Annotated in this window: 116 protein-coding genes and 2 tRNA genes (2 of these 118 cut by a window edge); 64 read left to right on the top strand and 54 right to left on the bottom strand. The window is 65.5% G+C overall.

All coding sequences use genetic code 11. The annotated features are described in order from the left end of the window. The 3 genes from IEW58_RS06905 to IEW58_RS06915 form a co-directional block, all read left to right on the top strand. Positions 1–58, top strand: the end of a protein-coding gene (locus tag IEW58_RS06905) for a threonine ammonia-lyase (protein ID WP_188644456.1). The gene continues 905 nt to the left of window position 1, outside the view; the window shows 58 of its 963 coding nt (coding positions 906–963); its start codon lies beyond the left edge, outside the window; it ends in the stop codon at positions 56–58. 66 nt (positions 59–124) lie between these two features. Then, positions 125–571 carry an MAPEG family protein gene (locus tag IEW58_RS06910; protein ID WP_188644457.1) on the top strand — a complete coding sequence of 149 codons (447 nt, stop codon included), beginning with the start codon at positions 125–127 and terminating at the stop codon, positions 569–571. After that, a complete protein-coding gene (locus tag IEW58_RS06915) occupies positions 568–1,002 on the top strand; it encodes an MAPEG family protein (protein ID WP_188644458.1) in 435 nt (144 codons plus the stop codon). Before IEW58_RS06910 ends, IEW58_RS06915 begins: the two co-directional genes overlap by 4 nt. A gap of 1 nt (position 1,003) precedes the next feature. Here IEW58_RS06915 and trxB read toward each other — a convergent pair whose 3' ends face one another. From trxB to IEW58_RS06950, 7 genes are all read right to left on the bottom strand, one after another. Beyond that, positions 1,004–1,981 carry a thioredoxin-disulfide reductase gene (trxB, locus tag IEW58_RS06920; protein ID WP_188644459.1) on the bottom strand — a complete coding sequence of 326 codons (978 nt, stop codon included), beginning with the start codon at positions 1,979–1,981 and terminating at the stop codon, positions 1,004–1,006. A 71-nt stretch (positions 1,982–2,052) separates the two neighbouring features. Next, positions 2,053–2,829 carry a tyrosine-protein phosphatase gene (locus IEW58_RS06925; RefSeq protein WP_188644460.1) on the bottom strand — a complete coding sequence of 259 codons (777 nt, stop codon included), beginning with the start codon at positions 2,827–2,829 and terminating at the stop codon, positions 2,053–2,055. Between the two features lie 37 nt (positions 2,830–2,866). Next, on the bottom strand, positions 2,867–3,529 hold the full coding sequence (locus IEW58_RS06930; protein ID WP_188644461.1) for a retropepsin-like aspartic protease family protein: 663 nt from the start codon (positions 3,527–3,529) through the stop codon (positions 2,867–2,869). A 38-nt stretch (positions 3,530–3,567) separates the two neighbouring features. Further along, a complete protein-coding gene (gene egtD / locus IEW58_RS06935) occupies positions 3,568–4,554 on the bottom strand; it encodes an L-histidine N(alpha)-methyltransferase (RefSeq protein ID WP_188644462.1) in 987 nt (328 codons plus the stop codon). Beyond that, positions 4,554–5,792 carry an ergothioneine biosynthesis protein EgtB gene (gene egtB / locus IEW58_RS06940; protein WP_188645704.1) on the bottom strand — a complete coding sequence of 413 codons (1,239 nt, stop codon included), beginning with the start codon at positions 5,790–5,792 and terminating at the stop codon, positions 4,554–4,556. Before egtB ends, egtD begins: the two co-directional genes overlap by 1 nt. A gap of 170 nt (positions 5,793–5,962) precedes the next feature. After that, positions 5,963–7,336: a class II 3-deoxy-7-phosphoheptulonate synthase gene (locus tag IEW58_RS06945; RefSeq protein ID WP_188644463.1), complete on the bottom strand. Its 1,374-nt coding sequence runs from the start codon at positions 7,334–7,336 to the stop codon at positions 5,963–5,965. Positions 7,337–7,420: 84 nt separating this feature from the next. After that, on the bottom strand, positions 7,421–10,354 hold the full coding sequence (locus tag IEW58_RS06950; protein WP_188644464.1) for a M16 family metallopeptidase: 2,934 nt from the start codon (positions 10,352–10,354) through the stop codon (positions 7,421–7,423). Between the two features lie 107 nt (positions 10,355–10,461). On the opposite strand from IEW58_RS06950, the gene IEW58_RS06955 reads away from it, so the two are divergent. From IEW58_RS06955 to IEW58_RS07010, 12 genes are all read left to right on the top strand, one after another. Further along, positions 10,462–11,040 (top strand): NifU family protein, encoded by a 579-nt coding sequence (locus tag IEW58_RS06955; protein WP_188644465.1) that lies wholly within the window; start codon positions 10,462–10,464, stop codon positions 11,038–11,040. Between the two features lie 10 nt (positions 11,041–11,050). Next, positions 11,051–11,659: a malonic semialdehyde reductase gene (locus IEW58_RS06960; RefSeq protein ID WP_188644466.1), complete on the top strand. Its 609-nt coding sequence runs from the start codon at positions 11,051–11,053 to the stop codon at positions 11,657–11,659. A gap of 42 nt (positions 11,660–11,701) precedes the next feature. Beyond that, the gene (gene tsaB / locus IEW58_RS06965) at positions 11,702–12,334 is read left to right on the top strand and encodes a tRNA (adenosine(37)-N6)-threonylcarbamoyltransferase complex dimerization subunit type 1 TsaB (RefSeq protein WP_188644467.1); all 633 of its coding nucleotides are present in this window, start codon (positions 11,702–11,704) and stop codon (positions 12,332–12,334) included. Next, a complete protein-coding gene (locus tag IEW58_RS06970; protein WP_188644468.1) occupies positions 12,331–12,801 on the top strand; it encodes a GNAT family N-acetyltransferase in 471 nt (156 codons plus the stop codon). Before tsaB ends, IEW58_RS06970 begins: the two co-directional genes overlap by 4 nt. A 123-nt stretch (positions 12,802–12,924) precedes the next feature. Next, positions 12,925–13,365, top strand: a complete 441-nt coding sequence (locus IEW58_RS06975; protein ID WP_188644469.1) for a Ros/MucR family transcriptional regulator — start codon at positions 12,925–12,927, stop codon at positions 13,363–13,365. Positions 13,366–13,427: 62 nt separating this feature from the next. Then, a complete protein-coding gene (locus tag IEW58_RS06980; protein ID WP_188644470.1) occupies positions 13,428–13,850 on the top strand; it encodes a Fur family transcriptional regulator in 423 nt (140 codons plus the stop codon). Then, positions 13,850–14,602 carry a lysophospholipid acyltransferase family protein gene (locus IEW58_RS06985; RefSeq protein ID WP_188644471.1) on the top strand — a complete coding sequence of 251 codons (753 nt, stop codon included), beginning with the start codon at positions 13,850–13,852 and terminating at the stop codon, positions 14,600–14,602. Before IEW58_RS06980 ends, IEW58_RS06985 begins: the two co-directional genes overlap by 1 nt. A gap of 33 nt (positions 14,603–14,635) precedes the next feature. Then, positions 14,636–15,985, top strand: coding sequence for a tRNA (N6-isopentenyl adenosine(37)-C2)-methylthiotransferase MiaB (gene miaB / locus IEW58_RS06990; RefSeq protein WP_188644472.1), 1,350 nt, complete (start codon positions 14,636–14,638; stop codon positions 15,983–15,985). Positions 15,986–16,138: 153 nt separating this feature from the next. Next, positions 16,139–17,167 (top strand): PhoH family protein, encoded by a 1,029-nt coding sequence (locus IEW58_RS06995; protein ID WP_188644473.1) that lies wholly within the window; start codon positions 16,139–16,141, stop codon positions 17,165–17,167. A 1-nt stretch (position 17,168) separates the two neighbouring features. Further along, positions 17,169–17,651, top strand: a complete 483-nt coding sequence (ybeY, locus tag IEW58_RS07000) for an rRNA maturation RNase YbeY (protein ID WP_188644474.1) — start codon at positions 17,169–17,171, stop codon at positions 17,649–17,651. Between the two features lie 23 nt (positions 17,652–17,674). Then, entirely contained in the window at positions 17,675–18,595 is a 921-nt protein-coding gene (locus IEW58_RS07005) for a hemolysin family protein (protein ID WP_188644475.1), read from the top strand. A gap of 67 nt (positions 18,596–18,662) precedes the next feature. Continuing rightward, on the top strand, positions 18,663–19,544 hold the full coding sequence (locus tag IEW58_RS07010; RefSeq protein WP_188644476.1) for a LysR substrate-binding domain-containing protein: 882 nt from the start codon (positions 18,663–18,665) through the stop codon (positions 19,542–19,544). On the opposite strand, the gene IEW58_RS07015 is transcribed toward IEW58_RS07010, so the two are convergent. The 3 genes from IEW58_RS07015 to IEW58_RS07025 all read right to left on the bottom strand — a co-directional run bounded on the left by IEW58_RS07015 (position 19,541) and on the right by IEW58_RS07025 (position 21,964). After that, positions 19,541–20,425: an AraC family transcriptional regulator gene (locus tag IEW58_RS07015; RefSeq protein WP_188644477.1), complete on the bottom strand. Its 885-nt coding sequence runs from the start codon at positions 20,423–20,425 to the stop codon at positions 19,541–19,543. The genes IEW58_RS07010 and IEW58_RS07015 overlap by 4 nt on opposite strands. Positions 20,426–20,534: 109 nt before the next feature. Further along, entirely contained in the window at positions 20,535–21,482 is a 948-nt protein-coding gene (locus IEW58_RS07020; protein WP_188644478.1) for a helix-turn-helix domain-containing protein, read from the bottom strand. Between the two features lie 17 nt (positions 21,483–21,499). Beyond that, entirely contained in the window at positions 21,500–21,964 is a 465-nt protein-coding gene (locus IEW58_RS07025; RefSeq protein ID WP_188644479.1) for a peptidylprolyl isomerase, read from the bottom strand. Positions 21,965–22,076: 112 nt separating this feature from the next. On the opposite strand from IEW58_RS07025, the gene mgtE reads away from it, so the two are divergent. The 4 genes from mgtE to IEW58_RS07045 all read left to right on the top strand — a co-directional run bounded on the left by mgtE (position 22,077) and on the right by IEW58_RS07045 (position 25,117). Then, a complete protein-coding gene (gene mgtE, locus IEW58_RS07030) occupies positions 22,077–23,522 on the top strand; it encodes a magnesium transporter (protein ID WP_188644480.1) in 1,446 nt (481 codons plus the stop codon). Between the two features lie 38 nt (positions 23,523–23,560). Beyond that, on the top strand, positions 23,561–23,953 hold the full coding sequence (locus IEW58_RS07035; protein ID WP_188644481.1) for a DUF1489 family protein: 393 nt from the start codon (positions 23,561–23,563) through the stop codon (positions 23,951–23,953). A gap of 70 nt (positions 23,954–24,023) precedes the next feature. Then, positions 24,024–24,812 carry a sulfite exporter TauE/SafE family protein gene (locus IEW58_RS07040; protein WP_188644482.1) on the top strand — a complete coding sequence of 263 codons (789 nt, stop codon included), beginning with the start codon at positions 24,024–24,026 and terminating at the stop codon, positions 24,810–24,812. 50 nt (positions 24,813–24,862) lie between these two features. Then, positions 24,863–25,117, top strand: coding sequence for a hypothetical protein (locus IEW58_RS07045; protein WP_188644483.1), 255 nt, complete (start codon positions 24,863–24,865; stop codon positions 25,115–25,117). Position 25,118: 1 nt separating this feature from the next. Here IEW58_RS07045 and IEW58_RS07050 read toward each other — a convergent pair whose 3' ends face one another. The 3 genes from IEW58_RS07050 to IEW58_RS07060 all read right to left on the bottom strand — a co-directional run bounded on the left by IEW58_RS07050 (position 25,119) and on the right by IEW58_RS07060 (position 27,995). After that, complete coding sequence (locus tag IEW58_RS07050; RefSeq protein WP_188644484.1) at positions 25,119–25,793, bottom strand: DsbA family oxidoreductase; 675 nt, start codon at positions 25,791–25,793, stop codon at positions 25,119–25,121. Beyond that, positions 25,790–26,593: an NAD(+) diphosphatase gene (nudC, locus tag IEW58_RS07055; protein ID WP_188645705.1), complete on the bottom strand. Its 804-nt coding sequence runs from the start codon at positions 26,591–26,593 to the stop codon at positions 25,790–25,792. The genes IEW58_RS07050 and nudC overlap by 4 nt, the downstream gene beginning before the upstream one ends. Before the next feature lie 82 nt (positions 26,594–26,675). Continuing rightward, positions 26,676–27,995: a serine hydrolase domain-containing protein gene (locus IEW58_RS07060; protein WP_188644485.1), complete on the bottom strand. Its 1,320-nt coding sequence runs from the start codon at positions 27,993–27,995 to the stop codon at positions 26,676–26,678. A gap of 98 nt (positions 27,996–28,093) precedes the next feature. Here IEW58_RS07060 and IEW58_RS07065 point away from each other — a divergent pair, with 98 nt between their 5' ends. Next, on the top strand, positions 28,094–28,315 hold the full coding sequence (locus tag IEW58_RS07065; protein WP_188644486.1) for a hypothetical protein: 222 nt from the start codon (positions 28,094–28,096) through the stop codon (positions 28,313–28,315). Here the strand turns inward: IEW58_RS07065 and IEW58_RS07070 are convergent. After that, positions 28,235–29,350 carry an A/G-specific adenine glycosylase gene (locus IEW58_RS07070; RefSeq protein WP_229658481.1) on the bottom strand — a complete coding sequence of 372 codons (1,116 nt, stop codon included), beginning with the start codon at positions 29,348–29,350 and terminating at the stop codon, positions 28,235–28,237. The two genes, IEW58_RS07065 and IEW58_RS07070, sit on opposite strands and share 81 nt — an antisense overlap. 29 nt (positions 29,351–29,379) lie before the next feature. Here IEW58_RS07070 and IEW58_RS07075 point away from each other — a divergent pair, with 29 nt between their 5' ends. The 4 genes from IEW58_RS07075 to IEW58_RS07090 all read left to right on the top strand — a co-directional run bounded on the left by IEW58_RS07075 (position 29,380) and on the right by IEW58_RS07090 (position 34,884). Beyond that, positions 29,380–29,919, top strand: coding sequence for a DUF721 domain-containing protein (locus IEW58_RS07075; RefSeq protein WP_188644488.1), 540 nt, complete (start codon positions 29,380–29,382; stop codon positions 29,917–29,919). Continuing rightward, positions 29,919–30,599: a thioredoxin domain-containing protein gene (locus tag IEW58_RS07080; RefSeq protein WP_188644489.1), complete on the top strand. Its 681-nt coding sequence runs from the start codon at positions 29,919–29,921 to the stop codon at positions 30,597–30,599. Before IEW58_RS07075 ends, IEW58_RS07080 begins: the two co-directional genes overlap by 1 nt. 85 nt (positions 30,600–30,684) lie before the next feature. Then, positions 30,685–31,431, top strand: coding sequence for a thioredoxin domain-containing protein (locus IEW58_RS07085; RefSeq protein WP_188644490.1), 747 nt, complete (start codon positions 30,685–30,687; stop codon positions 31,429–31,431). A 27-nt stretch (positions 31,432–31,458) separates the two neighbouring features. Beyond that, a complete protein-coding gene (locus IEW58_RS07090; RefSeq protein WP_188644491.1) occupies positions 31,459–34,884 on the top strand; it encodes an AAA family ATPase in 3,426 nt (1,141 codons plus the stop codon). Between the two features lie 155 nt (positions 34,885–35,039). On the opposite strand, the gene IEW58_RS07095 is transcribed toward IEW58_RS07090, so the two are convergent. From IEW58_RS07095 to rpmF, 5 genes are all read right to left on the bottom strand, one after another. Next, a complete protein-coding gene (locus IEW58_RS07095) occupies positions 35,040–35,441 on the bottom strand; it encodes a MerR family transcriptional regulator (RefSeq protein WP_188644492.1) in 402 nt (133 codons plus the stop codon). Between the two features lie 22 nt (positions 35,442–35,463). After that, positions 35,464–35,763 carry an integration host factor subunit alpha gene (locus tag IEW58_RS07100; RefSeq protein ID WP_188644493.1) on the bottom strand — a complete coding sequence of 100 codons (300 nt, stop codon included), beginning with the start codon at positions 35,761–35,763 and terminating at the stop codon, positions 35,464–35,466. A 101-nt stretch (positions 35,764–35,864) separates the two neighbouring features. After that, positions 35,865–36,830: a beta-ketoacyl-ACP synthase III gene (locus IEW58_RS07105; protein ID WP_308419261.1), complete on the bottom strand. Its 966-nt coding sequence runs from the start codon at positions 36,828–36,830 to the stop codon at positions 35,865–35,867. Beyond that, on the bottom strand, positions 36,827–37,939 hold the full coding sequence (plsX, locus tag IEW58_RS07110; protein ID WP_188644494.1) for a phosphate acyltransferase PlsX: 1,113 nt from the start codon (positions 37,937–37,939) through the stop codon (positions 36,827–36,829). The genes IEW58_RS07105 and plsX overlap by 4 nt, the downstream gene beginning before the upstream one ends. Positions 37,940–37,964: 25 nt before the next feature. Continuing rightward, positions 37,965–38,144: a 50S ribosomal protein L32 gene (gene rpmF, locus IEW58_RS07115; protein ID WP_188644495.1), complete on the bottom strand. Its 180-nt coding sequence runs from the start codon at positions 38,142–38,144 to the stop codon at positions 37,965–37,967. Between the two features lie 214 nt (positions 38,145–38,358). On the opposite strand from rpmF, the gene IEW58_RS07120 reads away from it, so the two are divergent. Next, the gene (locus IEW58_RS07120; protein WP_188644496.1) at positions 38,359–38,751 is read left to right on the top strand and encodes an MAPEG family protein; all 393 of its coding nucleotides are present in this window, start codon (positions 38,359–38,361) and stop codon (positions 38,749–38,751) included. Here the strand turns inward: IEW58_RS07120 and IEW58_RS07125 are convergent. The 3 genes from IEW58_RS07125 to IEW58_RS07135 form a co-directional block, all read right to left on the bottom strand. Then, complete coding sequence (locus tag IEW58_RS07125) at positions 38,748–39,389, bottom strand: MBL fold metallo-hydrolase (protein ID WP_188645707.1); 642 nt, start codon at positions 39,387–39,389, stop codon at positions 38,748–38,750. The two genes, IEW58_RS07120 and IEW58_RS07125, sit on opposite strands and share 4 nt — an antisense overlap. A gap of 208 nt (positions 39,390–39,597) precedes the next feature. After that, the gene (locus IEW58_RS07130; RefSeq protein WP_188644497.1) at positions 39,598–40,089 is read right to left on the bottom strand and encodes a hypothetical protein; all 492 of its coding nucleotides are present in this window, start codon (positions 40,087–40,089) and stop codon (positions 39,598–39,600) included. 272 nt (positions 40,090–40,361) lie between these two features. After that, entirely contained in the window at positions 40,362–41,006 is a 645-nt protein-coding gene (locus IEW58_RS07135; RefSeq protein ID WP_188644498.1) for a S24 family peptidase, read from the bottom strand. Between the two features lie 107 nt (positions 41,007–41,113). Between IEW58_RS07135 and IEW58_RS07140 the strand changes: the two genes are divergently transcribed. Together IEW58_RS07140 and IEW58_RS07145 are read left to right on the top strand one after the other, a co-directional pair. Further along, positions 41,114–41,299 carry a hypothetical protein gene (locus tag IEW58_RS07140; RefSeq protein ID WP_126176567.1) on the top strand — a complete coding sequence of 62 codons (186 nt, stop codon included), beginning with the start codon at positions 41,114–41,116 and terminating at the stop codon, positions 41,297–41,299. Next, positions 41,292–41,645 carry a hypothetical protein gene (locus IEW58_RS07145; protein WP_229658482.1) on the top strand — a complete coding sequence of 118 codons (354 nt, stop codon included), beginning with the start codon at positions 41,292–41,294 and terminating at the stop codon, positions 41,643–41,645. The genes IEW58_RS07140 and IEW58_RS07145 overlap by 8 nt, the downstream gene beginning before the upstream one ends. Before the next feature lie 52 nt (positions 41,646–41,697). On the opposite strand, the gene IEW58_RS07150 is transcribed toward IEW58_RS07145, so the two are convergent. From IEW58_RS07150 to IEW58_RS07190, 9 genes are all read right to left on the bottom strand, one after another. Continuing rightward, positions 41,698–43,134, bottom strand: a complete 1,437-nt coding sequence (locus IEW58_RS07150) for an aldehyde dehydrogenase family protein (protein ID WP_188645709.1) — start codon at positions 43,132–43,134, stop codon at positions 41,698–41,700. A 12-nt stretch (positions 43,135–43,146) separates the two neighbouring features. Beyond that, positions 43,147–44,616 carry an MFS transporter gene (locus IEW58_RS07155; RefSeq protein WP_229658483.1) on the bottom strand — a complete coding sequence of 490 codons (1,470 nt, stop codon included), beginning with the start codon at positions 44,614–44,616 and terminating at the stop codon, positions 43,147–43,149. 28 nt (positions 44,617–44,644) lie between these two features. After that, positions 44,645–46,306 carry an acetolactate synthase large subunit gene (locus IEW58_RS07160; protein ID WP_188644499.1) on the bottom strand — a complete coding sequence of 554 codons (1,662 nt, stop codon included), beginning with the start codon at positions 46,304–46,306 and terminating at the stop codon, positions 44,645–44,647. A 110-nt stretch (positions 46,307–46,416) separates the two neighbouring features. After that, positions 46,417–47,355, bottom strand: coding sequence for a D-2-hydroxyacid dehydrogenase (locus IEW58_RS07165; protein ID WP_188644500.1), 939 nt, complete (start codon positions 47,353–47,355; stop codon positions 46,417–46,419). A gap of 116 nt (positions 47,356–47,471) precedes the next feature. After that, complete coding sequence (cysS, locus tag IEW58_RS07170) at positions 47,472–48,902, bottom strand: cysteine--tRNA ligase (RefSeq protein ID WP_188644501.1); 1,431 nt, start codon at positions 48,900–48,902, stop codon at positions 47,472–47,474. Between the two features lie 31 nt (positions 48,903–48,933). Further along, positions 48,934–49,608: a nitroreductase gene (locus tag IEW58_RS07175; protein ID WP_188644502.1), complete on the bottom strand. Its 675-nt coding sequence runs from the start codon at positions 49,606–49,608 to the stop codon at positions 48,934–48,936. Then, the gene (gene cobT, locus IEW58_RS07180; protein WP_188644503.1) at positions 49,608–51,428 is read right to left on the bottom strand and encodes a cobaltochelatase subunit CobT; all 1,821 of its coding nucleotides are present in this window, start codon (positions 51,426–51,428) and stop codon (positions 49,608–49,610) included. The genes IEW58_RS07175 and cobT overlap by 1 nt, the downstream gene beginning before the upstream one ends. Positions 51,429–51,430: 2 nt before the next feature. After that, positions 51,431–52,087, bottom strand: a complete 657-nt coding sequence (gene fsa, locus IEW58_RS07185) for a fructose-6-phosphate aldolase (protein ID WP_188644504.1) — start codon at positions 52,085–52,087, stop codon at positions 51,431–51,433. 63 nt (positions 52,088–52,150) lie between these two features. Continuing rightward, the gene (locus IEW58_RS07190) at positions 52,151–52,855 is read right to left on the bottom strand and encodes a DUF4197 domain-containing protein (RefSeq protein ID WP_188644505.1); all 705 of its coding nucleotides are present in this window, start codon (positions 52,853–52,855) and stop codon (positions 52,151–52,153) included. Positions 52,856–52,912: 57 nt separating this feature from the next. Between IEW58_RS07190 and IEW58_RS07195 the strand changes: the two genes are divergently transcribed. Continuing rightward, positions 52,913–55,078, top strand: coding sequence for a primosomal protein N' (locus IEW58_RS07195; protein WP_188644506.1), 2,166 nt, complete (start codon positions 52,913–52,915; stop codon positions 55,076–55,078). A 14-nt stretch (positions 55,079–55,092) separates the two neighbouring features. Beyond that, positions 55,093–55,725, top strand: a complete 633-nt coding sequence (locus IEW58_RS07200) for a glutathione S-transferase family protein (RefSeq protein WP_188644507.1) — start codon at positions 55,093–55,095, stop codon at positions 55,723–55,725. On the opposite strand, the gene IEW58_RS07205 is transcribed toward IEW58_RS07200, so the two are convergent. Both IEW58_RS07205 and IEW58_RS07210 read right to left on the bottom strand, forming a co-directional pair. Beyond that, a complete protein-coding gene (locus tag IEW58_RS07205; RefSeq protein WP_188644508.1) occupies positions 55,671–56,621 on the bottom strand; it encodes a CPBP family intramembrane glutamic endopeptidase in 951 nt (316 codons plus the stop codon). The two genes, IEW58_RS07200 and IEW58_RS07205, sit on opposite strands and share 55 nt — an antisense overlap. Beyond that, positions 56,618–57,655, bottom strand: a complete 1,038-nt coding sequence (locus IEW58_RS07210) for a bifunctional transcriptional activator/DNA repair enzyme AdaA (RefSeq protein WP_188644509.1) — start codon at positions 57,653–57,655, stop codon at positions 56,618–56,620. Before IEW58_RS07210 ends, IEW58_RS07205 begins: the two co-directional genes overlap by 4 nt. A 113-nt stretch (positions 57,656–57,768) precedes the next feature. Between IEW58_RS07210 and IEW58_RS07215 the strand changes: the two genes are divergently transcribed. From IEW58_RS07215 to IEW58_RS07250, 8 genes are all read left to right on the top strand, one after another. Then, positions 57,769–59,322, top strand: a complete 1,554-nt coding sequence (locus IEW58_RS07215) for a trypsin-like peptidase domain-containing protein (RefSeq protein ID WP_188644510.1) — start codon at positions 57,769–57,771, stop codon at positions 59,320–59,322. Positions 59,323–59,492: 170 nt separating this feature from the next. Beyond that, entirely contained in the window at positions 59,493–60,047 is a 555-nt protein-coding gene (locus IEW58_RS07220) for a F0F1 ATP synthase subunit delta (protein ID WP_188644511.1), read from the top strand. 37 nt (positions 60,048–60,084) lie between these two features. Further along, entirely contained in the window at positions 60,085–61,614 is a 1,530-nt protein-coding gene (gene atpA, locus IEW58_RS07225) for a F0F1 ATP synthase subunit alpha (protein ID WP_188644512.1), read from the top strand. Between the two features lie 28 nt (positions 61,615–61,642). Then, positions 61,643–62,512 carry a F0F1 ATP synthase subunit gamma gene (locus IEW58_RS07230; RefSeq protein ID WP_188644513.1) on the top strand — a complete coding sequence of 290 codons (870 nt, stop codon included), beginning with the start codon at positions 61,643–61,645 and terminating at the stop codon, positions 62,510–62,512. A gap of 24 nt (positions 62,513–62,536) precedes the next feature. Then, positions 62,537–63,994: a F0F1 ATP synthase subunit beta gene (gene atpD / locus IEW58_RS07235; protein ID WP_188644514.1), complete on the top strand. Its 1,458-nt coding sequence runs from the start codon at positions 62,537–62,539 to the stop codon at positions 63,992–63,994. A gap of 4 nt (positions 63,995–63,998) precedes the next feature. Continuing rightward, complete coding sequence (locus tag IEW58_RS07240; protein ID WP_188644515.1) at positions 63,999–64,256, top strand: ATP synthase F1 subunit epsilon; 258 nt, start codon at positions 63,999–64,001, stop codon at positions 64,254–64,256. A gap of 31 nt (positions 64,257–64,287) precedes the next feature. Then, positions 64,288–64,659 carry a VanZ family protein gene (locus IEW58_RS07245; protein WP_188644516.1) on the top strand — a complete coding sequence of 124 codons (372 nt, stop codon included), beginning with the start codon at positions 64,288–64,290 and terminating at the stop codon, positions 64,657–64,659. Between the two features lie 83 nt (positions 64,660–64,742). Further along, on the top strand, positions 64,743–64,970 hold the full coding sequence (locus IEW58_RS07250; RefSeq protein WP_188644517.1) for a DUF1153 domain-containing protein: 228 nt from the start codon (positions 64,743–64,745) through the stop codon (positions 64,968–64,970). 37 nt (positions 64,971–65,007) lie between these two features. On the opposite strand, the gene rimM is transcribed toward IEW58_RS07250, so the two are convergent. The 5 genes from rimM to IEW58_RS07275 all read right to left on the bottom strand — a co-directional run bounded on the left by rimM (position 65,008) and on the right by IEW58_RS07275 (position 68,238). Next, positions 65,008–65,490: a ribosome maturation factor RimM gene (rimM, locus tag IEW58_RS07255; protein ID WP_188644518.1), complete on the bottom strand. Its 483-nt coding sequence runs from the start codon at positions 65,488–65,490 to the stop codon at positions 65,008–65,010. An 8-nt stretch (positions 65,491–65,498) separates the two neighbouring features. Continuing rightward, positions 65,499–65,972, bottom strand: coding sequence for a 30S ribosomal protein S16 (rpsP, locus tag IEW58_RS07260; protein ID WP_188644519.1), 474 nt, complete (start codon positions 65,970–65,972; stop codon positions 65,499–65,501). A 32-nt stretch (positions 65,973–66,004) separates the two neighbouring features. After that, positions 66,005–67,483, bottom strand: a complete 1,479-nt coding sequence (ffh, locus tag IEW58_RS07265) for a signal recognition particle protein (protein WP_188644520.1) — start codon at positions 67,481–67,483, stop codon at positions 66,005–66,007. Positions 67,484–67,737: 254 nt separating this feature from the next. Beyond that, a tRNA-Ala gene (locus tag IEW58_RS07270) sits at positions 67,738–67,813 on the bottom strand. Positions 67,814–67,914: 101 nt separating this feature from the next. Next, complete coding sequence (locus IEW58_RS07275) at positions 67,915–68,238, bottom strand: TIGR02300 family protein (protein WP_188644521.1); 324 nt, start codon at positions 68,236–68,238, stop codon at positions 67,915–67,917. 143 nt (positions 68,239–68,381) lie between these two features. Here IEW58_RS07275 and aroA point away from each other — a divergent pair, with 143 nt between their 5' ends. The 6 genes from aroA to IEW58_RS07305 all read left to right on the top strand — a co-directional run bounded on the left by aroA (position 68,382) and on the right by IEW58_RS07305 (position 74,560). Beyond that, positions 68,382–69,716 carry a 3-phosphoshikimate 1-carboxyvinyltransferase gene (gene aroA, locus IEW58_RS07280; protein WP_188644522.1) on the top strand — a complete coding sequence of 445 codons (1,335 nt, stop codon included), beginning with the start codon at positions 68,382–68,384 and terminating at the stop codon, positions 69,714–69,716. Next, positions 69,713–69,964, top strand: coding sequence for a CBU_0592 family membrane protein (locus IEW58_RS07285; RefSeq protein WP_188644523.1), 252 nt, complete (start codon positions 69,713–69,715; stop codon positions 69,962–69,964). The genes aroA and IEW58_RS07285 overlap by 4 nt, the downstream gene beginning before the upstream one ends. Next, positions 69,961–70,584: a (d)CMP kinase gene (locus tag IEW58_RS07290; RefSeq protein WP_188644524.1), complete on the top strand. Its 624-nt coding sequence runs from the start codon at positions 69,961–69,963 to the stop codon at positions 70,582–70,584. The genes IEW58_RS07285 and IEW58_RS07290 overlap by 4 nt, the downstream gene beginning before the upstream one ends. Before the next feature lie 414 nt (positions 70,585–70,998). Then, positions 70,999–72,717 carry a 30S ribosomal protein S1 gene (gene rpsA / locus IEW58_RS07295; protein ID WP_188644525.1) on the top strand — a complete coding sequence of 573 codons (1,719 nt, stop codon included), beginning with the start codon at positions 70,999–71,001 and terminating at the stop codon, positions 72,715–72,717. Between the two features lie 95 nt (positions 72,718–72,812). Beyond that, positions 72,813–73,568, top strand: a complete 756-nt coding sequence (gene gloB / locus IEW58_RS07300; protein WP_188644526.1) for a hydroxyacylglutathione hydrolase — start codon at positions 72,813–72,815, stop codon at positions 73,566–73,568. 5 nt (positions 73,569–73,573) lie between these two features. Beyond that, a complete protein-coding gene (locus IEW58_RS07305) occupies positions 73,574–74,560 on the top strand; it encodes an NADPH:quinone oxidoreductase family protein (RefSeq protein ID WP_188644527.1) in 987 nt (328 codons plus the stop codon). On the opposite strand, the gene IEW58_RS07310 is transcribed toward IEW58_RS07305, so the two are convergent. From IEW58_RS07310 to IEW58_RS07350, 9 genes are all read right to left on the bottom strand, one after another. Beyond that, positions 74,545–75,156, bottom strand: a complete 612-nt coding sequence (locus IEW58_RS07310; protein WP_188644528.1) for a flavodoxin family protein — start codon at positions 75,154–75,156, stop codon at positions 74,545–74,547. The two genes, IEW58_RS07305 and IEW58_RS07310, sit on opposite strands and share 16 nt — an antisense overlap. Positions 75,157–75,212: 56 nt before the next feature. Then, entirely contained in the window at positions 75,213–75,764 is a 552-nt protein-coding gene (locus IEW58_RS07315) for a F0F1 ATP synthase subunit B family protein (protein WP_188644529.1), read from the bottom strand. 13 nt (positions 75,765–75,777) lie between these two features. Then, a complete protein-coding gene (locus tag IEW58_RS07320; RefSeq protein WP_188644530.1) occupies positions 75,778–76,269 on the bottom strand; it encodes a F0F1 ATP synthase subunit B in 492 nt (163 codons plus the stop codon). Positions 76,270–76,346: 77 nt separating this feature from the next. Further along, complete coding sequence (locus IEW58_RS07325) at positions 76,347–76,571, bottom strand: F0F1 ATP synthase subunit C (protein ID WP_160609703.1); 225 nt, start codon at positions 76,569–76,571, stop codon at positions 76,347–76,349. A gap of 50 nt (positions 76,572–76,621) precedes the next feature. Then, positions 76,622–77,371 carry a F0F1 ATP synthase subunit A gene (locus tag IEW58_RS07330; RefSeq protein WP_188644531.1) on the bottom strand — a complete coding sequence of 250 codons (750 nt, stop codon included), beginning with the start codon at positions 77,369–77,371 and terminating at the stop codon, positions 76,622–76,624. Between the two features lie 18 nt (positions 77,372–77,389). Continuing rightward, positions 77,390–77,695 carry an AtpZ/AtpI family protein gene (locus IEW58_RS07335; protein ID WP_188644532.1) on the bottom strand — a complete coding sequence of 102 codons (306 nt, stop codon included), beginning with the start codon at positions 77,693–77,695 and terminating at the stop codon, positions 77,390–77,392. A gap of 172 nt (positions 77,696–77,867) precedes the next feature. Then, positions 77,868–78,257: a YdbL family probable chaperone protein gene (locus IEW58_RS07340; protein ID WP_188644533.1), complete on the bottom strand. Its 390-nt coding sequence runs from the start codon at positions 78,255–78,257 to the stop codon at positions 77,868–77,870. After that, positions 78,257–78,514: a YnbE family lipoprotein gene (locus IEW58_RS07345; RefSeq protein WP_229658484.1), complete on the bottom strand. Its 258-nt coding sequence runs from the start codon at positions 78,512–78,514 to the stop codon at positions 78,257–78,259. Before IEW58_RS07345 ends, IEW58_RS07340 begins: the two co-directional genes overlap by 1 nt. Beyond that, positions 78,511–81,729, bottom strand: coding sequence for an intermembrane phospholipid transport YdbH family protein (locus IEW58_RS07350; RefSeq protein WP_188644534.1), 3,219 nt, complete (start codon positions 81,727–81,729; stop codon positions 78,511–78,513). The genes IEW58_RS07345 and IEW58_RS07350 overlap by 4 nt, the downstream gene beginning before the upstream one ends. A 55-nt stretch (positions 81,730–81,784) precedes the next feature. On the opposite strand from IEW58_RS07350, the gene radC reads away from it, so the two are divergent. The 9 genes from radC to IEW58_RS07395 all read left to right on the top strand — a co-directional run bounded on the left by radC (position 81,785) and on the right by IEW58_RS07395 (position 89,815). Continuing rightward, positions 81,785–82,489 carry a RadC family protein gene (gene radC / locus IEW58_RS07355; RefSeq protein ID WP_188644535.1) on the top strand — a complete coding sequence of 235 codons (705 nt, stop codon included), beginning with the start codon at positions 81,785–81,787 and terminating at the stop codon, positions 82,487–82,489. Between the two features lie 90 nt (positions 82,490–82,579). Next, positions 82,580–83,893, top strand: a complete 1,314-nt coding sequence (gene purB, locus IEW58_RS07360) for an adenylosuccinate lyase (RefSeq protein WP_188644536.1) — start codon at positions 82,580–82,582, stop codon at positions 83,891–83,893. Positions 83,894–83,969: 76 nt separating this feature from the next. After that, positions 83,970–84,311, top strand: coding sequence for a DUF1049 domain-containing protein (locus tag IEW58_RS07365; protein ID WP_188644537.1), 342 nt, complete (start codon positions 83,970–83,972; stop codon positions 84,309–84,311). Next, the gene (pyrF, locus tag IEW58_RS07370) at positions 84,308–84,982 is read left to right on the top strand and encodes an orotidine-5'-phosphate decarboxylase (RefSeq protein ID WP_188644538.1); all 675 of its coding nucleotides are present in this window, start codon (positions 84,308–84,310) and stop codon (positions 84,980–84,982) included. Before IEW58_RS07365 ends, pyrF begins: the two co-directional genes overlap by 4 nt. Before the next feature lie 2 nt (positions 84,983–84,984). Further along, a complete protein-coding gene (locus IEW58_RS07375) occupies positions 84,985–85,620 on the top strand; it encodes a phosphoribosylanthranilate isomerase (RefSeq protein ID WP_188644539.1) in 636 nt (211 codons plus the stop codon). Positions 85,621–85,667: 47 nt separating this feature from the next. After that, a complete protein-coding gene (trpB, locus tag IEW58_RS07380) occupies positions 85,668–86,876 on the top strand; it encodes a tryptophan synthase subunit beta (protein WP_188644540.1) in 1,209 nt (402 codons plus the stop codon). Beyond that, a complete protein-coding gene (gene trpA, locus IEW58_RS07385; protein ID WP_188644541.1) occupies positions 86,873–87,670 on the top strand; it encodes a tryptophan synthase subunit alpha in 798 nt (265 codons plus the stop codon). Before trpB ends, trpA begins: the two co-directional genes overlap by 4 nt. Then, positions 87,667–88,515, top strand: a complete 849-nt coding sequence (gene accD / locus IEW58_RS07390) for an acetyl-CoA carboxylase, carboxyltransferase subunit beta (protein ID WP_188644542.1) — start codon at positions 87,667–87,669, stop codon at positions 88,513–88,515. The genes trpA and accD overlap by 4 nt, the downstream gene beginning before the upstream one ends. Positions 88,516–88,522: 7 nt before the next feature. Next, positions 88,523–89,815: a bifunctional folylpolyglutamate synthase/dihydrofolate synthase gene (locus IEW58_RS07395; protein WP_188644543.1), complete on the top strand. Its 1,293-nt coding sequence runs from the start codon at positions 88,523–88,525 to the stop codon at positions 89,813–89,815. A gap of 16 nt (positions 89,816–89,831) precedes the next feature. Here IEW58_RS07395 and IEW58_RS07400 read toward each other — a convergent pair whose 3' ends face one another. Next, positions 89,832–91,181, bottom strand: coding sequence for an AmpG family muropeptide MFS transporter (locus IEW58_RS07400; RefSeq protein ID WP_188644544.1), 1,350 nt, complete (start codon positions 91,179–91,181; stop codon positions 89,832–89,834). Between the two features lie 73 nt (positions 91,182–91,254). Between IEW58_RS07400 and IEW58_RS07405 the strand changes: the two genes are divergently transcribed. Genes IEW58_RS07405 through rsmD form a run of 3 tightly spaced genes read left to right on the top strand, consistent with a single transcriptional unit; the run spans position 91,255 to position 93,731 of the window. After that, a complete protein-coding gene (locus tag IEW58_RS07405) occupies positions 91,255–92,412 on the top strand; it encodes an aromatic ring-hydroxylating oxygenase subunit alpha (RefSeq protein ID WP_188644545.1) in 1,158 nt (385 codons plus the stop codon). 18 nt (positions 92,413–92,430) lie between these two features. Next, positions 92,431–93,189, top strand: a complete 759-nt coding sequence (locus tag IEW58_RS07410; RefSeq protein ID WP_188644546.1) for a pseudouridine synthase — start codon at positions 92,431–92,433, stop codon at positions 93,187–93,189. Beyond that, positions 93,186–93,731, top strand: a complete 546-nt coding sequence (gene rsmD / locus IEW58_RS07415; protein ID WP_188644547.1) for a 16S rRNA (guanine(966)-N(2))-methyltransferase RsmD — start codon at positions 93,186–93,188, stop codon at positions 93,729–93,731. Before IEW58_RS07410 ends, rsmD begins: the two co-directional genes overlap by 4 nt. A 62-nt stretch (positions 93,732–93,793) precedes the next feature. Here rsmD and IEW58_RS07420 read toward each other — a convergent pair whose 3' ends face one another. After that, positions 93,794–94,387, bottom strand: a complete 594-nt coding sequence (locus IEW58_RS07420; RefSeq protein WP_188644548.1) for a hypothetical protein — start codon at positions 94,385–94,387, stop codon at positions 93,794–93,796. Positions 94,388–94,493: 106 nt separating this feature from the next. Between IEW58_RS07420 and IEW58_RS07425 the strand changes: the two genes are divergently transcribed. Both IEW58_RS07425 and IEW58_RS07430 read left to right on the top strand, forming a co-directional pair. Then, on the top strand, positions 94,494–96,815 hold the full coding sequence (locus IEW58_RS07425; protein WP_188644549.1) for an ATP-dependent helicase: 2,322 nt from the start codon (positions 94,494–94,496) through the stop codon (positions 96,813–96,815). A 100-nt stretch (positions 96,816–96,915) separates the two neighbouring features. After that, on the top strand, positions 96,916–97,074 hold the full coding sequence (locus IEW58_RS07430; RefSeq protein WP_188644550.1) for a hypothetical protein: 159 nt from the start codon (positions 96,916–96,918) through the stop codon (positions 97,072–97,074). 6 nt (positions 97,075–97,080) lie between these two features. Here IEW58_RS07430 and IEW58_RS07435 read toward each other — a convergent pair whose 3' ends face one another. Then, complete coding sequence (locus tag IEW58_RS07435; protein ID WP_188644551.1) at positions 97,081–98,499, bottom strand: DEAD/DEAH box helicase; 1,419 nt, start codon at positions 98,497–98,499, stop codon at positions 97,081–97,083. A 163-nt stretch (positions 98,500–98,662) separates the two neighbouring features. Further along, positions 98,663–99,196 carry a hypothetical protein gene (locus IEW58_RS07440; protein ID WP_188644552.1) on the bottom strand — a complete coding sequence of 178 codons (534 nt, stop codon included), beginning with the start codon at positions 99,194–99,196 and terminating at the stop codon, positions 98,663–98,665. Between the two features lie 111 nt (positions 99,197–99,307). Here IEW58_RS07440 and IEW58_RS07445 point away from each other — a divergent pair, with 111 nt between their 5' ends. Together IEW58_RS07445 and IEW58_RS07450 are read left to right on the top strand one after the other, a co-directional pair. Then, positions 99,308–100,756 carry an FAD-binding oxidoreductase gene (locus IEW58_RS07445; protein ID WP_188644553.1) on the top strand — a complete coding sequence of 483 codons (1,449 nt, stop codon included), beginning with the start codon at positions 99,308–99,310 and terminating at the stop codon, positions 100,754–100,756. A gap of 70 nt (positions 100,757–100,826) precedes the next feature. After that, the gene (locus IEW58_RS07450) at positions 100,827–101,609 is read left to right on the top strand and encodes a SapC family protein (protein ID WP_188644554.1); all 783 of its coding nucleotides are present in this window, start codon (positions 100,827–100,829) and stop codon (positions 101,607–101,609) included. A 180-nt stretch (positions 101,610–101,789) separates the two neighbouring features. Here the strand turns inward: IEW58_RS07450 and IEW58_RS07455 are convergent, their stop codons facing one another. Continuing rightward, positions 101,790–102,728 (bottom strand): N-formylglutamate amidohydrolase, encoded by a 939-nt coding sequence (locus IEW58_RS07455; protein WP_188644555.1) that lies wholly within the window; start codon positions 102,726–102,728, stop codon positions 101,790–101,792. Positions 102,729–102,824: 96 nt separating this feature from the next. Between IEW58_RS07455 and cpdR the strand changes: the two genes are divergently transcribed. From cpdR to IEW58_RS07480, 5 genes are all read left to right on the top strand, one after another. Continuing rightward, positions 102,825–103,214 (top strand): cell cycle two-component system response regulator CpdR, encoded by a 390-nt coding sequence (gene cpdR / locus IEW58_RS07460; protein WP_188644556.1) that lies wholly within the window; start codon positions 102,825–102,827, stop codon positions 103,212–103,214. Between the two features lie 81 nt (positions 103,215–103,295). Continuing rightward, positions 103,296–103,370: transfer RNA gene (locus IEW58_RS07465), tRNA-Val, on the top strand. Positions 103,371–103,480: 110 nt separating this feature from the next. Beyond that, on the top strand, positions 103,481–104,704 hold the full coding sequence (locus tag IEW58_RS07470; protein WP_188644557.1) for an NADP-dependent isocitrate dehydrogenase: 1,224 nt from the start codon (positions 103,481–103,483) through the stop codon (positions 104,702–104,704). A 112-nt stretch (positions 104,705–104,816) separates the two neighbouring features. After that, entirely contained in the window at positions 104,817–106,580 is a 1,764-nt protein-coding gene (locus tag IEW58_RS07475) for a cation:proton antiporter domain-containing protein (protein WP_188644558.1), read from the top strand. Positions 106,581–106,623: 43 nt separating this feature from the next. After that, positions 106,624–106,800: a hypothetical protein gene (locus IEW58_RS07480; RefSeq protein ID WP_188644559.1), complete on the top strand. Its 177-nt coding sequence runs from the start codon at positions 106,624–106,626 to the stop codon at positions 106,798–106,800. Between the two features lie 26 nt (positions 106,801–106,826). Here IEW58_RS07480 and alaS read toward each other — a convergent pair whose 3' ends face one another. Together alaS and IEW58_RS07490 are read right to left on the bottom strand one after the other, a co-directional pair. Continuing rightward, on the bottom strand, positions 106,827–109,493 hold the full coding sequence (gene alaS / locus IEW58_RS07485) for an alanine--tRNA ligase (protein WP_188644560.1): 2,667 nt from the start codon (positions 109,491–109,493) through the stop codon (positions 106,827–106,829). Positions 109,494–109,597: 104 nt separating this feature from the next. Beyond that, on the bottom strand, positions 109,598–110,421 hold the 3' portion of the coding sequence (locus IEW58_RS07490; RefSeq protein ID WP_188644561.1) for a class I SAM-dependent methyltransferase. 1 nt of this gene lie beyond the right edge of the window; 824 of the gene's 825 nt are visible here — the last part of the coding sequence; the start codon is cut by the window's right edge — 2 of its three bases fall inside, at positions 110,420–110,421; the stop codon is at positions 109,598–109,600.

Here is a 110,421-nt window from a genome sequence, read left to right on the forward strand (position 1 = left end):
CACGGGAGGTAACACTGATGCCGCATCGTTCGCCGAGATGCTCAGCGGCTCGGACTGACCTCAAGGTTTGACAAGCGACATCGACGCCCGCAGGTTGGCGCGGGGCCCAATGGGGGATTAATCGATGCTGGCACAAATGCTCGCACCGGCGGCAGTGCTGGTCGCTTGGACGCTGATCATGCTCATGTGGGCCGCGGGCACGCGCCTGCCGGCACTCGCGAAGATGGGCGGGCTCAAGAACGCCAAGCCCGGCGGACGCGGGCAGGATCTAGAGGGCGTTCTCGAAGACCGGATCAATTGGAAATCGCACAATTATTCGCACCTCGTCGAACAGCCGACGCTGTTCTACGCGGTGTCGCTGATCATCGCCCTGCTCGGTCCCGATCCGACCAGCGTCCTGATTGCCTGGATCTACGTGGCAGTCCGCATAGTCCACTCGCTGTGGCAGGCTCTGGTGAACGTCGTCTCCGTGCGCTTCATTCTCTTCCTGATCTCCACGATAGCGCTGATCGTGCTGGCGATCCGCGCCCTTTCGCTGACCCTTTTCGCTGACCCGATGGTGCTCCAATGATCGGCATGGAAATCCTCAAACCCGTCGTCGCGCTGCTTGCGTGGACGATGATCATGTGGGTGTGGATGTACGCAACCCGCATCCCCGCTATCGGCAAGCTGCCCAAGGATGGTGGTCCCGATGCGGACGTCGGCTGGACGGGCGCGAAGCTCGAAGGGCTCTTGCCGCCGAGCGTTCAGTGGAAAGCGCACAACTACAACCACCTGCACGAAGCGCCCACACTGTTCTATGCGGTGGCGCTGGTGCTGGCCGTCATCGGCCAGGGAGATGGCCTCAATGCAACCTTGGCATGGGTCTATGTCGGCCTGCGAGTGGTACACTCGATCTGGCAGGCGACGGTGAACAAGGTCGCTGTGCGGTTCCTTTTGTTCGCCCTGTCGAGCCTCGCGCTCCTGATTCTCATCGTCCACGCTGCACTGGCGGTGTTCTGACCTACCAGGTGCTTTCGGGCACCTGTTCCTTTTCGAACTTGCTCGTGGCGAGAAACCGTTCGGCATCTAATGCTGCCATGCACCCGGTGCCCGCAGCGGTCACCGCCTGGCGGTAAGTGTGGTCCATCACGTCGCCGCAGGCGAACACGCCAGGGATTGCCGTCTTCGGCGTGCCGGGCTCCACGAGCAGATAGCCTCCGTCGTCCATCGCCAGCTTTTTCTTGAAGAGCTCGGTGGACGGCGCGTGGCCAATGGCGACGAACGCGCCATCGCAGTGGAAGGCGCTCATATCGCCCGAAACCGTGTCCTTGAGCGAGAGATGGGTCAGACCGCCCGCAAGCGGGTCGCCCTCGAAGCTTTCCACGACCTTGTTCCACAGGACCTTGATCTTCGGATGCCTGAACAGCCGTTCCTGCAGGATGCGTTCGGCGCGCAGTGAATCGCGGCGATGGATGAGAGTGACGTCGTCGGAGTGGTTGGTGAGATAGAGCGCTTCCTCAACCGCGGTGTTGCCGCCGCCGATTACCGCGACCTTCTTGCCCCGATAGAAGAACCCATCGCAGGTGGCGCAGGCCGAAACGCCCTTGCCGCCGAGTTCCATCTCGCCAGGAACACCGAGCCAGCGCGCCTGCGCGCCGGTGGCGATCACGAGCGTCTCACCTTCATAGACGTCGCCGCTGTCGCCGACGGCGCGGAAAGGCGAGCCGTTCTCGAGGTCGACCGAGACGATCGTATCCCACATCATGCGCGTGCCGACATGCTCGGCCTGGGCCTGCATTTCCTGCATCAGCCACGGGCCCTGCACCACGTCGCGAAAACCGGGATAGTTCTCGACATCGGTCGTGATGGTGAGCTGGCCACCGGGCTGGAGGCCCTGCACCACGATCGGCTCCATCATCGCGCGCGCACCGTAGATCGCCGCCGAGAGCCCGGCAGGGCCCGAGCCGATTATGAGCATGCGTGTCTTGTGGGTAGCCATGGTTCCTCCGTCAGCGCGCGAGATAGGAGGGCTGGCCGGCGAAATCGAGTCGGTCCATCCCACTATCCCCGTCAGGCGATGAACTTCGCCCGCAGCCGGTCGCGCAGATCGTCGCCCACACCCACCTTGCTAGCCAACCAGGCGTCCAGCGAGCCCGCTATCTCAGTGGCCGTTTCGTGGAACCGGGCGAGGTAATCCTCGTGCACCTCGAGCAGCGCACGCACCGACTCATCGTCCATCTTCCGCCCCAGCCGCGCTTCCATACCGGGCACCGATTGCGCGCGCAGGACGTGCAGCGTCGGCGATTTGTTGGTCAGGAGGAATTCCTCCAGCTGGTCCTCCTCGGAAACGCCGAGAATGTGCAGCAGCAGCGTGGCGGCGATGCCGGTCCGATCCTTGCCCGCAAAGCAATGCACCAGGCTCGCGCCCTCGCGGTCGGCCAGCGCCTGCAGATAGCGGCCGAACATCGCGTGCATCGCGGGGTTGTCCGGCATCCGGGTGTATACCGCCAGCATGCGGTCGCGCGCGTATTGTGCGGTGGTGACATCCGGACCGATGTCCATGTGCGGCGGGCTGGAAGTCGTCTCGCCTTCGTGCGCGATAACCTCGCCCTGCCACCCGTCATGGCGACGGCAGGGGTTCATTTCGCGCTCGGTAATTCCGCGCAGGTCGATCACCGTACGAATGTCCAGTCGCGACAGAACAGCAAGGTCCGCATCGGTTGCGGCGACGTGCTGGCCTGAGCGATAGAGCAACCCGCGGCGAACCGAACCCCCGTCGGCACGATAGCCGCCATAGTCACGGAAGTTGTGGATGCCTTCGAACTGGAGCGGAGCCTGCGATGTCATGCCCCGGCCCTGCCAGCGCGGACGCCGTGGAGCAAGCTCAGGCGGCCGGTTGCGGGTTGTGCGGCACCAGGATCAGCGTGTTTCCTTCCACGCGCCATGACGCCAGCCGCGATAGCAGGTTCATGCCGATCACATTCGTCCTGCCTATGTTGGGGGCGATTACCGCATCGAGACCGCCGGCCTTCACATTGCCGAAGCGCAATGCGTCAATGGTGGTAAGGTCCGCCGAAACCACCCCATTGGCTGTCGATATGCGCACCGGAACCCCACCTGTCCGTGGTTCCAGACCAGCTTCATCGGCAAGCGGAACCGACACCGCCGTCAGGGTCGCACCGGTGTCAACGAGAAACGCTGCGGCCGTGCCGTTGACGGTGGCCTGGATCCAGAAATGGCCGTCGGGTGCCAGGGGCACGCGCGTCTCGCCGCCGGACACGGTCTGTTGCGGAAGGCCGAGCTCCGGGACTGCGATGTCGAGCCGAGGATCGAACCGCGAGACCTGAAGCATCACGACGACCAGGATCGCCGCAAGCGCGACCGTGCAAGTGGTGGCAAGCGTCCGACCCACCCGCGAGTAGCGGCGGGCGACGACCGTCCCGAGCATGCTGCCGAGAACCGCGAGTACGGTCGCGACCAGCAAACCCGAGCGCGGAATCTCGCGGATGATTTCGCTCGCCGCCTGCCAGGTTGTCTGCACGTCCATATGGTCAGGCTAACATATGGTCGCTTTCCCCGTCATGACTAGGGCGCGCTCCGCGGGACCGTGGCATCCGCCAGCACCAGCGAGAACCGCTCTTGCCGATCGAGCCACCAATGGCGCGGGGTCCAGCCGCCGGCGAGCAGGAGCGTGTTGCTGCTGCGGCGGGAAAATTTATGACTGTTTTCGGTATGGATGGTCTCGCCTTCCGTCATCGCGAACCGGCGGGCCGATACCACGAATTCGATTGTGCGAGTTGCCTCGAGATGCATCTCAATGCGGGCGAATTCGTCGTTCCAGCGGGCTACGTGGCGCAAGTCCTCGATCGGGATGGTACCGCCCAGTTCCCGATTGATGCGGGCGGCAAGGTTCAGGTTGAAGCGAGCCGTCACCCCTTGCGAATCGTCATATGCAGCCGTCAGCACCTTGGGATCCTTGATCAGGTCCATCCCGATCAGGAGCTGGCTTCCCTCTCCAAGCGTGGCGCGCATGGTGCGCAGCAGGTCGACGGCGGTGCGGGCGACCATGTTGCCGATAGTCGAGCCTGGGAAGAACCCGAGCTTGGGCATCGCGGTAACATCGGCGGGCAATTGCACCTGCCTCATAAAATCCGCTTCCACCGGGAAAACCGGAAGATTCGGAAACTGGGCCGCGAGCGCGTCGGCCGAAGCCCTTAGGAAATCGCCGGCGATGTCGAGGGGCACGTATGCCGCCGGATCGATGCAGCCCAGCAGGAGCGGGGTCTTGACCGAGCTGCCCGAACCGAACTCCACGACCGCGGTCCCAGGCCCGATCAACCCGCCAAACTCGTCGCACCGCTCCGTCAGGATCTCGGTTTCTGCGCGAGTGGGGTAGTATTCCGGCAGCCCGGTAATCTGCTCGAACAGATCGGAACCGATATCGTCATAGAACCAGCGCGCGGGAATAGCCTTCTGAGGCTCGGACAACCCCTGCAACACGTCGGCGCGAAACGCCGTATCCACTCCGTCCGAATCCAGGTTTACGAGGGTGAGACCTTTTCGTGCGGGCATCAGGCGTCCTTTGCCAGGCGCAGGCCGGTGAATTGCCAGCGGTGGTGGGGATAGAAGAAGTTGCGGTAGGTGGAGCGCGAATGACCCCGCGGTGTCGCGCAACTGGCGCCTTTCAGCACGAACTGCCCCGACATGAACTTGCCGTTGTATTCGCCCACTGCACCTTCCGCGGCGCGGAAGCGTGGATACGGCAGGTAAGCCGAGCGTGTGAACTGCCAGCAGTCGCCGAACAATTCTCCTGTTCCTTGCGGGAGCGGCGGCCCTGCCCGGTCGAGTTGATTGCCGGCCAGCGCGTCGCGCGTCGCGGCTGCGGCCTCCCATTCGAATTCGGTCGGCAGGCGGGCACCGGCCCAGCATGCGAACGCGTCGGCCTCGTAATACGAGATATGCGTCACAGGAGCTTGCTCGTCCCGCTTCTGCCATCCGCAATGGGTGAACGCCTCATCGCCGCGCCAGTAAAGCGGCCCGGCGATGCCTTCTCGTTGAACCCATGCCCACCCGTCGGACAGCCAAAGCGACGGCGCGCGATATCCACCGTCGTCGATGAATGCCCGCCACTCACCATTGGTGACCAGATCGTCTGCCAGTGCGAACGGCTCGAGAAGCACGCGATGGCGCGGACATTCGTTGTCGAAGGCAAAGCCCGGGCCGCGATGACCGATAGGTGTGATGCCACCGGGATGTTCAGACCAGTTCCCCTTTCCGGCACTCCGGTGCGGTATCTCCGGATGCTCTGTCCACATCGAAGGCCCAAGCGGATTCTGGAACAGCGCGTGCTTTATGTCCGTCAGCAGCAACTCCTGGTGCTGCTGTTCGTGCGCGATGCCCAATTCGATCAGGTCGCCCAGTTCCTCGCGTCCGAAAAGGGGTGCCATCGCCTGCGTGACATGCTCGCGCCAAGTGAGGATGTCGGCAAGCGATGGCCTCGCGAGCATCCCTCGCCTGCTGCGCGCATGCCGCTCTCCCTCGGCTTCATAATAGGAATTGAACAGGTAGGGCCAATCCTCGCGCCACAACCGGTAACCAGTCAGGTGATCGCGAAGGAGGAATGTTTCCCAGAACCATGTCGTGTGCGCCAGATGCCATTTGGTAGGGCTGGCATCGTCCATTGACTGGATGGTGGCGTCAGCGTCGCTGAGCGGTGCCGCAAGTGCTTCACTCAACGTCCGCGCGGCGATGAAGCGCGCTGCCAGGTCCTCGCTGGCGTCGAGAGCCCGTTGGGGGGCAAATTGAGGTATTGCAGGTCTCCTTCGCCGCTGCTGGGCATGATGACCTGCCAAGGCCCCGAGTCAAAGACTCAATTGGGCTCGCCTTGTTTCCATCCTAACGTTCGGCAGCCGTTCAGTCTGACGCTGCAGCGGTTATCTGCCGCGCCTTCCCCGATCGCCTGAAGACCATCCGAAGCCGGCTAGGCTGCGTCCGCCTGGCGCGTCCCTGCCTCCAGGTTAAGCATTTCCGCCAGCAGGAAAGCCAGCTCCAGCGATTGCGCGGCGTTGAGACGCGGATCGCAATGGGTGTGATAGCGGTCCCCCAGTGCTTCGTGGCTGATGGCAACCGCTCCGCCTACGCATTCGGTGACGTCCTGCCCGGTCATTTCGATATGAATGCCGCCAGCGTGCGTACCTTCGGCGCGATGGACCGCGAAGAAGCCCTTCACCTCGCGCAAGATGCGATCGAACGGCCGGGTCTTGAAGCCGCTGTTCGACTTTATGACATTGCCATGCATCGGATCGCAGCTCCACACGACGGGGTGCCCCTCGCGCTGAACCGCGCGGACGAGCGGCGGCAGCCCCGCTTCCACCTTGTCGTCGCCGAAACGGCTTATCAGCGTCATTCGGCCCGGTTCGCGTCCGGGATTGAGCGTATCGAGCAGGCGCAGCAGATCGTCGGGCGCGAGGCTCGGTCCGCACTTCATGCCGATCGGGTTGCCAATCCCGCGGCAGAACTCGACGTGCGCGCTGCCGGGAAACCGGGTGCGGTCGCCGATCCACAGCATGTGCGCCGAGCAATCGTACCAGTCGCCGGTGAGGCTGTCCTGGCGGGTGAGCGCCTGCTCGTATGGCAGAAGCAGCGCCTCGTGGCTGGTGTAGAAACTGGTGCGCTCAAGCTGGGGAAGCGTCTCGGGATTGATCCCGCACGCCTCCATGAAGTCGAGCGATTCCCCGATCCGGTCCGCGACGTCCTGGAACTTGTCCGCCCACGGGCTCCGTCCCATGAAATCCAGGGTCCAGCGGTGAACCTGCCGCAGATTGGCATAGCCGCCGCCCGCGAACGCGCGCAGCAGGTTGAGGGTGGCCGCAGCCTGCGAATAGGCGCGGACCATCCTCCGGGGATCGTTCGCCCGGCTCTCAGGAGTAAAGTCGATGCCGTTGATGTTATCGCCGAGATAGCTCGGCAAAGTCACGTTCCCCTGCGTCTCGGTCGGCGCGCTGCGCGGCTTGGCGAACTGGCCGGCCATCCGCCCGACTTTCACCACCGGCCGCTTGCTGGCGAAAGTCAACACCACCGCCATCTGCAGCAGCACGCGGAATGTGTCGCGGATGTTATTGGGATGGAACTCGGCGAAGCTTTCCGCGCAATCCCCGCCCTGGAGCAGGAAACCGCGTCCGCCCGCTACTTCGGCGAGATCCGCCTTCAGCGCCCGCGCTTCGCCCGCGAACACCAGCGGGGGAAAATGGGAAAGAGTTGCTTCCGCCTCGGCCAGGGCCGCTTGATCGAGGTAATCCGGCAGGTGCCGCGCTTCGCAAGACTTCCAGCTATCCGGTTTCCACTGATGTGCCACGCATGATCCTTCGGTTCCCCGGCGAAGTAGGCGCTAACCTGCCGGGGAGCAAAGCGCGATAAACTTGGGCGCGCTCAAGCCTGCTTAGCGCGCTCCTGCGGCCGCTCTCTGCACCTTGGTTGCCAATTGCTGCCCCTCGGGGATGACTGCGAGGCGGAACGGCTGCTTTGCAAGGTACTTCGCCGCCAGCGCCTGCATCTTCTGCGGCGTGGTCTGCGTGTAGTCGTTCAGCAGCGACCGGAGCAGGCGAACCCGTTGCGGATCGGTGCTCGCACCTTCGAGCTGCCACAGCCAGAACGTGTTCCCAGTCGATGCACGGCTGATCGACTGCTTGAGCGGCTCCGTAACACGGGCCAGTTCGTCCGCGGTCGGCGGATTGGCGGCCAGATCCCTCGCGATCTCGTCGGTAGCGGCAAAAAACGCCGGGACGTCCTCGGGCCGCACCATCGCAACTGCCGAAATCGAACCGCCCGACCCGATGTCCTCGGGCCAGTCGCTGCTGACCTGCGGAGAATAGCTCGCTCCTGTCCGCTCCCGCATTTCATCGAGAAGGCGATTGTTGAACAGGTCGGTAAGAATCTGAAGCTGGCGCGATTCCGGCAACCCGGCGACACCTGCGCCGCTCGGCCAAGCGATCACTGCGGCTGCCTGGTTGGAGTCGCCGCGGTGGTGAAGGACCGTCGGCGGGCCCGCCGAGGCCACTTTCACCCCCCTTGCCAGCGCCATTGCCGGGATCGGCGCGCGCTGTGGCAGGGCGCCGAAGGTCCGGCCAAGTGCCGCAATTGCCTCGTCGGTCTTGAAGTCACCGAAGATGAGCACTTCCACCGGCCCTTGCTTGAGCAGAGGCTCCCACACCTTGCGGAAGCCTTCGGGCGTGGCGGTATCCAGTTGTGCCGCGTCAGGCGTCGCGAAGCGCGGATCGCGAGCATAGAGCTGGTATTGCAGGTCCCGCTCGAGAACGCCGTTCGGGCTGGTGGCATAGCTTTCGTAAGCCAGTTTCGAAGCGGCCTTGGCGCGCAGCACCGGATTGGCATCCCAGCGCGGTGTCGCCAGCTTGGCGGCGAACAGATAGAGCTGGTCGGCAAGGTCGGCGGCGCGAGTCTGCGCGGTGAAGGTGAACACTCCGTCGTCGATGGCGAAATCGAAGCCCATCTTGCGGCCATTGCTGATCCGGTCGAGTTCGTCTTGCCCGAGCTCTCCGACACCCGAGCCGACCAGCGCGCTTTCGCCCAGCTTGGCGTAAACCGCGTCCTGCGGCGCAAAGGCGCGCCAACCCGATCCGAAGCGGACCTTGACCGTCACCCGGCCCGGCTCGGCGTTGTTGGACCACAACAGCGCTGTCGTCCCGTTGGGGAAGGCCACGCGCTGGATGTCGAGCAGACCGAGAGGCCCGTTGGCCGAGGGTTGCTGTGGCGTTCCGATTGCGGGCAAATCGCCGAAGGAAATGGATTTGGCCGTCAACCGCGCGCTTCCATCTGCCTTGACCGGGGCGAGGAGCGCGCTGCGCAGAGCTTGGGGATCCGCCTCGGAACCATCGGGAGTGACGTAGACCGAGCGGATCACGTCGCCGTCGAACAGCGAGCGCGTATGCGCCAGCACGTTCGCCGGAGTGAATTGGTCCTTCATGCCGCGGAACACCGTCAGCACCGTCTCTGGCGCAGCGACCGTCTCGCGGATGTCGATCGCCTGGACGACATCGTCGGCCAGCTTCGAACCTGCCATGACCGCCCGCTGTTCAACCGAACTGGCGAAGGCGACGTCGAACTCGGCCATTTCCCGCTCGATCTCTTCCTGCGTCGGCGGCTCTGCCAGGGCATCCGCGATCACGGCGCGAACATCGGTGAGCGCAGACTTCCAGTCGTTGGTCAGCGGCGCGAATGTCACGAAGGTTGCGTCCGCCGTGCGGCTCACGTCTTCCTGGTTGACCTGCGCGTAGAGGTAAGAGCCGCCCGCCCGGGCACGCGATTCCAGGCGCCGGTTGATGATCGCCTGGGCAAGCGAGTCGAGCAGCAGTCCCTCGTTATAAACGATCGTATCGTTGACCGGCCGCCAGGGCCGCATGACCGCGTAAGTCAGGCTGCGCGGGAGGTCCGGCTCGACCAGCACTTGCGTTTCGCCCACGGGGTTTTCGCGGCTCGCCCCCGCCGGGGCCTTCGGATCGCCGAAATCGGGCGCCTTGACGTGCGGTCCCACGCCCTTCCAGCCGCCGAAATATCTTTCCACCAAGCCTGCAAGCACCCGTGGGTCGGCGTCCCCTGCGACCACGACGACTGTGTTCTCCGGTCGATACCAGCGGCGGTGAAAGGCTCGCACCGATTCAGCGGTGGCAGCGTTAAGCGTTTCCTCGGTGCCGATCGGCAGCCGGTTGGCAAGGCGCTGGCCGGCGAAGATCGTCTTGCGGCTCTCTTCGGCCACACGCTGCGCCGCGGCGCCGCGCTCGCGCTTTTCCGCAAGCACGATGGGCCGGTCTTCGGCCAAGCCCTTGGCCGACAGAGTCGGCGCCTGGATCATGCCCGACAAGAGCTTGAACACTTCCTCCAGCTTTGCCGGCGTAGCTTCGGGAACGTCCAGCTTATAGACCGTCTGTGTCGGCGAGGTTTCGGCATTGGTGTCGCTGCCGAAAGTCGCGCCTAGCCGCTGGAAAGTCGGGATTGCCGCGCCGTCTGCTAGGTATTTGCTCTCACGGAATGTCATGTGCTCGATCAGGTGGGCGAAACCCTGCTCGGCATCGGTCTCGTGAATCGAGCCAGCGTCGATACGCACGCGGATGGACACCTGCTGCGGAGGAACCCCGTTCTTGCGTACGGCGTAGCGCAGCCCGTTGGGCATCTCGCCAAACAGCCATTCCTTGTCGCGAGGAACGTCGCTGCCGCGATAGATCCACGGGGTGACATTGCCTGTCTGAACGAACTTCGGCGCGGTAGCGGCCTGTTCGTCCTGCGCCGGAAGCGGCGACGCAAGCAGCATGAGCGGAAGCAGGGGCGCGAGGTGCCGGACGGCACGCGGGAGCGATGTCATCCCCCGTCTATAGGGAGTGAGGGAATGAAGGGATAGTGAATGCCCGGCAAGAAACGGCACCGGCTGCCGAACTTGCCCCTTCCCGGTGCACTTCCTACATGGCGCTCATGTTCATCGAGACAGAAACAACGCCCAATCCGGCGACGCTCAAATTCCTGCCCGGCCGTCAGGTGATGCCTGCAGGAACCCGCGAATTCGCGAGCCCCGAAGCGGCCGCATCGAGCCCGTTGGCCGAAGCGCTGTTCGACACCGGTGAGGTTACCGGCGTCTTCTTCGGCGCGGATTTCGTGTCGGTGACGGCTGCTCCCGGCGCTGACTGGAGCCAGCTCAAGCCGCAGGTCGTGGCCGTACTGCTCGATCATTTCGTCTCCGGTGCGCCCCTTTTTGCCGGCGGGGACGCTGGCGGGATCAGCGTGCCGGCAGAGGCCGACCGGATCGTCGAGGAAGACCCCGCCGATGCCGATATCGTCGCCCAGATCAACGAGCTTCTCGAAACGCGTATCCGGCCCGCGGTGGCCAACGATGGCGGCGACATCATCTATCGCGGCTACCGGGACGGCGTGGTTCACCTTCAGATGCAAGGCGCCTGCTCGGGCTGCCCTTCGTCGACCGCTACGCTCAAGCACGGGATCGAAGGGCTTTTGAAGCACTACATCCCAGAAGTCACCGAAGTGCGCGCCGCCTGAAGGACCCGTTTTGAACAAACAATTCCACCATCGTCCGCTGCCGGACGATGCGCTCGAACAGATCTTCCTTGAAGCCCGCACATACAACGGTTGGCTCGACCGCCCGGTCACCGACGAACAGCTACGCGCGATCTGGAACCTGGCACGTATGGGCCCCACTTCGGCCAACATGTTGCCGGCGCGGATCGTCTGGGCAAAGTCGGCAGACGCCAAACAGCGCCTGGCCGAGCTTGCCGGTGGAACCAATCCGGCCAAAATCCTTCAGGCGCCGGTAACCGCCATCATCGGTTACGATATCGACTTTCACGACCAACTGCCGTGGCTCTTTCCGCACACCGATGCGCGAAGCTGGTTCGAAGGAGACGAGCAGGGGCGCGAACTCGCCGCCATTCGCAACTCCTCCTTGCAAGGCGCCTACTTCATCATTGCGGCCCGGGCTCTTGGTCTCGACACGGGACCCATGTCGGGTTTTGATAACGCGAAAGTCGACGCCGCGTTCTTCGCGGATCAGCCCCGCGTCCGATCCAACTTCATCTGTTCGGTCGGGTACGGCGATCCCGCGACAATCTTCGAGCGCAGCCCGCGACCCGACTTCGATACCTTCAATCGCATAGCCTGACCGCTTGCCTAATTGCGCCCCGCCGTGCCATCGGCGGGTGCAATGAGCGGCGAAGCGGCGAAGCGAACACTGGCAATCGAATGCGCTACGGAGGCCTGCTCGGTTGCCTTGCTCGAAGGCGCTGAAGTCGTCGCTTCTTCACATCGCGTACTCGGACGCGGCCACGCCGAACAGCTCGTCCCGATGATAGCCGGTCTGCCCGGCAAAGGTCGTGCTGACCGGATCCTGGTTTCACTCGGTCCGGGCAGCTTCACGGGGGTGCGCATCGGGATCGCCACCGCGCGTGCTCTGGGTCTCGCATGGCAGGCGCCGGTCCTGGGCTATCCCACGCTTGCTCTGGTGGCCGCCATGGCGCTCGCAGGCCGGGATCTGTCTGGGGTTACGGTATGCATGACGGGCGGACATGGCGAGTGGTTCGTGCAGGATTTCGGACCCGGACCAGTGCTGCTTGGGCCTGTACAGTCGCTTGTTCCCGAGGCCGCGGCCGGTCGCAACGGGCGGCTGCCCTTGGCGGGTTCCCAGGCGACCGCCCTTGCCGAACGCCGCGGCGACCATTCCTGGGCCGGGATTACCTTGCCGGACGCGGCGCAAGCCGGCCTCCTGCCGACCGGCATCCTCAGTGAGACCATTTCGCCAATCTATGGTCGCGGACCCGACGCGCGGCTGCCTGGATGACTGACGATCTCGATCGCCTGATGGAAGTCATGGAAGCGGCGTTCGAGCCACAATGGGGCGAAGCGTGGACCAGGCGGCAAGTGAGCGAGTCGCTGGTCTTCCCACACACTCATAGCAGGCTGTTCGGAGAGGACGGGCAGGTGGCACTTCCGGAGCAGCCCGCTGCGGGTTTTACCCTTGTACGCGCCGCACCCGGGGAAGAAGAGTTGTTGCTCATCGCGGTGCATCCCTCCCACCGGGGCAGGGGTCTCGGCAGGCGCCTTCTCGATCAGGTTATTGCAGACGCACGGCAAAGGGGTGCGGAGCGCGTGTTCCTTGAGATGCGGTCGAACAATCCGGCCGAGAGACTCTACCGGGCCGCGGGGTTTGAGCCGATCGGACGGCGAAAGGATTATTATCGCCTTCCAAGTGGAAAAAGATTGGATGCAATTACATTCGTTTGCTTAATAAAAGGCAGTTCCACCTAGGCTCTTTCCTCGCGAGGCCAGTTGCTTCGCTTGTTTTTTCAAAACAAATCAAGCAGGATAAGGCGTGCGGGAGCGGTGACGGCTACCCCACCAATAAATATCGATCGCAAAGAAGGTTTCAACATGGACACAATAGAAACCGACATGTCGGAGATGCTGATAACCCTAACTTCCGATATAGTCGCAGCTCACGTGAGCAACAACACTATTTCCGTCGACGAGGTGGCGAGCCTTATCTCCACCGTCTACGGTGCACTCGCCAATCTGGGTGAACCTCCGGTGGTAGAGGAAGCCCGCCCCGATCCGGCGGTCACTATTCGGGCATCGGTGAAGCGCGACCATCTTGTCTGTCTTGAAGACGGAAAGAAGATGAAGATGCTCAAGCGTCACTTGATGACCGAACACGGGATGACTCCCGACGAATATCGCCAGCGTTGGGGTCTGGCCGCGGATTATCCGATGGTTGCTCCCGACTATGCGGAAACCCGGCGGGATCTGGCCGTGAAGATCGGCCTGGGTCGCAAGCCTGGACAAAAACGCGGGCGGAAGAAGAAGGCTGCCTGAGGCTTGAGAACAACGTCCCGGGGCTCTAAGTTCCGGGACGATTGTCCTTGCCGGAGCGCCGCTTGCACCACCCGATCGATCTTGAGCAACTGTGCGCCGAACGAGGGCTGCGGATCACTGAACAGCGCAGGGTCATCGCGCGCGTCCTTTCGGAAAGCGACGATCATCCCGATGTCGAGCAACTTCACCGGCGTGCGGCAGCCATCGACTCGAAAATTTCAATAGCCACGGTCTACCGGACAGTGCGCCTCTTCGAAGAGGCAGGTATCCTCGACCGCCATGATTTCGGCGACGGTCGTGCACGGTACGAGGCGGCACCCGAGGCGCACCACGATCACCTCATCGATGTCGAAACAGGCAAGGTCATCGAATTCGTCGACCCCGAGCTGGAGGCTCTGCAGCGGCAGATCGCCGCGAAGCTCGGCTTTCGCCTGGTAGATCACCGGATGGAACTCTACGGCGTCCGCAACGACCGCAAGGATTGATGACGCACGTCCTGCCCGCGGCGCGGCCCAACGCGCTCGCCTGGCCTCTGATAGGCTTTCGCCTGCTTCTCATGGCCATCATGCTCGCCGTGTGCACGCCGCTCCACTTTTTGTGGCGCGCCCTGGGCCTCGGCCGCTGGTGGCCCCGCGTGTTTCTGTCCTCGATCGGCCTCGTGGCCGGGTTGCATCTGCGGGTGAAAGGCACGCCTGCAAAAGGCGCGCTGCTGCTCGCCAACCACGTGAGCTGGCTCGATATTCCCGCGCTGTCGCAGGTAACCGGAAGCGCCTTCGTCGCCCACGACGGCCTAGCCGCATTCCCGTTGCTGAAATGGCTATGCGAGATGAACGAGACCGTCTTTATCGCCCGGCATGACCGCAAAAGCATCGCAGCGCAGGTCCAGCAGGTGCGAACAGCGATGGACCAGCGCGGCAGCCTGACCCTCTTTCCCGAGGGCACCACGAGTGACGGTACCGGACTGCTGCCGTTCAAGTCCGCGCTTCTGTCGGCGCTGCACCCACTTCCGCCAGGGGCAGTCGTCCAGCCGGTGTTGCTCGACTACGAGGAGGCACCCGGAATTGCCTGGGTCGGAGACGAGCACGGGCTGGATAACTTCAAGCGCATCCTTGGCCGGCTGCGTCCGTTGCGGCTGACGCTGCACTTCCTCGATCCGTTGCAGGGAGCCGATCTTGCCGATCGCAAATCCGTCTCGGCTGCCGCCCGCGCCAGGATCGCTGCGGAGATGAGCCGCTAGCCTCCCCGGCCCATTTCGGCTAACTGCGCCGCCATGCCTTCCGCCCCGCCTCCGAAGACCTTCAGGGTCAAGAGCTTCGGCTGTCAGATGAACGCCTATGATGGCGAACGGATGACCGATCTTCTCGAGGCGCAGGGCATCGTCCCCGCTGCTGAGGGCGATGATGCCGATCTGGTGGTTCTCAATACCTGCCACATCCGCGAACGGGCAGCGGAAAAGGTTTACTCCGACATCGGCCGCCTTGTGAAGAACGGAGACGCCGCGGGAAAACGCCCGCTGATCGCGGTCGCCGGGTGCGTTGCCCAGGCAGAAGGCGAAGAGATCATGGTCCGCGCCCCGGCCGTGAGCATGGTGGTGGGACCGCAGGCCTACCATCGCCTGCCGGAGATGATCGAGCAGGCCTCCCGAGGCGAACGGTCCAGCGATACTGAAATGCCGCCAATCGCGAAGTTCGATGCACTACCGGGTCGCCGGCGGAGCGGTCCGAGCGCGTTCCTGACGGTGCAGGAGGGATGCGACAAGTTCTGCACCTACTGCGTCGTTCCCTATACCCGCGGTGCGGAGATATCTCGACCGTTCAAGGACCTGCTCGCCGAAGCGGAGAGGCTAGTCGAAGCCGGCGCGTGCGAGATCACGCTGCTGGGGCAGAACGTCAACGCCTGGAGCGGGGAAGACGAGAAAGGCCGACCTCTCGGCCTCGACGGGCTGATCCGCGCGATCGCCGCGCTGCCGGATCTCCGCCGCATCCGTTACACGACGAGCCACCCTGCGGACGTAACCGACGGCCTGGTCGCCGCTCATGGCGAGATCGACAAGCTGATGCCGTTCCTCCACCTTCCGGTCCAGAGCGGATCGGACCGGGTGCTCAAGGGCATGAACCGGAGCCATACTGCCGAAAGTTATTTGCGGCTGATCGAGCGTTTTCGCGCGGCCCGTCCAGACCTCGCCGTATCGGGCGATTTCATCGTCGGGTTCCCTGGGGAGACTGACGCGGAATTCGCCGAGACGCTGCGCCTGATCGATGCGGTCGGCTATGCCCAGGCCTTCAGCTTCAAGTATTCATCGCGCCCCGGCACCCCCGCGGCCACGATGAGCGGTCACATTCCCCAGCCAGTGATGGAAGAGCGGCTGCAGAAATTGCAGGCGGCGCTCAATCGCGACCAGCTTGCGTTCAACCAGTCCACCGTCGGCAAGAAGTGCGCGGTCCTGGTTGAGCGCCGCGGGAAATTGCCTGGGCAATGGCTCGGTAAGTCGCCGTGGCTCCAGTCGGTGTGGTTTACGGGCGACCATGCAATTGGCGATCTCGTCGAAGTGGAGCTCGTCGAGGCGGGGCCGAATTCATTGGCCGGACGGGTTCTCCGGCCGGCTGCCGCGGCTGCCTGACCCATCGTTCACCGGGCACCGCTCTCTGGCCCGGGGCGACAGAAACGAACATTCATCCCCGCTTTCGGCAGGCTTATCCACCGCCTGGCTCGATTGCCCTGCTTGTGTTGGCGAAACAGCGTCCTAAGTTTCCCTTTCACACGAAAGGAGCGCATGGCTCGCAAACCCGCCCGCGCCGGAATGGCGCCCTCGCCTTCCCCGACCCCGTTGAGGGATCCGCGCCGCGCGCGCAGCGAGATCGCCTTTGAAGACCAATCGCTCCTGGGGCCGCTGTTCGGTCAGTTCGATGCCAATCTCGTTCAGGTGGAAAACCGGCTCGGCGTATTTATCTCCGCCCGGGGGGACCGTGTGCAGATCGAAGGGAGCGAAGATGCGGTCGCCCGCGCTCGCGATACCCTGCAGGCCATGTACGACCGGTTGGCGATGGGACAGGAGCTCGACGCAGGCGCGATCGAAGCGTTGATCGCGATGTCGGTGGAACCCACGCTCGAGGGTATCGTTCGCGGCAGCTCGGATGCCCCACCGGTAATGATCCGCACCCGCCGCAAGACCATCGTGCCTCGAAGCGCGGGCCAGATACCCTACATGCAGCAGCTGGCGAGCGAGGACATCATCTTCGCGCTCGGCCCCGCTGGCACCGGCAAGACATATCTCGCAGTCGCGCAGGCGGTCAGCCAGCTGATCACAGGCAGCGTGCAACGTCTGATCCTCTCGCGCCCGGCGGTCGAAGCGGGGGAGAAGCTGGGCTTTCTCCCCGGCGACATGAAGGACAAGGTCGATCCCTACCTGCGTCCGCTGTACGACGCCCTGTATGACTGCATGCCGCCCGAACAGGTCGAGCGCCATATCGCCAGCGGAGTCATTGAAGTCGCGCCGATCGCATTCATGCGCGGCCGCACCCTGGCGGACGCCTTCGTGATCCTCGACGAGGCCCAGAACACCACGCGCGAGCAGATGAAGATGTTCCTCACCCGCTTCGGCCAGAACAGCCGCATGGTGGTGTGTGGCGATCCGCGGCAGGTGGATATCCCGGGCGGCGACCGCACGAGCGGCCTCGCCGACGCGGTGGAGAAGCTTGAAGGCATCGAAGGCGTGGCGGTGAGCCGATTCACCGCAGCGGACGTGGTGCGGCATCCGATCGTCGGGCGCATCGTCGAGGCCTACGAAGGACCCGGCGCCTGACATGATGCTGGGCATCGAAATCGACGGCTGGCCTGGCCCTTTCGATTGGGCGGACCTTGCCGAACGCGCGCTCGAGGCGACCGAGCAGGTGGCGCCCGAATTGGCCAACCAGCGGCTTTCTGCCGATGTCCTGTTCACGGTCGATGAGGAAGTGCAGGCGCTTAACCGCGAATGGCGGATGAAGGATGCGCCGACGAACGTGCTGTCCTTTCCCATGATGGAACGTGCGGACCTTCTTTCGCTTGCCGCGGACGGCGGACCGGAGATGCTGGGGGATATTGCCCTCGCCTATGAGACCTGCGCGCGCGAAGCCGCGGAAAAGGGTGTCCGCATCGAGGATCACGCCGCCCATCTCATCATCCATGGCCTGCTGCATCTTGCAGGATTCGATCATCAGGCCGATGGCGAGGCAGAAGCAATGGAGGCGCTCGAAATCGACGCGCTCCGCATTATGAATGTCGCGGACCCCTACGGGAACGGCTGAGGCAACAGGGAATTACGACCGCAATGTCCGATAGCGAAGCTCCAGCGGGAGAAGCCGACAGTAACCGCGGGCTGTGGCTCGCGATCCGCCGCTTCTTCGATACCGCCGACGGGGAGCGAAGCCTGCGCGCTCAGCTGGAGGACGCTATCGATGAGCATGCCGCAGCCCGGGCGGGCGACGATGCGAACCCGACGGCAGATGGCGACCTTTCGCCGGTCGAACGGCAGATGCTCAAGAACCTGTTGCACTTCAGCGAGCATGACGCCGACGATGTGGCGATTCCGCGCGGCGAGATCATCGCCCTCAACGCGGCGGCAACGTGGGAGGAAGTCGTCGCCGCGTTTGCCGAGCACGGGCACTCGCGCCTGCTGGTCTATCGCGACACGCTCGATGAGGTCATCGGCATGATGCACATCAAGGATGTCTTCCCGATCATAGCAACCTCCGCGCGCCCGCCGGCCGACTGGACGACACTCATGCGCCAGCCGCTGTTTGTTCCCCAGGCGCGCAATGCCCTCGACGTCCTGGCCGACATGCGCCAGCAGCGCGTTCACCTCGCGGTCGTGGTCGACGAATACTCCGGGACCGACGGCCTTATCACGATCGAGGACCTGGTCGAGGAGATCGTGGGCAACATCGAGGATGAGCACGACGAAGCGGCGGAGGAGTGGATCATCGCCTTGCCTGGCGGAACGTGGGAGTGCGATGCGCGCGCAGAGCTCGAAGACGTGGCCGAACGGATCGACCCGCGGCTGGCCGAAGTCGAAGAAGCAGTCGACACGCTGGGCGGCCTCGCCTTCGTGCTTGCCGAATCGGTGCCTGCCATAGGCACGGTGGTCACTCACCCCAGCGGCTGGCGAATGGAGGTCACCGACGCTGACGAGACGCACGTGAAGCGGCTCCGTCTCCATCCCCCTGAAAATCGGGAGGATCCGGAGGAATAGCGGGCCAACCTTCGCACTTGCGAAAAAGCTGCTCGACAAGCTGCCCCGGTCCAACCACTTTCGTTCGATGACCCGCCGCCTGCCGCCCCTCCGCGCTCTCGAAGCGTTCCTGCGCGTTGTCCGCCTGGGATCCGCCCGCGCCGCGGCGGCCGAACTCGGCCTCAGCCCTTCGGCGCTTTCGCGCCGCATCCTGACGCTTGAGGAATTCGTCGGCCGGAAGCTGTTCACCCGCGCGCACCAGACGATGCAGCTGACTGACGACGGGCGCGCCTTCTACGATGCAGTCGCCCCGCACATCGAAGCGCTCGCCGGCGCGGTCGAGGCCCAGTCGGACAACCTGGGCGTCATGCGTCTGCACCTTGGCGTATTGCCCCTGTTCGGCGGACAGCGGCTGTTCCCGCGGCTGCCGGAGCTGCGCAAACTGCACCCTCGCCTGCATATCGATATCGATACGGGGCCGCACTTGCTCGACCGCGTAGGAGACACGCTTGATGCGGCAATCGTACTGATGACCGATCCCGATCCAACGTTCCACTCGGTCCGGCTCGATCACAACAGTGTGTTCGCCATCGCATCGCGCGAATTGGCTGCCGAGCTCGGTTCCGCACCCGATGCTTCGCAGCTCGCCAAGCAGACGTTCCTCGTCCACAATGAACTGCCGGACAGCTTCATTGCATGGCGAGAAGCGCTCGGGCTGCAGCCGTTCGAGCCGGCGGCCGTCGATCATTATGATTCGGGCCAACTGATCCTCGAGGCCGCGGCGCAAGGGCTCGGCATCGCAATCATGCACGACGACCATTTCAAGCGCGCGGGCGACAAGCGTCTCGCGCGTTTGTTCGATATCGATGTGGCGAGTCCCTATTCATACTGGTTCGTGTGCCGTCCCCGCGCTCTGGACCAACGCCCGGTGCGGCTGTTTCACGACTGGCTGGTAGGCGCGGGCCTCTAAGCCAGATCCGTGCGGCCTGGGGAGGTTGACCTCGCGGGCGGCACGGGGTCGAGCACCTGGGCCGGCGTGCCCAGCACCTTTGCCCGCAACTCGAGCGACCGCTTCAACAGAGGCATGTCGCGCTCGAGGAATGCCTGGGGGGACATGCCGAGAAAGAAGTGCGAATCGCGAATGAAGTGCGAGTAGTCGGTATAGCTTGGATCGATGATGGTGGCGCCCTCCCGTCGGCCGGCGGCGCGCAGCGCATGAAGGGAGCGAAGGAACCGCGCCCTCCGGAGGAGGACTTTCGGCCGGAACCCGAATGCTCGCCGCGCGAGGCGCTGCAATTGCCTCAGGGACAGGCCAGTCACCCGCGTCAGCTCCTCGACGGAAGTGATCGCGGGATCGACCAGGGCCGCCTCGATCCGCCCGATAGCAGTGTCGTCGGCACCCGGCGGATGGAGCAAGGCACGGATCACGGCGTCGAATGCCCTCGGCACGTCGTCGTCCGACTGAAGCGTGCTGAAGTGGGTTTCGATGAGCTGAAGCGCTTCCGCGCGAGCGAATGGCGGCTGGCTGATACGGTCAGCCCAGTGACCGGCGGGAGCCGAAAAAAGGCGTGGCCAGCATCGTGGGCGAATTCCCGCGCCCACCAGGAACCCAGCTCCTGACTGAGACCAGACGACCTCGCTGGTCGGACCGAACAGCGATACCTGCGGCGGCGTGAACCAATCCCCGCGCGCCTTGCGGAGTTGCCACTTTGCCCCGCCGGTGACTGCAATGCGAAGGCTCGCCAGTGCGGGCTCGAATGCCCCGCGCTGCGGCTCTCCGTCGTTGTTGTCCACGACGTAGAGGTGATAGCCGCTGACAAAAGGCGCGAGGTCATCCTGCGGCGGCCACATCACAAGGCGTGGCTCGGTAGCCAGCGCGCAAGGAAAGTCACGGATAGCAGGTGCGGCCGGCACGTCCGGCGCCTTCGACGGACTACGGGAACGCCGCTGTCCCATCCGGTCAGTCAGATACCGGACCGATACGAGGCGGCTCGCCCGTCGAGGCTGGATCAGCTAGTGCCTGCGCCGGCGCTCCCAGAACCGCGCGCCGCAACGCGAGCGACTGCCGCAGCAGCGGCGTATCGAGCTTTAGAAACGCTTGCGGACTCATGCCAAGGAAGTGCTGCGCGTCCCGAACGAAATGCGAGTAGTCGGTATAGCCCGGATCGATCGCAGTCGCACGAGCGGAAACCGCGGCGTCGGCGATGGCATGGAGTGAGCGCAGGAAACGCGCCCTACGCATCAGGAGCTTGGGGGTAAATCCGAATGCCCGCAAGCTGAGCCGTTCCAGCGAACGGGCCGAAATGCCGACTTGGTCCGCGAGCGCCGTCACGCTGGCAAGCTCGGGATGGAGCAGCGCTGCCTCGACTGCTCCGACGATCGCATCGCGCTCGTCATCGGCGCCCGCATGGGTGAGCAGAAAGCGGTCGAACAGCTCAGGTATCTCCGCATCGTCCGTGACAGCGATCAGCAGCTGTTCGAGCTCCGCCGGGTCGAACGCCAAGGCCCTGCCCGGATTGTCGACGCGGTCCGCCCAGATGGCCGCAGCTTCGCACGAAAAGCGAGCCCAGCCACGGGGCCTCAGGCCGATGCCGATGGTCATCCCTTTGGCGGATTCGGACCACGTCACCCGGCTGCTGGGACCGAACAGCGATCGCTTTCCAACCGGCTGCCAACGCTCGCCTGGCTGGCGTACGCACCAGTCCCCGTCGCCGAAAGTAAACCGAACGCTGGGCCAGGCGGGCTGGAACACGTCGCGCTGGCGCTCGCCCGCCGGGGGATCGAGCGCATAGAGATGATACCCACTCACCAGGTGGGCGAGCGCAGGCGCAGGACGCCAATAGCGCATCCGGGCGTCGCCCGGCAGTGCCGGTTCGCCGGCTCCCGGCGGTTCACCCGATGATGTCATGCGCGACCGTCAGTCGTCTAGCCGACGGTGGCCTTGACGATCTTGCCCGGCTGGCGCGGCGGCTCGCCCTTGGGCAGCGCGTCGACGTGCTCCATGCCGCTCTCGACATTGCCCCACACGGTGTACTGCTTGTCGAGGAAGCGCGCGTCGTCGAAGCAGATGAAGAACTGGCTGTTGGCGCTGTTGGGATCGTTGGTCCGCGCCATGGAGCAGGTGCCGCGGACGTGCGGTTCGGCGCTGAATTCCTGCTTGAGGTCGGGCTTGCTGCTGCCGCTCATGCCGGTTCCGGTCGGATCGCCGCCTTGCGCCATGAAGCCGGGAATCACGCGGTGAAATACAACGCCGTCGTAGAACCCTTCCCGGGCGAGCTCGGTGATGCGCGCGACATGGTCGGGAGCCAGATCGGGCCGCAGGCGGATGACGACGTCGCCGCCCTCCCCGTTGCCGGTGTCGAGGGTGAAAGTCAGCTTTTCGTCAGCCATCGGGCATCTCCTTCGATATCTGCGGGCCGATATAGAGTAGCGGCGCACGTTGTCACCCGTCGCTTGCGTTTCCGTTGCCAGTCGCGGGTCGGCCTCGTAGAGCCCGAAGCCGATGGCGGACGAGCATACCCTCCCGGATGAACTGCGCCCTGGCGAGGAAGCCGGACGTCCCGACGATCGCATCGATGACGAACGCCATGACGAAGAAAACCGGCTGAAGACCAGCTACGTCCGCAGCGTCGTCGAGGCGCTGGATGCCGGCGACAAGGGCCGCGTCTACGATTTGGTCGAGCCGCTTCACCCTGCCGACGTGGCCGACCTGTTCGAACTGGTCGACGCGGACGATCGTCCGCGCCTGGCCTCCGCGATCACCGACCTGCTTAGCGGCGAAGTCATCGCAGAGCTGAACGACTTCGTGCGCGATGGCATGATCGAGGCCCTGCCGCCCGAGACGGTGGCAGGGATAGCCGAACAGCTCGAGACGGACGACGCGGTCCAGCTGATCGAAGACCTCGATGCGGCCGACCAGGCGGCCGTGCTGGCCGAAATGGAGCCTGCGGATCGGGCCGCGATCGAGAGCGCGCTCGCCTACCCGGAGGAGACCGCCGGTCGCTTGATGAGCCGGGCGTTCGTAGCGGTGCCCGAACACATGACGGTCGGTGACCTGATCGATTATCTGCGCGATACCGACCGGGGAGACTTGCCGACCGATTTCTGGGAGGTCTTCGTAGTCGACCCGGCGCACAAGCCGGTCGGCACCTGCCAGCTGTCGTGGATCCTGCGCACCCCGCGCCACATCGCCCTTGCTGATGTCATGAAGCGCGACCAGACGCTGATCCCCGTTACTGCCGACCAGGAAGAGGTCGGCAACATGTTCCAGAAGTACGCGCTGATCTCGGCGGCCGTGGTGGACGAGAGCGGGCGGCTGGTCGGGCAGATGACGGCCGACGACGTCGTACACATCATTTCCGAGGAAGCGGGTGAGGACGTCTTGCTGCTGTCCGGCGCGGGTGACGGCGACATCAACGAACCCATCCGCGACGCCTATACCGCGCGGGTGCGCTGGCTCGTGGCGAACCTCGCCACCGCATCGGTCGCATCCTTCGTCATCTCGCGGTTCGAAAGCGTCATCGCGCAGATGGTGGCCCTTGCCGTGCTGATGCCGATCGTCGCGGGGATCGGCGGCAATGCGGGGACCCAGACGCTGGCGGTGACCGTTCGCGCGTTGGCGACGAACCAGCTCACGGCCAGCAACGTATGGCGCGCGGTCCGCCGCGAACTGTCCATCGCGCTGCTGAACGGCGCCACGGTGGCGCTGGTGATCGGGCTCGCCGTCGGCCTGATCTTCGGCCACCCGATGCTCGGTGCGGTCATCGGCATGGCCATGCTGACGAATATTGTCATTGCCGGGATCGCCGGGGTCCTGGTCCCGCTGACGCTCGAACGGCTGGGAGCGGACCCGGCAATCTCATCCTCCATTTTCGTGACGATGACGACCGATTCGATGGGCTTCCTCGTGTTCCTCGGCCTGGCAGTCGCCAGCGGCCTCGTTGGATAGGGCTTGAGGCCACTGTCAGCCCGACTATTTCGACGATCATGCCGCTCCACATGACAAAAATCGCCTACAGCTCGAAATCGATCGAGGCGCTGCGCGAGTGGGTGGAGGCGGAGGACGAGGCGCATATGCGCACCCGATACCTGCCCAAGCGTCATGCGGAGATGATCGGCGGCTCGTTATACTGGATCATGGACCATGCCGTCGTCGCCCGCTGCGAAATCCTCGGCTTCGCCCAACGGCCGGACGGACACTGGACCATTCGGCTTCAGCCGCGGCTGATCCTCGTCGAGCCCAAACACAAGCGCGCCCACCAAGGCTGGCGCTACCTTCAGGATCGCGATGCCCCGCGTGACCTCGAAGACGGAGAGGTGCCCGGCGACGCGATCCCGGGGCGCCTTGCCGGCCGTCTGACCAAGCTCGGCCTGATTTGACGAGGAAATAACTGCGATTGCGCAGCAGGCGCGAGCGGGCCAGTATCACGCCGAACCGCGGGGGCATGCGATGGACCTGTTCGCTTCGATCGATCTGCCGCACGCGCTCGCGGGTCTCCTCGTGGGTTTTCTCGTCGGGCTGACCGGGGTCGGCGGTGGCTCGCTCATGACGCCGCTGCTGGTGCTCATGTTCGGCGTAGCTCCGCAGACCGCCGTGGGCACCGACCTTCTATTCGCGGCGATCACCAAGATCGTCGGCGTGGGAATACATCACGGGCACAGCACCGTTGACTGGCGTATCGTACGGCGTCTTGCCATCGGGAGCATGCCCGCCGCCGTGCTAACAATATCGGCTCTCAACACATTTATTCACATCGGGACCAACACCAGCCACGTCATCCTGATCGCGCTCGGTGCATTGCTGGTGGTGACGTCCATCGGGCTCCTCTTCCAACGGCGGCTGATGGCCTACGGCGCCACTCACACCATCGTTCACTCGAGCCGCACTCTCTTGCCGACCGTAGCGCTCGGCGCGGTGCTCGGTGTGCTGGTCACCATCACGTCCGTGGGTGCAGGAGCGATCGGTGCAACGATCCTGCTGATGATCTACCGACGGGTACCGGTGTCGCGCATAGTGGGCACCGACATCGCCCACGCCGTTCCGCTCGCGCTGCTGGCCGGAGCCGGTCACTGGTTGATCGGCAGCGTCGATGGACGCCTTCTGCTTGCACTGCTCGTCGGATCGATTCCCGGAGTGGTCGCCGGCAGCCTGCTGTCTTCTCGCTCGCCGGACCGGTTCGTGCAATGGGCACTGGCCGCCATTCTCGCGGTCTCGGGGGTCCGGTTGCTGATCCAGTAACGCGGAACATTCGCGCGTCGGGCGCCGTTTCCTATCCAAGGAGACGAACGATGACCGAACGCAAACCCCATCCCGATAACGAGTTGATCGATTCCCTGGAGCAGGGAAGCGGCGGCTCGACTGCCCAGAACGACCGTTGGGGCGGCAACCTTGCCCGCGATGTCGGCACGCGCTCGGAAGAACGATCGCTGGAGGGCAACCTGGTCGGCGAAGAGGTCGACCGGGTGAAAGGTTCGGACAATCCTGCCCGGGACGAGCTCAAGGGCGAAAAGACGATAGCCTCGATGCCGACTTCAGGCGATTGAACTATCCGCTCCGGGCGACGACCTTTCGCAAGACATTGACGTAGGTTTCCGGCTCCTGGGCGCCGGGAACCAGGAATTGCCCGTCGATCACCATCGCCGGCACACCGCTTACAGAATGGTCGAACGCGCGCTGTTCCTCGGCCCTGACCTCCTGGGCGATGCCGGAATCGTCCAGACCCGCTTTCGCCTGCTGACGATCGAAACCGCTCGCTTGGGCGACGTTCAGCAGCACTTCGCGGTCGGCCATGTTACGCCGCTGTTGGAAGTGGGCCGCGAACAGTGCCAGCTTGAGCCGCGTCTGGGCTTCCGCGCCGGCGCTTTGGAGCGCCCAGCGGAGCAGCTTGTGAGCGTCGAAGGTGTTCCACAGCATCGCGGGCGGCGCTTCACCCGGACCGGTGTAGTCGAACGGAAATCCCGCCACCCGTGCCCGCTCGGCCATCATCGCCGCTCCTGCCGAAGCCTGCTCGGGCGTTCGGCCATACTTGCGGGCGATGTGCGCGCGGCTCTCCTCGCCCTCCGGCGGCATGTCAGGATTGAGTTCGAACGGCAGCCAGCGGATTTCCGCCTCGATCTCGCCCTCGAACGTCGCCAGCGCCCGTTCGAGGTTCTTGTAGCCGATGACGCACCACGGGCACATCACGTCGGACCAGATGTCTATCGTGACCATCGCGCTCATCGGTCGAGCCACCATTGCATCAGGTGGTTCGCAATCGCATGGCGAGGGGGAGCGCCGAACGGTGCATCGGGATCGTCAGCCAGCGCTGCGGCGACTTCGTCACGCGTGAACCAACGCCCTTCGGCAAGCTCGGTCGTGTCGATCACCACTTCGTCGTCGTCCGTCATCGCGTAGCAGCCCAGCATGAGCTGGCTGGGGAAAGGCCACGGCTGGCTGGCTACATACTGGACGTCGCGCACCCGCAGGCCAGATTCCTCGAGCACTTCGCGCGCGACCGCTTCCTCGATGCTCTCGCCCGGTTCGACGAACCCGGCGAGGGTCGAGAAGCGGCCCTCCGGCCAGCCGAGGCCGCGGCCGAGCATCAGACGGCCGTCGTTTTCCACCAGCATGATGGTGACCGGATCCACCCGCGGAAAGTGCTGAGCTCCGCACGTGCCGCAGCCACGCTGCCACCCGCCCTTGGCGATAGTGGTGTTGCCTCCGCAGGACGAGCAGAACCGGTGCCTGGCGTGCCAGTCGCAGATGCTGCGGGCTCCTCCATACAACGCGAGATCACCTGGCGGGAGCGTCGCCATGAGCTGCCACAGCGCAGGATTTGCCAGGCGCGGCGAAGAGTCGCCGGACTGGGGGACAGCGGCAAAGCAGGCCCGCGCGCTTCCCGACTCTCCGGCTTCAAGCCCCAGGAACACCAGCTCGCAATCTTCGGGTGCATCGGCGAGGCTCCCCCAGGCGAGGCCTCCCAATTCATCCACCCCGGGCATCAACCCGTCGAGGAGAAGCAATCGCGCGCGCCAGTTCATGTGGCCAGCGAGGGCATCAGGATCGGCGCGCACATGGTCCGCACGGTCGAGCGGCGACCCGGTGAAGGCGAGCGCCACGCGCCTACTTTCCGCCGGTCAGCGCGGCGGCGTCCACCCGCACGGCCTGCGTGAATTCGTCCGTCAGCGGATAACCGGGCATGGCCATGTACTGCGTCATCATCGTCGCCCGCAGGCCGTGCCGGAAATCGACGAACGCCGCAGTCCCCGCAGCCCCCCCCCAACCATAGGTTCCCGCCTGGTCGCCAAGCCCGACGCGGCCGCCGGCCCCGAAGCCGGCGCCGTCCGCGAAAGTGCCGGTGGTATCGACCCCATCGGGGAGAAGATTGGACGTGCCCACGCGCACTGCCAGCTCGCTCATCACCCGCTTTCCATCGATCTTGCCGTATCCGGCGAGCATGCGAAGGAACCGGTCGTAGTCGCGCGCGCTCGACACGAGCCCGGCCCCGCCCATCGGGAATGGCGGGGGATCGGCGTAGATCGACTGCGTCGGCGGGTCGATGGGCACGAGTTGCCCTTCGAGCACGCCGTAGTTGGTCGTCAGCCGCCCCAGCTCACTCGCGGGCACCTGGAAGAACGTGCTGCCCATCCCGGTCGGTTCGAAGATGCGCTGCTTCAGAAACGCATCGAAAGGCTGGCCGGACGCGACCTCGATGACGCGACCCATAAGGTCGAGCGCGACGGAATAGGACCAGCGTGTCCCGGGCTGCGCCACGAGCGGAAGGCTGGCGAGGCCGTCTGCGAACGCGGCAAGGCTGCCGACAGCCTTTCCGCGGCCAAAAGCGGCCGCGATCGGCAGCTTCGTCACTTGTCCCGGGATCAGCCCGGCCTTTTCATAAGCGGTCTTGATCGCCCCCTTCTGGATGATCGAGTAACCCAGCCCCGCGGTGTGCGTGAGCAGGTTGCGGATCGTGATCGGCCGTTTCGCCGGCTCGAGATCGGTGATCGACCCGTCGTAGGTTTTCTGCACCTGCATTTCCGCGAAAGCCGGCAGGATTTCCGCGACCGGCTGGTCGAGGCCGAGCAGACCCTCGTCGATCAGGATCATCGCCGCCATGCCGGTGACCGGTTTGGTCATCGAGTAGATGCGGTAGAGGCTGTCGAACCCGGCTGGCCCCTCCTGCCCGAGAGCAAGGTTCCCGACCGCGACGACGTCGGGCGCAGCCTGCCCGAAGCCGATCGCGGACACCACGTTGGCGACCTTGCGTGCCGAGACGTACCTTTCGGACAGCCTGGCCACGCTCGGCCAACGCCCCGCGTCTTGAGCAAAAACCGCCCGGCCCAAGGGAAAGCCACCCAGCGCGGCGCCCGCCCCCAGCACGAACCCCGAACGAAGCAGGGAGCGCCGCGAGATCTGCGGCCCATCCAGGTCCCTCAATGCCATCTGTCTACCCTGTGACCAGTTTCATCCGGATTTGGGGCAAGGCGGTGGCCCGGTCAATCGGCCTTGCAAGAGCGCAGTGTCCTATCCATATAAGACACATGCTGAACATCGTTTCCGTGCTGATCGGGCTTTTCGCGCTAATCCTGGCAATCCCCTCTGCCATACCGCTGCTCGGGTGGGGCAACTGGGTAGTCCTGCCGCTCGCGGTACTGGGCGCCGGCATCGGCGCGCTGTCGCGGTCAAACAGCGGGCGAAACCTGTGCCTCGTGGTGCTGGTCATCGCCGCGATCCGTCTCAGCCTGGGTGGCGGCATCATCTAGCGCCCGTGCCGCCGCCTTGGCGTACAAGGTCGGCAATCCGGCTCCTTCGAGGTTCGCCACCGGCCACCATTCTCCCTCTCCTGCTGGATCTCGCGTGGCTCGGATCGAGCGCACCGACAGCGTCAATGCGCAATGGGTGAAGACATGGCGCACCGCGCCCGCATTGCGCCACCTGCCCGCAAAGGGCGGCTTACCCGATCCGTCCTGCCGGGCGGACCAGCCATCGTCCGGCAACGCGCGCATTCCGCCGAGCATTCCCGCCCTTGTCCTTCTCACCAGCCAGACGGCCCCCTCGCGTTCGATCCAGAACGCGGTGCCGGCGCGCGACGGCTTGGCCTTTTTAGGCAGCTTGAGCGGGTAATTGTCCGGCATCCCGGCCTGCCGGGCGCGGCAGCTTCCCGCCAATGGGCAGAGCAGGCACCGGGGTGCGCGCGGGGTGCAGATCGTCGCGCCGAGGTCCATCATCGCCTGCGCGAAATCGCCCGCACGGCCACTCGGGGTGACATCATCGGTGCTCGACCGGATTGCCCGGCGTGCGCCCGGAATCGGCTCGCCGATCGCGAACAGCCGGGCCACGACACGCTCGACATTGGCGTCCACGACCACCGCGCGGCGTCCGAAGGCAATCGCGGCCACCGCGGCTGCGATATAGGCCCCGACGCCCGGAAGTTCGCGCAATCCCGCTTCGGTCTCCGGAAAGCCGCCTCGCTCCGCCACTACGCGCGCGGCGGCGACCAGGTTGCGCGCGCGGGAATAGTAACCCAGCCCGGCCCATGCGGCCATCACCTCCGCCTCGTCTGCCGCTGCCAGCGCTTGCACTGTCGGCCACCTGTCGATGAACTTTGCATAATAGGGCGCGGCGGCAGCGGTGGTTGTCTGCTGGAGCATGACTTCGGACAGCCACACGCGGTAAGGCTCGGGCGGCGGGGCTCCAGGCGGGGAGCGCCAAGGCAGCACCCGAGCGTGTGCATCGTACCAGGCAAGCAGATCGCTCGCGATAGTCCCATGGATGATGGTGGTGGAACTGGCGCTCACCGCGCGCCTATGGCATGGCCTCGTCGACGATGGAACGGGACGCATATGCCAAATCCGGCAAGGGCCTGAAGGCCGAACCGCGCCGCTACGAAAGGCCGCGCGGGGGACCTGCGCGCCCGATCTCCGAGTTGACCCCGCAGGTCGGACGATCGGCTTTCCGCCGGTTCGGCTTCGTGCAGTCCAGCGTCGTAACGCGCTGGCCCGAGATCGTGGGTGAACATCATGCCAAGGTGTGCGCGCCGGAATCGATCCGGTTCGCACCGGGGGAGAAATCCGAAGGCATCCTGCAGCTCGTGGTGCTGCCGGCCCACGCGCCGCTGATCCAGCATGTCATCCCCGAGATCATGGAGCGTGTGAACCGCTTCTTCGGATACAAGGCAGTCGCCAGGGTCAAGCTGCGGCAAGGGTCGGTTAATCCCCCGCGTGGTGAAGCGCCCGCTGCAGGACCGCCCTCGCTCAAGCCCATCCCGATCGAGCTGGGGGATAGCCTGCGCGACATCGGCGATCCCGAGCTGCGCGCAGTGCTCGAATCGCTGGCTCGCTCGCTTGGGGGACAGGAGAACAGTTGATGAAGATCGCTCGTCTGGCGCTGGCCGCGGTGGCCGCGCTGACCGCCACTTCCGCGACGGCCGAGCCTAACTGGCTGACGGTGGTCGATACGGCCGGCGGTGGACACAAGATCGGCAATCCCGCCGCAAAGGTGAAGCTGACCGAATTCGTCAGCTACACTTGTCCCCATTGCGGGCATTTCGCGCAGGAAGCCTCGAGTGCGATCGAAGTTTATACCGCAAGCGGCAAGGTGCAGGTCGACGTCCGCCACGTCGTCCGCGACCCCGTCGACCTGACGGTGGCCATGCTCGCCAATTGCGGGCCGGCCGCGAAATTTCCCCGCAACCACACTGCGCTGATCCTCGCCCAGCCCAAATGGTTGCCGCTCGCCGAAAAGGCGACCGAGGGCCAGAAGGCGCGTTGGTATGGAGGGGCCATGTCCGCGCGGCGCCGGGCGATCGCCAGCGACCTTCACCTCTACGATATCATGGTCCCGCGGGGTTACGATCGGGTCACGCTGGACAAGTGCCTTTCAGACGATGCGCGCGCCAAGGCGCTCGGCGAGCAGTCGGTGGCCGATGACAAGAAGTGGAACATCCAGTCCACCCCCAGCTTCGCGATCGACGGGGCGCTGCTTACCGGAGTCTATACCTGGGGGCTGCTGCGGCCATTCCTCGACGCGCGGCTGAGCGCGACCTAGCGCGCCTGTGGAAACAAACCGGGCGCGCTTCACCGCAGCCCTGCAAGAGTCTACCTTTCCCGCAAGTCATCAGAAGAGATCCTGCATGAAACGCTTCCGCCTCGCCTCGTTCGCCATCGTCGCCACCCTTGCTCTTGCAGGGTGCAATTCGAAGGATACGCCGAAGGAAGGCGAAGTCGCGGAAGGCAAGCCGATCGCGGCGATCCCCGCTCCGGAAGGACAGGCATGGTCCGATGTCGCTTCCTTCACCCCCGAAGGCGGCGTGGTCGAAGGTAACCCCAACGCGCCGATAAAGCTGGTGGAATACGCCAGCCATACCTGCAGCCACTGTGCCGAGTTCTCGGAAAACGCGAGCGAGGCGCTGCGCACCAAGTACGTCGACAGCGGTCGGGTGAGCTACGAAATCCGCAACCAGATCCACGATCCGATCGACCTGACCTTTGCCGTCCTGGCGCGTTGCGCGGGGCCGGAGGCGTTCCATGCCCTGGCGGAACAGGGTTGGGGCAATCTCAAGCCGATGTTCGATGCGGTCAACGCAAACAGCGGCGCGATGGAGGCCGCCATGAAGGCGCAGGGCCCTGCCCGCTTTGACGGCATCGCCCAAGGCGCCGGCCTCTACGATTTCTTCGCCCAGCGCGGCATCTCGCGCGATCAGGCCAAGGCCTGCCTCGCCAAGACCGACACCGCGACAAAGATCGCCGCAGATTCGGACAAGCAATCGTCCGAGCTCGACGTGACGGGCACCCCGTGGTTCTTCATCAATGGCGCCAGCGTCGGCACTCAGACCTGGCAGACGCTCGAACCCATGATCCAGCGCGCCGGCGCCCGGTAACGAACCGGCGGGGACGAAAACCCGGCCATGCGCATCCGTCGACTGAAGCTCAGCGGTTTCAAGAGCTTCGTCGAGCCGTCGGAACTGCGCATCGAGCCGGGCCTGACCGGGGTAGTCGGGCCTAACGGCTGCGGGAAGTCCAACCTGCTTGAAGCGATCCGCTGGGTGATGGGCGAGAACTCGCCCAAGTCGATGCGCTCGGGCGGGATGGACGATGTCATCTTCGCCGGCACCGCCAGCCGTCCGCCGCGCGACTTCGCCGAGGTCGTGCTGCAGGGAAACAGCGGGGATGGCGAGGAACTCGAAGTCGTGCGCCGGATCGAGCGCGGGGCCGGCAGCGCTTACCGCGTCAACGGACGCGACGTGCGAGCCAAGGACGTCGCGCTGACCTTTGCCGACGCCGCGACCGGCGCGCATTCGCCCGCCCTTGTGAGCCAGGGCAAGATTGCGCAGGTCATCGCCGCCAAGCCTGCCGAACGGCGAATGATGCTCGAAGAGGCCGCCGGGATCGCAGGCCTGCATGTGCGCCGGCGCGATGCCGAGGGAAAGCTTCGCCAGACCGAGGCGAACCTCGCGCGTCTCGAAGACCTGATGGCGGGTCTCGACAGCCAGATCGCCAGCCTGCGCCGCCAGGCGCGCCAGGCCGAACGCTACAAGGCGCTGTCGGAAGAAATCAGGCTGGCCGAGGCCCGCCTGCTGTTCGCGCGCTGGCGTGACGCTGCCGCGGCAGCCGAGGCTGCGCGGGCTGAGGCCAAGGCAGCCGAACAGCGTGTGTCCGGTGCGCAGGACGCGGCCGGTGCCGCGCAGAGGGCCCAGGCCAGCGCCGCGCAAACCCTCGCCCAGGCGCGCGACGTCCTCGCCGACAGGCGGGACGATGCCAATGCCCACGGGCATCGCATGGCGGCGTTGTCCAGCCAGCTTGAAGCTGCGGAGCAACGGCTAAGCGACCTGGAACGCCAGCGGAGACGGCTGGAGCAGGATCGCGGCGACGCCGACCGCCTGACGCGGGATGCTGCGGACGCGCTCGCCCGACTGGACCGGGAAGCGGCCGCAAGCGCGGCAGCCCTCGCCGCTGACGAAGCGCGCCGCCCGGGCCTCGTCGCGAAGCTGGAAGACGCCGATCGCGCCGCGCGCACCGCAGAGCTCGCGCTCGCCAAGGCGACCGCGGATCACGCCGGCCTCGAAGCCGAATGGCGCGTCGCGGAGGCCGAAGTCACGCAAGCCGCCGCCCGTCTTGCGCGGGTGGAAACAGAAATCCGGCGCGTCGAGGAAGGGCGCGCCGCTCTCGATCGTGCCGGCGATCCTGTCATCGCGGTCAACGAGGCCCGGGCAAATGCCGAACAAGCGACCGATGAAGTCGCCCGCCGCGGCATGGCGCTCGAAACGAAGCGGGCCGGCGCCGACGGCTTGCGGTCCGCGCGGGACGAAGCCGCGAGCGCGCTGTCCGCCGCCCGTGCCGAGTTCACCGGCGTGGAGCGCGAGTTCTCCGCCCTCGATCGTGATCGCCAGGCTCGCGCCAAGCAGGCTGCCAATCGCCACGGCCTGCCGCCCGCGCTGGACCGTGTGCGCGCCGCACCGGGCTACGAACGGGCACTCGCCGCAGTGCTGGGCCGCGATGCCAAGGCCCCGCTGGGTTCGCCCGGAAGCGAGATAGAAGGACGGTTCTGGACGGGCTCCAAAACGCCCGAGCCGGTGCCCGACACGCTCGCGCGCCACGTACTGAAGTGCCCTGCGGAACTCGCGGCGCGGCTCGCGCTGGTTCACGTGGTGCCGAATGACGACGGGCGCCTGCTCCGCCCGGGCGAATGGTTGGTCACGATCGCGGGCGCCTTGCGGCGATGGGATGGATTCGTCGCGCGGGGAGAAGGCGCGGCCGAGGCAGCGCGCCTTGAAGCCGAAAATCGCCTGACCGAACTGGAGGGGCTGCTTCCCCCGCTCAAGGCCGCGCTTGCCGAAGCGCAAGAAAACCAGGCTCGCGCTCAGGAGGAGCTTTCGCGGCTCCAGCAGGAGCTGGTTGCCGACGATCGCGATCTCCAAGGTGCGGTGGAGCGAGAGCGCGCCGCTCTTCGCAGGCTCGATCAGGCCGAAGCGGAGCGTGAGCGCCACGCTGCGAGACTGGCCGAGCTGGAAACGATCAGGACGGACCTGGGCAAGCAGCAGGCGGCGGCCAAGGTGGACTTGGGAGCCACGGAAGCGAGGCGCGCCGCTCTCCCCCCGACCGACGCCGGGCGCAGGTCGCTGGACGCCGCGCGGGATCGGCACGACGCGGCGCGAAGGACCTTCCAGTCAGCGTCCGCGGATATTGCCGCGCACGATCAGGCAATCGCCATCGCGCGCGAGCGAACGGCGGCGCAGCGCGCGGAAATGGCAAGCTGGCAGGCGCGCTCGAGCGAGGCGGCGCGGCGTCTCGGAGACATGGCGCGGCGGTTCGAGGAAATCGAAGAAGAACGCGCGGTGGTGGCCGCAAAGCCCGCATCGCTCATGCTCGAGATCGAGCAAGGCGAGAGCGTCCGCGCGCGGATCTCGCACGAACTCGCAGAAGCGGAAGGCGCGGTAGCCGAAGCTCAGGCCAGCGCACAAGCCGCCGACCGGGTCCTCGCCGAATCGACGGAGGCGCTTGCCGCGGCCCGGGAGAGCCGTGCGGGTCTCTCGGCACGGGCCGAAAGCGAGGAGCAGCGCCGCGACGAGATGAACCGCATTTCGGGCGAGCGCTTCCAGTGCCCCCCGCCCCTGCTGGTGAGCCGGTTCGGCTTCGCCGCCGAGGATGTGCGCAATGCTGGCCTTGAATCGGAGGAAATGGACCGGCTGGTCGCCTCGCGCGAGCGGATCGGCCCAGTGAATCTCGTCGCCGCCGAGGAACTGGCGCGAATCGAGCAGGAGCACGGCACGAGCGCGGAGGAGCAGGCGGAGTTAGTCGAAGCGGTCAACCGCCTGCGCGGGTCGATCGGCAACCTGAACCGTGAGGGTCGCGAACGACTCCGCGCTGCGTTCGAACAGGTCGACCAGCATTTCCGCCGGTTGTTCACCCGCTTGTTCGAGGGCGGCCAGGCGCACCTAGCGCTGGTGGACAGCGACGATCCGCTCGATGCGGGTCTCGAGATCTTCGCTCAGCCGCCGGGCAAGCGTTTGCAGTCGCTAACTTTGCTGTCTGGCGGGGAGCAGGCACTCACCGCGATCGCGCTGATTTTCGCACTGTTCCTTACCAACCCCGCGCCTATTTGCGTGCTCGACGAGGTCGACGCGCCGCTCGACGATGCCAACATCGACCGTTTCTGCGACCTGCTGGATTCCATGGTCGCGGAAACGGACACCCGCTATCTCATCGTCACTCACAACGCGGTGACGATGAGCCGGATGCACCGCCTTTTCGGGGTAACGATGGTCGAGCGAGGGGTCAGCCGGCTGGTCAGCGTCGACCTTGGCGCGGCAGAGGAACTGCTCGCCGCGGAATGAGGTCAGCGACACAGCGCGTCCCGATCAACGCGCCGCGTCCGTCCGAAACCCTTCTCGATGGTGGACCGGCGGGGTCTCAGACCTGGGGGACGGAAGCGGCATGGGATCGCGCACATGACAGCGCCGGCCCAGAGTCGTTTCGGCACACGAGGTGGTCAGAATTCGAGCGCGTCCGCCAGAGTAGTGCGGATGGCGCGCAGCCTCTCGACCAATTCGGGCGGCACCGCGTCGTGGGCCGTGGCGGCCTCGGGAGCGGTTCGCTGTTCTCGGGCTTCTCCCGATGGGCTCGCGCCCGGGGACGTGCGAAAATCCTTCAGCGCAGTCCGCGCACCGCGCAGTGTATATCCCTCGCGGTTCACGAGGCGGTCGATCTCGCGCACCAGAGCCACGTCCTCAGGACGATAGTAGCGGCGCCCGCCGCTGCGCTTGAGCGGCCGGAGATTTGGAAACTGCTCTTCCCAATACCGAAGGACGTGGGCCTTGATGCCGAGCGCCTCGCCCAGTTCACCGATCGTGCGCAGCGCACCCTCGTCCTTGCCGTCGTCGAAGCCCGCCATCCGCTAATCCTGCTCCCGGCCCTCAGCCCTTCGCCACTCGCTCCTTGAGCAGCTGGCTGGCGCGGAAAGTCATCACACGCCGGGGAGTGATGGGCACTTCCACGCCCGTCTTGGGATTACGGCCGATCCGCTCGCGCTTTTCGCGCAGCACGAAAGTGCCGAAACCCGAAATCTTCACGTTCTCGCCCCGCGACATCGCCTCGCACATATGACGAAGGACCGCCTCGACCAGGTCGAGCGCTTCCGCGCGCGAAAAGCCCAGCTTGCGGTTGATCATGTCCGCGAGGTCTGCGCGGGTCAGAGTGCTTACCGAGCGCGTCATGGCGGCTGTTCTCCTGCATAACGGAGCGACCCGGTGATTGCCGCTATGCTAGCGAATTTTCCGCTTAGCGCAATGCTTTATGCGCAGGATTTCCCAATCCGCTATATGCGAACGAGGCTGGCGCCCCAGGTAAACCCGCCGCCCATCGCCTCAAGCATGACCAGATCGCCCGGCTTGATGCGGCCATCGCGCACCGCGGCGTCGAAGGCGAGCGGCACGGATGCGGCCGAGGTGTTGGCGTGACGATCGACGGTGACCACGACTTTCTCGGGCGGGAGCCCGAGCTTGCGGGCGGTGGCGTCGAGAATCCGCGCGTTTGCCTGGTGTGGCACGACCCAATCTATGTCGGTCGCGGCAAAACCGGTTTCGGCGAGCACGGTTTCAAGGACCGAGGCGAGATTGGTCACCGCGTGACGAAAGACCTCGCGCCCTTTCATCCGGACCTTGCCGACCGTACCCGTCGTGGACGGCCCGCCATCGACATAGAGAAGCTCATTATGCGCGCCATCGGCATGCAGCTTGCTGTAGATGACACCGGGCCCGTCTTCGCCGACGTCGCGGGCTTCGAGAATCATCGCGCCGGCACCGTCGCCGAACAGGACGCAGGTAGTGCGGTCCTCCCAGTCAAGGATGCGGCTGAAGGTCTCCGCGCCGATTACCAGCGCGCGTTTGGAAAGACCGGTTCTGAGCATCGAGTCGGCGGTCGCCAGCGCGTAGAGAAAGCCCGAACATACCGCGGCGACATCGAACGCTACCCCTCCGTGGCAACCCAGCAGGTCCTGCACCTTGGTAGCGGTCGCGGGAAACGTCTGGTCCGGGGTGGCAGTGGCGAGGACGATCAGGCCGACGTCGCCCGGGCCAAGCGATGCGGCTTCGAGAGCTGCCCGCGCGGCTTCGGCGGCGAGGGTCGCAGTCGTCTCCCCCTCGCCCGCGATGTAGCGATTGCGGATGCCGGTTCGCTCGACGATCCATTCATCGCTGGTATCGACCATCTGCGCCATTTCGGCGTTGGACACCGCGCGCTTCGGCAGCGCCGAGCCCGATCCTACGATGACCGAGCGGATCACGCGCCTTGCCCTTCGCTCGTGTCAGCTTCGGCTTCGGCCTCGCGGTCGACCTTCCCGGCGGCGTTCGCGCGGGCGCTGCTGCGCAACCGCGTTTCGCCGAGCTCGGCGAGGTCGGCGGAGATGCGGTGCGTCAGGTCTTCCTCCAGCAAGCGGGCGGCGACCGTCACGGCGTTGGCCACTCCGGTCGCGTTGGCGCTGCCGTGGCTTTTTACCACCACGCCGTTGAGGCCAAGGAATACCGCCCCGTTGTGATTGTTCGGATCGAGGTGATGCTTGAGCAACTCGGTGGCGGGTCGAGAGACGAGAAATCCGATCTTGGATCGCAGCGAGCTGGTGAACGCGTTGCGCAACAAGTCCGTCACGAAGCGCGCGGCACCCTCGATCGCCTTCAGCGCGATGTTGCCGGAAAAGCCGTCGGTCACGACCACGTCACAGAACCCGCGATTGATCTTGTCCGCCTCGATGAAACCGTCGAAGCTCAGCGCGAGACCGGTGGCGGCGCGCAGGCGCTGGGTGGCTTCCTGCAGCTGCTCGGTGCCCTTGGTTTCCTCGGTGCCGATATTCAGAAGACGGACGCGCGGCGCCTCGCGCCCGGTGACGATGCGGGAATAGGCCGCGCCCATGATGGCGAACTGGACGAGGTTGCGCGCATCGCACTCGGTATTGGCGCCGAGATCGAGCATGATGACGTCGTTTTCGCCCAGGCTGGGCATCAACGCCGCCAGCGCAGGCCGGTCAATGCCCTTGATGGTGCGCAGCGAGAGCTTGCTCATCGCCATCAGCGCGCCGGTGTTGCCCGCGCTGACCGCGGCGCCCGCATGGCCCTGTTTAACCGCATTGACTGCGAGACCCATGCTGGTGGTCTTGGCGCGGCGCAGTGCGGCGGTCGGCTTCTCGTCTCCGGAAACCACATCGTCGCAGTGAAGTATCTCGGAAGCGCCACGCATCTGCGGATGCGCATCGAGCGCGGCCTTGATCCGCGGCTCGTCGCCCACCAGCAGGAACTTGAACTTGTCGTGCCGGCGCCGCGCGAGGGCGGCGCCAGAAATCATCGTCTGCACGCCCTCATCGCCGCCCATCGCATCGACGGCGATACGGGGCAGTGTCATGACAGCGCGACCCGTCTACCGGCCGTCAGAGGCCGACGGCGATGACTTCGCGGCCGTTGTAGTGACCGCAGTGGCCGCACAGGTTGTGCGGACGCTTCAGCTCGCCACAGTTGCTGCACTCGTGATGCGCTTCGACCTTGAGAGCGTCGTGCGACCGGCGCATGCCCCGGCGAGAGGGCGAAGTCTTTCTTTTGGGGACAGCCATTGCGGCACCTGTTCCAGTGATATCGTTCGATTGACGGGCGCTCTAGGCCAACGCCCCGCAGCGCACAACCCATGCGGGCGGGCACGCTTCACGGAACCCAGCCTTCGCGGGAAGGCGCGGCCTATAGCGAAATTCGCGCGCGTTGCAAGCGCGCGCCACTGTGCTAGCTGACCTGCCGGATCGCATCGATATTCTTCGGGGAGTTATGGGGCTGATGATCCTTCCGGTTACGCTAACCGCCGCTGCCGCGGCTGCCGTCATCAACATCTGGCTCTCGATGCGGATCGGCCGCCTGCGCATGGCGCACAAGATTTCCATCGGCGACGACGCCGGCGGTCCGCTCACCGCGCGAATGCGCGCGCAGCTCAATTTCGTGGAGAATACCGCCTTCGTGCTGGTGCTCATCGCAGCGATCGAGCTGTCGGGCAAAGGGGGCCTGTGGCTATCCTGGGTTGCCGCGATCTACATGCTCGGGCGCGTGGCGCACGGTCTGGGCATGGACGGCGGAGCGCTCGGCAAGGGGCGCTCGATCGGCACGGCGATCACCATGCTGACCCAACTGGGACTAGCGGTAGTGGCGGTGCTGATCGCGCTCGGGCAGTTCTAGCTTAGAGCGTAGTCGCTGACGAAGGCGTTCGTCTGCCGTTCGCGGCCGAAAGTGCTGGTCGGGCCATGACCAGGGATGAAGGTCACGTCGTTGCCCAGCGGCCATAGCTTCCGGGTAATGGCGTCGATAAGATCCTGGTGATTGCCCATCGGGAAATCGGTCCGGCCGATCGATCCCTGGAACAGAACGTCCCCGACGATCGCGAAGTTCGACGGGCGGTGGAAGAACACCACGTGCCCGGGAGTGTGGCCCGGGCAGTGGATTACCTCCAGCGTCAGGTCGCCGACAGTCACGGTGTCGCCATCGAGCAGCCAGCGATCAGGCTCGAACACTTCGGCCTGCATCCCGTACTTGCCGCCGTCCTCACCCAGCCGGCTGATCCAGAACCGGTCGGCTTCGTGGGGACCCTCGATCGGCAGGCCAAGTTCCCTGGCCAGCATTCCCGCCTGCCCGCAGTGATCGAGATGGCCATGGGTGACGAGCAGCTTTTCCAGCGTCACACCGGCCTTGGCCACGGCCGCCTTGAGCCGATCCAGGTCGCCACCGGGATCGACCAGCGCCCCCTTCATCGTCCGGGTACACCAGATCAGCGAGCAGTTCTGTTGCAGCGGTGTCACCGGGATGATCGCGGCGCGCATCGGCGGTTGCTGAGTGTCGTTCATGGAGCGAAGAAGTGGCCGTGCCGGGCCGCGAATGCAAGTAAGCGCGGCGCGCCCCCGCAGGTCCTGCTGGCCCGAAGAGACGCGGCACAAGGGTCGCATTGGCAACCCAGGCAAGGAGCTGGCGACGCGCTTTCGGCGGAATAGCAAAGGTGGCGGAGAACTGTCCTCCCCCACCCCCGCCTGCTTAGAAGCCGCCGGCGACTGCGAGCGATACGACCGGGCTGGGTAGCCCGCTCTGGGCCCAGCGGCTGTTGCGCTGGGCCGCCCGCTCCCTCGCCTCCGCTAGCATTTTTTCGAGGTCGTACTGGTTGTCGGCCACGATCACGGCGGCCTCGATCAGCTGGTTCGGCCTGGCCCCGTTGAACAGGGGATACAGCGTGCGGATCTTCCCGACAGTCTGGCGCCCCACGCGATCGAGGTTCGGCTTGCGCTCACTCGAAGCGACTGTCTTGATGTTCTGGGGCTTGCCGTTTTCGTCGCAGTTGAAGCGGACGTAGGTGATGCCCGTCTCGCTGCGCGATAGATCCACCCGCCCCATTGCCCTGTCGAGGCTGCGTGAGGCGTTCTGGACCCAGGAGGTGAAGGACGGGTTTGCCGTTACCGTCATCTCGGGTTGTCTGGCGGGCGCGGACGCGGCGATGCACGCCGCCGCCGCGGCTAAGACGAACTTGTTCATGGTTGCAGTTCCCTTTGCTCGGCCAAAAAATGGCGCTGACCAGCGGGTCGAGCGACTCGTGCGACCCTTATGAGAACCGTTGGTCCAACAACCTTTTCCCCTATGCCGAGGCGGAATCGCAACTCCGCGACTCGAATGGAGAGCAAATTTCGTTCTATGTGACTACGTCTCTGGACATAATAATTTCGTGTTTCTTGCATTGACGGACATTTCGTCACTCTCTGTAGGGATGGCCACTGGGCAAGATTTACAAGTTTCAGAACTGAGCCGGATCACAGCCGACCGCTTTTCCAGACGACTCGGCCGACAATCTCGACTTCTTCCAGAGCCACCTCGATCGGCGGGTAGGCATAATTCTGGCTGAGGAGGGTTGCCCGGCCGGGTCCGGCCGTCGCCAAGCGCTTCACGAGCAGCGCATCGCCGATGCGGACCACGTGGATGCCGTCCCGCAACGCACGTTGCGCCCGGTCGACGAGAATCTCATCGCCATCGTGAAGCACGGGCTCCATTGAATCACCCTGTACGCGGATTGCGGAAAGCCGCGCGTTGGCAAGACCCTGGTCGCGTAGCCAGCGCCTGGAGAACCGAAAGCTGTCGAACGGCGCCTCGTCGCCGGTCAAGGCTCCTGGACCCGCCGCCGCGCCGAGTGGCAGGCGAGGGACTTCGATCCATTCGCTGCGAGACGAAGGCGCGTAGGAATTTTCCTCGCCTGCCCCCAGCTCCGATTCGGGCACTGCGAAGAATTGTGCCAATGCGCGGCGATCCGCCTCTTCCAGCTTACGTGGGCTGCCCTTGCGAATAAACTGCTGCAAGTAACTGGAATTACGTCCGATCATCTCCGACAAACTCGCCAGGCTTACGTTTCTCGCGCGTGCGAGATCGTGAAGCGTGCGGCGAGGATCGACTGATAAGGGCATTTCCATCTTTCCTTCCTACGCGTAGGATTTTTCCTAGACAAGTAGGATTTGAGCCGCAAGCTAGGGGCCTCGATCGCAAAACGAGTCGCAGCGCATCGGGGAGTCGCATGTTAATTCGCACCATCGAGAAGTTCCTCCGCGAGCATCAAATGCCCGCCACCAAGTTCGGCCGGCTGGCCGCCAACGATCCGCGCCTGGTGCTCGACCTGAGAATGGGCCGAGAGCCGCGCTCCGCCATGCGTTCTCGTGTGGAACATTTCATGAACAAATACCGGGAGACCATTCATGTTTGACCGCCAGCCGCCCGCGCCGCCAAGCTTGCGCAACCGCCGCACGACGGGCGAACGCCTTCGCGATGCACTGCTGGAAATCGCCGGCTCCAAGGCCATCATTCTGGCGCACCGCGAAAAGAGCTGGGCGAGCATCACCTTTGCCGGCTCCCGCCACAGCATTGAACTTGGGTTCGAAGGCAGAGAAGCGGTGCACGCAGGCGAGCAGTTCATTGTCACCCTGCCCGATCACGAGTTCGGCATTCCAGGCCGACTGGTAGCGGAGGCGGCCGTGGTCGAGGCCGTTCATCGGCTCGACCCGCCTTCCCTGCGGGTAACCTGCGATCTGCTACTGCTGGAGGACGCCTGAACCCTTCGATCCAGTTTCAATCAAGACAGTGGCCCATGCGGTCCACGGATGGTCACAGACGCCGGATGACCAGGTTCCTGATCTCGCTCATGTCCTCCATCGCGAAGCGGATGCCTTCGCGGCCGAGGCCTGAATCCTTCACCCCGCCGTACGGCATGTTGTCCACCCGGTAGCTCGGCACGTCGTTCACGACGATCCCGCCGACGTCGAGCGTGTCCCACGCGTCGAGCACCTGGTGGATATCGCGGGTGAAGATGCCCGCCTGTAGTCCGAAGCGGCTGTCGTTGACCTGCGCCAGCGCCTCGTCCCAGTCCGAAAAGCGCGAGAGGTTGGCAAGCGGGCCGAACGCTTCTTCGCGGTTTGCCTTGGAATCCATTGGCACGCCTTCGAGCAGCGTCGCCTCCAGCATCGCGCCGTTGCGCTTTCCGCCGCACAGGAGTGTCGCCCCCGCTTCGATCGCATCATCGATCCACGTCTTGAGGCGGGTGGCCTCCTTTTCAGAGATCATCGGTCCGATGAAAGTGTCGCGGTCGTGGGGATTGCCGGCCACCAGCGTTTTCGCTCTGGCGACCAGCATCTCCTTGAAACGGTCGTACACGCTGTCGTGGATCAGGATGCGCTGCACCCCGATGCAGCTCTGGCCCGACTGGTAGAACGCGCCGAACACGATCCGCTCCAGCGCGTGGTCGAGGTCCGCATCCCTGTCGACGATCACCGCCGCATTGCCCCCGAGTTCAAGCACGACCTTCTTCTTGCCCGCCCGCGCCTTGAGGTCCCAACCCACCCCCGGCGAGCCGGTGAAGGAGAGCAGCTTCAATCGCTCGTCGGTCGTGAACATGTCGGCCCCGTCCCGGTGGGCGGGCAGTATCGAGAACGCCCCTTCGGGTAAGACGTCGCACTCGGCCAGCACTTCGCCCATGATGATCGCTCCGAGTGGCGTAAGCGAGGCCGGCTTCATCACGAACGGACAGCCCATGGCGATCGCTGGGGCGATCTTGTGCGCAGCGAGATTGAGCGGAAAGTTGAACGGCGAAATGAAGCTGCACGGCCCGATCGGCACGCGCTTCCACATACCCATGTAGCCCTTGGCACGGGGAGAAATGTCCAGCGGCTGGATCTCGCCGTAGTTTCGGGTCGCCTCCTCGCTCGCGATGCGGAAGGTGTCGATCAGGCGGGTCACCTCGCCCTCCGCATCGCGGATCGGCTTGCCTGCCTCGACGCACAGGGCATACGCCAGCTCATCGAAACGCTCGCGAAAGCGGGCCACGCAATGGTCGAGCACGCCCTGCTTCTCGTAGCTCGCCAGCCGGGCCATCGGCTCGGCCGCGCGGACCGCGCCGGCGATTGCCTCCTCGATGACGTCAGGGGTCGCCAGCGCGGTGCGGAAGGCGACTTCGCCGGTGAACTTGTCGGTTACCGCCAGATCGGTGTTCGGCTGCACTGCCTTGTTGTTGAGGTAGAGCGGATAGGTGTCCTTGAGTTTGGTCATCATGGCCCTCGGTTAACTGGAAAGCTGGACGGTTCGCCCGCCGCGCACGAAAGCCAGGCCGGCCAGCCCCACTGCCAGCAGGAACACGATCGAGGCGAAGCCCCACTGCTGGCTCTGGGTCAGGCGTGTGACGAGACTGACCAACCCGGGGGCGAGCCAGGCGGTTGCGACGCCGGACAAGGCATAGACGCCGAAGAACGCGCCGGTCTGCTCTGGCGGGGTAAGCCGAGTCAGCGCGGTGCGCGACGAGGCATACTGGGCCGTGATGAAGATGGCATTGTTGAACCCGATCAGAAGGTAGAGAAGGTCCGGCAATGTCCGGTACACCGGCCCGTCCCACAGCGGCGGGTGCGCGGCGCTGTCCCACGACCAGAAATAGAGGATCGTGTCGGGCTTCATGCCGAGCAGCGCGACCAGGCTGATCATCGTCATGCCGATCTCGATCATCAGGGCGTTCCGCGGGCCGACCGCATGGTCGAGCCAGCGGCCGACCTGTCCGCCGAGCACCGCCACCACGCTGAGGACGATGCCGGTGATCAGCAGGTCGAGTGCCCCCCACCCCATCACCCCGGCGGCCAGCACCCCGAAGAAGAAAAGAACGCCGTTCATCCCGTCGTAGAAGAACATGCGCGAAACGAGATATACGACCGCATCGCGGTTGCGGCGCACCGTGGCGATCATCCGCACGATGTCACCGAATCCTTCGCGAACCGCGCGCAGCACCGGCACGCCGGTTCGGGGCGTGTCGGGCGTGAACAGGAACAGCGGCGCCGCGCCGAGCGCCAGCAGGCCAGCGGCGAGCAAGGCGACGACCCGTTCCGGTTCGTGCAGCGCCGGATCGAAGCCGAACAACGGCTGCGCGGGAACCCAGCCCCAGTCCACCTTCCCCGGCAGCGCGAAGGCCCAGGCGGTAAAGCCGAGGGCGAGGACCGAGGCCGCATTCCCCAGCGACAGCGCAAGGCCGGACGCGGCGTGCACGTTCCTCAAGCCAACGGCCCGCACCAGCATCGCGTTATGGAAGACCTCCGACCACGCGAAGAGCACGCCGATGACCAGCGTTACCGTCATCGTCATCGCGATGGTCAAACCCGTCCCGTCAGGCTTGGCCCACCACAGCAGTGCGATGAGCGGCACCATCGCCGCGACGATCAGGCCCAGTCCCGGCTTGCGCGGACCGAGCTTGTCGAGCGCCGCGCCGAGCAGCGGCCCGGTCAGCATGACGATCCAGCCGGCGTACTGGGCATAGCGCGCGATCAATTCCTGCCCGCGCACCGGATCGCCCACCATCGACGCCGAGACGTAGGGCATGAAAATGTAGATCGTGATGAGGATGACGTACGGGTCGCGCCCGCCCTCGAACACGGCCCATGAAATACCGCCCCTGTCGAGGCGCCCGTGAGCTTCCGGTTCCGCTTCGGCAATAATCGGTTCGACCACGACCGAGGCCGGGCCGAGTGTTTCGGGAAGCGTGTGTTCGTTCAAGCGACCTCTCCTCCACCCCCCGCCAACGCTAGAGCGCCTTCGATAGCTCCCTAATGTCCTTGTTCAGGATCTGGTCGTTTTCCGAATAGTCCACCGGACAGTCAATCAGGTGGACGCCGGGCGTGGAATTGCAGTGCGAGAGCAACTCCCCGAGGTGCGCGCTCGACGCCACCCGGTGGCCGCTGGCCCCGAAGCTTTCGGCGAACTTCACGAAATCCGGATTGCCGTAGGTCAGGCCCCAGTCCTCGAAGCCCATGTTCGCCTGCTTCCAGCGGATCATGCCGTAGCTGTCGTCGCGCAGGATCAGTACGGTAAGGTTGAGCTTCAGGCGAACGGCGGTCTCCATTTCCTGGTCGTTCATCATGAAGCCACCGTCCCCGCAGATCGCCATCACCTTGCGGTCGGGATAGAGCATCGCACTCATCATCGCGCTCGGTAGCCCCGCACCCATCGTCGCCAGCGCGTTGTCGAGCAGGACGGTGTTGGGAAGGAACGCGCAATACCCGCGCGCGAACCAGATCTTGTACACCCCGTTGTCGAGGCAGATGATCCCGTCGCGCGGCATAGCCTCCCGCACTTGCGCCACGAGGTGTGGCGGAAAGATCGGAAACCGCGCGTCCTCTGCCAGCCGGTTCGTGTGCTCAAGCTCCGCCTTGCGGTAGCCAAGCATACGGTCGAAGTTCCACGAACGGTTGGGCGAGATGTCCTCCTTCATCTGCCAGATCGCGTTGGCGATATCGCCGATCACCTCGACTTGCGGAAAATAGACCGGGTCGACCTCCGCCGTGCGCGTCGAGACGTGAATTACCCGCGCGCCGCCCCGCTTCATGAAGAAGGGCGGTTTCTCGATCACGTCGTGCCCGACATTGATGATGAGGTCGGCATCCTCGACCGCCCGGTGCACGAAATCGCCTGCCGAAAGCGCCGCGCAGCCGAGGAACTTAGGATGCCGCTCGTCGATCACCCCCTTGCCCATCTGGGTCGTGAGAAACGGGATGCCGGTCTTCTCGACGAACTGTTCGAGCATGCGGCCGGTCATCTTGCGGTTCGCCCCCGCGCCGATAACCAGCACGGGCGCTCGCGCTTGCTCGATCGCCTCTACTGCCTGGCGGACCGCTTTGGGCTCTGCCGAGGGGCGGCGTGCGACCGAGCGCGGAATCGGCTGCGCATCGGTCTGCTCGTCAGCGATGTCCTCCGGCAGCTCGAGGTGGACCGCGCCGGGCTTTTCCTCCTCCGCAAGCCGGTAAGCCTCGCGCACGCGGCTGGGGATGTTGTCGCCTGCTGCAAGCTGGTGGGTGTACTTGGTGATCGGCTCCATCATGGACACCACGTCGAGAATCTGGAACCGGCCCTGCTTCGATTTCTTGATCGGCTTCTGCCCGGTGATCATCATCATCGGCATCCCGCCCAGCGTCGCATAGGCGGCGGCGGTCACGAAATTGGTGGCGCCCGGACCGAGGGTCGCGAGGCAGACGCCGGTCTTGCCGGTGTGGCGGCCATAAGTCGCAGCCATGAACCCGGCGGCCTGCTCGTGGCGGGTGAGGACGAGGCGGATGCTTTCCGACCGGCTCAGGGAATCGAGAAAATCGAGATTTTCCTCGCCAGGGACGCCGAAGATGTACTCGCAGCCTTCGGCCTCGAGACACTCGACGAACAGATCCGAAGCCTTGCGTTTGCCCTCTGTCGCCATGCCGCACTCCCCCCGTTTGCGCCGCAGCGCACCGAATATCCGCGACCGAAAGGGCGGTTATCCGCCTTTATCGGCAGGGGTTTATCAAACGGGGGAGCGCGAGTCTCGCCTCAATAGCCGCGCGCGGGATCGAAGATCGGCGCCAGCGGCTCATCGGCGACATAGCGCCGGCAGTTGGCAATGAAACGCTCGGCGGAACGCACGAACATCTTCGATTGCGCGCGACCCGAAAGGTGCATGGTGATCTGCGCGTTATCGAGGCTCCACAGCTGGTCGTCGGCTGGCAGCGGCTCGGGCGTAGTCACGTCGAGAAGCGCGCCGCCGATGGACCTGGCCTTGAGCGCCTCGACCAGCGCCGCCTGGTCGACCACCGCGCCGCGCGCGATGTTCACGAGCACCGCGCTGTCCTTCATTGCAGCGAGCTCGGAGGCGCCGATCATCGCGTCGGTTTCCGGTGTTGCCGGGACAGCGAGAATGACCCAGTCGAATTCTCCGAGCCGGGCGCGCCACTCGTCGGGCCGCAGCGCACCTTCACTCGCCGAGCGGCGGACCGGGACCACTTCGACATCGAACGCCTCGAGCCGCGTCTTGATAAGGGCGCCGATCGCGCCGAGCCCAAGTAGCAGCGCACGGCTTCCGGCAAGCTCCATCTTGCCCGGCGAATCCATCAACCACTCGTGCCGGTCCTGCGCGCGAACGACCTCGCGGTAGCCCTTGGCGTGGCTCAGCATCAGCATGACGACATACTCAGCGATCGTGATCGCATTGATCCCGGCGCCGTTGGTGATCGTCACCTTGCGCTCCGCCAGCAGGTCGAGCGGCAGAAAATCGAGCCCGGCGTAGATCGAATTCAGCCATTTGAGCTTGCCCGCCGCGCGAACCGCCTCGACCATGGGTTCCTTCTTGTCGAGATCGAACCAGCCGATCTCTGCCTCGGGCGCAAGCGCGAGCATTTCTTCCACCGAAGTGTACCAGCGCGTCTCGATACCCTCGGGCAAGTGGGGCTCAACGAGCGGGCGAACGAGGCCCGAGAGCACGGCAACGGTCATATACCCAATCCTACCCCTGAATCGTCGGCCCGGACTTGATCCGGGCCAGTGCTTCTTTCTGGCGCAGCTGTCGAAGTAAAGCACCACCCCGGATCAAGTCCGGGGTGACGTTGTGGTCAGAGCTTCCACTCCCATCCCAACGCGTCGCCGTCCATCAGTTCGACCCCGCGTGCGGCAAGCGAGTCGCGGATGGCGTCCGACGTGGTGAAATCCTTCGCCGCCCGGGCTTCCTTGCGCTGCTCGATGAGCTGCTCGATCTCGGCCACATCGATGGCGGCGTCCGCCGGCCGAAGCCGCAATTCCGCGCGCGTGAGTCCCAGCAGGTTGAGCCCGAGCAGTTCGTCGGCCATGCGGACCAACTGGATGCGCTTTGCCGCGGGCGTCTTCTTCGCGCCGAGGACTCCTTCGACCGCAGTCAACACTTCGGGCGTGTTGAGGTCGTTTGAAATCGCCTCGTCGAACACGGAGCGCTCCTGATCGCTCAGGGGGAAGCTGCCTTCGGGCTGCTTGCTCGCGGCGAGGTCGGCCTTGAGCTTTTCAATCGCCATGACCATCCGCTTGAGCCGCGTGAGCGCCGCACCCAGCCCTTCCCAGGTGAATTCCAGCTCACTTCGGTAATGGGCCTGCAGGCATAGCAGGCGATAGGCGAACGGGTGATAGCCACGATCGACCAGCGCCTGCAGGGTGAGGAAATCGCCCGTCGACTTGCTCATCTTCCCCCGCCGGTCGACGAGGAAGTTGTTGTGCATCCAGATCCGCGCGCCGGTGTCGGGGCCGCACGAATGCGCCTGGTTTTGCGCGATTTCGTTGGGATGATGGATTTCGCGGTGATCGATCCCGCCCGTGTGGATGTCGAACGGGTGGCCGAGCAGCTGCGCGCTCATCACCGAGCATTCGATATGCCAGCCGGGCGCGCCTCGGCCCCAGGGGGAATCCCACTCCATCTGCCGGTTCTCGCCCGGCGGCGTGGTGCGCCATATAGCAAAGTCGGCCGCGTGGCGCTTGCCTTCGACGCTGTCGATGCGGCTCTCGCCCTCGTCGGTGGAGGCGCGCGCGAGGCGGCCATAGTCGGGCACCGTCGTAACATCGAAGTAGAGCCCGCTGTCGAGACGGTAGCAGTGCTTCGCCTCGATCTCCTTGCCCCACTCGATCATGCTTTCGACATACTCGGTCGCGCGCGGGTGCGCGGTTTCACGGATGTTGAGCCGCGCGAGGTCGGCTTCAAAAACCTGCTGGTAATGGCGTGCGATGTCCCAGGCAGACTTGCCCTGCGAAGCTGCCGCCTTCTCCATCTTGTCGTCGCCCGCGTCGGCGTCGCTGGTGAGGTGGCCCACATCGGTAATGTTGATCACGTGGGTGAGCCTGTACCCCTTGAAGCTCAACACCCGGCCCAGCGTGTCGGCGAACACATAGGCGCGCATGTTGCCGACGTGCTGGTAGTTGTAGACCGTCGGTCCGCAGGAATAGACGCGTGCCTCACCCGGATGGATCGGCTGGAAGGTCTCCAGCGAGCGGGTCAGCGAGTTGAACAGCTTGAGGTCGGTCATCGCGTGGCGGTTAGCGACACGCGACGCGCGGTCAATCCCATCCCTCCCACCGCACCGCTTCTTCGAGCGGCGCGCGGGCGACCGGGAAGCGGTTTACCGCCGCGCCGCGATCGCCCCAGCCGATGGCGAGGCCGCAGAAGAACGTGTGGTCCTCTGGAATCGCGACCACCTCGCGGATCTGCTTCGAATAGACCGCCCACGCTTCCTGGGGGCAGGAGTCCAGCCCTTCCTCGCGCAGCAGAAGCATCACGGTCTGCAGCCACATGCCGATGTCGGACCATTGTGGCGGTCCCATGTATTTGGGCGTGTGCACCAGCATCAGCACCGGCGCGCCGAATGCCTGGAAGTTGCGCGCGAACCAGCTGAGACGAGCCAGCTTGTCCTCGCGCGGGATTTCCAGCGCGCCATACATGTCTTCACCCACCCCGCGGCGGCGTGTCTCGTAGGCGCCGTCCAGTTCCGGCGGATAGATGTGATACTCCGGCCCGTGCGCGGCGCGCCCCTTTGGCAAGTCTTCGGCAATGCGGGCGATCAGTCGCGAGAGCGGTTCGCCGGTCAGCACCACGCCATGCCAGGGCTGGGTATTGCCGCCGGAAGGAGCGCGCTGCGCCTTTTTCAGCACGCGCGTCAGAACGGCGCGATCTACTGGCTTGTCGAGAAACGCGCGGATCGAGCGGCGGCTGGCAACAGCCTCGGAAATATCCATCAATCCACCTCGAACAGTTCGGCAAGCTGCTCCGTGATCGTTCCGCCCAACTGCTCGACGTCCATGATTGTCACGGCGCGGCGATAGTAGCGGGTCACATCGTGCCCGATGCCGATCGCCACCAATTGAACCGGGGACTGGTTTTCGATCCAGTCGATCACCTTGCGCAAGTGCTGTTCGAGGTAGCCGGCGCTGTTCACGCTTAGGGTGCTGTCGTCGACCGGCGCGCCGTCGGAGATGACCATCAGGATGCGACGGTCCTCGGGGCGGCGGAGCAGGCGCTCGTGCGCCCACAGCAGCGCTTCGCCGTCGATGTTCTCCTTGAGCAGCCCTTCGCGCATCATCAGGCCGAGATTGCGGCGCGCGCGGCGCCACGGCTCGTCGGCCTTCTTGTAAACGATGTGGCGCAAGTCGTTGAGGCGGCCGGGTTGCGCGGGCTTGCCGTCCGCCAGCCAGGCCTCGCGGCTCTGCCCGCCCTTCCACGCGCGAGTTGTGAAGCCGAGCACCTCGGTCTTCACGCCGACGCGCTCCAGGGTACGGCCGAGAATGTCGGCGCTGATCGCGGCAATGCTAATGGGCCGTCCGCGCATCGACCCGGAATTGTCGATCAGCAGGGTGACGCAGGTATCCTTGAACTCCTGCTCGCGCTCCACCTTGTAGCTGAGTGAATGCCCCGGGCTGATGACCACGCGAGCGAGCCGCGCGGCATCGAGCAGCCCTTCCTCCTGGTCGAAGTCCCAGCTGCGGTTCTGCTGCGCCATCAGTCGCCGCTGGAGCCTGTTGGCGAGCCGCGTCACCACGCCCTGCAAGCCCGTAAGCTGGCTGTCGAGATACTGGCGCAGGCGGTCGAGCTCGTCCGCATCGCACAGCTCGGTCGCCTCGATCACCTCGTCGAAGCGGGTGGTATAGGCCTTGTAGTCGAAGCCTTCTGGAATGTCGGTCCACGGGCGATTGGGGCGCACGGGCATCATGCCCTCCTCGCCCTCGTCGCCCGGTTCCCCTTCGGTCGTATCCTCTTCCGAGCTCATCTCGGTGTCGGATTCGCCCTCGTCGTCGCCTTCCGACATCTCGCCGGCCATTTCGGTCGACTGGGGGCTGCCCTCGCCCTGGTTGTCGTCCTCGCCCTCGTCCTGATCCTCGCCTTCCGGCTCCTCGCCCTCGTCGCTGTCGTCGGACGGCTGGTCCATGTCCTCGGGCAGCGTCAGGTCGAGATGGCGCAGCAAGTCGAGCGCGAGCCCCTGGAACGCCTTCTGGTCGTCTAGCGACAGCGCCAGTGCCTCGAAGTCCGCCCCGGCGCGCTCCTCGATCCAGTCGCGGACCATCTCCACGCCCGGCGCGGCGCGCGCGGGAATCGGTTCACCGGTCAGCTTCTCCCTCAGGATAAGGCCGAGCGCGCTCGCCACCGGCACATCCTCGGGCCGGATCGCGCGGGCGATCGGATCGGAATTGGTGCGCACCTCGGTCGCTGCATCGAGGTTTTCGCGGATGCCTTCGAAATTGTTCGCGCCCAGCGCCTCGTAACGGATGCGCTCCACCGTATCGAAGCATTCGCGCGCCGTCGGTTCGGGCGGCATCGCGCGGGCGTGCATCGCTTCGTCATGGTGGCGTAGCTTGAGCGAGAAGCTGTCGGCAAACCCGCGCGCCTCACGCGCCTGGTCGGCGGGGATGGAACGGCCAGGAAGCGGGACCCGGAAATGCTTGCCCCTCGCCGTGGGCGCATCGGCGCTCCACGCCACCTCTACTTCCGGCTCATGCGCCAGCGCGCGGCTGGCGCCGGTCAGCGCGTGCTTGAAGCGGTCAAGGGGCGTTTCGTCGGCCAAGGTTACCTCAGGATGGTCTGGCCGGTCTTCGCCCAGTCGGCAAGGAAGCCTTCGATGCCCTTGTCGGTCAGTACGTGCTTCGCGAGGTTGCGGATAACGGCGGGCGGCGCGGTCATGACGTCGGCGCCGATGCGCGCGGCTTCGAGCACGTGGATCACGTGGCGCACGCTGGCGACGAGGATTTCGGTGCCGAAGCCGTAATTGTCGTAGATCAGGCGGATATCGCGGATGAGGTCCATCCCGTCGAACCCGTTATCGTCGTGCCGGCCGACGAAGGGCGAGATGAACGTCGCGCCAGCCTTCGCGGCGAGCAGTGCCTGGTTGGCGGAGAAGCACAGCGTGACATTGACCATCGTGCCGTCCCTGGTCAGCGCACGGCAGGTCTTGAGGCCATCGATCGTCAGCGGCACCTTGATGCAGACGTTGTCGGCGATCTTCCGCAGGACTTCCGCCTCGCGCATCATCGTCTCGTGGTCGAGTGCCACGACTTCGGCCGAAACCGGCCCGTCGACGATGCCGCAGATTTCCTTCGTCACTTCCATGAAGTCGCGGCCCGACTTGTGGATCAGCGAAGGATTGGTGGTGACGCCGTCGAGCAGGCCCGCGTCGTTCAGTTCGCGGATGTCGGCGATCTCGGCGGTGTCGGCGAAGAATTTCATGGCAGGCAAAGGCTCCGGGAATGCGCGATTCCCGGATGCCTTAGCCCGCGCATGGCGATGCGGCTAGAGCGCGCTCGCCGCTCCGAAAACACCTATCAGCAGAGGATCGCGAGTCGCCTGCGGATTGGCGCGAATGTTCGCTTCCTCCATCCCGATCTCGTTCCAGATCACATCGTCCACCCGGCCGGTGAAGTTGCGTGCAATCTGCGGCACGTCGACGCCGGACAGCGCGGCGATCGCCTCACCCACGATGGGATCGCTGGCAAGCCGCAGGCCCTGGCCCACTCCGGGCAGCATCGCGTCGATCAGGCGGGTGCCCATCTCCTGGCGCAGGTAGCTGCTCGCCGCGGTCGGGCCTCCGCGGATCAGTTCGACCGCGTTGGCAAAGCCGATCGTGCGGACTGTATCGGCCACCACTGGCGCGGCGCGCTCGGCGGCGTCGAACGCAACCGGGGCCAGCGCATGGGCAAGCCGGTCCTTGAACAGGGCGGAAGTAAGGATACGGTTGAGCGTTCCCCCACGAGCGCCGAGGAACTGGTCGAGGCCAAGTTGAGCGACCTGCTGGTCCCAGAACCCGCCCGGCGCGGTCATCCGATCGAACGCGCGGCCGGTTGAAAGGAACAGCAGGCGGGCGATGGCATCGGTATAGCTGAAGCCCCCGAACGGTCCGGCGCAGGCGGGCAGCACCAGCGCGCCGCTCGCCACGCCTAGACCGGCGAGAAACTTGCGGCGGTGAAACAGGCTCGGGGGCGAAATCAATTCGGTCATTGCTCTTGTCCTTGGCTTGCCGCTCCACCCCGGCGACGCCCATATGGGCATTGAACCATGAACCGCGCCCGACTGCTGATCTTCAACGCCGCGCTCGGCCCGCTCGACTACCGTGTACCGGAAGGGATGCACGTCGAGCCCGGGTCGGTCGTCGTCGCGCCGCTTGGCCCCCGCCAGATCATCGGGATCGTCTGGGAGGAGGAACGGCTCCCCACCGACCCGGTTCCGGACGCGAAGCTGCGGCCATTGCTTGCCGTCGTCCCCGTCCCGCCGCTCAAAGCCGAACTGCGGCGACTGATCGAATGGACCGCCGATTATTACTGCGCCTCGCTCGCCTCGGTTGCGCGGATGGTGCTCGCGAGCGGCGGCGCGCTGCGCGGTCCGGCCACGATCACCGAATACCGCCTGTCGGGCGGGCTGCCCGAACGGATGACCCCGCAGCGGCAGGCTGCGATCGAAGCGCTGGAGGGCGAGCAGGCGACCATCCGCGAACTCGCCGGTATCGCGGGGGTCAGCGACGGGGTGCTGCGCGGGCTCGTCAACCAGGGCGTTCTGGAACCGGTGCAGGTCGATTGCGACCGGCCTTACCCTCGCGCCCGAGCAGACTACGCTGTTCCGGTGCTATCGGACGCTCAAAGTGCGGTAAGTGAGCGCTTCATTGACGCTGTTCGCGCGCGCGAGTTCGCCCCCTTCCTGCTTGATGGCGTGACCGGCTCGGGCAAGACGGAATGCTATCTGGAAGCCGTTGCCGCCGCTCTCGATGCCGGTCAGCAGATCCTCGTCCTGCTTCCTGAAATTGCGCTGACGGAGGCGTTCCTGCGTCGATTCGAAGACCGCTTCGGCACCCCCCCGGTGGTCTGGCACTCCAGCCTCAAGTCCACCGAACGCCGCCGCGCCTGGCGCGCCATCGCGGCGGGCACCGCGCAGGTGGTCGTCGGCGCCCGCTCGGCCCTCTTCCTGCCCTACGCGAACCTCGGCATGATCGTGGTCGATGAAGCGCACGAGGTGAGCTTCAAGCAGGACGAAGGCGTGCGCTACAACGCCCGCGATGTCGCTGTTATGCGGGCACATTTCGAAAAGCTGCCGGTCATCCTCGCCAGCGCGACGCCCGCGCTCGAAAGCCTGCAGATGGCCGAGAGCGGCGTTTACGAGCGGCTGGTTCTCGACGATCGCTACGGCGGCGCGCGGCTGCCCGAGATCGACACGCTCGACCTGACGGTGGAGAAGCCTGAACGAGGGCGCTGGCTCGCTCCGCGGCTGGTGGAAGCGATGAAGGAACGGTTCGAGAGGCGCGAGCAGACGCTGCTATTCCTCAACCGGCGCGGCTATGCCCCGCTCACGCTGTGCCGCAACTGCGGCTTTCGCTTCCAGTGCCCCAATTGCAGCGCCTGGCTGGTCGAGCACCGCCTCTCGCGTCGCCTGTCCTGCCACCACTGTGGTCACGAGACCCAGCCGCCGCCCGCCTGCCCCGAATGTGGCGAACTCGACTGCCTCGTCGCCTGCGGGCCGGGCGTCGAACGCATCGCCGACGAGGTGGCCGAAATCATGCCCGAGGCGCGCGTGGCGGTTGCGACGTCGGATACGCTGAACTCTCCCGAGAAAGCCGCCGCCTTCGTGGCCGAGGCGGAAGCGGGCGCGATCGACGTGATCGTCGGCACTCAGCTGGTAACGAAGGGCTTCCATTTCCCCGAACTGACGCTCGTTGGTGTCGTCGATGCCGATCTCGGTCTCGAAGGCGGCGACTTGCGCGCAGCCGAGCGCACCTACCAGCAGGTCGCGCAGGTCGCCGGGCGCGCCGGGCGCGGCGCCAAGCCCGGCGAGGTTCTTATCCAGACCCGTCACCCCGACGCCCCGGTAATCGCAGCACTGGCGGCCGGGGATCGCGACGCATTCTACGAAGCCGAAACCGAGGCGCGCCGCCACGCGGGGGCCCCGCCCTTCGGCCGCTGGGCCGCGATCATTGTGTCGAGCGAGGACGAGGCGGAGGCCAAGGAGGCCGCCCGCCTGATCGGCGGAACCCAGCCGAACGTTCCCGACGTAATGATCCTCGGCCCCGCGCCCGCGCCGCTCAGCCTTCTGCGAGGCCGCTATCGCTATCGCCTGCTGATCAACGCCCGCCGCAGCGCGCAGGTGCAGGACGTGATCCGCCAATGGCTCGCCCCCTTGCGCTTTCCCCAGGGCGTGCGAGTGTCGATCGACATCGACCCCTACAGCTTCGTCTAGCGAGAGGACCTGCCATGCTCACCGTCCACCACCTGCGCATCTCGCAATCGGAACGGATCGTCTGGCTGTGCGAGGAGCTGGGCCTCGATTACGAGCTGAAGCTCTATACTCGCCGCAGCGACAACAACCTCGCGCCCGACGAATACAAGGCTCTCCACCCGATGGGCATCGCGCCGGTCATCACCGACAGCGATCTCGTGCTCGGTGAAAGCGGCGCGATCTGCGAGTACATCGATCGCAAGTACGGCAACGCGAGGCTCTCACCCGGACCGGAAAGCCCGGACTTTGCCGGCCACCTGTTCTGGTTCCATTTCTCCAACGCCACCTTCATGACCAACGGCATGATGGCGCTGGTCGCGCGCCAGCTTGGCGGCGACGAGATGCCCGGCTTCGTGGCGGACCGGATGGCGAAGGGCTGGCAGCTGGCCGATGCGCGGCTGGCGGAGACTCCGTTCTTCGGCGGGCAGAATTTGACGACTGCCGACATCATGATGGGGTTCAATCTCACCACCTCGCGCATGTTCGGCGGGGCGGACCTGGCGCCCTACCCGCACATCGCCGCCTACCTGAAGCGGATCGGCGAACGGCCGGCCTATCGCCGCGCAATGGAGAAGTGCGAGCCGGGGATGGAGCCTAAGCTGGACTGACCGCGGCTTCGCGCCAGCCGCCGCCGCACCCACCACGGGCGCACGATGTTTCCGCGCCGGGCTGCCTGCACGACGAACCACGCGCCGAGCGGGGTCGCCAGCGCGAGCGCCAGGACAGAGGCTTCAAGGCCGAACTGTCCGCCCGACAGGATGACCGGCCCCGCGCTGTGCGCCTCCACCAGGCCATCCACCTGAAATCCCGAGACAGGCACGTCCCACACGTAGCCTTGAGTGACGTTCCACCCGAAATGCAGTCCGATGGGCAGCCACAGATTGCGGGTCAGCATGTATGCTCCGCCGAGCATCAGCCCGGCTTCAATTGCGATGGCTAGCGACGAGAACAGGGTCGCATTCGCGTTGAAGATATGCGCCAGCCCGAACAGCCCCGAGCTGAGCGCCAGCGCGAACCAGCTGCCGCCGAATTCCTCGAGAAAGTGGAACAGCACCCCGCGCGCGAGAATTTCCTCGAACAACGCCGCCTGCAGGCCCGCGCCGAACAACAGCAGAGGCCAGCTCGTACTGCCGCCCCAGCCATCGATGCGGTAAGCGCCAGCCAGGAAAGCCGCCCCGACTATGGCAGTCATCAACACCGCGGCGATGGCCGTGCCGCGGATGCTGTCGCGCGCAGTGCGGTCGAACATCAAGTCATCGCGCCGGCGGTCGCCCAGGCGAGTGACCACCAGCTTGTACACGACCACCGAGACGGCAATGACGCATAGCGAGATGAGCGGCGGCTTGTCGACCCAGGCCGGCAGCGCCTCCAGCGGCAACAGCCGAAGGACGGGCGTGACCAGCGCGATGCCGCCGATCAGCGCGACAAGGGCGATGACCAGCGCGACCAGCGGAAAATCGAGGACACGCCGCCACAACGGCTTGCCGGATACCTGTTCTGTCATTCCGCCCCTTCGCGTTTCAGAAGCTCGCGCTTGATTTCGAGACCATAGGCGTACCCGCCGATGTCACCTCCCGTCCGGACCACCCGGTGACACGGGATCAGCACGGCGACATTGTTGCGCGCATTGGCGCTGCCGGCCGCGCGGACCGCCTTGGGATTGCCCGCAGCGGCAGCGATCTGCGCATAAGTGCGGGTTTCGCCGGCGGGAACTGCGCGGAGCGCCCGCCAGCACGCTTCCTGGAAAGCGGTTCCCTTCACGTCGAGCGGAATGTGTGCGCCCTGCCCCGGTGTCTCGACCGCAGCGATCACTTCCGCCAGTAGACCCGCAAAGGGCCCACCGCCCTCGACCAGCTCGGCATTGGGAAAGCGCCGCGCCAGGTCCGCCGGTCCTTCTCCGAACGACAGGCGGCACACGCCCTTGTCGGTCGCCGCGACCAGCATTGCCCCCAGGGTCGTTTCCACCACCGCCCAGCGGATCGTGACCCCGTGCCCGCCATGGGCCCAGGCGCTTGGCTGCATGCCCAGCTTGTCCGCGGCCCCTTCGTAAAACCGGCTGGGGCTTTCGTACCCCGCCTCGTAGATCGCGCCGGTCACCCGTCCTTCCCTGGTCAGCGCCGATCGGGCTCGCTCCTCGCGAAGCGCACGCGTATAGGCGGCCGGGGAAAGGCCGGTCGCACGGCTGAAGACGCGCTGGAAATGCGCCGCCGAATAACCCGCGAGCGCTGCAAGTTCGCCAAGGCGCGGCGTGCCTTCGCTTGCCTTGATCTCGTCGATCGCCGCAAGCACCGCCGCCTCGTCGCGCGCGACTGCATTCGGGGCGCACCGCCGGCAGGCGCGCAATCCCGCCGCCTCGGCTTCGGTGCAGGAGGCGTAGAAACGCACGTTCTCCCGGCGCGGAGCGCGCGCGGGGCAGCTTGGTCGGCAATAGATCCCGGTGGAATGCACGCCGGTGACGAACCGGCCATCGAAACGGCGGTCCTTCGCCAGCGCGATGCGCCAGCGATCGTCGTCGGTAAGAGAGGGGTCCTGGGCCATCGCGCTTGTCTCCTGGTGCCACAAAGGCTTGCGGCTGAACAGTTAGCTCGCCGCGACCGGGCGCGCGTCCCGTCGCTTGCGGTCAATGTCGCGGCACGCCACAAGCTGCCGCGATGAAACGCTTGTTCCCGGCGCTCGCCGCGCTCCTCCTGATGGCCATTCCGGCTGGCGCGCAGTCCGAGCCGGCCGATATATCCGCTGCCGCGCGCGGGGTCGTCCGCGTCGTCATCATGGCGTCCGATGGCGAAGCAGTGACCCCGATCAGCCACGGCACGGGCTTTGCGGTGACACCCAACCGGATCGTCACCAACGCCCATGTCGTGCGCGCGGCCTTGCAGGACGATACCCTTCGCATTGCGATCGTACCGCCGGATGGCGATTCGGCGGACTACGCCCGGGTGCTCGCGGTGTCCGAGGCAAAGGACCTGGCCATCATCGAGACTACCGGCAAGCTGCGCCTCCCGCCCCTGACCATTTCCGGAGTGCCCGCCGGCGACGGAGCGGAGGTTTCCGCGGTTGGCTATCCGATGAACGTCGACCGTGCTCAGGGACTGGATTTGCCCGACCTGTTTCGCCCGCAACCGCCGGTCAAAAGCCGGGGTTTCATCTCGGGCGCGCGGCCCAGCCGGGATGTCGACACGCTTTTGCACACCGCCCCGATCGCCCGGGGCAATTCGGGCGGACCGCTGCTCGACAGCTGCGGGCGGGTGCTTGGCGTCAACAGTTTCGGGACCAGTTCGGACGATGCCGCCGACGCCGAATTCTCCTTCGCAGTGTCGGATAAGGAACTCCTGCCTTTCCTGAAAGGGGCCGGGATCACGCCCGCGGTCAACGCGCTGCCGTGCCAGTCGATGGCGCAGCTTGACGAAGCGGAGCGCGAAAGGCTGGCCAACGAGCAGGCCGCGGCTCGGGCGCGGCTTGCGGAACGGGCCGAATCGGACCGGGCCAGGCGAGAGCGGGCCATGATGGAAGCCGAGCTGTCCGTGCTCGACGACCGGGAGAACGGAATGGCGATCGCCGGACTCCTGCTGCTGCTCTCGCTGGGGGCGGGTTTCGCAGCCTGGAACCTGCGCACGAGGGAGGATGGCGGCAAGGCCAGCCGGATTGCGGGTGTCGTGGCAGCGGCGGCTTTGATTGGCGCTCTGGCTGTGTGGTTCACCCGGCCGGGCATCGATGCGATCGACCGCCGCGCCGCCGACGCACTGGCCGACGACGGCGGCTCGGGCGAATTGACACCGACCTCGGCGACGGAGTCCGGCGCGGCAGAACTTACCTGCACCATCGTACCAAGCCGCAGCCGGATAGTCAGCCAACCTCCCAAAGACCTCGACTTCGCCTGGAATTCCAATGGCTGCGTCAACGGGCGCACCCAGTACGGCTTCGCGGATGGCAAGTGGAGCCGGCTGTTCGTCCCCAATTCGGAAGATGCGGTGTCGGTCAACAGCTTCGACCCGGCAACGCGCACCTTCCGCACGGACAAGTTCGCGCTTGGCCAATCGGCGATGGCCAGGGCGCGGCAGGCGCGTTCGAGATACCATGCGCCGGAGTGCGGGTCGCAGGACGCCGCAAGCCGCCTCGGAGAGATGCAATCCGGCGTCGTCGCCCTGCTTCCCACCCAGGCCAACGAGCGGCTGGTCTATTCCTGCCGCCCGAGTGACCAGGGTTAGGCCCGCGAGCGGGCGCCATTCGGTTGCACAATGCTCGTACCCAAGCGTGATTGCATCGTGGCAATCTCGGTGATAGGGGCGCGCCAAGCTTGCCCGGGCAGCCTTGCGGCCGCCACATCGTGGCGCGCTCGAAACCGAACTATTCTCCGGATCCAGAGGGACCAACGCGCGTGGATATTTCCGCCGGTATTCAGGCTAGCCTCGCAGGGCGTTACGCCTCGGCGCTGTTCGATCTCGCCAGCGAAGCGGGCACGGTGACGGCAGTCGAATCGGACCTCGACATGCTCGACCGGGCGCTGGCTGAATCGGTGGACCTGCGCGCGCTCACCACCAATCCCGAAATCGGCCGCAAGGCACAGGGCGCGGCGATGGAAGCTGTCGCCAATATGCTCGGCATCAGCGAACTCACCCGCCGCTTCCTTGGCGTGCTGGCCGGAAACCGCCGCCTCTCGCAGCTCGGCAGCGTGATCCGCGCATTCCGCGCCATCGCCGCGGCGCAGCGTGGCGAAGTCTCTGCCGAGGCGACCAGCGCCCACGCCCTCACCGATGCGCAGATCGAACAGCTTCGCCAAAAGCTGACCGCGCGTGAAGGCCGCACCGTCAAGCTCACCACGAAGGTGGATCCGGACCTGCTCGGCGGGCTGGTCGTCACCATCGGCTCGAAGCGGATCGACGGCTCGATCCGCACCCGTCTCAACTCACTCGAACAGGCCATGAAGGCCTAAGGGCGCTTCGCCCGTCTGCCAAAAGGTAGCTTCACTCATGGAAATCCGCGCCGCAGAAATCTCCAAGGTCATCAAGGACCAGATCGCCAACTTCGGCACCGAGGCGGAAGTCTCGGAAGTCGGTTCGGTGCTCTCGGTCGGTGACGGCATCGCCCGCATCCACGGGCTGGACAAGGTCCAGGCCGGCGAGATGGTGGAATTCGCCAACGGCATCCAGGGCATGGCCCTCAACCTCGAAGCCGACAACGTCGGTGTCGTCATCTTCGGCTCGGACTCCGAGATCAAGGAAGGCGACAACGTCAAGCGCACCGGCACCATCGTCGACGTGCCCGTCGGCAAGGGTCTGCTGGGCCGCGTGGTCGACGCGCTCGGCAACCCGATCGACGGCAAGGGCCCGATCGTCGCCGAACAGCGCATGCGCGTCGAGAAGAAGGCGCCGGGGATCATTCCGCGGCAGTCGGTCAATGAGCCGGTGCAGACGGGTCTCAAGGCGATCGACGCGCTCGTTCCCATCGGCCGCGGCCAGCGCGAGCTGATCATCGGGGACCGCCAGACCGGCAAGTCGGCAGTCGCGATCGACACCTTCATCAACCAGAAGGAAGCGAACGCCGGCACCGACGAGAGCAAGAAGCTCTACTGCATCTACGTCGCCGTCGGCCAGAAGCGCTCGACCGTCGCGCAGCTCGTCCGCACGCTGGAAGAGAACGGCGCGATGGAATATTCCATCATCGTCGCCGCGACCGCTTCGGAGCCCGCTCCGCTGCAGTACCTTGCGCCCTACACCGGCTGCACGATGGGCGAATACTTCCGCGACAACGGCATGCATGCCGTGATCGTGTACGACGACCTTTCGAAGCAGGCCGTCGCCTACCGCCAGATGTCGCTCCTCCTCCGCCGCCCGCCGGGGCGCGAGGCCTACCCGGGCGACGTGTTCTACCTCCACAGCCGCCTGCTCGAGCGCGCGGCCAAGATGAGCGACGAAAACGGCGGCGGATCGCTGACCGCGCTGCCGATCATCGAGACGCAGGCGGGCGACGTGTCGGCCTACATTCCGACCAACGTGATCTCGATCACCGACGGCCAGATCTTCCTTGAGACCAACCTGTTCTTCCAGGGCATCCGCCCGGCGATCAACGTCGGCCTGTCGGTCAGCCGCGTCGGCGGCGCCGCGCAGACCAAGGCGATGAAGAAGGTGTCGGGCTCGATCAAGCTGGAGCTGGCGCAGTACCGCGAGATGGCGGCGTTCGCGCAGTTCGGCTCGGACCTCGACGCCTCGACGCAGAAGCTGCTGAACCGCGGCGCGCGGCTGACCGAGCTGCTCAAGCAGCCGCAGTTCTCGCCGCTTCCGTTCGAGGAGCAGACCGTGTCGATCTTCGCCGGCACCAACGGATATCTCGACAGCGTCGCGGTGGACAAGGTGACCGACTACGAGGCGCAGATGCTGAGCTACATGCGCAGCAATCACTCGGACCTGCTGGCCGAGATCCGCACTTCGCAGAAGTTCGAAGGCACGGTGGCCGACAAGACCGCCGAAGCTCTCGACGCTTTCGGCAAGCAGTACGCCTGAACCTGACGAGACGAGCTAGGGAGCCGAAATGGCCTCGCTGAAGGAACTCAAGGGTCGGATCAACTCGGTCAAGTCGACCCAGAAGATCACCAAGGCCAAACAGATGGTCGCTGCCGCGAAGCTGCGCAAGGCGCAGGCGGCGGCCGAATCGGCGCGTCCCTATGCCGAGCGGCTGGGCGCGGTGATGGCCTCGCTCGCCGGCAAGGTGAGCGGCGACAGCGCGCCCAAGCTGATCCGCGGGACTGGGAAGGACCAGCGGCACTTGCTGGTCGTCGCCAACTCGGACAAGGGCCTCGCGGGCGCGTTCAACTCGAACATCGTGCGTGCTGCGCTGACCAAGGCGCGCGAACTGCGGGCCGAGGGCAAGGACGTCGATTTCTACCTCGTCGGCCGCAAGGGCCGCGCGCCCATCCGCCGCGCGCATCCCAACAACATCGCCCAGATGTTCGACACCACCGAAGTGCGCGAGCCCGGCTATGCCGAGGCAGAGCGGATCGTCGCCGAGCTGGTCGAGATGTACGAGGCGGGCAGGTTCGACGTCGCGCACCTGTTCTTTTCGAAGTTCAAATCGGCGCTGACGCAGGAGCCCACCCGCCTGCAGATCATCCCCGTCCCGGCCCCGGAGACCGGCTCCACCAGCAAGGCCGCGGTCGAGTATGAGCCGGAGGAGGAAGAAATCCTCGCCGAGCTGCTGCCGCGCTATCTCAAGACCCAGGTTTTCGGCGCGTTGCTGGAAAACCAGGCGTCCGAGCAAGGCGCCTCGATGACCGCGATGGACAACGCCACGCGCAACGCAGGCGAGCTGATCAACAAGCTGACCATCCAGTACAACCGCAGCCGCCAGGCCGCGATCACGACCGAACTCATTGAAATTATCGCCGGCGCGGAAGCGCTCTAAGGCATCGCAGGCAAGGAAAAGACCATGGCCACCGCCCCCGTCCTGAACCAGACCACCACCGGTACGATCGCCCAGGTGATCGGCGCCGTCGTCGACGTCGCCTTCGAAGGCGAGCTTCCGGCGATCCTCACCGCGCTGGAAACCGACAACAACGGCAACCGGCTCGTGCTCGAGGTCGCCCAGCACCTCGGCGAGAACACCGTGCGCACGATCGCGATGGACGCGACCGAGGGCCTCACCCGTGGCCAGACCGTGCGCAATACCGGCCAGCAGATTTCGGTCCCCGTCGGCCCGAAGACCCTGGGCCGCATTCTCAACGTCGTCGGCGAGCCGATCGACGAACGCGGCCCTGTCGGCGCTGAGAAGCGCGCGCCGATCCACGCCGAGGCTCCCCTCTTCATCGACCAGTCGACCGAAGCCAGCATTCTCGTCACCGGCATCAAGGTCATCGACCTGCTGGCGCCCTATGCGCGCGGCGGCAAGATCGGCCTGTTCGGCGGCGCGGGCGTGGGCAAGACCGTGCTCATCCAGGAACTGATCAACAACATCGCCAAGGGCCACGGCGGCGTGTCGGTGTTCGCCGGCGTGGGTGAGCGCACCCGCGAAGGAAACGACCTCTACCACGAATTCCTCGACGCCGGCGTCATCGCCAAGGACGCCGAGGGCAACGCGACCAGCGAAGGTTCGAAGGTCGCACTGGTGTTCGGCCAGATGAACGAGCCCCCGGGCGCCCGCGCCCGCGTCGCGCTCTCGGGCCTGACGATGGCGGAATACTTCCGCGACGAGGAAGGCCAGGACGTGCTGTTCTTCGTCGACAACATCTTCCGCTTCACCCAGGCGGGTTCGGAAGTGTCGGCGCTGCTCGGCCGCATTCCTTCGGCGGTGGGCTACCAGCCGACCCTGTCGACCGACATGGGCAACCTGCAGGAACGCATCACTTCGACCACCAAGGGCTCGATCACCTCGGTGCAGGCGATCTACGTGCCTGCGGACGACCTTACCGACCCGGCTCCGGCCACCTCGTTCGCGCACCTTGACGCGACCACGACGCTCAGCCGCGCAATTTCCGAGCTGGGCATCTACCCCGCGGTGGACCCGCTTGATTCCACCTCTCGCGTTCTGGAGCCGCGCGTCGTTGGCGAGGAGCACTACCGCACCGCCCGCCGCGTCCAGGAAGTGCTGCAGAAGTACAAGTCGCTGCAGGACATCATCGCCATTCTCGGCATGGACGAGTTGTCGGAAGAGGATAAGCTCACCGTCGCCCGCGCGCGCAAGATCCAGCGCTTCCTGTCGCAGCCGTTCCACGTGGCCGAGGTGTTCACCAACATCCCGGGCAAGTTCGTCCAGCTCGAAGACACGGTGAAGTCGTTCAAGGCCGTCGTCGACGGCGAGTACGACCACCTGCCCGAAGCCGCGTTCTACATGGTCGGCGGGATCGAAGAGGCGGTCGAGAAGGCCAAGAAGATGGCCGACGAGGCCTAAGGCTATGGCGCTCCACTTCGAACTCGTAACCCCGGCCAAGCTCGTGCTGTCGGAAGACGTCCACATGGTGGTCGTCCCCGGCACCGAGGGCGATTTCGGCGTGCTCGAAGGGCACGCGCCCGTGATGAGCACCATCCGCGACGGCGCGCTCCAGGTGTACCGCACGCAAGGATCGGCACCGGAGAGCATCGAAGTGCGCGGCGGCTTCGCCGAAGTTGGCGAGAATGGTCTCACGGTGCTGGCCGAACACGTCGAGAGCTGAGGCCATCCTCCGCCTGCTTGAAAGCGCGCGCGTGCAGTCCTGGCTGCGGCGCGCGTTTTTCTTTGCGGCGGCGTTCGCATTGGTGATGGCGCTCCTGCCCCATCCGCCGTCGCTTCCGCTCGAACCGGGCGACAAGGTTCAGCACATGCTCGCCTTCTTCACGCTCGGCGCACTCGCCGCAGGCGGCTGGCGAAACCGACCCGTTCCGGTGTTCGTCGCCCTGGCGGGGTTCGGAGCGGCGATCGAGTTGCTCCAGTCGATTCCCTCGCTGCATCGCGACGCGCAATGGAGCGACTGGCTCGCCGATATGGGCGCCACTGCAGTCGCGCTTGGCCTCGCCTGGCTGGTGCTGGGTGACTGGCGCTTCCGTTCGTCGCAAGGACGGCACGTTCCGGATGCTTAACCGGAAATAAGCCATGTCCGGCAGGACGGAATTAACCCTGCCCGGTCACTTCTCGTTCTGACGGGGGCGAAGGAGTGAAATCGATGGCATACCCGTATGACAGTACCGTGTCCGAAGCGATCAAGCGGGCCGGGCTCCCCAAATCGCACAAGGTCCACTGGTCCCCGGCCCGCAAGGCGGAAGTCGTTCGCGCGGTGCGTGACGAGGTGATCACTTTCGACGAGGCGCGTGGGCGTTATCTGCTCAGCCGCAGCGAATTTCGCGCCTGGGAACAGCAAGTCGATCAGCAGCAGTCGCGCGAACTGGCATAACCGCAGTCACGGCTCGCAGCGGCGCGGCGCCCGGGGATCAGGCAAGGAAGGCGGGGTCGATCACCACCTTCTGATCGTTCCACTCGGGCACCGCTTCCGTCGTCATCGGCACCATCGCGCGGCGCCGGTCCGGACCTTCTATCTCGAGCACGTCGCCCGCGCCGTAGTTCTCGATTCCCACGACGGTGCCGAGATGCTCGCCGGACGGGCTCACGGCCGCCAATCCGATGATGTCGGCGTGGTAGTATTCGCCCTCGGCCAGCGCGGGCATGGCCGAGCGGGGCACCGTCAGCGGAGTGCCACGCATTTTTTCGGCGGCAGTTCGATCCGGGATTTCCGCGAAGCGGGCGACCGCCCCGCCCTTGTTGTCGCTGCGGATTTTCCGCAGCGTCAGTGTGCCCCCGTTGAAGCTCTCGTAGCGCGTGAGCGCGTCGATTCCTTCACCGAACAACTTCAGGCGGACTTCGCCCGTCACGCCGTGCGCGCCACTGATGGCGGCCAGGGTGACGGGCTTGTCCATGCGTGACCTCAGGCTTCCGCGGTATCGCCGGCGGCAGCTTCCTCGGCCACAGGGGCTTCAGCGGGAGCTTCCTCGGCGGGAGCTTCCTCGGCGGGAGCTTCCTCAGCCGGAGCAGCGGCGGCAGCGGCAGCGGCTTCCTCGGCCTCGCGGGCCTTTTCGGCACGCTCTTCGGCGCGAGTCTTGGCGTTCTCGCCGGGCTCACCCTTTTTCGGATTGTTGCGGGCGGCGCGCTCACGAACGCCAGCGGCGTCGAGGAAGCGGGCCACGCGGTCCGAGGGCTGCGCGCCGACCGAGAGCCAGTGCTTCGCGCGGTCTGCGTTGAGCTTGACGCGCTCCTCGCTGTCCTTGGGCAGAAGCGGGTTGTAGGTGCCGATCTGCTCCAGATACTTGCCGTCGCGCGCCGAGCGGCTGTCGGCCACCACGATGCGATAGTAGGGCCGCTTCTTCGCGCCACCGCGCGACAGCCGGATTGCAATTGCCATGTGTCTTACCTTTCCAGTCTAAGCTATTCTAACTACTTCTTTTTCATCAAATCCTGCAGGTTCGCGGGCAGTGCCCCGCTCCCCAGTCCGGGCAGAGCCGGAGGAGCCGACCCCCCGCCCCCCATGCCGCCAAGCGCCCCACCGAGGCCGCCCTTCCCGAAGGCGGCGGCGAGTCCCTTGAAGCCGCCCATCTTGCGGATCTGCTTCATCGCGCGGGCCATTTCCTGGTGCATCTTCAGCAGCTTGTTGACGTCCTGCACGTCGAGACCGGCACCGGCGGCCACGCGCTTCTTGCGCCTGGCATTCATCAGTTCGGGCCGGGCGCGTTCCTTCGGCGTCATGGAGGAAATGACCGCGTCCATGTGGACCAGCACCTTGTCGTCGACGCCGGACTGCGCCATCGCCGCCTTGGCCTTCTTCATGCCGGGCAGCATGCCAGCCAGCATGCCGATGCCGCCCATGTTCTGCATCTGCTTGAGCTGCATGCGCAGGTCGTTCAGGTCGAACTGGCCCTTGGCCATGCGCCTGGCGAGCGCCTCGGCGTCTTCTTCCTTGATCGTCTGCGCGGCCCGCTCGACCAGGCTGACGACGTCGCCCATGCCCAGGATGCGGTCGGCCACGCGGCCCGGGTGGAACGCCTCGAGCGCGTCGAGCTTTTCGCCCGTGCCGGCGAACTTGATCGGCTTGCCGGTGACATGACGCATCGACAGCGCCGCACCGCCGCGCGCGTCGCCGTCCATGCGGGTCAGGATCACGCCGGTGAGCGGCACCTCGCCCGAAAACGATTGGGCCACGTTGACCGCGTCCTGGCCCGTCAGCGCATCGACCACCAGCAGCACTTCGGTTGGCGCGGAGACGCCGGCGACCGCCTTCATCTCCTCCATCAGCGCCTGGTCGACGTGGAGGCGGCCGGCGGTGTCGAGCAGCAGCACGTCGATGTTCTGCAACCGCGCCGATTCAAGGGCGCGACGGGCTATGTCGACCGGCTGCTGGCCCTGGAGGATCGGCAGGGTCGCAACATCCACCTGGGTGCCGAGCACCGCGAGCTGCTCCTGCGCCGCGGGCCGCGCGACGTCGAGCGAGGCCATCAGCGCCTTCTTGCCATGCTTTTCGCGGATATACTTGGCGAGCTTGGCGGTGGTGGTCGTCTTGCCCGAGCCCTGGAGGCCGACCATCATCACCACGACCGGCGGCCTGGCGTTGAGGTTCAGCCCTTCGGCCTGCGCGCTGCCACCGTCTTCGGCCGCACCGCCAAGCATCTCGACCAGCTCGTCGTGGACGATCTTGACGACCTGCTGGCCCGGCGTGACCGAGCGCAACACGTCCTGCCCAATCGCCTTTTCGGTAACCGCGTCGATGAACCGGCGCGCCACCGGCAGCGCCACGTCCGCCTCGAGCAGCGCGACGCGGATCTCGCGCATGGCCTCGCGCACGTCCGCTTCGTTCAGCGCACCGCGACCGCGCAGGCGGTCGAACACGTTGCCCAGGCGATCGGACAGGTTATCGAACATGCGCTACCTCAAGACCGGCGGTTTCCCGCCAAATGCGAAAAACGCCGGCGGACGAAACCTCGTCGGCCAGCGTGCGGATCTCAACGAGAGGCCCGACTTTGATCCAGTTGTCCATTGCGCCGGATTTCGGTTTGGGCTGCAGGCGAAAATGGTGGAGGCGAGTGACCCGGCGCGCAGCGGACTTAATGTCCGTGAGCACCGGAAGCGCTCGTATCCGCCATTTGCAGCCCAGCCCGGGCCAAAAGACGGTGCAATGGTGGAGCCTAGCGGGATCGAACCGCTGACCTCCTGCATGCCATGCAGGCGCTCTCCCAGCTGAGCTAAGGCCCCTTGCCACTGCTGATGCCAACCCTGGGAGGCTGGCGGTAATCTTCCGCCGAAGCGGCAGGTCGCGCCCTTTATGGACGCGGCCCGCGCTTGGCAAGCGTCAATTAGCTATCGTCTTCGTCGTCGTCGCCTGAGGTCGCCACGCCGAGGTCGTCGTCGCCGCCGAGATCGACGTCGTTGTCGGGCGAATCCTCGTCGTCGTCGACGTCGATGTCCTCCAGGTCGTCACCGCCCAGGTCGGAATCGGCTTCGACGTCCTTCTTCTTCTCTTCCTCGAACGGAATCGGCTGCTTGGACTTCAGGACCGGTTCGGGCGTCCATTGCTCGCCGCATTCGATGCAGGCCACCGGGTCGTCCTTGCCCAGATCGTAGAAGCGCGTACCGCACTTGGGGCACTGGCGCTTGGCACCCCATTCAGGCTTGACCATTGCAATTCCTCGGCTTGCCCGCCCGGTCGTGGGCAGGCGAAAATATGGGAGACTTGATGGGTAACCGGCGCACCGGAATCAAGAGCGGGCGCGCCTTGCCATAGGCCACCCCCGCTGTCAAAAGCCGCGCGCCCAGAGCATCTATGACCGCCCCCGCCACATCGCCCCTCCCCCGCCGCTTCGCGCCCGCCGGTCCCTTGCGCGGGCGTGTGCGCGTGCCGGGAGACAAGTCGATCAGCCACCGGGCGGTCATGCTGGGCGCGCTCGCGGTCGGCGAGACGCGCGTTACCGGCCTGCTTGAAGGCGAGGACGTGATGGCCACCGCCGCTGCCATGCAGGCGATGGGCGCGAGTATCGACAAAGTGGGCGAGGAATGGCGCATTCAAGGCGTCGGAGTCGGCGGCCTTCTGCAACCCGCTGCTGCGCTCGAGATGGGCAATTCGGGCACCTCGACCCGTCTGTTGATGGGGTTGGTAGCCAGCCACGCGATCACGGCGGCGTTCACCGGGGACGCGAGCCTGTCACGCCGCCCGATGGGCCGGGTGATCGAGCCTTTGAGCCGCATCGGAGCCTCGTTCACACCTTCTCCCGGAGGACGCCTGCCACTGATGATGACAGGCGCCAGCGTGCCGGTTCCGATCGAGTACCGGCTGCCGGTTGCCAGCGCCCAGGTGAAGAGCGCGGTGCTGCTGGCCGGGCTCAATACCGCGGGGATCACCACCGTAATCGAACCGGTCGCCACCCGCGATCATTCGGAGCGGATGCTGCGCGGCTTCGGCGCCGACCTCGAGGTCGAAGAGGCGGACGACGAGCGCGTAATCCGCGTGCGCGGCGAGGCGGATTTGCGCCCGCAGGCGATCGAGGTGCCGGGCGATCCAAGCTCGGCCGCATTCTTCATCGTCGCCGCGACATTGGTTGAAGGAAGCGACCTTACCATCGAGAACGTCGGCCTCAATCCCACCCGAGCCGGCATCGTTTCGGTACTTCGCGAAATGGGCGCGGATATCGAGGAACTCGCCTTGCGCGGCGTAGGCGGAGAACCCGTGGCCGATCTGCGCGTGCGTCACTCTCCCCTTAAAGGCATCGAAGTGGACCCGGCCGTCGCGCCGAGCATGATCGATGAGTTTCCGATCCTGTTCGTCGCGGCTGCCCTGGCAAACGGGCGAACCGTCACCCGCGGGCTGGACGAACTGCGGGTCAAGGAAAGCGACCGGCTTTCGGTCATGGCGGAGGCGCTCGTCGCCGCTGGCGCGCGGGTCGAGGAAACAGCCGATGGCCTGATCATCGACGGAACCGCTGGCGAGCCGCTGAGCGGAACAGCCGATAATCCCATCCGCACCCACCTCGACCACCGCATCGCGATGAGCATGGCGATCGCCGGCCTCGTCTCGCGCGCGGGGGTGGAAATCGACGACACCCGCCCGATCGCCACCAGCTTTCCGGCATTCACCACGCTACTCGAACAGGCCACCCGATGACCGACATCCATACCCTCGTCGGCTTCGCCGGCATGGCCTGCATCATCGCGGCTTATGCATATCTGACCTGGAGTCCGGCACCCAATCCGTTCGTGCTCCACGGGACCAACCTGGCAGGCGCGGCGCTGCTCACGGTATCGCTGCTGGTCCACACGAACCTGCCGAGCCTCGTTCTCGAGGGCTTCTGGGCAGCGATCGCGATCTATGGACTGGTCAAGGCATTGCGCCGGAAAGGGGCGGCGCGATGATCATCGCGGTCGACGGCCCGACCGCGTCCGGCAAAGGCACGATCGCCCGCGCTCTTGCAGCGCATTTCGGCTTGCCGCACCTGGATACGGGCTTGCTTTACCGTGCTGTCGGACGCCAGGTATTCCTTGACGGGGGCGACCCGGACGATGGCGGCGACGCGCTCGCCGCGACGAGCTTTCCCGATCTGCTGCTTCACGATCCGCACCTTCGAAGCGAAGAAACCGGCGGGCTCGCGAGCCGCGTTTCGGTCCACCCCGCGGTTCGCCAGGCGCTTTTCGAGCGCCAGCGCGTCTTCGCTACGCAAGCCGGCGGAGCGGTACTCGACGGGCGCGACATCGGCACCGTCATCGCGCCGGATGCTGATGTGAAGCTGTTCGTCACCGCCAGCGTCGAAGCGCGCGCCGAGCGGCGATGGAAGGAAATGCGCGACGCCGGCATTGAGGTCGCCCTGAGCGATATCGCCGCCGACATCCGCCGCCGCGACGAGCGCGATTCCAACCGCGCCGACGCGCCCCTGCGGGTGGCCGAAGGCGCGTTCGTGATCGACAATTCCGCCATGACCCGAGAGCAGGCGACCGCCGCTGCCATAGAGGCAGTCGAAGCCGCCCGCCGCACTTAGCGATCCTAGCTTTCCTACAAGGCGTCCGTGCGTCATACGCTGGCCGATGCGTCACATGGCCGCTTCCCCCCAACCGCACGCTCACCGGACCAGATCGGAAGGTGACAAAGGGGACGCCCGAAACGGGCCGTTTGCCGAGTGTGAAAGGCCCGAATACAAGTTCCTTTTCCGGCCCGGGTGCGCGGTCCACGGCCTGCTGTTTCGCTTGCTTTCGGCGACTGTTGCGACTATGCGCGCGCCGTCCCTACAGCTTTGGCCGAACAGCACTGCTCGACAGGACCTTCGTGGCGCATGGGGCGGCACGAGGAAACGGCCCTCTTGCCCCGGATGGGCGCGCAATGGTGCGCGGCCGGCGGGAAAGACCCCGGTAAAACCGGTGGCCGGTAGCAAAATGTGAACAGGAATCCTGATCCTATGGCATCCACTGCCAATCCCACTCGCGCCGATTTCGAGGCGCTGCTCAACGAACAGCTCGGCGGCGCCGGCGAAGAAGGCTTCGAAGGCCGCGTCGTCAAGGGCACCGTGACCGCGATCGAGAACGGCATGGCCGTGATCGACGTCGGCCTTAAGAGCGAAGGGCGCGTTGCGCTCAAGGAATTTGCCCGCGGCGAAGGCGAAGGCGCCGACCACGGCCTGACCGTCGGCTCGGAAGTCGAAGTGTTCGTCGACCGCGTCGAGAACAGCGACGGCGAAGCGATGCTCAGCCGCGACCGCGCCCGCCGCGAAGCCGCGTGGGACAAGCTGGAAAGCGAATTCGGCGAAGGCAAGCGCGTCGACGGCCGCATCTTCGGCCGCGTCAAGGGCGGCTTCACCGTCGACCTCGACGGCGCCGTGGCCTTCCTCCCCGGCAGCCAGGTCGATATCCGCCCGGTGCGCGATGTCGGCCCGCTGATGGACATGCCGCAGCCGTTCCAGATCCTGAAGATGGACCGCCGCCGCGGCAACATCGTCGTGTCGCGCCGCGCGGTGCTCGAAGAGACCCGCGCCGAACAGCGCAGCGAGCTGATCGACAAGCTGACCGAAGGCCAGATCATGGACGGCGTGGTCAAGAACATCACCGATTACGGTGCGTTCGTGGACCTCGGCGGCATCGACGGCCTGCTCCACGTCACCGACATGAGCTACAAGCGGGTCAACCACCCGAGCGAAGTGATCAACATCGGCGACACGGTGAAGGTGCAGATCGTCCGCATCAATCCCGATACGCAGCGCATCAGCCTCGGCATGAAGCAGCTCGAAAGCGACCCGTGGGATGGCGTCGCCGCCAAGTACCCGGTCGGCATGAAGATGAAGGGCACGGTGACCAACATCACCGAATACGGCGCGTTCGTCGAGATCGAGCCCGGCATCGAAGGCCTGGTCCACGTTTCGGAAATGAGCTGGACCAAGAAGAACGTCCACCCCGGCAAGATCGTCTCGACTTCGCAGGAAGTCGACGTGGTCGTGCTCGAGGTCGATAGCGACAAGCGCCGTATCAGCCTTGGTCTCAAGCAGGCGCAGGGCAACCCCTGGGCCGATTTCGCGGACAAGCACCCCGTCGGCTCGGTCGTCGAGGGTGAAGTCAAGAACGCGACCGAGTTCGGCCTGTTCATCGGCCTGCCCGGCGACGTCGACGGCATGGTCCACATGTCGGACATCGCCTGGGGCATCTCGGGCGAGGACGCGCTGGCGCTTCACCGCAAGGGCGAAGAGGTCAAGGCGATCGTGCTCGACGTCGATGTCGAGAAGGAGCGCATCAGCCTCGGCATGAAGCAGCTCGAAAAGGGCGCGCCGACTGCCGGCGGCACCGCCTCGGCCGGAAGCCTGAAGAAGAACGACATCGTCACCGTGACCGTGCTCGAAGTGCGTGATGGCGGCCTCGAAGTGCAGGTCGGCGACGACGGCGCGACGGGCTTCATCAAGCGCAGCGACCTCGGCCGCGACCGCGACGAGCAGCGCCCCGACCGCTTCCAGGTCGGCAGCAAGCTCGATGCGATGGTGATCGGCTTCGACCGTTCCAAGAAGCCGAACTTCTCGGTCAAGGCGCGCCAGATCTCGGAAGAGAAGCAGGCTGTCGAGCAGTACGGTTCGTCCGATTCGGGTGCCTCGCTGGGCGACATCCTCGGCGAAGCGCTCAAGAAGCAGGCGGAATAGTCTCTCCGCCAGACTGACAGGCAAAGGGAAGGCCCGCCCGCTCACCCGAGCAGGCGGGCCTTTCCTACTGGGGCAAGAGAGCCTAGCTAGGCCCTATGCTTGAGATCCATCAGTTCCCCTGCCTGTCCGACAACTACGGTTTCCTCGTCCACGACCCGGTGAGCCAGGAAACCGTCTGCATCGATACGCCCGATGCGGACGCCTATTTGCGCGAAGCCGCGGCGAAGGGCTGGCAGATCACCCAGATCTGGAACACACACTGGCATCCGGACCACGCCGGCGGCAACGCGGCGATCAAGGCGGCCACCGGCTGCACGATCATTGCCCCGGCCGAAGTCGAGCGGATTTCGGCGATTGACCGCGTGGTGAGCGATGGCGACACTGTCATGCTCGGGGATCACGAGGCGCGCGTGATCGACGTGGGCGGACACACTAACGGGCACATCGCGTATCACCTCCCCGAAGACGAGACCGCCTTCGTGGGCGATAGCGTGTTCGCGCTGGGTTGCGGCCGGATGTTCGAGGGCACCGCCGACCAGTTCTGGGCGAGCCTGGAGCGGCTGCGCGGGCTGCCGCCGCGAACGATGCTCTACTGCGCCCATGAGTACACCCAGTCGAACGCGAAGTTCGCGCTCCATGCCGACCCCAACAACGCCGATCTTCAGGCCTACGTCCGTGAGATCGAGGAGCGTCGCGGACGTAATGAGCCGACCGTCCCGACCAAGCTTGAGCGGGAACTCGTCACCAACCCGTTCCTGCGCGCCGACAACGACGATCTGCGGGAACGATGGGGCGGTAACTCTCCCCACGAGACTTTCGCTGCGCTACGCAAGGCCAAGGACGAGTTCTGACCGCGATGCGGGCGCTGCGCGTCGAGCGGCTGTCCGATGATTTCTCCGGCGTCGAGCTGGCGGATGTGCCCCGGCCCGAACGCGGGCCTGGCGAGGTTCTGGTGCGGGTGCGCGCCGCCTCGCTCAACTACCCCGACCTGCTGATGACGCGTGGCGGCTACCAGTTCAAACCGGAGGTGCCGTTCACTTCGGGAATGGAGCTCGCAGGGGAAGTGATTGAAGCCGACCCCGGGAGCAGGTTTGGCATCGGCGCGGGCGTCATGGGCGGAGCGAAGACGGGCGCCTTCGCGGAGATCGCTGCGGTTCCCGAACGATCCTTGCGCCCCATTCCCGATGGGCTCGACTATGCGTCCGGCGCCGCTCTCGGCGCGGCGTATACGACCGCCTGGACCGGGCTAGTCGAACTCGGGGGTTTGGAGGCCGGCCAGTGGGTTCTGGTGCATGGCGCCAGCGGCGGGGTTGGGCTCGCCGCGTGCGATCTCGCCCGCGCATTGGGAGCGCGAGTGATCGCGGCCACTCACGACCGGACCAAAGCGGATCGCATCCGCAACGCGGTATTGCCTGATGCGGTCATCGTGAACCAAGGCCGGTTCCGCGAGCAGGCCGCGGAGCTGACGGGAGGACATTTGTGTGAGCTGGTGTTCGACCCGGTCGGGGGAGACGTTTTCGACGAAAGCACGCGTTGCGTTGCCTTCGGCGGGAAGTTGCTCGTGGTCGGGTTCGTTGCCGGGCGAATCCCGGAGATCGCGGTAAACATACCCCTCATCAAGGGCTTCTCTGTCGTCGGGGTGCGCGCAGGCGAATATGCTCGCCGCTTTCCGGAGCGCGGGGCGCGGATTGCCCGGGAAGTCGCGCGGCTGGCGAGCGCAGGCGAGATCAAGCCGGTCATCGACCGCACCCTCCCGCTCGCATCGTGGCGCGAAGCCTTCGGCGCGATGGAGGCTGGCCGGTTGGTCGGAAAGGTGGTCCTGGAACCCTATGCGCCTGGATAAGGGCTGTTCTTCAGCAACCGCGCGAGATGGGCGGCATTGGCAGCTACCATCTTGGCCGTTTCCTCTACTTTCTTGGGCGTCTGCTTGAGTTCCCTGAAGTCGGTCGAGCCCATTGCCTCGCCAACCCAGTAACAGGCAGCGTTTGCCGGGATCGTCCATCCGACGTCGTTCAGGGCCTGAAACAGCTGCGAGGTGGACCAGTGCGCCCCGTCCTCATTGCCCACGATCGCGGCGACTGCGACCTTGGAGAAGCTCGGCATTCGCCCGTTCTGGTCGGTCTCGCTCAGGAAAGCGTCCATCCGCTCGAGCACGCGCTTCGCGATCGACCCGATCTGTCCCATCCAGATGGGGCCACCGAACACGAGGATGTCATGAGCGAGTATCTTCTCGCGGAGCGCCGGCCAGTCGTCCCCTTCCCCCTCGTCCGAAGTCACACCGGGAACGACATTGTGGTCGGCTATCCGCAGACGCTCACCGAAGTTTACGCCGTTGTGCCTGAAGTGCCTTCTCAGAAGGTCCAGCATCGCGTCGGTCGAGCTTGGCTCGCCGCTACTCTTCTTGAGAGAACAGTTTATCTCGATCGCGCTCAGGGCCATGTCTTCCTCCGGTTAATACCGGAGAAGCGTCCGAACCCGCGGCAATGTTCCGAAGATCAGATCCGGGCGATGATGTCGTCGGCCAACTGCCGGTCGGCGGATGCGCCGTGTCGCCTGGCAATCAGCTCGCGGGCCGCAGCTGTGGCGAGCCCGGCAGCCTCGCGGCGCAAATCGTCAACCGCGGCACGCTCGGCAGCCCCGATCTTGGACTCGGCCACCGACGCGCGGCGCTCGATGAGCTGCGCCGTGTCGGCATCCGCCTGGGCCAGGATCTGCGCTGCTTCGGTCTTCGCATGCTCGAGCATGGCGGCCGCTTCCTGCACGCTCTGGGCATGCTGTGCCTTGGCGTCTTCGAGGAGCGCCTGCGCTTCCGCACGGATGCGCGCGGCCTCATCGAGATTGCGCCGCTTTTCCGCGATCTGGGAATCGAGCGCAGCGGCAATCTTCTGCGGCGCCTTCGCAACGAAGATCGCCAGCAGAAAGAAGATGGTCACGCTGAAATAAACCCAGCCTTCGGCACCGAGGCCCAACAAGGTGGGCTCTTCGTGACCGGCCACCTCGGTATGCCCTGCGGGCTGTTCCTCGACGATTGAGGGAAGTGCGCTCATCTTTTCCGTCCTGTCAGCCGCGGGCCAGCGACACTTCGACCGCGCTCGCGGCCTCGTCGATGGTAGGCTCGCTGCCGGTAAGCTTGCTTACGATGGCCCGGGCATTGTCCGCAGCGACATCGCGCAGCGACGCGCGAGCGCTGTTGCGAGCCTCGGCGATGCGCGCCTCAGCCGCGGCGATCGTGGCGCCTGTCTGCTCGTCTGCAGCAGCAAGGCGCTGTTCACGAGCGGCAGCCGCCGTTGCGGCGGCCTGGGCCAGCGCGACGCGGGCAGTCTCACGGTTGGCTTCGCGCTCGATCCGGTTCTGCTCGGCCAGCTCGTCAGCGGCGTCCTTCGCCGCCTTGGCCGTGGCGAGATCGCTGTCGATCTTCGTCATGCGCTCGTCCATCACCTTGCCCAGCCGCGGCAGCGTCAGGCGGACGATGCCGAAATAGAGCACGACGAAAAACACCGCCAGCCAGAACAGCTGCGGAATGAACACATTGCCGAAATCGAACTGTGGCATTGGAGCCGCCCGTTATTCGCGAGATTGTGTCGCCGGAGCCCACGCGACCAGCGCGCAAGCTCCGGCAAACGAATGGATCAGCTGAACGCGAGAGCCAGCGCGACCACCGCCGCGATCAGGCCGAGCGCTTCCGTCACGGCGAAGCCGAAGATCAGGCGGCCACCCATCTGCGCGTCGGCGCTGGGGTTGCGCAGCGCGCCGTTGAGGTAGTTGCCGAAGATCGCGCCCACGCCGATCGCGGCGAGACCCGCGCCGATAGCAGCCAGACCCGCGCCGATAACCTTTGCCGATGCAACGTCCATTTCGAAACCTTTCCTATGCGTAGTTCAGTAAACCGGGGCCAGCGTGGCCCTTAGTGGAGATTCACCGCGTCATTCAGGTAGAGCGACGCGAGAAGAGCGAAAACGTAAGCCTGGACGACCGCGATCAGCACTTCGAGCGCCGTCAAAGCGACGTTCACTGCCAGCGGCAGGACGCCGAAGACATAAGGAAGCGCATTGAAAGAGCCGAGGGCGACTACGAAGGTGCCGAACACCTTAAGGAGAACGTGACCGGCGGTCATGTTGGCAAAAAGCCGGATAGCGAGCGTGAAGGGGCGCGACAGGAAGCTCAGCACCTCGATCACGAACACGAACGCGCCCAGGAAGATGTTCGCATCCTTGGGCCAGAACAGACTGAAGAAATGGAGGCCGTGACGCCAGAACCCGACGATGCACACCACGATGAAGACGAGGAACGCAAGGCCGATCGTTACCGAGATGTGGCTGGTAGGCGTAAACGCACCGACCCACGGAAGCAGCCCCAGCAGATTGCAGACGAGAACGAACATGAACACGGCGAAGATCAGCGGTGCATAACGGCGACCCTCGGGCCCGACGTTCTCGTCGAGCATCTTTCGAACGAAGTCGTAAACGTATTCGACCGCGGCCTGCCACCTCCCCGGAACGAGTTGCGGCCGGGCGGTGCCGACGAACATGAAGACGGCGATCACGCCGATCGCGATCGCCATCCACAGCGAGCTGTTGGTGAACGACAGGTCGTAGCCGCCCGCTTCGAGCGGGTGCAGCTTGACGACCTCGAACTGCTCCATTGGGCTTGCCATTGAAACTTATCCTACCTGTCAGTCGCCGGGCTTGCTGTCGAACTGGGCAGACGTCTTCATGGCGCGGCGCACGCCGGCCGCGAAGCCGAGCACCAGCATGACGATCATGCCCCAGGGGGCGGTGTCCAGCCCGGCCCAGCGATCGAAAGCCCAGCCGATAAATCCCGACACGAGCACGGCGCCGATGAACTCGATGCCGATGGCCCAGCCGCGCGTCTCAGCCCGCCCCTGGGCGTTGCTCACGCCATGATGCTGCCGCGCCTGGGCGTCGGCGATACGGCGATCGAGATCGTCGCCGGTGTTGAGGTCGTCCTGATCGGCCAAGGCGAGCGGTCCGTTTTACGCTTCGCGGATACCCGCGAAGGGCATCCGGCTGGAATATAGACAGAACCGGCCCTGGCCGCAGTGGGGGCCAGAACCGGTGCGCCGCCCCCTTAGGCAGAGGGATGGGCCGAGTCAATCAACGCGGATGCCTGGAACCAGAATCCCGGTAAATTTATGGGCAGCGGCTATCGCGCAACGGCGGAGCAGTGGTCCGGGTCTGCCAGCTTCCGTCGGGAGCCTGGTACTTTTCCCCCGGGACGGTCTTGGCAATGGCTGCACAGCCCGCGGCGAAAGCGAATTCTTCCAGCGTGGCCGGCGGGTTGGCCGTCTTCGCCGCTTCGGTGTACTTGTCACGCCGCTGGATGTTGATGTCGCTGACGAGACGGCGAAGCTCGGCGGTGCCGGCGCCTACCACTCCGAGATACCCGTCCATCTTTTCGCCCACCTGGCCGGCAGAACGCGCCGCCGCGTATTCGGGGGAGCGCTGCGCAAGGGCGGGCGATGCGGCCAACATACCCGTGGCCAGCCCGGCCGCAGCGATGATCTTCCAGACGGTGTTCATCAAAAGATGTCCTTGTTTTCCTCGATCGTCCGGTCCGCTTCAGCGGCCAGGCGATAAATCACTTCCTGGCGGATGTTGACATTAAGCTCGATCACGATGGGTTTGTCGGGAGCCGTCACATTGACGCACCCACCCAGCGCAACCGTCGCTACCACCGCCAGCGGCACTGCCTTCGCCAATCCGGCCATGCGATTACCCCTGTTCATGGCAGCAGGTTTCGCAAGGCTTCTGTCGCAGGTCAATTCGTGGCGGATCATGGCATTTTCTCGCTTTCGGACGTCTGAACGGGCGGCACGTCGGGGATGATGTCTTCAGGCTTGATCGCGGGCGGGGGCGCAGTGACCTCGCGCTGCAGGACGCTGCCGTCGGCGTTAAGCAAGCCCACGTCCCGCGGATCGCGCACCGATGCTGGATCATACATTGCCTTGATGGAGGTGATCAGCTGGTAGAACGGCGCGCGAATGTTGATGTTGAAGCGCAGGGGCAGGTTTTCGAAGCGACGGGTGATGAAGTTGCGCTTTGCGCGGGCTCCCTGCTTGACTCCGTCGAACCGGACTTTGGTGACGATTTCGCCGGTCAGGCTGCCGTCCATCCCTACGCTCATCTGCTGGTAGTCGAGCGACCGTAGCGCCTCGAAGGCGAAGTTTGCCATCGTGCCAAGGTCGCGGCGGGTAAGCTCGCCGAGATAGGAGATATTGCCCCCCGGCGATCTGGCAATCAGCAGTCCGCCCTCAATGCGGCCATTACCAGATGAATCGAACACAATGGGCAGCGTTCCGTCGAACGTGCCGGTAGCGTTGATGTTCGAGAGATCCATTTGCTCGACGAACTGGCCGGCCTGAAGACCTTCGATCTCGAAGATGTAACGGCGCTCTTCGCTCACCCCGAGGTTGAGCGTGGTGGATCGGAGAGTCAGGGTGCCGCCCATGAACGGCCAGCGCGCACCCTCCACGCCGAGAATCTGCCCGTCGCGCAGCGAGAACGCGAATTCGCCATCGGTAACCTCGATCCCGGGGTTGACCGAGCCGACTCGAATGCGCTGGCCGGGTGCAGTTGTCAGGCCGAGAAGGTCGGTGAACTCGACTGTACCGCTGGCTCCGCGCACGGGACCGAAGGAAGCGGCGAAATCGAGCGCGTCGCTCGAGAAACTGCCGGTGCTTTTCACCCCGCTCGCGTTCCAGGCGATCCGGCCGGTTCCGCGGACCGTCCCCGAAACATTTGCCACGACGCCCTTGGCGGCAGGCAGCAGCTGAAAAGGTTGGAGCCGCCGGTCGAAGAGAACCCCTTTCACTGCGAGATCGGCGTGGCCGACGCCGCTGCCCAGATCGTGCAAGATCGCCGCTTCGACCACCTCTCGACCGGTCCCGGGTTCACGCAGGGTGGCGAGCGCGCGGATGAGATTGTCGCGCAAGGTGAGAGTGGCGCCAGACGACACGAGCGGGCTGAAGCGAGCGGCCTGGTTGCGGTCGACCAGCCGGAATTCGCCATCGCCCAGGGAAAGCGCACCGCCAGCGTAACGCCAGTTGCCCGATGCGTTCAGCAGGTCGAGCGGCACGCCGTACAACCGCACATCGGCATCCGCAAACCGGCCGCCAATCTCCCGCCCGAAGGTAGCGGTAAGGTTCGCGATCCGGAAGCTGCTGGCAGTTGCGGCGGGACCAAGCGAGACGTCCACGGCGCGCGCGCTCAGTGCGCCGGGGTAAGCGAAACCGACCGGCCCCGTCTTCAGCCGGATCGCCGTGTCGGCCAGCCGGCCAGACAGGTTAAGCGACGGTGCGCCGGCGGCGATCCTCAGCCCCCGACCATCCCGTCGCAGGATCGGCTGTCCGGCACTCGGACACAGGGTCAGCGACCGGCGGTCCAGGGAGAGAGACGCAAGCTCCAGTCGGTCGAATCCGATCTTCGTGCAACGTCTCCACAGCGCGAGAGCCCCTCCCGGCGACCAGTTGCCATCCAGGGGCAAGGCGAGATTTCGGGCCGATCCACCCGGAAGCACTCCGCTTGCACGTGCGCGGCCTGCAAAACCGAGCGCTCCGTTCGGGTTCTGGGCGACCACGAGCTCCGGTATTTCGAGCGAACTCGATCCCGCGCGATATTGCGCCATCCGCAAGCGAAGCACTGCCTTGCCTGCGGGGCCCTGCTCCATCCGGCCGACAATCCGCGGGAGACCCGCGCCCCCGGTTGCAAAGTTGCCCGAGAAGCGGACCGCCCCTGTCCTCGGCAGGCTCAATTGACCGCGCGACAAGGCGAGCAAGGTGGCGCCGCTCCCCCCGCGCAAAGACGCCTGGGGTACCACCAAGCTCGTGCCGCTCCGCGTACGACGGGCGGTGAAGCGCGCCGCCAGGCTGCTGGCGCGCCCTTCCCGTGCAAGCGCCCCTCGGGCTTGTTGCAGCAGAGGCCCCAGCAACGTCCCTTCCACCGATCTTCCCGCATCGGCTAAAGCTGCGTCGAGGCCCGCGCCCACGCGCAGGCCGTTCCCCACAACTTCCGCCTGCAATTCGCTCGTGGCCAATCCGTCGCGCGCCCGCACGGTCCCCTCGGCAGTCACGAGTGCGGCGCGAAGCTGCGGATGCGACAAGCCTCGGGCGGCCAGCGAGTAGCGGCCGTTGAGCTTTCCGGCGCGCCAATTCGCCCGCAGGGTGCCTGCGAGGCCATTCGCACGAATGCCGCCCGCTGCGAACCGTGCTGTTTCCAGCCGCCCTCCGCCCTCCAGCCCCTTGAAATCCGCGTCGACCGTGGTGTCGAGCGCGAGCGCTGCTTTCTCCACCGCGAACCCTCGGTTTCCGCACGATAAACGACCCAGCCGGAGCGGCCCCTTGATCGTTGCCTTTCCGTCCTTGCTTGATACTCGGCCGAACAACGTGGTCGCTCGCGCGGAGCACCCGCCGCCATCGAGCTTTGGGGAGGCGACGGCAAGGATTCCGGAGAAGCCACTGTCGAGCTTGCCCGCACCATCAGCCTTCAATCCGACCGGGCCGAAATCGGTCTTCACAAGTGCCCTTCCATCGACAAGATGGAGATCGAGCCTGGGCAAGCCAGGGGGTTTGCCGGTCTTGCGGAAGAGCGCCTTGTCCAGCGATCCGAAGCTGAGCTGTCCTGACCTGAAGCTACCGTACAAACGCGGGCGGATCAGCGTGATACGGCCGATCGTGGGAGTGCCCAGCCGATAGACGATCGGGACCTCGGCGCGCTCTACCGTAAGGTCGGGCGCACGGGGATCGCCCACCACGATATTGGTAAGAACCTGCCGGTCGGGACCGATCCGGCTGATCTTGTAAGTAGCCGGTATGTCGTACTGGCGCAGCTGGCGCTCGATGATGTTTTCCGCGATCCGCTCGCGCGAGAACCAAATTCCCGCCACTGCCACCAAGAGGACGAGCAGAGTTACGAGCAGGACGCGCAGCCACCATCGCCGCCGCGCAGGCTCGCTGGCGAACGCAGCCTCATCAACCTCGCTGTCGGCCTCCGCCATCGACCCCCACTTGCGCGCACCGTCTGCCAAAGGCAATGCGCCGGAACGTAACGCGATGCGGGGGGAAAGGTTGCCGCAAGCTGAAGCCGCTGCCGGTCCGGCCGGCCATCGGGCACGCCTGCGCCAGCGCCTGCTGGACGGAGGGACCGAGGCCCTGGCCGATTACGAGGTCCTCGAATTCCTCCTGTTCGCCGCGAACCCTCGCGGGGACACGAAGCCGCTCGCAAAAACTCTCCTTGCCCGGTTCGGCTCGCTCAATGCCGTGCTCAATGCCGAACCCGGCGCTCTGAAACAGGTCTCGGGAATGGGCGAGACCGGCGCTGCGGCGCTCAAGGCAGTGGCGCTCGCGGCGCGCAGAATGGCCCGCGGCGAGGTGCAATCGAAACCGGTACTTGGCAGCTGGCAGGCGCTGCTGGACTATCTGACGATCGACATGGCCCATTTGACAGTCGAACGCGTCCGGGTCCTCTATCTGGACACCCGCAATCGCCTGATCGTCGATCACCATGTCGGCGACGGGTCGGTGGACGAGGCGGCGATCCATCCGCGCGAGGTCGTGCGCAAGGCACTCGATGTGGGAGCCACGGCGATGATCCTTGTCCACAACCATCCCAGCGGCAATCCGGAGCCCAGCCGTGCCGACATCGACATCACGCGCCGTATCGCGGAAGCCGGAAGGCTGCTGGGTATCGTCGTCCACGATCACGTGATCGTCGGCCGATCCGGGCATGTGAGCCTGAAAGCGAAAGGGCTGATCTAGCCTCGTCATTGCCCGCCAAGCGGAGGCGGGTTGCCATCGGCGGCCCGTCCCCCTAGCCGCTCGCTCGCAGCCGTCCACCGGAGTCGATCAATGGTCCCCCGCTATGCCCGCCCCGCGATGACCGCGATCTGGGAGCCCGAAGCGCGTTACCGCATCTGGTTCGAGATCGAAGCCCACGCGACCGAGAAGCTCGGCGAACTGGGGGTCGTCCCGCCCAGCGCGGCGAAAGCATTGTGGGCCTGGTGGAACACCAATCCCCGGATCGACGTCGCGGCGATCGACGCGATCGAGGCCGTGACAAAGCATGACGTAATCGCCTTCCTTACCTGGGTTGCCGAACAGGTGGGCGACGAGGCGCGCTTCATGCACCAGGGCATGACAAGCTCGGACGTGCTCGACACGACACTGGCGGTGCAGCTGGCACGCGCCAGCGACATCCTCATAGAAGATCTCGACCAGCTACTCGCTGCGATCAGGCGGCGTGCCAAAGAACACAAGTACACGCCGACCATTGGCCGCAGCCACGGCATTCATGCCGAACCGGTCACCTTCGGCCTCAAGCTGGCGCAGGCTTATGCCGAGTTCTCCCGCTGCCGCGAGCGCATGGTGGCGGCTCGCTCGGAAATCGCGACTTGCGCAATCAGCGGCGCCGTCGGGACGTTCGCCAACGTCGATCCATCAGTCGAAGCTCATGTAGCCCAGAAGCTCGGCCTCGCGGTCGAGCCTATCAGCACCCAGGTGATCCCGCGCGATCGCCACGCGATGTTCTTTGCCGTGCTGGGGGTTATCGCCAGCAGCGTCGAGCGACTGGCGATCGAAGTGCGCCACCTGCAGCGAACCGAAGTGCTCGAGGCGGAGGAATATTTCTCACCTGGACAAAAGGGCAGTTCCGCGATGCCGCACAAGCGCAATCCGGTTCTGACCGAGAACCTCACCGGCCTGGCCCGTGTCGTCCGTTCGGCGGTCGTCCCGGCGATGGAGAACGTCGCGCTTTGGCACGAGCGGGACATCAGTCATTCGTCGGTCGAGCGCTTCATCGGGCCAGATGCGACGATCACGCTCGATTTCGCGCTCGCACGGCTGACGGGGGTTATCGACAAGCTCCTGGTCTATCCGGAGAGAATGCGAAAGAACCTCGACCGGATGGGTGGTCTCGTCCACTCCCAGCGCGTACTGCTTGCGCTCACCCAGGCCGGCGTGAGCCGTGAGGATGCCTACCGCCTGGTCCAGCGCAACGCGATGAAAGTATGGGAAAGCGACGGGGCGCTGTCGCTGCTCGAGTTGCTGAAGGCAGACCCCGAGGTAACCGCCGCGCTTTCGCCAGAGGACCTCGAGGCCAAGTTCGATCTCGATTATCATTTCGCCCACGTCGACACGATCTTCGCCCGCGTCTTCCCCTCCTGACGGGCACGCCCTTCCCTTCAATCCCCATCTTGCCTAGACCGGGCCAGCAACGGTTACGTCTTCAAGGAGAACGCCCATGCAGATCGTTCGCACAATCGTCTGGGCCGCCTTGCTAGCGCTCCTTCTGGCGTTCAGCTTTTTCAACTGGCGCCCGGTCGAAGTGCAGATCTGGGACAATCTGGTGCTGGAAACCAAGATACCCGCACTCGTGATTGTCGCTTTCCTGCTGGGGCTGGTGCCGATGTGGCTGATCCATCGTGGCAGCAAGTGGCGGCTGCAGCGGCGGGTCGCGACGCTGGAGAACGCGGTGCGCGCGCAAGCCGTGGCGCCCACTGCCCCGCCAGTTGAACGACCCCTGACCCGCCCCGACGCGCCGGTCGAAGGCGCTCCGGTGCCCCGCAGCGAAATACTTGGATGAGCAATCCGGTTTACCTTGCGCTCGACCTGCCGCGGTTGGACGAAGCGAAAGCGCTCGCGAACCGGGTCAAGGCTCACGTCGGCGGCATCAAGCTCGGGCTAGAATTCTTTTGCGCGCATGGTCACCACGGGGTGCACGAAATCGCGCGGATCGGCCTGCCGATATTCCTCGATCTCAAGTTCCACGATATCCCCAACACCGTCGCCGGCGCGATGCAGGCTATCCACGTCCTGGAGCCGGCCATCGTCACCGTCCACGCCAGTGGCGGCCGGGCCATGATGGAAGATGCAAAGGCGGCCGCCGGAAACGGCACGAAGGTCGTTGCCGTGACCATGCTCACCAGCCTCGACGAACGCGATCTTGCGCGCACGGGGGTGATGGGCAATGCGCACGACCAGGTTCTTCGCCTGGCGGAACTGGCGCATATCGCGGGTCTCGACGGCGTCGTGTGCTCCGGACACGAAGTGAAGTCGGTGCATGGCCAGTGGAAGGATGGGTTTTTCGTGGTTCCTGGTTTGCGGCTTGCCGGGCATGGGGTCGGCGACCAGAAGCGTGTGGTGACGCCGCGTCAGGCCCGCGATGATGGTGCCAGCGTGCTGGTGGTCGGCAGGCCGATCAGCCGCGCTGATGATCCCGTGGAAGCCGCGCGCAATATCGAGGCGACGCTGTAAGGATGTCCCGCCCGCTCGTTAAGGTATGCGGCTGCAACAGCGCGGAAGCGGTTGACGCGGCGGTGGACGCGGGCGCCGATTACATCGGGCTGGTTCACTATGCGCCCTCCCCGCGTCACGTCACGTTGGAGCAAGGGGCCGCGCTGCGGGCGCGCGTCCCCTCCACCACGAAGGTCGTTCTCCTGCTGGTCAACGAACAGCCGCTGCCGACCGCGCAGGCGGTGGATGCCGTTCGGCCTGACATCGTCCAGTTCCATGGCGGTGAAACCCCCGAATGGCTGGGCCTTCTCAAGCGGGCAGTCTCGCACGAGCTGTGGAAGGCGATCGGCGTTCGCAGCGCGGCGACACTCACCGACACGCTGCGCTACCGCGGGGCAGCTGACCGCATTCTCTACGATGCCGCACCTGGCGTGCTGCCGGGCGGGAACGGCCTTGCCCTTGACTGGTCGCTGCTGACGAACTTCCGCCACGAACTGCCCTGGGGTCTTGCCGGCGGGCTCAATCCCGACAACGTGGCCGAGGCGATCCGCGTGACCGGCGCCCCGCTGGTGGACGCGTCGAGCGGCCTCGAGAGCGCGCCGGGTGTCAAGGACCCGGGCCGCATCCGTGCCTTCATCGAGGCGGCCCGCGGCGGCTAGGCAAACGAATCTCGACTTCGCACCCTGTCGGCGGCAAGGGGAGCGCGATGAACAGCCCCAACTCATTCCGCAACCAACCCGACGAACGCGGCCACTTCGGCGGCTACGGCGGCCGTTATGTCGCCGAGACGTTGATGCCGCTGATCCTGGAGCTGGAAGCGGCATATCGCGCGGCGCAGGCGGACCCCTCGTTTCAGGCCGAGTTCGACGATCTTATGGCGAACTACGTCGGACGGCCCAGCCCGCTCTACTTCGCCCCCCGCCTGACCGAGGCGCTCGGCGGCGCGCAAATCTGGTTCAAGCGCGACGAGCTCAACCACACCGGCGCGCACAAGATCAACAACTGCATCGGGCAGATCCTGCTTGCGATCCGCATGGGCAAGAAGAAGATCATCGCCGAAACCGGCGCTGGCCAGCACGGGGTCGCAACGGCGACGGTCTGCGCGCGGTTCGGCCTTCCCTGCACGATCTTCATGGGCGCCACGGACGTCAGTCGCCAGCAGCCGAACGTGTTCCGCATGAAGCTGCTCGGGGCCGAGGTGATCCCTGTCACCAGCGGAGCGGCCACCCTCAAGGACGCGATGAACGAGGCGCTGCGCCACTGGGTCGCGAACGTCGAGGACACGTTCTACATTATCGGCACTGCCGCCGGTCCGCATCCCTACCCCGAGATGGTGCGCGATTTCCAATCGGTCATCGGCAAGGAAGCGCGCGCGCAGATGCTCGAGCGGACCGGCCGCCTGCCCGATCTGCTGGTTGCAGCGATCGGAGGGGGAAGCAACGCGATCGGGTTGTTCCATCCGTTCCTCGACGATGCCGAGGTCAAGATGCTCGGCGTCGAGGCGGCGGGGCACGGCCTCGACAAGCAGCACGCTGCTTCCCTTGCGGGTGGTTTCCCGGGAGTGCTCCACGGCAACAAGACCTACCTGCTGCAGGACGAAGACGGCCAGATCGCCGAGGCGCATTCGATTTCGGCGGGCCTGGACTACCCCGGAATCGGCCCCGAGCACGCCTGGCTCAAGGAAACCGGACGCGTCGAATACACCGCGATTGATGACAATGAAGCGCTCGATGCGTTCCAGATTCTCTGCCGAACAGAAGGTATCATACCGGCACTCGAGCCGAGTCACGCCATCGCCGCGGTCGCAAGGCGCGCGAAGGAGATGGACCGCGATGCCATCATTCTCGCCAACCTGTGCGGACGCGGTGACAAGGACATCTTCACGGTAGCCGAGGCGCTGGGAGTGGAGATGTGAGCCAGCGTCTCGCCTCCGCATTCGCCAGGGGCCGGCCCGCGCTCGTCTGCTTTCTGACTGCCGGCGACGGCGATACGGCATCGAACCTCGATGCCTTGGTCGCCGGCGGTGCGGACGTGATCGAGCTGGGGATGCCGTTCACCGATCCGATGGCCGACGGCCCTGCCATCCAGGCCGCCAACATCCGCAGCCTGGCTGCCGGAACGACCAATCGCGACGTGCTGCTGATCGCCAACGAGTTCCGCGAGCGGCACCCCGACGTGCCGCTGGTGCTGATGGGCTATGCCAACCCGATGATCCGCCGCGGGCCCGAGTGGTTCGCTTCGGAAGCGTCCGCCTGCGGGGTGGACGGGGTCATCTGCGTCGATATTCCGCCGGAGGAGGACGACGCGCTCGGACCGGCGCTGCGCGACGCCGGGATCGATCTCATCCGCCTTGCCACCCCGACCACCGACGCCCGGCGCTTGCCGACGGTACTCGAAGGTTCGTCCGGCTTCGTCTATTACGTCTCGGTCGCGGGCATCACGGGTCTGCAACAGGCGAACACCGCCTCGATCGAAAGCGCGGTCGCCCGGCTCAAGGCGGCGACTGACCTTCCCATCGCGGTCGGGTTCGGGGTCCGCACTCCGGAGCAGGCGGGCGCCATCGCGCGAGTGGCAGACGGCGTGGTCGTCGGCTCCGCGCTCGTCGAACTTGTCGAGCACCACGGCGTCCACGCGCCGGAACACATCAGGGCGCTGACCGCTTCGCTGGCCGAAGCCGTGCACGCGCAAAACAAGGAGATCGCCGGATGAGCTGGCTCAACCGCGTCCGCAATTCGCTCCCGTTCCTTCCCAAGCGAGAGACGCCGGACAACCTGTGGGTCAAGTGCCCGGGCTGCCAGGAAATGCTGTTCGTCAAGGAATACGAGGACAACCTCGATGTCTGCCCGCGCTGCGGCTTCCACGGGCGCATCGGCGCCGACAAGCGGCTTTCCCAATTGCTCGACGTAGGGTTCGAGCTGCTTCCGCAACCGAGCGTCAAGGAAGATCCGCTCAAGTTCCGCGACACCAAGAAGTACACCGACCGCATCAAGCAGGCCCGGGCCAAGAACCCGCATTCCGATGCCTTCAGCGTGGGGTCCGGTGCGATCGACGGGCGGCCTGCCGTGGTCGGGGTGCAGGACTTCGGCTTCATGGGCGGGTCGATGGGCATGGCCGTCGGCGCGGCTTTCGTTGCCGGGGCCCAGAAGGCAATCGAGCGGCATTGCCCCTACATCGTTGTCACTGCCGCTGGCGGCGCGCGGATGCAGGAAGGCATCCTCAGCCTGATGCAGATGCCCAAGGCGACCGTGATGACGCGGCGCCTCAAGGAAGCGGGCCTCCCCTACATCGTCGTGCTGACCGATCCCACCACCGGCGGCGTCACCGCGAGCTATGCGATGCTGGGCGATGTCCACATCGCCGAGCCCGGCGCGCTGATCGGCTTCGCGGGCCAACGTGTGATCCAGGACACTATCCGGGAACAGCTTCCCGAAGGCTTCCAGCGCGCCGAGTACCTGCTCAAGCACGGCATGGTCGACATGGTCGTGCCCCGCGGCGAGCTCAAGGCACGGCTGGCGACGCTGATCGACTATCTCGCTCCGCGAAAGGCTGCCTGAGGCCGCCGTGAAGGACTTCGCCCGTTCGGACGATCCGGCGGTCCAGGCACAGCTTGACCGGCTGGCGGCCCTGTCGCTGCCGCAAGGCCGTTTCGGGCTGGAGACGATCAAGACACTGCTTGAGCGGCTGGGCAATCCGCAGGACCGGCTTCCCCCCGTGTTTCACGTGGCCGGGACCAACGGCAAGGGATCGACCTGCGCCTACCTCCGGGGGATGCTCGAAGCCGGTGGCCTGACTGTCCACGCCGCGACCAAACCGCACCTTGTCCGCTACAACGAGCGCATCCGCATCGCTGGCAAGCTGATCGCCGACGAGCAACTCGCCGCCCTGCTGCGAGACGTCCTCGATGCCGGCGAGGATCTCGGGCCGAGCTTCTTCGAGGTGACCACAGCGGCCACCTTCCTGGCCTTTGCCGAGACCGCCGCGGACGCCTGCGTGATCGAAGTGGGCCTGGGTGGCCGTTTCGATGCCACCAACGTTATCGAACGCCCCGCCGCATGCGGCATCGCCAGCCTGGGGATTGATCACGAGGCCTTCCTGCTCGCGCCGGAGGAAGGCACGCCGGATGATCCGCTCGCCCGCATTGCATTCGAAAAGGCGGGCATCGTGCGCCCGGGCCGGCCGCTGGTGACGATGGAGTATCCCGAAGCGGCCGAGCTCGAGATCGAACGCGCCGCATTGGCTGCCGGCGCCCCGCTCCACATGCGCGGGCACGACTGGCATGCAAACGTGGGCGAGCGCATCGAATATGAGGACCGTCACGGACGCCTCGCCCTGCCGCTACCCGCGCTTGCAGGGGCGCACCAGGCCGACAATGCCGCCTTGGCGGTTGCCATGTTGCGCCACCAGGATTTCGTGACCGTGGGGCCGGATGCGCTGGAAGCCGGGATTCGCACTGCCCGCTGGCCCGCACGCCTCCAGCCGCTCGGCGCCGGCGCGCTGAGCGCGATCGTGCCCGGAAGGCAACTATGGCTCGACGGGGGGCACAACCCGGATGCAGGCCTTGCCATCGCTCGTCATTTCGAGGGTCGCCTGCACCTCGTCATCGGCATGCTGGCCAACAAGAACCCGCTGGCCATCGTCGAGCCGCTGGCGGAACGGCTGGAGACTATCTCGGTGGTGCCCGTACCCCGCAGCGACAGCCATCGGCCCGAAGCATTCGGACCGGGAGCGCTCGGCTTCGCGGGAATCGAGGAAGCACTGGCCGCGATCCCTGCCGACGATCTGCCGATCCTTATAGCCGGATCGCTGTACCTTGCTGGAGCGGTGCTCGAGAAGAACGGCGAGCTTCCCGATTGATCCGGCGGTCGATGCCCTAAACCGGCGGATCGGCCCGCGCGTCTCCTTCACCGACCTCGCCCGCGGTGCCCATCGCAGCATCGACCAGGCCGGCGCGCATCATCCACCAGAACAGCGCGATGCCTGGCAGGGCGAGAACCGTGGTGAGCAGGTAGAAGTTCACGTAGCCGTAGCTCTCGATCAGTCCGCCCGCCGTCGTCCCGGTAAGAAAGCGGCCGACGATGCTCGCGCCCGCGCTGATCAGGGCATACTGGGCCGCGGTGAAACGCAAGTCGCACAGGGCCGAGAAGTAGGCGACAACGACCACTCCGCCGAAGCCGCTGGCGAAGTTCTCGAACCCGATCGCGCTTGCCATGCCGATATTGCTGTGCCCTGCTGCAGCCAGCGCGGCGAAGCTGAGATTGGATATGGCCATCAGCACGAGCGCGATCAGCACCGACCGCTTGAGGCCGAGCTTGGCGTAGAGCACCCCGCCGACGAACACGCCTATGATCAGCGCCCAGAAGCCGACCCCGATATCGTAGAGCGCGATCTCGTCATTGGTGAACCCGAGGTCGTCGAACAACAACCGGAAGGTCAGGTTCGCGAGCGTGTCGCCGATCTTGTGAACCAGGATGAACAACAGCACCAGCCAGGCGCCGCTGCGCTGGAAGAACTCGACGAACGGGCCAGCGATGGATTGCCAGATCTCGCTTAGGCTGCGCTTGGCCGCGACGACTTTGCGCCGTTCCGGTTCGCCCAGCACCAACGCGGTAATCATCGCCGGAAGCGCGAATGCCGCGCAGGCGATATAGGCCGCCTCCCACCCGTAACGCGCGGCCACGACGAGCGCGAGCGCGCCCGCGGCGGCGGAACCGATGCGCCAGCCGTACTGGCTCATGCCCGATCCGGTGCCGAGCTGGTACGGCTTCAAGGTTTCGATGCGGTATGCGTCGATGACGATGTCGAAGGTCGCGCCCGCGATGCCGAGCAGGACTGCCGATGTCGCCGTCCAGATGATGTCGGCGCCCGGATCGGCCAGGGCGAGGTTGACGGTTGCCGCCATCACGAAAGCACCCGCGAGCAGCATCCAGGACACGCGCTGGCCGAGGCGGCCGAGGACCGGAAGCCGCACCCCATCGACGATCCAGGCCCACAAAGGCTTCAGGTTGTAGACGAAGAACGCCAGCGTGAACGCCGTGACCGTCGACTTGTCGATTCCGCTTTGCGCGAGGCGGGTGGTCAGGGTCGCCGCAAGCAGCGCGAACGGGAAACCCGACGAAACACCAACGAAGAAGGCGGCGAGCGATTCCTTCTCAAGGTACGGCTTGATCGAGTCCCACAGGCTGCGCTGCTGCACCCGGGCAAGCTCGGCTTCCTCGACCATTCCCTAGCGTCCTTCCCGTTCCCGAAATTTCGTGCGACACTTACTGCCGGGAGAGGATTAGGGAAGCGCCGGGATGAACGATACCGTAACCGCGCCGGGGAAAAGACCGACCGCCGGACAGCTCGCCCTCGCCGAAGCGCTGGCGCGGGGCGAAACGAGGCCGGCCGGCGGGATCACCACTGTCCCTGCGTCGGTCTATACCGATCCCGAGCACTTCGCGCACGAGAAGGCGGCGCTGTTCGATCGCCTGCCGCAGGTCCTGATGCCGAGCGCGCTGATACCCGACCCAGGCATGGCAGTTCCGCACGACCTCACCGGGAAGCCCTTGCTCGTCACGCGAGACAAGGAGGGCATGGTGCACGTCTTCCTCAACGTGTGCCGCCACCGCGGAACGCGGCTGGTTGAAGGCAACGAGGCGGAATGCGTTGCGCGGCTGGTGTGTCCCTATCACGCCTGGACCTATCGGCTCGACGGCGCGCTGCTCGCCCTGCCCCGGCCGGACAGTTTTCCGGGCCTCGACAAGGGCGACTTCCATCTCGTCGAGTTGCCCAGTTGCGAGGCAGGCGGATTGATCTGGTACTCCCCGCGAGACGAAGCGGATTTCACACTCGCTCGCAGCCTGGGGGAGGACATGGACGCCTTCGGTGCGCCCGACCACTTCCTGTTCCGGCGCAAGACGCACAGCGTCGCGGGCAACTGGAAGCTGATCATGGACGCGTTCCTTGAAAGCTACCACGTAACCCGACTCCACGCGAAAACGATCGGCCCGTTCTTCAAGGATGGCGTGACCAGCGGCGACATGATCGGACCCCATGCCCGCAGCGCGGTTGGGCGAGTGGACGAACTGGACGGGATCGACCTCACCGACATGGCAGCCCTGCGCCGGCGGGTTACTTTCGCCTATCAGCTGCTGCCGGCCACGGTGATCATCCCGAGCCCCGACTACATCAACGTGATGGCGCTGTGGCCCCAGGCGCAAGACCATACGCTGGTGGAGGATTTCATGCTGATCCCGGAACCGCCCGCCAACGACAAGGCCCGCGACCACTGGGAACGAAGCTGGGCGCTGCTCGATGGAGGAGTGTTCGCCAGCGAGGACTTCCGTGCGGCCGAACTCGGGCAGCAGGGTCTGTCGACCGGCGCGGTGCCCGAACTCACGCTTGGCACGCTGGAAGGCGGCATCCGCCGGTTCCACGAGACCGTGAGCGAGGCGTTGCGCGCCGCCAACTGAGCGCCTAGTCGCTCGCTCATGCCCTCCCCCACTCCCGAAAAGGCCGCCGGCGAACGCATCGCCAAGTTGCTCGCGCGCGCGGGCGTCGCCAGCCGGCGCGAAGTCGAGCGGATGATCGCCGAGGGACGCGTCGCGATCGGCGGCAAGGTGCTCGACACCCCGGCCACCATCATCCCGAACCTTGCGGGCGTTACGGTCGACGGCAAGCCGGTCGAGCGGGCGGAACCGGCGCGGGTGTTCGCCTTTCACAAGCCGTCCGGCCTGATCACCGCGGAAAAAGATCCCAAGGGCCGCCCGACGATCTACACCGCGTTGCGCAACGCGCTGCCGCGCGGCGCGCCGAGAGTAATGCCCGTCGGGCGTCTCGACATGAATACCGAGGGACTGTTGCTCCTGACGAACGACGGCGCGCTGAAACGTGCTCTGGAGCTGCCATCCTCCAACGTTCCCCGCACGTATCGCGTCCGCGCCTTTGGCGACATCACGCAGCCCCAGCTCGACGACCTCATCGAAGGGATCGAGATCGATGGCGTGCGCTACGGCAAGATCGAGGCCGACCTCGAACGCGGGTCGGGCCGAAACCGCTGGATCGTGATGACCCTTACCGAGGGTAAGAACCGCGAAGTGCGCCGCGTGCTCGAGCACCTCGGAATGCAGGTCAGCCGGCTGCTGCGGGTGGGCTACGGCCCCTTCAATCTTGGCGACCTGCCCCGAGGCGCGGTGGCGGAAGTCCCGCAAGTGCAGGTCGAGAGGCTGCGCAAGAGCCTGAAGCTGTGAGGGTGATCGCGGGAGAATGGCGGGGGCGCAAGCTGGTATCCCCGAAAGGCGATGCCACGCGCCCGACCGCCGACCGCACCCGCGAGACTCTGTTCAACATGCTGGCGAGCCGTCTTGGCAGCTTCGAAGGGTTGAGCGTGGTGGACCTGTTCGCCGGGTCAGGCGCCCTGGGGCTGGAGGCGCTTTCGCGGGGGGCTGGTTCATGCCTGTTCGTGGAAAGCGATCCGGCAGCGGTCGAAGCCATTCGCGCCAACGTCGCAGCGCTCGATGCGCGCACCCGGTCCGAGGTACGCCGAGGTTCGGTCCTGGAACTTGGTCCGGCCAAGGAGCCGCACGATCTGATCCTGCTCGATCCCCCCTATGGCACGGGGGCAGCGGCGGTGGCGACCGATCGCCTGCTCCGCCTGGGATGGATCGGCGCGGCCACCTGGATCGCAGCCGAGACCGGCGCGGACGAGAGGTTCGAGGTCAAGACTCTCTCGATCGTCGCGGAGCGCAAGGTCGGGAAGGCCCGGCTGTGGCTGCTGCGGCTCGACCTTTAAGCCAGCCTAAGCGAAAGGGGCGCCGAAAGGACGCCCCTCCTTTCACGCTATCCTCGCGAAAATCAGCGCTGCGGCTTCTTCCCGGGGATTTCGCTGGCGGGACGGCCCGGCCAGTATTTGAGCGGGACGTTGCCGTACTTCAGCCCGGCCTCGCGCGGGTTGATGCAATGGTCCTGCATGTCCCCCTTGCACGGCGGATAATCGGTATTCGCGTTATCCGCGGCAGGGGTCGTCTGCACCACGGCATTGCTCACGAAACGCATGTTGCCGGCACCCGCGCTAGTCGACGCCGTGGTGGCGGTCTGAGCGGTCGCAGAGGCAGTACCCGCCGGCCCACCGGCGAGCTGGCGCTCGATCGAGGTCCAGGTCGTCGCGCGCTGCTCGGGCGTCATGGCGTAGAGCTGCTGGCGCTGCGCGTCGGTCAACGCCCACCATCCGGTCTGCTGGGTGGGGGTCAACGTCCAGTAGTAGGTCCGGTAGGTATCGGGCCAAGCGGTGTACATCGTCTGGCGCTCGGGCGGCCAGGCATCGTACATGCTCTGCTGGGCATCCGTCATGACATAGACGTCGCCGTTGGAAGTGACGGCCATGTCCTGCGCGGCGGCAGGGACGGCGAACGCCAGCGCAGCGGCGCCGGCCATGATCAACTTGTTCATGGATCTTCTCCTTAACAATTGTCGTGGCCTCTACGCTCGCTGCTTGACTCGGTTCCGATGGAGGCCTTGCGCCCGCCCCCGGTGTTCCCTAGCTGTTCACCTTCCGATGAGCACCGATCCCGCCCCGCCCGCGCCCGGCCGCGCCCTTGCCGCCGACGACAGCGCGGTTCCGGCATACGCGGCAACCCTGAATGCGCCGCAGCGCGAGGCAGTGCTGACGACCGAAGGGCCGGTGCTCATGCTCGCGGGCGCCGGCACCGGCAAGACCGCCGCCCTGACAGCGCGTCTCGCCCATCTCGTGGCAACCCGACGGGCCTGGCCCAGCGAGATCCTTTGCGTCACTTTCACCAACAAGGCCGCGCGCGAGATGCGCGAGCGGGTCGGCCGGCACATCGGGCCCGCGGTGGAAGGGATGCCGTGGCTCGGCACGTTCCACTCGATCGGTGCGAAGATGCTTCGCCGCCATGCGGAGCTTGCCGGACTGCAATCGAACTACACGATCATCGACACCGACGACCAGATTCGCCTGCTCAAGACGCTGATCACGGGAGAGGGCCTGGACGAAAAGCGCTGGCCGGCGCGTCAGCTTGCCGGCCTGATCGACCGCTGGAAGAACCGCGGGTTAAACCCGGATGACCTCGATGCGGTGGAGAACGAGGCCTATGCAAATGGCAAGGGACAGAGGTTCTATCAGCTCTATCAGGACCGTCTGAAAACGCTGAACGCGTGCGATTTTGGCGATCTGTTGCTCCACGTTCTCAACGTCTTCCGAACCCATCGCGAGGTGCTCGAACAGTACCAGCAACGCTTCAAATACATCCTGGTGGACGAGTATCAGGATACCAACCAGGTTCAGTACTTGTGGCTCCGCTTGCTCGCGCAGGAGCGCAAGAACATCTGCGTGGTGGGCGACGATGACCAGTCGATCTATTCCTGGCGCGGCGCGGAAGTCGCCAATATCCTGAAGTTCGAGAAGGACTTTCCGGGCGCGAAAATCGTCAAGCTGGAACAGAACTATCGTTCCACTCCGCACATCCTGGCCGCCGCATCGGGCCTGATCAACGCGAACAGCGAACGGCTTGGCAAGACGCTGTGGACCGAGCTTCCGGCGGGCGAAAAGGTGCGCGTCATCGGCGTATGGGACGGACCCGAAGAGGCCCGGCGGGTCGGCGAGGAAATCCAGCGGCTCGAACGCGAAGGCGCGGGGCTGGACCAGGTCGCCATCCTCGTACGCGCACAATACCAGACCCGGGAATTCGAAGACCGCTTCATCCAGATCGGGATGAACTACCGCATCATCGGCGGCTTCCGGTTCTACGAGCGCGCGGAAATCCGCGATGCCCTCGCCTATCTGCGGGTGATTGCCAGCCCGGCCGACGATCTCGCCTTCGAACGGATTTACAACCAGCCCAAGCGCGGCCTCGGCGCAAAGACGCTTGAATCGATGCACCGTCACGCGCGGGCGACCGGCCTTCCGCTGGCCGCCGCCTCGCTCCAGCTTGCCGATAGCGACGAGTTGCCCGCCCGCGCCCGCGGGACGATCGCGAACCTCATGGGCCAGTTCCTGCGCTGGCGTGAGTTGGCGGAAACGACCGCCCCTGCCGAGCTGCTGCGGACGGTCCTCGCGGAAAGCGGTTACGATGCAATGCTGCAGGCCGAAAAAAGCGCCGAAAGTGCGGGCCGCGCGGAAAACCTCTCGGAACTCGCCCGCGCGATGGAGGAGTATGATTCCCTCGGCGATTTCCTGGAGCACGTTGCCCTGGTGATGGACAACGACCGTGCGGATGATGGCGAGAAAGTCACCATCATGACCATCCACGCGGCAAAGGGACTTGAATTCGATCATCTGTTCCTGCCCGGCTGGGAGGAAGGCGTCTTTCCCTCCCAACGGGCGCTGGACGAAGGTGGCCTTGCCAGCCTCGAAGAGGAGCGCCGCCTCGCCTATGTCGCCATAACCCGCGCCAGGCGGCGCTGCACGATCCTCCATGCCGCCAACCGGCGCATCTACGGCCAGTGGACCAGCTCGATCCCGAGCCGCTTCGTGGGCGAGCTTCCGGCCGACCACGTGACCGAGGAGACGACGCTGACGGGCGGGGCTTCTCTCTGGCGCGCGCAGATGAGCGAGCACGAGGATCCGTTCGCCCACCTCGCCCGGGCGCAGCCCGCGCGGACGATGACCCGAGGGCCCGGATGGCAGCGCGCGCTCACTACCGGCTACGACACCGCACCCCACCGCGTACGCGAAGTGACCCGCAGCGCCGCGAGCTTCGCCGCGGAGGCGCGCAGCGACATCGCGGTCGGCCAGCGGGTGTTCCATGACAAGTTCGGCTATGGAGAAGTGGTCGACCAGGAGGGCAACAAGCTCGAGATCGAATTCGAACAGGCGGGACGCAAGCGGGTCATCGACAGCTTCGTCACGGTGGCCTGAAGCGGCTCGCGCCGCAGTCCGCTCCATCTGTCGCGATTGACGGCATTCAACCGGAACTCCGGCCATGCCTGCTGTTTCTGTCTCTGAAGGAGAGACACGCATGGCAAGCGAAACCGGAAACGCCCAGGCGCGCGAAGAGAACCGTGGCAGCGCAAACGCCAATCAGGCGCGGCGGGAAATGGAAAGCCGCGATCCCGACAAGAGCAACGCCCGCGACCGCGAAGGCCGCAAGGGCGGAGACAACGCGAAGAACCTCTAGGGGGGTTTAGAGCGCGGAGAGTCCGAGGAAGCTGGGGACAGGACCGTTCCACTCGCCCGGCTGCAGGATCGGCTCCCGCTCAATCTCGGCAGGACTGGTACGCTCCTCACGCCGCGGGGGGTCTTCCCGGACCACGCCGCCACGGCGGCCAGATCCATGGGCAGCCTCTTCCCGCTCACGACGCGGCCGTCCGCGTTCACGGGGCCGCCGATCATCGCGGTCGGTCGGGGAGCGTTCGGCCCTTTCTTCCCGCTCCGGTCGGGGTTGCCGTTCAGGCTCCGGCTCCGGAGCTTTGAGCTCGACCCTCAGGTCCTTCTTGCCGAAGACCGGGATAGGCGCCTGGGTCAGCTTTTCGACATTGGCGATCGCTTCGGCGTCATCTTCCGCAACGAATGTGAAAGCCCGGCCCTTGGCGCCCGCGCGCCCGGTGCGACCGATGCGGTGAACGTAGTCGTCCGGGTGCCATGGCGTGTCGAAGTTGAACACGTGGCTTACGCCCTTCACGTCCAGCCCGCGCGCGGCCACGTCGCTGGCCACGAGGATGTTGACCTGCCCCGTCTTGAAGCGTTCCAGCTCCTTCATACGGCTGGCCTGGTCCATGTCACCGTGGATTTCCCCGCTTGAAAAACCGTGACTGAGCAGGTCCTTGTTGATTTCGCGAACGGTCGTCTTGCGGTTTGCGAAGATGATCGCGGTATCGACGAGATCGTTGCGCAGCAGCCATCGAAGGGTGGAACGCTTGTCACGCGCCTTCACCGGCACCTTGAAGGCAGCGATGTCCTCGTTGGTGGAGGCCCGGCGGCTGACCTCGATCCGCTTGGGATTGGTCAGGAACTTCTTTGCCAGCTTCTCAATCGGCGGCGGCATCGTCGCGCTGAACAGCATCGTCTGCCGGGTGGAAGGAAGCTTCGAGCAGATGAACTCGATATCGGGGATGAACCCCATGTCGAGCATCCGGTCAGCCTCGTCGATCACCAGCAGCTCGCACCCGGTGAGCAGGATCTTCCCGCGCTCGATAAGGTCCATCAGGCGGCCCGGCGTGGCGATCAGCACGTCCACCCCGTCGCTCAAGGCCTTGAGCTGGTCGCCCATCTGAACGCCGCCGATGAGCAGCGCCATCTTGAGGTCGTGATTTACGCCGTACTTCTCGAAATTCTCGGCTACCTGGGCCGCGAGTTCCCGCGTCGGTTCGAGGATCAGCGACCTCGGCATCAGCGCACGGCGGCGGCCGTGGCCGAGGATGTCGATCATCGGCAGCACGAACGAGGCGGTCTTGCCCGTGCCGGTCTGCGCAATCCCGACGATATCCTTCATCATCAGGACCGGAGGTATCGCCTGCGCCTGGATGGGCGTGGGCTCGCTATAACCGGCGGCTTCGACCGCCTTTAGCAGTTCGGGCGAAAGGCCGAGGTCGGCAAAAGTCATGCAGTCTCGATTTGCTGTGGTTTGCGAGCGGTGCGCTCGCCCTTATGACGAGGATGCCCTTCTTGGGAAAAAAGCACCCTGGACGAAGGCTGTACGCCGTCCGTCACGATCCGCTCGCGCCCTGCCCGCAGGAGGGACGAAAGTCAAGGTTTGCGCGGCCGCCTCAGTCGTCCTTGTCGACGAGCTGGCGCATCCTGCTGATCGAGCAATTGGATCCCGCCCGTGAGTGCAGCTTGTCACGATCGGCGCAGAGCATGCCGTCGTTGCTGCGCTCGATGTAGAAGCCCGAATAGAAATCGCGCGCGCTGCAGGCTTTCTCCAGGCTGGCCGAAAGCAGCCGCTGATCGCGCATGAACAGCAGGAGACGTCCGCCAGCGTCGGGTTGGACCGCCGCGATCCCGGCCAACGGCACGCACTTGCCGATCTTGCGCTCCTTCAGCCGGCGGGCGTCCTGCGGAGCGGGCGGCGGGATCAGGCTTTGACGAGGGATCCGGCCCGGCGGCGAAATGCGCACGATCACCCGCTGCTCGATTCGAACCTGCTTCTCGATCGGCACTCGCGTCGGCTCGACGCTTCGGGCCGCGCCGGTTCCCTGCGGCCGCACAGTTTCGGGCTTGGCCACCGGCAGATGCTCCACAACACCGGCGCCGGAGACCACCAATGCTACTGGAGCTGCAAGGGCAAGGATGGAGTTCATGAGACCGAAGGAAGCGCCTTAAGTGAGCCGGTTGAATACCGGCTTAACCCCTTGAACATTTGGCGCCAGTGGTAGCGCTTGCGTGAGGGTCTGTGTCATAGCGACGGGACCATGACCGATCGCAGCGATTTTCTCGAAGCAGCCGGCGCCATTCTGGGACCGCGCGGATTTACCCGCGATGCAGAACTCATGGCGCCGTGGCTAACCGATTGGCGCGGCCGCTTCACGGGACGTGCGCTTGCACTCGCCTCACCTGCCACAACGGAAGAGGTTTCCGCACTGGTGCGACTTTGCGCCGCGCACCGGGTGCCGATAGTGCCGCAAGGCGGCAACAGCGGAATGTGCGGCGGCGCCACCCCCGATGACACCGGCGAAGCGATTCTGCTTTCACTCCGGCGGATGGATGCGATCCGCAGTCTCGATGCATCGGAGAGAAAGGTCGTTTGCGAAGCGGGCGTGATCCTGCAGTCGCTGCATGATGCAGCCGCCCGGGAAGGAGTTCGATTCCCGCTTACCCTGGGCGGCAAGGGATCGGCCACGGTCGGCGGGCTGATTGCGACCAACGCCGGCGGTACGCAGGTTCTCCGGCATGGCTCCATGCGGGCGCAGGTCCTCGGTCTGGAGGCAGTCCTTGCGGACGGCAGCGTGTTTTCCAGCCTGACGCCGCTGAAAAAGGACAATCGCGGCTTCGACCTCAAGCAGTTGCTGATCGGCTCCGAAGGAACCCTGGGCATCGTCACTGCCGCCACCCTGCGGCTGGTGCCCGCCGTCGCCGTCCGCGCGGTTCTCTGGGCGGGGATCGCCTCGCTCGAAGCAGCACGGGCGCTGCTGCTGCATTGCGAGGACGCGGCAGGCGAGGCGCTGGAAGGTTTCGAGGTGCTGTCCCAGGAAACGCTTGGCGATGTCATAAGCCACCTGCCGTCGGCCCGCCCGCCGCTAGGCGATGCCCACCCATGGCACGCACTGATCGAACTGGTCGCCGATCGCGCGTCGGCCGAGCGGCTGCCCGAGCTGGCCGAGACATTGCTGACGGGCGCGCTCGAACGCGGCCTTCTCGAAGACGCTACGATTGCTGCAAACGAGACGCAGGCCGAGCAGTTCTGGGCGTTGCGCGACGCCATCGCGCCGGCCGAACGCGCCCGCGGCCCCGCGGTCCAGCACGACATCTCCGTTGCGGTCGAGCGGATGCCGTCGTTCGTGGAGGAAGCGGTGCCGCTGGTGGAGCGGTCCTGGCCCGGAACCCATGCGGTCGCTTTCGGCCACCTGGGCGATGGCAACGTGCACTTCCACGTGATCGCGCCCCCTGGCGCGGACCCGCTCGCGTGGCAGGCCGGAGACGGCAAGAAGATCAGCGCTCAGGTCTATGAACTGGTGACCCGATGGGGCGGTTCGATCAGCGCGGAGCATGGAATCGGCCAGCTCAAGCGCGAAGAGTTCGCCCGATTGGGCGATCCCGTTGCATTGGCCATGCTGCGCGCGGTGAAGCAGGCGCTCGATCCTCAGTCCCTGCTCAATCCGGGCAAACTGGTCCCGCTTGCACCGATGCACGACAATCCTTAAAGCGCGCGCTTTCCGCAGCGCGGCCAAATACCCGACGCTGTTGCAATCACGTGCTTTCGGGAGATCGATCATGGCCACCGCGCCGCAGCCCACCCTGCCCCTGTTTTATAATGACCTGATGCCGCTCAACAGCCGCGATCATGCCAAGTATCGCAGCAACCCGGGCGACGGCCTCACGTGGCTGGTGAACCAGCATGCGGTACCGCTCACTTCGGACGAGTTCATCCAGGCCCAGCGCCATTTCCCGATTGTCTTCAGCTCGGGCGAAGGATCCGTCCCGCTCGCGCTCATGGGTCTCAACGAAGGGGTGAACACCTTCATCGACGACGGGGGCAAGCTGATCGAGGATGTGTACATCCCGGCTTATGCGCGCCGCTATCCGTTCCTCCTCGCGCGCCTGGCTCCGGACGCACAGGAGCTTTCGCTTTGCTTCGATCCTGCCAGCGGCCTGCTCACCGAGACAGACACCGGAGAGGCGCTGTTCGAGGACGACGGCAAGCCTGCCCCGCTGGTTCAGGGTGCGCTGGAGTTCTGCCAGAAGTTCGAGGAAGCCGGTGCCCGCACCCAGGCTTTCGTCCAGGAACTCATCAACAAGGATCTTCTGATGGACGGGGAGATAGCGATCACCCGCAACGACGATCCGGACAAGCCGTACATCTATCGCGGCTTCAAGATGATCAACGAAGAGAAGCTGCGCGAACTCGATGCGGAGACGGCCAAGCTGTGGACCGGCAACGGGATCATGGCGCTGATTTTCGCGCACCTGTTCTCGATGGACATGATGCGGCACATCTTCGGCCGCCAGGCGGCTCAGGGCAAGGTTCCAGAGCAGCAGGGCCAGCCCGCGGCCTGACGGGCGAAGCGTTCCAAACCTGCGGTCGGGCGGTTCTTGAAACCGCCCGACCATTCACTACCTTGGTTCTGCCTGGTCCGCGCATCCCCTCATGGCCGGACCGGGTCAGTGCACTGACGTGCACTTCCTCCCTGAACCTTGGCCACCTCGTGCATCGCACGGGGTGGTTTTTTATTGGCTCTATTCCGCAGCAAGGCCAAAGCGGCCGGGTCGCGCAATCGAGGCTACCTCGTTTGCAAGCAGGCGCACGAGCCCGGAAAGCAGGCGCGCGACCCCTGCCGCCCTTCCGCTCGGCTCCAGCAGGCGCCCGTCGAGGTAACTGGACCGGCACACCTCGATCTGCAGCGCGTGAATGCCGCGCGCCGGCGCGGCATGGTGGTCGAGCACGAAGCCGCCTGCGTAGGGCCGGTTATGCGCTGCCTGGCGCCCCTGCGCCTCGAGATAGGAAAATGCCGCTGCCACGAGAGCGCGATCGCAACTCGCCCCGAAGCGATCGCCAATGACGAACTCCGCCCCCGGACGTCCGCCTGTTCGGGCAGGAAGCGGAGGCATCGAGTGCAAGTCCACCAGCAAGGCCGCGCCCCACCTATCGCGTAGCTGGTGCAGCGCGCCACGGAGCGCAGCGTGATAAGGCTGGTGGATTCCGGCAAGGCGGTTTTCGAGGTCGCCTCGCTCCATGCGGCGCTTCCAGATTTCCCCGTGCCCCGGCAGCCTTCGCGGAACGATGCCCAGGCCCCCGCGCGCGCGCCGATTGGCCAGTGAATGCCGCGTGCCGGAAGGCGGGGCGCTATCGGCGACCATCGACCAGTCCATGTCGTCCGCCGAGCGGTTGAGATCGAGCATCGCCCGCGGCGCGTGGGCGACCAACAGGCCCGCACCGGTCGATCGGGCGATCGCCTTGCCCAGCACATCGGCATGCCGGTCCTCCAGCCGCAAGGCGGATACGGTCGAATCCCTCATCCGCGCGAGGAGATCGTCGGGGTAATCCCGGCCGGCGTGGGGGACGGCAATCAATACCGGTAGCGGCGCACCAGGCGGCAAATGCAGCGTAAAAGCCGGAGAGTTCGTGCCCGGGATCGATCCTCCCGGCTGCCCCCGCTCGTCGCGCTGTTCATCCATCGTTGTTCAACGTGGTGCGCGTCGGCCTGCGTGTCAAAGCGGATCGCAGCCGCGTCCGCGAAAGATTTCTTAATGCCGATGTGCTATGCGTTAGGGATGAACGAGCTTCCCCCGATCCGCATTCTCCTTGCCGAAGACGAAGATGCCATGCGTACCTACCTCGCGCGGGCGCTGGAGAATGCCGGCTACGAAGTCGTATCGGTCGATCGGGGCACCGACGCACTCCCGCTGCTTGAGGATCAGCACTTCGACCTGCTGCTATCCGACATCGTGATGCCGGAGATGGACGGGATCGAGCTTGCCCAGCGCTGCAACGAAGTCAGCCCGTCGACCAAAGTCATGTTCATCACCGGATTCGCCGCCGTCACCCTCAAGGCGAGTCGCGAACAGCCGCGCGCCAAGGTCCTGTCGAAGCCATTCCATCTCAAGGACCTGGTGATGGAAGTTGACCGGGTATTTCACCCCGATGCGGCTGCAAGCCTCTGACCCCCTTGCGGCGGCGCGAAGCCGCCGCTACATGGCCGCCTCGCCGACAGGACCAGTGCCTGCCGGCATGCTCGATGGTGCGGGCGTATAGCTCAGTGGTAGAGCACTATGTTGACATCGTAGGGGTCCCAAGTTCAATCCTTGGTACGCCCACCATCGGGAACTGAGAGGCGTCGCGGAAGCGGCGCCTTTCGCGTTTCGGGCCTCCCCTTGCACCCCCGCCCTGCCCTGCTAAAGCGCCGGCAACTCCACACAGCAGGACCGACATGGCAAAGATCAAGGTGAAGAACCCGGTCGTCGAAATCGACGGCGACGAGATGACCCGCATCATCTGGCAGTGGATCCGTGACCGGCTGATCCTGCCCTATCTCGACATTGACCTGAAGTATTACGATCTCTCGGTCGAGAAGCGGGACGAGACGGAAGACCAGATCACCATCGACTGCGCCAACGCGGTCAAGCAGTACGGCGTCGGCGTGAAATGCGCCACGATCACCCCGGACGAGGCGCGGGTCGAAGAATTCGGCCTGAAGAAGATGTGGAAGAGCCCCAACGGCACGATCCGCAACATCCTGGGCGGCGTCGTTTTCCGCGAGCCGATCGTGATCCAGAACGTACCTCGGCTGATCCCCGGCTGGACGGACCCGATCGTCGTCGGCCGCCATGCCTTCGGCGACCAGTACAAGGCGACCGATACCCTCATCCCCGGCCCCGGCACTCTCCGTCTCGTCTTCGACGGCGACGATGGCGAATCGATCGATCTCGAGGTGTTCAAGTTCCCCTCGAGCGGCGTCGCGATGGCGATGTACAACCTCGACGATTCGATTCGCGATTTCGCCCGTGCGAGCTTCAACTACGGCCTAAACCTGGGCTGGCCGGTTTACCTCAGCACCAAGAACACGATCCTCAAGGCCTATGACGGGCGCTTCAAGGATTTGTTCGCGGAAGTCTTCGCCAACGAAGGCTTCGCAGAGAAGTTCAAGGCCGCAGGCATCGTCTACGAGCACCGCCTGATCGATGACATGGTCGCCAGCGCGCTCAAGTGGTCGGGCAAGTTCGTGTGGGCGTGCAAGAACTACGACGGCGACGTCCAGTCGGACCAGGTCGCGCAGGGCTTCGGCTCGCTCGGCCTGATGACTTCGGTCCTGCTCACGCCAGACGGCAAGACCGTCGAGGCCGAAGCCGCCCACGGGACCGTCACCCGCCACTACCGCCAGCACCAGCAGGGCAAGGCGACCAGCACGAACCCGATCGCCAGCATCTTCGCCTGGACCCGCGGGCTCTATTACCGCGGCAAGTTCGACGGGACTCCCGAAGTGCAGAAGTTCGCCGAGACTCTCGAGCGGGTCTGCATCGAGACGGTCGAAAGCGGCAAGATGACCAAGGACCTCGCCCTGCTCATCGGTCCGGAGCAGGCCTGGATGACCACCGAGCAGTTCTTCGAGGCGATCGTCGAGAACCTCGAGAAAGAGATGGCAGGCTGGGCCTAACGGGCAGAACCAGCCGATCAGTGAAGTCTATCGAAAGCGCGGGCGGGGGTAATTCCCCGCCCGATGCTTGCCTGCCGTGACAACGGCGCGCCGCGCCGATACGCGTGCGGCGATGTCATCCGAACTTACCTCGTCCAATTTCATCTCCGATGCGCTCGTGATTCTGGGGGCGGCCGGGATCGTCATTCCGGTCTTCCACCGCTTCCGCATCACGCCGGTCATCGGCTTCATCCTGGTGGGAATCCTGGTCGGGCCCTTCGGCCTCGGACGGTTGGTTCCGGGCCACCCCTGGCTGTTCCACTTCTCGATCACCGAACCCGAAGCGCTCGATCCCTTCGCCGAATTCGGGATCGTGCTATTGCTGTTCACCATCGGGCTCGAGCTGTCGTTCAACCGGCTGTGGACCATGCGCAAGCTGGTCTTCGGCCTGGGCGCGCTGGAGTTGCTCATCATCGGCGCATTGCTGGCCGCCGCTCTCACGATGCTGGGCCAGGGCTGGAGCGGCGCGCTCGCACTGGGCTTTGCCCTGGCGCTTTCGTCGACTGCCATCGTCCTGCCGATCTCCGGCACCACGAGCCCGGTCGGCCGCGCTGCGCTTTCGATGCTGCTGTTCGAGGACATCGCCATCGTGCCGATCATCTTCCTGCTCGGCGCCCTGGCTCCCTACGCCCAGGCCGATGGTCTTGACGGCCTCGTGCGCACGCTATGGCAGGGCGCTCTCGTGATCGGTGCGCTTCTTGTTGTCGGACGGGTCGCACTGCCCCCGCTTTTCGCCCAGGCCGCGCGCACGAAGAGCCCGGAGCTGTTCCTCGCCGCCAGCCTGCTGGTGGTTATCGTGGCCAGCCTCGCGACGTCCGCCACGGGCCTGTCGCCCATCGTCGGCGCGCTGATCGCCGGACTGCTGATCGCCGAAACCGAATACCATGGGGAAGTCGAGGGCATCATCGAGCCCTTCAAGGGCCTCGCGCTCGGCATCTTCCTCATCACCGTCGGAATGAGCGTCGATCTCGAAATGGTGGCGGAGAACCTCGGGCCGATCACCCTGGCAGTTGTCGGCGTCCTGCTTCTGAAGACCATCGTAACAGGACTGTTGTTGCGGCTCATGGGCGCGCGGCGGAGCACCGCTGCCGAGACCGGCACCCTGATGGCGTCACCGAGCGAGACGACGCTCATCGTGCTCACCGCCGCGACGGCCGCCCAAGTCATCGATCCCGAGACCGCGAGATTCTGGCAGGTCGTTACCGCGATCGGCCTGACCGTCACACCGCTCCTGGCGATGCTCGGCCGCTCGATCGGTCGACGGGTTGAACAGGCTCCTACGTTGGAACCTGCCGACGAGGGTGAGCCATCGGTCCTGGTCGTCGGCGCCGGCCGCGTCGGACGCCTCGTCGCCGACATGCTGGCGACGCACGGCAAGGCATATCTGGCCATCGACAGCGACGCCGACGTGATCGCGAGCGCGACGCGCGACGGCTATCGCGCGACGTTCGCCGATGCAGCGCGCGGCCAGGCACTCGAACGCCTGGGAATTGCCAAAGCGCCTGCGGTGGTATTGACGATGGATGAGCCGGTACTGGTTCAACGCCTCACAACCAAGCTGCGCAAGTCCTACCCCAATCTTACGATCATCGCCCGCGCTCGCGATCTCGCCCACGCGACCGCACTTTATCGCGCGGGTGCCAGTCTTGCGGTGCCCGAGACTCTGGAAAGCTCGCTCCAGCTTTCGGAAGCCGTGCTGGTCGATCTGGGCGTGCCGATGGGGCCCGTAATCGCCTCGATCCATGCGAAGCGGGACACCTTTCGCGAACAAATACGGCGAGAGGCCCAGCTGGATCACAAGCCCAAGCTCCGCACCAGCATCGTCGAGGCCGGATAGATCGCGCGATTCGCTCGTTTGCCCTTCAGCAAAGGAGAAAATCATGAGCGCAAGCAGCGAAGGCTCCGGCCTCGGCAAAGACATGAAACCCGCTAACCAGACGGGCGAGGACAACGGCAAGATCCAGCGGCCCCAGCGCACCGACCAGAACACACAGGTGGTCGATACCGCGCGCGGGAGCGAGCCCGAAACGCGCGGAACAAGCGGCCGGCGCGGTTAGCAGCCTCGAGACGCCGGACCCGAGCCTCAGGCCGGAGCGGCGGCGTTCTCGATAAGGCGGCGAACCGCGGCGATTGCTTCGTCCGCCTTGCTGCCATCGGGACCGCCGCCTTGGGCCATGTCGGCCCTGCCGCCGCCGCCCTTGCCACCCAGGGCTTCGACGCCGGCCCGGACAAGGCTCACAGCATCATATCGCCCGACGAGATCGTCCGTCACCGCCGCCGCGATGGCCGCGCGCCCGTCATTCACCGCGACGATGGCGGCCACTCCCGAGCCTATGCGCGCCTTGGCCTCGTCGAGCAGGCCACGAAGCGCCTTTGCCTCCAGCCCGGCGATAACCTGGCCTGAGAACCGGACACCGCCGACCTCTTCGTCCGCGGCCGCGGCCTTTTCGCCGCCGCCACCGAGCGCGAGAGCCTTTTTCGCGTCAGCCAACTCCCGCTCAAGCCGCTTGCGCTCGTCCAGCAATGCGGAGAGGCGCGCGGGCACATCTTCGGGCGTTGCGCGGATTGTGGCCGCCGCTGCCTTCAGCGCCTCCTCGCGGCCCACCAGCCATTGCCGCGCGGCTTCCCCGGTAAGGGCCTCGATCCGCCGGACGCCCGAGCTGACCGCACTTTCCGAGACAATCCGGAACAGTCCTATGTCGCCGGTCGCGCGAACGTGGGTGCCACCGCATAGCTCTACCGAATAGTTGCGCCCGCCGTGCCCGGGCCGCCCCATGCTGAGCACGCGGACTTCGTCACCGTATTTCTCGCCGAAAAGGGCCATCGCACCCGCGGATATGGCGTCGTCCGGACTCATGAGACGCGTCGAGACGGTTTCGTTGGCCCGGATTTCCGCGTTCACCTCGGCCTCGATCGCGGCGAGTTCATCGGCGTCGAGCGGCTTGGGGTGAGAGAAGTCGAAACGCAGGCGATCCTCGGCGACCAATGAACCCTTCTGCGTCACATGCTCGCCCAGCCGGCCGCGCAGCGCGGCATGGAGCAGGTGAGTGGCCGAGTGGTTGGCGCGGATCCGGTCGCGCCGCTCGGCATCGACCGCCAGGTGCACCGTATCTCCGCGGCGAATGACGCCCGCCTCCACGATGCCGTGATGCGCATGGAGCCGCCCGAGCGGCTTGCCGGTGTCGGATACGATGATCCGAAGCCCTTCGGGCGTACTGATGATGCCGGCATCGCCGGCCTGGCCACCACTTTCGCCATAAAACGGCGTCTGATTGGTAAGCACGATGACGTGCTCGCCCGGTGAAGCGCTTTCGACCTCGGCGCCGTCCCTGACGAGCCCGACGACCCGCCCTTCCCCCTCGGTCGAGGAGTAACCGGTGAACTCGCTTCCGCCCTCCCGCTCGACGAGGTCGAACCACAATTCGCCGTCGGCTGCCTGGCCGGAACCCTTCCAGGCCGCTCGCGCGGCCGCCTTCTGCCGGGCCATCGCCTCATCGAAGCCCGCGCGGTCGACGCCGATGCCGCGAGGGCGCAGGGCGTCCTCGGTCAAATCGTAGGGAAAGCCGTAAGTGTCGTAGAGCTTGAACGCCGTCTCCCCATCGAGGCTTGCCCCGCTATCCAGCGTTGCGGTTGCCTCGTCGAGCAGGCGCAGGCCATTGGCGAGTGTGCGGCGGAACTGGGTCTCCTCGCGCTCCAGCGTCTCCTCGATCAGCGGCTGCGCGCGGCCCAGCTCCGGATATGCCTGGCCCATCTCGGCGACCAAAGCGGGGACGAGGCGGTGCATCAGGGGTTCGCGCGCGCCGAGCAGGTGAGCATGGCGCATGGCCCGCCGCATGATGCGGCGCAGGACATATCCGCGCCCTTCACTGGCGGGGAGGACGCCGTCGGCCAGAAGGAAACTGGTCGAACGCAGATGGTCCGCGATAACGCGGTGACTGACTTCGGCCTCCGTATCGACGCTCTTGCCCGTCAGGGACTTGGAAGCTGCGATCAGTGCCTTGAAAGTATCGGTTTCGTAGTTGTCGTGAACGCCCTGCATGACCGCCGCGATGCGCTCGAGACCCATACCGGTGTCGATGCTGGGCCGTGGCAGATCGGCCACGATCTCGCCGGCGGCCTGTTCGAACTGCATGAAGACCAGGTTCCAGATCTCCACGAAGCGGTCGCCGTCCTCATCCGGACTTCCCGGAGGCCCACCGGGAATGTGCTCCCCGTGGTCGTAGAAAATCTCCGAACAGGGCCCGCATGGTCCTTCGTCGCCCATCGCCCAGAAATTGTCCTTGGTCGCGATGCGGATGATGCGCTCTTCAGGCAGACCGCTGATCTTGCGCCACAGGTCGAAGGCTTCGTCGTCGGTGTGATAGACCGTTGCGGTCAGCCGGTGGGGATCGATGCCCCATTCCTTCGTCAGCAGGGTCCAGGCGTGATGGATTGCCTGTTCCTTGAAGTAATCCCCGAAGCTGAAATTACCCAACATCTCGAAGAAGGTGTGGTGCCGGGCGGTGTAGCCGACATTGTCCAGGTCGTTGTGTTTGCCGCCCGCGCGCACACATTTCTGGCTGCTTGCCGCAGTGGGGCTGGCAGGGGCTTCCAATCCGGTGAAGACGTTCTTGAACGGGACCATTCCCGCGTTCACGAACATCAAGGTCGGGTCGTTATAGGGTACAAGCGGCGCGCTGGGCACGACCCGGTGACCTTCGCCGGCGAAGAATTCCAGGAAACTGCGGCGGATCTCGTTGGTCGAACTCATGGTGCGGCAGGTAATTGCTGCAGCGCACCGCGACAAGCGGATTAAGCGCGCCGGTCCGTGCAGTCCGCGCGATCAGCCGGCCACGCGCGTCACCCTCCTGCCGCTCAGCGAGACCGGGCCGAGACGATCCAGGCCGCGCCGGACAGGGCCACCAGTTGGTCTTGAAGGCTCGCGGCAAGATAGGCGTCTAGGCGAGCGACAAAGGCAGCGCGCGCAGCATCGTCCAGTGTGGCGGCCACTGCCGCCGCGGGGCCGATCGAAAGAAAGAAGGAACGCGCGTCGGCCAGCGCATCTTCTCCGGCTCCTGCGACGTAGGCGAAGTCCACCGCTTCGAAGGCGACCTCGCTCCAGCCCGCAGCGGTCAGGATACCTTCGACCCGGTCTCGATCGGCGAACGCGAAGGGACCGGGCGCGTCCGGGTCGATCTCCGGCTGCATGTGCGGCGGCAGAAGGGAGGCCACGCGGGTGGCCCATGGATTTTCCGTGCGGTCCCGGAAGCAGGAAAAGACGAGCCGAGTGTTCGCCGCCGCCCCTTGGGCAAGGTTGGCGAAAGCGGCGACGGGATCGGGAAAGAACATCACCCCATGCCGCGAGACCACGAGATCGGGAGCGAATTGCGACCCGCGCCAGTCGCCCGCATCGGCGACCAGGAAAGTGACATTGTCCAGTTCAGCGCCGCGCTGGCGCGCGGCCCCGATCAGCGCCTCGCTGATGTCGAGCCCGATGATCCGCGCGTCGGGATGAGCACGCGCCAGCGCCAGGGAGACTTCACCCGCCCCGCACCCGACGTCCACAGCACGTTGTATCGGGTGGGCACCGGCACGGGCAAGCAGGCGATCCGTTAGCCCGCTAAAACTGCGGTCGGTGCGTCGCCATTCGGACGCCCACTTCTGGCCGACGCGGCCCTCCCAGTCGCTGCGATCGGTCA

The organism is Tsuneonella deserti, from assembly GCF_014644315.1.
Lineage (GTDB): Bacteria > Pseudomonadota > Alphaproteobacteria > Sphingomonadales > Sphingomonadaceae > Tsuneonella > Tsuneonella deserti.

Excerpts from the sequence above, each read along its gene's own strand:
- IEW58_RS06910 (WP_188644457.1), top strand. The coding sequence starts at position 125 with ATGCTGGCACAAATGCTCGCACCGGCGGCAGTGCTGGTCGCTTGGACG.
- IEW58_RS06915 (WP_188644458.1), top strand. The coding sequence starts at position 568 with ATGATCGGCATGGAAATCCTCAAACCCGTCGTCGCGCTGCTTGCGTGG.
- trxB (WP_188644459.1), bottom strand. The coding sequence starts at position 1,981 with ATGGCTACCCACAAGACACGCATGCTCATAATCGGCTCGGGCCCTGCC.
- IEW58_RS06925 (WP_188644460.1), bottom strand. The coding sequence starts at position 2,829 with ATGACATCGCAGGCTCCGCTCCAGTTCGAAGGCATCCACAACTTCCGT.
- IEW58_RS06930 (WP_188644461.1), bottom strand. The coding sequence starts at position 3,529 with ATGGACGTGCAGACAACCTGGCAGGCGGCGAGCGAAATCATCCGCGAG.
- egtD (WP_188644462.1), bottom strand. The coding sequence starts at position 4,554 with ATGCCCGCACGAAAAGGTCTCACCCTCGTAAACCTGGATTCGGACGGA.
- IEW58_RS06950 (WP_188644464.1), bottom strand. The coding sequence starts at position 10,354 with ATGACATCGCTCCCGCGTGCCGTCCGGCACCTCGCGCCCCTGCTTCCG.
- IEW58_RS06955 (WP_188644465.1), top strand. The coding sequence starts at position 10,462 with ATGTTCATCGAGACAGAAACAACGCCCAATCCGGCGACGCTCAAATTC.
- tsaB (WP_188644467.1), top strand. The coding sequence starts at position 11,702 with ATGAGCGGCGAAGCGGCGAAGCGAACACTGGCAATCGAATGCGCTACG.
- IEW58_RS06970 (WP_188644468.1), top strand. The coding sequence starts at position 12,331 with ATGACTGACGATCTCGATCGCCTGATGGAAGTCATGGAAGCGGCGTTC.
- IEW58_RS06975 (WP_188644469.1), top strand. The coding sequence starts at position 12,925 with ATGGACACAATAGAAACCGACATGTCGGAGATGCTGATAACCCTAACT.
- IEW58_RS06985 (WP_188644471.1), top strand. The coding sequence starts at position 13,850 with ATGACGCACGTCCTGCCCGCGGCGCGGCCCAACGCGCTCGCCTGGCCT.
- miaB (WP_188644472.1), top strand. The coding sequence starts at position 14,636 with ATGCCTTCCGCCCCGCCTCCGAAGACCTTCAGGGTCAAGAGCTTCGGC.
- IEW58_RS06995 (WP_188644473.1), top strand. The coding sequence starts at position 16,139 with ATGGCTCGCAAACCCGCCCGCGCCGGAATGGCGCCCTCGCCTTCCCCG.
- ybeY (WP_188644474.1), top strand. The coding sequence starts at position 17,169 with ATGATGCTGGGCATCGAAATCGACGGCTGGCCTGGCCCTTTCGATTGG.
- IEW58_RS07005 (WP_188644475.1), top strand. The coding sequence starts at position 17,675 with ATGTCCGATAGCGAAGCTCCAGCGGGAGAAGCCGACAGTAACCGCGGG.
- IEW58_RS07010 (WP_188644476.1), top strand. The coding sequence starts at position 18,663 with ATGACCCGCCGCCTGCCGCCCCTCCGCGCTCTCGAAGCGTTCCTGCGC.
- IEW58_RS07015 (WP_188644477.1), bottom strand. The coding sequence starts at position 20,425 with ATGTGGCCGCCGCAGGATGACCTCGCGCCTTTTGTCAGCGGCTATCAC.
- IEW58_RS07020 (WP_188644478.1), bottom strand. The coding sequence starts at position 21,482 with ATGACATCATCGGGTGAACCGCCGGGAGCCGGCGAACCGGCACTGCCG.
- IEW58_RS07025 (WP_188644479.1), bottom strand. The coding sequence starts at position 21,964 with ATGGCTGACGAAAAGCTGACTTTCACCCTCGACACCGGCAACGGGGAG.
- mgtE (WP_188644480.1), top strand. The coding sequence starts at position 22,077 with ATGGCGGACGAGCATACCCTCCCGGATGAACTGCGCCCTGGCGAGGAA.
- IEW58_RS07035 (WP_188644481.1), top strand. The coding sequence starts at position 23,561 with ATGCCGCTCCACATGACAAAAATCGCCTACAGCTCGAAATCGATCGAG.
- IEW58_RS07040 (WP_188644482.1), top strand. The coding sequence starts at position 24,024 with ATGGACCTGTTCGCTTCGATCGATCTGCCGCACGCGCTCGCGGGTCTC.
- IEW58_RS07045 (WP_188644483.1), top strand. The coding sequence starts at position 24,863 with ATGACCGAACGCAAACCCCATCCCGATAACGAGTTGATCGATTCCCTG.
- IEW58_RS07050 (WP_188644484.1), bottom strand. The coding sequence starts at position 25,793 with ATGAGCGCGATGGTCACGATAGACATCTGGTCCGACGTGATGTGCCCG.
- nudC (WP_188645705.1), bottom strand. The coding sequence starts at position 26,593 with ATGAACTGGCGCGCGCGATTGCTTCTCCTCGACGGGTTGATGCCCGGG.
- IEW58_RS07060 (WP_188644485.1), bottom strand. The coding sequence starts at position 27,995 with ATGGCATTGAGGGACCTGGATGGGCCGCAGATCTCGCGGCGCTCCCTG.
- IEW58_RS07065 (WP_188644486.1), top strand. The coding sequence starts at position 28,094 with ATGCTGAACATCGTTTCCGTGCTGATCGGGCTTTTCGCGCTAATCCTG.
- IEW58_RS07075 (WP_188644488.1), top strand. The coding sequence starts at position 29,380 with ATGGAACGGGACGCATATGCCAAATCCGGCAAGGGCCTGAAGGCCGAA.
- IEW58_RS07080 (WP_188644489.1), top strand. The coding sequence starts at position 29,919 with ATGAAGATCGCTCGTCTGGCGCTGGCCGCGGTGGCCGCGCTGACCGCC.
- IEW58_RS07085 (WP_188644490.1), top strand. The coding sequence starts at position 30,685 with ATGAAACGCTTCCGCCTCGCCTCGTTCGCCATCGTCGCCACCCTTGCT.
- IEW58_RS07090 (WP_188644491.1), top strand. The coding sequence starts at position 31,459 with ATGCGCATCCGTCGACTGAAGCTCAGCGGTTTCAAGAGCTTCGTCGAG.
- IEW58_RS07095 (WP_188644492.1), bottom strand. The coding sequence starts at position 35,441 with ATGGCGGGCTTCGACGACGGCAAGGACGAGGGTGCGCTGCGCACGATC.
- IEW58_RS07100 (WP_188644493.1), bottom strand. The coding sequence starts at position 35,763 with ATGACGCGCTCGGTAAGCACTCTGACCCGCGCAGACCTCGCGGACATG.
- plsX (WP_188644494.1), bottom strand. The coding sequence starts at position 37,939 with ATGACACTGCCCCGTATCGCCGTCGATGCGATGGGCGGCGATGAGGGC.
- rpmF (WP_188644495.1), bottom strand. The coding sequence starts at position 38,144 with ATGGCTGTCCCCAAAAGAAAGACTTCGCCCTCTCGCCGGGGCATGCGC.
- IEW58_RS07120 (WP_188644496.1), top strand. The coding sequence starts at position 38,359 with ATGATCCTTCCGGTTACGCTAACCGCCGCTGCCGCGGCTGCCGTCATC.
- IEW58_RS07125 (WP_188645707.1), bottom strand. The coding sequence starts at position 39,389 with ATGCGCGCCGCGATCATCCCGGTGACACCGCTGCAACAGAACTGCTCG.
- IEW58_RS07130 (WP_188644497.1), bottom strand. The coding sequence starts at position 40,089 with ATGAACAAGTTCGTCTTAGCCGCGGCGGCGGCGTGCATCGCCGCGTCC.
- IEW58_RS07135 (WP_188644498.1), bottom strand. The coding sequence starts at position 41,006 with ATGCCCTTATCAGTCGATCCTCGCCGCACGCTTCACGATCTCGCACGC.
- IEW58_RS07140 (WP_126176567.1), top strand. The coding sequence starts at position 41,114 with ATGTTAATTCGCACCATCGAGAAGTTCCTCCGCGAGCATCAAATGCCC.
- IEW58_RS07145 (WP_229658482.1), top strand. The coding sequence starts at position 41,292 with ATGTTTGACCGCCAGCCGCCCGCGCCGCCAAGCTTGCGCAACCGCCGC.
- IEW58_RS07150 (WP_188645709.1), bottom strand. The coding sequence starts at position 43,134 with ATGACCAAACTCAAGGACACCTATCCGCTCTACCTCAACAACAAGGCA.
- IEW58_RS07160 (WP_188644499.1), bottom strand. The coding sequence starts at position 46,306 with ATGGCGACAGAGGGCAAACGCAAGGCTTCGGATCTGTTCGTCGAGTGT.
- IEW58_RS07165 (WP_188644500.1), bottom strand. The coding sequence starts at position 47,355 with ATGACCGTTGCCGTGCTCTCGGGCCTCGTTCGCCCGCTCGTTGAGCCC.
- cysS (WP_188644501.1), bottom strand. The coding sequence starts at position 48,902 with ATGACCGACCTCAAGCTGTTCAACTCGCTGACCCGCTCGCTGGAGACC.
- IEW58_RS07175 (WP_188644502.1), bottom strand. The coding sequence starts at position 49,608 with ATGGATATTTCCGAGGCTGTTGCCAGCCGCCGCTCGATCCGCGCGTTT.
- fsa (WP_188644504.1), bottom strand. The coding sequence starts at position 52,087 with ATGAAATTCTTCGCCGACACCGCCGAGATCGCCGACATCCGCGAACTG.
- IEW58_RS07190 (WP_188644505.1), bottom strand. The coding sequence starts at position 52,855 with ATGACCGAATTGATTTCGCCCCCGAGCCTGTTTCACCGCCGCAAGTTT.
- IEW58_RS07195 (WP_188644506.1), top strand. The coding sequence starts at position 52,913 with ATGAACCGCGCCCGACTGCTGATCTTCAACGCCGCGCTCGGCCCGCTC.
- IEW58_RS07200 (WP_188644507.1), top strand. The coding sequence starts at position 55,093 with ATGCTCACCGTCCACCACCTGCGCATCTCGCAATCGGAACGGATCGTC.
- IEW58_RS07205 (WP_188644508.1), bottom strand. The coding sequence starts at position 56,621 with ATGACAGAACAGGTATCCGGCAAGCCGTTGTGGCGGCGTGTCCTCGAT.
- IEW58_RS07210 (WP_188644509.1), bottom strand. The coding sequence starts at position 57,655 with ATGGCCCAGGACCCCTCTCTTACCGACGACGATCGCTGGCGCATCGCG.
- IEW58_RS07215 (WP_188644510.1), top strand. The coding sequence starts at position 57,769 with ATGAAACGCTTGTTCCCGGCGCTCGCCGCGCTCCTCCTGATGGCCATT.
- atpA (WP_188644512.1), top strand. The coding sequence starts at position 60,085 with ATGGAAATCCGCGCCGCAGAAATCTCCAAGGTCATCAAGGACCAGATC.
- IEW58_RS07230 (WP_188644513.1), top strand. The coding sequence starts at position 61,643 with ATGGCCTCGCTGAAGGAACTCAAGGGTCGGATCAACTCGGTCAAGTCG.
- atpD (WP_188644514.1), top strand. The coding sequence starts at position 62,537 with ATGGCCACCGCCCCCGTCCTGAACCAGACCACCACCGGTACGATCGCC.
- IEW58_RS07240 (WP_188644515.1), top strand. The coding sequence starts at position 63,999 with ATGGCGCTCCACTTCGAACTCGTAACCCCGGCCAAGCTCGTGCTGTCG.
- IEW58_RS07250 (WP_188644517.1), top strand. The coding sequence starts at position 64,743 with ATGGCATACCCGTATGACAGTACCGTGTCCGAAGCGATCAAGCGGGCC.
- rimM (WP_188644518.1), bottom strand. The coding sequence starts at position 65,490 with ATGGACAAGCCCGTCACCCTGGCCGCCATCAGTGGCGCGCACGGCGTG.
- rpsP (WP_188644519.1), bottom strand. The coding sequence starts at position 65,972 with ATGGCAATTGCAATCCGGCTGTCGCGCGGTGGCGCGAAGAAGCGGCCC.
- ffh (WP_188644520.1), bottom strand. The coding sequence starts at position 67,483 with ATGTTCGATAACCTGTCCGATCGCCTGGGCAACGTGTTCGACCGCCTG.
- IEW58_RS07275 (WP_188644521.1), bottom strand. The coding sequence starts at position 68,238 with ATGGTCAAGCCTGAATGGGGTGCCAAGCGCCAGTGCCCCAAGTGCGGT.
- aroA (WP_188644522.1), top strand. The coding sequence starts at position 68,382 with ATGACCGCCCCCGCCACATCGCCCCTCCCCCGCCGCTTCGCGCCCGCC.
- IEW58_RS07285 (WP_188644523.1), top strand. The coding sequence starts at position 69,713 with ATGACCGACATCCATACCCTCGTCGGCTTCGCCGGCATGGCCTGCATC.
- IEW58_RS07290 (WP_188644524.1), top strand. The coding sequence starts at position 69,961 with ATGATCATCGCGGTCGACGGCCCGACCGCGTCCGGCAAAGGCACGATC.
- rpsA (WP_188644525.1), top strand. The coding sequence starts at position 70,999 with ATGGCATCCACTGCCAATCCCACTCGCGCCGATTTCGAGGCGCTGCTC.
- gloB (WP_188644526.1), top strand. The coding sequence starts at position 72,813 with ATGCTTGAGATCCATCAGTTCCCCTGCCTGTCCGACAACTACGGTTTC.
- IEW58_RS07305 (WP_188644527.1), top strand. The coding sequence starts at position 73,574 with ATGCGGGCGCTGCGCGTCGAGCGGCTGTCCGATGATTTCTCCGGCGTC.
- IEW58_RS07310 (WP_188644528.1), bottom strand. The coding sequence starts at position 75,156 with ATGGCCCTGAGCGCGATCGAGATAAACTGTTCTCTCAAGAAGAGTAGC.
- IEW58_RS07315 (WP_188644529.1), bottom strand. The coding sequence starts at position 75,764 with ATGAGCGCACTTCCCTCAATCGTCGAGGAACAGCCCGCAGGGCATACC.
- IEW58_RS07320 (WP_188644530.1), bottom strand. The coding sequence starts at position 76,269 with ATGCCACAGTTCGATTTCGGCAATGTGTTCATTCCGCAGCTGTTCTGG.
- IEW58_RS07325 (WP_160609703.1), bottom strand. The coding sequence starts at position 76,571 with ATGGACGTTGCATCGGCAAAGGTTATCGGCGCGGGTCTGGCTGCTATC.
- IEW58_RS07330 (WP_188644531.1), bottom strand. The coding sequence starts at position 77,371 with ATGGCAAGCCCAATGGAGCAGTTCGAGGTCGTCAAGCTGCACCCGCTC.
- IEW58_RS07340 (WP_188644533.1), bottom strand. The coding sequence starts at position 78,257 with ATGAACACCGTCTGGAAGATCATCGCTGCGGCCGGGCTGGCCACGGGT.
- IEW58_RS07345 (WP_229658484.1), bottom strand. The coding sequence starts at position 78,514 with ATGATCCGCCACGAATTGACCTGCGACAGAAGCCTTGCGAAACCTGCT.
- IEW58_RS07350 (WP_188644534.1), bottom strand. The coding sequence starts at position 81,729 with ATGGCGGAGGCCGACAGCGAGGTTGATGAGGCTGCGTTCGCCAGCGAG.
- radC (WP_188644535.1), top strand. The coding sequence starts at position 81,785 with ATGCGGGGGGAAAGGTTGCCGCAAGCTGAAGCCGCTGCCGGTCCGGCC.
- purB (WP_188644536.1), top strand. The coding sequence starts at position 82,580 with ATGGTCCCCCGCTATGCCCGCCCCGCGATGACCGCGATCTGGGAGCCC.
- IEW58_RS07365 (WP_188644537.1), top strand. The coding sequence starts at position 83,970 with ATGCAGATCGTTCGCACAATCGTCTGGGCCGCCTTGCTAGCGCTCCTT.
- pyrF (WP_188644538.1), top strand. The coding sequence starts at position 84,308 with ATGAGCAATCCGGTTTACCTTGCGCTCGACCTGCCGCGGTTGGACGAA.
- IEW58_RS07375 (WP_188644539.1), top strand. The coding sequence starts at position 84,985 with ATGTCCCGCCCGCTCGTTAAGGTATGCGGCTGCAACAGCGCGGAAGCG.
- trpB (WP_188644540.1), top strand. The coding sequence starts at position 85,668 with ATGAACAGCCCCAACTCATTCCGCAACCAACCCGACGAACGCGGCCAC.
- accD (WP_188644542.1), top strand. The coding sequence starts at position 87,667 with ATGAGCTGGCTCAACCGCGTCCGCAATTCGCTCCCGTTCCTTCCCAAG.
- IEW58_RS07400 (WP_188644544.1), bottom strand. The coding sequence starts at position 91,181 with ATGGTCGAGGAAGCCGAGCTTGCCCGGGTGCAGCAGCGCAGCCTGTGG.
- IEW58_RS07405 (WP_188644545.1), top strand. The coding sequence starts at position 91,255 with ATGAACGATACCGTAACCGCGCCGGGGAAAAGACCGACCGCCGGACAG.
- IEW58_RS07410 (WP_188644546.1), top strand. The coding sequence starts at position 92,431 with ATGCCCTCCCCCACTCCCGAAAAGGCCGCCGGCGAACGCATCGCCAAG.
- IEW58_RS07420 (WP_188644548.1), bottom strand. The coding sequence starts at position 94,387 with ATGAACAAGTTGATCATGGCCGGCGCCGCTGCGCTGGCGTTCGCCGTC.
- IEW58_RS07425 (WP_188644549.1), top strand. The coding sequence starts at position 94,494 with ATGAGCACCGATCCCGCCCCGCCCGCGCCCGGCCGCGCCCTTGCCGCC.
- IEW58_RS07430 (WP_188644550.1), top strand. The coding sequence starts at position 96,916 with ATGGCAAGCGAAACCGGAAACGCCCAGGCGCGCGAAGAGAACCGTGGC.
- IEW58_RS07435 (WP_188644551.1), bottom strand. The coding sequence starts at position 98,499 with ATGACTTTTGCCGACCTCGGCCTTTCGCCCGAACTGCTAAAGGCGGTC.
- IEW58_RS07440 (WP_188644552.1), bottom strand. The coding sequence starts at position 99,196 with ATGAACTCCATCCTTGCCCTTGCAGCTCCAGTAGCATTGGTGGTCTCC.
- IEW58_RS07445 (WP_188644553.1), top strand. The coding sequence starts at position 99,308 with ATGACCGATCGCAGCGATTTTCTCGAAGCAGCCGGCGCCATTCTGGGA.
- IEW58_RS07450 (WP_188644554.1), top strand. The coding sequence starts at position 100,827 with ATGGCCACCGCGCCGCAGCCCACCCTGCCCCTGTTTTATAATGACCTG.
- IEW58_RS07455 (WP_188644555.1), bottom strand. The coding sequence starts at position 102,728 with ATGGATGAACAGCGCGACGAGCGGGGGCAGCCGGGAGGATCGATCCCG.
- cpdR (WP_188644556.1), top strand. The coding sequence starts at position 102,825 with ATGAACGAGCTTCCCCCGATCCGCATTCTCCTTGCCGAAGACGAAGAT.
- IEW58_RS07470 (WP_188644557.1), top strand. The coding sequence starts at position 103,481 with ATGGCAAAGATCAAGGTGAAGAACCCGGTCGTCGAAATCGACGGCGAC.
- IEW58_RS07475 (WP_188644558.1), top strand. The coding sequence starts at position 104,817 with ATGTCATCCGAACTTACCTCGTCCAATTTCATCTCCGATGCGCTCGTG.
- IEW58_RS07480 (WP_188644559.1), top strand. The coding sequence starts at position 106,624 with ATGAGCGCAAGCAGCGAAGGCTCCGGCCTCGGCAAAGACATGAAACCC.
- alaS (WP_188644560.1), bottom strand. The coding sequence starts at position 109,493 with ATGAGTTCGACCAACGAGATCCGCCGCAGTTTCCTGGAATTCTTCGCC.